Genomic DNA, 115,343 nt, shown 5'->3' with positions numbered 1-115,343 from the left:
CCCAGGTACAAGCCCCGCTTCATGTAAGGTTTGAAGTTGCGCGTCTTGTGCAGTTCGGTATGCAGCCAGGAGTTGCGGAATGCGGCGGGGTAGGCCGTCAGCGTATCGTGCTGACGGGCATCGACCAGTGCGCGGAATGCCGCCTCGGCGGCGAGCATGCCGGACTTGATCGCGGCATGGCTGCCCTTGATTCGGGCCGCATTGAGAAAGCCGGCGTTGTCCCCGATCAGTGCGCCACCCGGGAAGGCCAGTTGTGGCAGGCTCTGCAAGCCTCCCGCCGCGATCGCACGCGCACCATAGGCCAGACGTTTGCCGCCTTCGAGGTAGCGACGGACCTCGGGATGGGTCTTGTAGCGTTGCATCTCCTCGAAAGGGGATAGGTGGGGATTGCGATAGTTGAGTCCGACCACATGGCCCACTGCTACAAGCCGTTCCTCCAGGTGATAGACGAAACCACCACCATAGGTGGCCTTATCCATCGGCCAGCCGGTGCTGTGCACCACCAGGCCGGGCTGATGCTGGCTGGTGGGGACCTCCCACAGTTCCTTGATGCCGATACCGTAGGTCTGCGGGTCGATGCCTTCACGCAAGCGGTATCGTGCCTCCAGTTGCTTGCCCAGGTGACCTCGGCAACCTTCGGCAAACAGCGTGTAACGGGCGTGCAGCGCCATGCCAGGCTGATGATTGGGGCCTGGCATGCCATCGCGCATCAACCCCATGTCGCCGGTGGCGACGCCTTTCACTGCGCCTGACGGATCAAACAGTATTTCGGCGCCGGCAAAGCCGGGATACACCTCCACGCCCAGCGCTTCTGCCTGCTCGCCCAGCCACTTCACCACATGGCCAAGACGGACAATGTAGTTGCCCTCGTTCAGCAGGCAGTCCGGCAGAAGGCCGTTTGGAATCCGCCGCGCACCCGTCTCGCTCAGGAGCAGCACCCTGTCCTCGCTCACCTCGGTGATCAGCGGTGCGCCACGCGCTTTCCAGTCGGGAATCAGCTCGGTCAGTGCCCGCGGGTCCATCACTGCGCCGGACAAGGTATGCGCGCCGATCTCCGCCGCTTTCTCGATCAGGCACACGGAAAGGTCATGACCGTCGGCTGCGGCCAGTTGCTTGATTCTGATTGCGGCGGCCAGTCCGGCCGGGCCTCCGCCCACGATCAGCACGTCGAACTCCATCGACTCGCGTTCAAAACTCATACGGGAAATGTCCTGTGCTCAGGCGCGGTTGCGCCAGTCGGCGACGATGCCATGCTCCAGTGCGAAAGGCTGGGCCTGGATAGTGCGGCGCTGGAAAGCAGCCGCCTCGGGTGAGGTTGCGAGCCAGCAGAGGACTGCGGCCGGGACCTCGGGCGGCGCAACCCCGCCGCGCAGCGCGAGTACGCCCTGCTCGCCAATGGTGGCGCGTAGCGCTTCAGTCGAGACCACGCCCGGGTTGACGGTAAACGCGCAGATGCCCTGCTTGCCATGCTCGACGGCCAGCACGCCGGCAAGGCGGGATACTGCAGCCTTGCCGGCACCGTAGGCATAACCCCAGCCGCCTTGGCTCGCGGCTACAGGCGGGTCGCTTTCGCCCGCACCCGAACTGACATTGATGACCGTGCCGCCGCCTTGCGCCAGCATGGTCGGTAACAGCGCCTGGGTGAGCAGCACCGGTGCCATCACATAGCCTTGAAAGACGCGCTGCAGGGTATCTGGCTTCAGGTCCATGAAAGACAGGTTCAGGTCCTTGCCTTGATAGATCGCGTTGTTGACCAACACATCGATCCGGCCGTAGTGAGCCAGCACGGCCTCAGCGGCGCCGCGCACCGAGGATTCGTCCAGCAGATCCATGCGTACGGCCAGGGCTTGCCGGCCGAGTGCGCGTACCTGAGCCGCCGTTGCCGTGAGGCTACCGTTCAGCGGGCGGCCCTCCGCGTCCGTCAGCGCATGTGCATGCGCTTCGCCTTCCTCAAGCGTGCGGGCACTGATCGCGATGTCGAAGCCGGCGCGGGCGAAGGCCAGTGCGCTTGCTCGTCCGATACCCCGGCTCGCCCCCGTGATGAATGCCACCTTGCGCATCATCGATCTCCGCGCGTCAGAACCGGTCGGAACGCGTCATCGCGTCCATCCCGCCATCGACGAAGACGACGGTCCCATGAACGAAGCTGGCTTGCGCCGACTGCAGAAAGCAAGCCATGCCGGCGATCTCGGCAGGCGCGGCGTTGCGCCCCACGGGTGCGACAAAGTTGCGTACTGCCTCGCCATAGCGCGCATCGGCCAGAGACGCCTGCAGCAAGGGGGTATCGACCGCCCCAGGTGCGAGCACATTGATGCGGATGCCGCGTGGGCCCAGGACCACTGCCTGGCGGCGGGCAAACACGGTGACGGCATATTTCGAGCCAGCGTAAGCGGCCTGCGTGGCCCCCATCGCATCGGCCTGGCTACGCGCTCCGGCTTCGTCGTCGTTCAGCATGGCGGTCACCATCGGCAGCTTGTCCATGCCTGGATGCACCGACGCCACCGAGCCGATCAGCAATATGGCCGGGGCTGTGCCGCGCGCCAGTGCCGGGGTCAGCCCGTTGACCAGCTCGGTCATGCCAAAGTAGTTGACGCTGACGATCAGGCTGCTGGAGCTGGCGGTGGGGCCGAGTCCGGCACAGCACACCAATCCATCCAGTCGCCCTTCGCAGGCGCGCAGTGCGGCCTCCACCGCAGCCTGGCGACCGTCGGCGGTGGAGAGATCGGCGGTGATTTCGGCGTTCTGGCGATCGATGCCAATGACGCGATGGCCGGCCTGGACGAGCTGGTCGCGGATGGCGGCGCCAATGCCGGAGGCAGAACCGGTGACGACGGTGACGGTCATGTCGAACTCCCTTGAGGCCCGAAGCGGGCAAGTTTGCGATACCGCAGTATCCTCAAGCGCCGGCAAGGCAGGCATCGTCCGCGCGGACTAGCCTCGGTGACCTTATGCGCGCCGCGCCGTCGGTGGCCGGTGCGCTGGAGATGCAGCGCTCCGTCCGAAGAGCTTGCGCAGGCTGATTGCGGATCACCCGGACGGGGATCCGTGGGGCAGGCGGTCTTTCAGCTGCTCAGCGCAGCGACGCTGTTCAGCATGATCCGCACCAGTTCGGTCTGGCGGCGCACGCCTGTCTTGGAAAAGATCGAGCGCAGGTGCGCGCGTGCGGTATTGCGTCGGATATTGAGTGCCTCGGCAGCTTCCTCGAGCGACAGGCCATTGGCCAGCTCCATCGCCAGTGCGGTTTCTGCCGGGGTGAGGTTGAACAGCTGCTTTGCGGCCGCCATGCTGGCCAGCGATTTGCCGGCTGCGTCCCGGATATAGACTACGGCTGCAGGCTGGCCCTTGCCCTCCGCCCATTCCTGCGAAGGCACCGGCTCGACAACCACGCCCAGACTGACCTGGCCGGACGGGCGCGACACCGACATCGCCTGCGCGATCGTCGGCGGCGTACCAGCGTTGCGCACGAAGGCGTTGCGGATGAGTTGCTGCAATTCGCGGTTGTCGCTGGGGTAGGAGGCTTCGAGCCGGCCACCGACCAGCTTGAGCCCGTCATTGCTTGACAGCAACTCGCGTGCGATCAGGTTCTGTTCCAGCACCTTGCCACTTTCGTCGAGCACGACGGTACCGACCGAAAGCTTGCCGATTGCCTGCGAATAGAGCGCCCCCATCGACTCGCTGCGGTCCAGCAAATTGTGTACGTGCAGTGCACGACGAAGGTGCGGTAGCAGCATCTCGCAGCGCGCCCGGTCGACCGTGTCGAACTTTGACCCGGCTTCGCCCCGGGTGATGCGAAACCGCAACTTTCCGCCATCCGGAGTCGAGATGTCCGCACCCATCACATGAAATACGTCCTTGGGTGCGCACCAATGCAGGAAGTATGGCATCCGGCGCCATTCCGCCTCGGTCATCAGGTCTTCGACCGTGAATACCTTGTCCGTGGGCTGATTGACGAAAGGGGTGCTGTCGTGGCCATACGGGAGGTAGGTGACCCGGTCACCACCTTCCACGCCGACCGCGATCATCAGCCCCAGATTGCCTTCTTCCGGGCTGCGCAGGATCAGGGTGACGTAATTCGCCTGGAACAACGCGCGCAGCATCTCCAGCGCGTTCGGCCAGCCGCGACTCTCAAGCGAGGCGTCGTACAGTGCCGAGACGATGCGGTTGTATTCCGCGAGATCCAGTTCGATGTTGGCCAAAGCCCAATCCTCATTCAAGCCGCCGCAAGAGGCGGCACTCAGCCCTAAGCCAGTCCAGCAGTCAGCGCCGGCACTGCCTCGAACAGGTCTGCCACCAGACCGTAGTCCGCAATCTGGAAGATCGGAGCGTCCGGATCCTTGTTGATCGCAACGATCACCTTGGCATCCTTCATGCCCGCGAGATGCTGGATCGCTCCCGAGATGCCGACCGCGATATAGAGTCCCGGCGCAACGATCTTGCCGGTTTGCCCGACCTGATAATCATTGGGAACGAACCCCGCATCCACGGCAGCGCGCGAGGCGCCCAGCGCAGCACCCAGACGGTCGGCCAGGGGTTCGAGCAGGCGTTGGTAGTTCTCGCCGCTGCCCAGGCCACGACCGCCCGATACCACAATGGCTGCCGCACCCAGTTCAGGTCGCTCGGACTTGCTCAACTCACGCCCGGTGACACGTGACAGACCCAGATCCGGTCCCGAAGCGACGGGTTCGACCGGTGCGCTTCCCCCTGTTGCTGCCGGATCAAACGCAGTGGTGCGTACCGTCAATACATCCAGTGGCTGATCAGACTCTACTGCAACCAGGACGTTCCCGGCGTAAATCGGCCGCTGGTACCGGCCCGGCGCGTCGATGGCCACAACGTCGGAAATGGCGGCCACGTCGAGCAGGGCGGCCACGCGGGGGAGCAGATTTTTACCGAAACTACTGGCACCGGCAAGTATGGCCCGATAGCCGCCGCTACCGGCCATGCCCCGGATCAGCACAGCCAGGTTCTCCGCCAGCGCATCGGCGTAATGTGCGGCGTCGGCCTTCAGCACCCGGCGTGTGCCTGCCAGGCTTGCGGCCTGAGCGGCGGCCGCATCGCAACGGTGGCCAGCAACCAGGATGTCGACCTCGCCGCCGAAGCGGGTTGCTGCGGTAATGGCGTTCAGCGTTGCCGTTGCCAGCCGGGTGTTGTCATGTTCAGCAATGACCAGTGTCTTCATCGTTTGCCTCAAATTACCTTTGCTTCGTTACGCAGCTTGTTCACCAGCTCGGCCACATCGGCCACCTTGATGCCGCCTTTGCGCGCGGCGGGTTCGGCATGGCGGGTGTGACGCAGGCGTGGTGCGATATCGACCCCGAAACCGGCAGCCGGCATCACCTCCAGCGGCTTTTTCTTGGCCTTCATGATATTGGGCAGCGTGGCGTAGCGTGGCTCGTTCAGGCGCAGGTCGGCCGTCACCACGGCAGGCAGTTTCAATGCCAGCGTCTCAAGGCCGCCGTCGATCTCGCGGGTCACCGTGAGCGTTCCGTCGCCCGGCAGCACCTTGGAGGCAAAGGTCGCCTGTGGCCAGCCCAGCAGTGCTGCCAGCATCTGACCCGTCTGGTTGGCATCGTCATCGATCGCCTGTTTGCCGCAGATCACTAGTTGCGGCTGCTCCCGGAGGGCCACAGCCTGCAACAGCCGGGCCACTGCTAGTGGTTGCAGCTCGATGTCGCTTTCGACCAGGATGGCACGGTCAGCACCCATGGCAAGGGCACTGCGCAGCGTCTCCTGGCAGGCCGCGCCACCGCAGCTGACTGCAATCACCTCGCTGGCGGTACCGGCTTCACGCAGGCGGACTGCTTCCTCGACGGCGATCTCGTCGAAGGGGTTGATCGACATCTTCACGCCGGCCAGTTCGACCCCGCCCTGATCCGAGCGGACCCGGACCTTCACGTTGTAATCGACCACCCGCTTAACCGGGACAAGAATCTTCAAGGCATTCTCCATGCGGACAAGTTCGGGGTTCAGGCAGCAGCTTCGCGGCGCAGCATCACCACGTTGTTGTCGAAGCTCACCACCACTTCGCCCCGTTGATTGAAAAGTTCGAAACGCGATACCAGCACCCCGCGTTCGCGGCGGCTGGCGGGGCGACGGTCGATGTGGGTCACGCGCACCCGCAGCTCGTCGCCGACCACCCCGGGGCGATGAAAGCGCAGGTGTTCCCAGCCGCGTCCGGCAATGGACGCGGTGTCCTCATGGGCGATGCTGTGCGACAGCCGGATGGTGATCGACAGCAGATGGACGCCGGCCGCAAACAGTTCGCCAATCGGCGACCGCGCCGCGGCGGACTCGTCGACATGAGGTGGAAACGGATCCCATTCGGTGGCAAAGGCCTTGATGTTGTCGGCGGTCAGGCAGTAGCTTGCGGTCGACTCGCGCGGTGTGTGGAGAACCACATCTTCCCAATAGATCATGCGCTGACTCCTTCTGCTTCGGGATAATCGGTGTAGCCCGCGGCGCCTGGCGTATACAGTGTCCTGCGATCGAAGCGGGCCAGCGGCAGTCCGGCGCGCAGCCGGTGCACAAGGTCGGGGTTGCCGATGAAGTGACGAGCAAACGAGACGGCCACACCCTGTCCGTCTGCCAGCGCAGCCTCGGCCGTGCTGGCGTCGAAACCGTCATTCAGGATCAGACGCTCGCCAAAACTTGCGCGCGCCAGATCAAAGGCGTCAATCTCCGCGACCGGTGAACGCATCACATGTGCGTAAGCCAGGTCCAGCCCCGCAGCCTGTCGTGCCAGCTCGGCATGGGTCGCGGCGGAGTCTGCGTCGCGCGTATCGTTATAGGTGTTACCCGGATTGAAGCGTACGCCGACCCGGCCAGGGCCGATGGCATCGCTCATGGCCTGCAGGCATTCGACGGCGAAGCGTACGCGGTTGGCGACGCTGCCGCCGTAGCAGTCTGTGCGCAGATTGGTACCGGAGCACATAAACTGCATCGGCAGATAGCCACTGGTGCAATGCAGTTCGACGCCATCGAATCCGGCAGCCCTGGCATTGAGCGCGGCTTGTCTGTGTTCCTGTACAACCTGTCCGACTTCCTCCGTCGACAGTGCGCGCGGCGTGTCGAAGGACTGCATGCCATGATTGTCGGTAAATACTTCACCGCTGGCACGAAGCGCCGAAGCGGAGACGGTTTCCGCATCGTTACCCTTGATCAGGCGGCTGCCGATACGTCCCGCATGCATGATCTGCAGCACGATACGGCCCCCCCGTGCATGAACGGCCCCGGTCACCTGGCGCCAGCCGGCGATCTGCGCTTCGGTGGCGATGCCTGGCTGGCGGCAATAGGCCTGACCGTTACGGCTGGGCCATGCGCCTTCGGCGACGATCAGGCCGCAATCGGCCCGACGGGCGTAGTACTCCACCATCAAGGCGCCTGGCACGCCGTCCGCGTCAGCCCGGTTACGCGTCATCGGGGCCATGACAATGCGGTTGGAAAGCTCAAGCTCTCCGAGCTGCAGTGGGCTGAACAGGTGGGGCAGGGCGTTCATGACGCGACTCACAGCGCGGTGACCAGCACGGACGAACGGCCGCCGTCGACCGGCAGGCTTGCCCCGGTGATGTACGAGGCTTCGTCGCTGGCGAGAAACAGGATTGCGTTGGCAAGCTCCTCGGGTTGGCCGACACGGCCCATCGGGATCAGCTTCTCGGTGGTCCGCCGCGAGTTCTCGTCGGCCAGCATACCTGCGGTGGCCGGAGTCTCGACCACAGCTGGAATCACGACATTCACCCGTACGCCCTGGGCGGCGCCTTCGGCCGCGGCCGCACGCGAGAAGTTGTCGATCGCTGCCTTCGCCGCGGAGTAGCCGGCCATCCAGGGCGTGCCCAGCGAACCACAGATCGATGACACATTGACGATGGCTCCGCCCTTGCCCTTCATCAGCCGCATTGCGGTCCGCGTGCCCCAGAAGGTGCCATCGACCGAGGTGGCGAAGTTGGCATGCCAGTCGGTCGTACTCATGTCCTCAATGCTGCCCCAGGTGTAGGCCATCGCATTATTCACCAGCACGTCGAGACGGCCATGGCGCTGGGCTGCCGCTTCGAGCGCCGCAGTGAAACCGGCTTCATCGCTCACATCGGCAATCACCGCCTCGGCCTTGCCGCCGGTGGCGGCAATGTGGTCGACGACGGCATCGAGCGGGTCGCGACGGCGACCGCATACCACTACGGTCGCGCCTTCCTGCGCAAAGCGTCGTGCTGTTGCGGCCCCAATGCCGCTACCCCCGCCAGTGATGAATGCCACCTTGCCTTGCAAACGACCTGTCATCTTCTGTCTCCTCGTGGCGGGGCCCGCGTTGTGCCGGCATCCCGCGCTGATGCTGTGTTGGCTTAGGATGGTGCGGTTCCCGTCATGACTGCGGATACCGCCGGAATCTGTTCCAAGGGTAGGAAAGGCCGTGGGTGCCGCCATCGTCCAATGGGACTAGCGGCGCGCGGCAGCCAATCCGGCCTGGCGGCCGAAGAAGGTCGAGTCGCCCAGCGACATGCCCGAACTGTAGCCTTCGCCCCAGCGCGGAAGGCCACAGGCGCTGCGTCCGGCAGCGTAGAGGCCGGCAATGGGCTGGCCGTCGGCGTCCAGCACCTCGCCGCTGGGCAGGGTGTGCAGCCCGCCCATGGTGAAAGCGTGAGCCTTCAGGTCGCCAATGCAGTAACTGAGTGCGGCAAAGGGGGCTTCGGTCAGTGGGCGCAGCCAGTTTGTCGCCTTGTGAAACAAGGGGTCCCGGCCCTCGGTGGCGTGCCGGTTGAAGGTGGTGACGGTATGCACAAGGCTGTCGGCGGGCAGGCCGAGTTCGCGCTCGATTTCCGACCAGCTTTCGCCCACTGCGGCCACCTCGATGTCGGGCTGGATCACCGGGCGACCGAAAATCTCGTTATCGACCAGTAGCCAGGCCTTGCCTTCGGGCTGGCGCAGCACGTAGTGACCCACTCGGCCGTGATATGCGTCCTCGTTGATGAAGCGTTCGCCGCGTGCATTGACGAAGATGCCCTTCACCAGCGATTCAGGCGGAAAGAAGGGGATGGTGGCAAAGAACTGATCCATGTGGATCGTGGCGCCGCCCACGCTCATCCCCATGCGGATGCCGGAGCCGTCATCGTTGCCGCCGGACACGACCTCCGAGCAGGCGAGCGCCCCCGGGGCGAAGCGCGCTACCATGTCCCGGTTGACGATGAAGCCGCCAGCACACAGCAATACGCCCTTGCGGGCGCGTACGAATCGTTCGGCGCCGTCGATACGCACGATCACGCCGACCACGCGGTTCGTCTTGTCTACGATCAGGCTCAGCGCACGGGCGTTGCAATGTACGACTGCGCCCAGGGCTTCGGCACGCGCGCACAGTTTCTCCATCAGCACCTTGCCGCCGCCCCAGCCCTTGAACTGGGCGGTGTGACCGCGCGGCGCCGGCTTCGCTCTGGTGCTGAAGGGCCATGCTGCCTCGCTGCCCGACCACAGCAAGGTGTCGTCTGTGGTTGGTTCGATCCACTTTCCCGGCAGGTAGGTACCCTTGAACGGTACGCCCTGGGCCTCCAGCCAGTCGAAATGGGTTGCCGCATTTTCCGCGTAGACGCGCACGCGTTCCGCATCGGCGCCGGGGCCGCCAGCCATCATCAGATAGGTGTAGAGATCCTCGGTGCTGTCCTCGAAGCCGTGCTCGCGCTGTACCCGCGTGCCGCCACTGCCACCGACATACACCTCGCCGCCTGACCACGAGGCACTGCCGCCGGGCGCGGCCGCCACCTCAAACACATGGACATCGGCGCCAGCCGTACGTGCCTCGATTGCCGCGCAACTGCCGGCGGCGCCAAAGCCGATCACGGCGACATCTGTCTCGATATCCCACTGCGGTACGTCTTCGACCCGGCAGGGACGGGCAGGGCTGTGGCGTGGCGGGGTGTCGGTGGCGGGGGAGAGGGTCGTGCTCATCGGGGTTTCCTTATCGTGTGGGGCTGCATGGGTGTCTCCTCGCACGATGATCGGAGCCCGCGGCCCGCGCCGCATCCCTCGATTGGATGATGCCGCGCGCGCACCTCGCCACGACTTGCGTCTAGTCCGCATTGACGATGAAGCGCGCCGGGCGTGCCGCCACCATCGCTCACATTCCAACAAGATCAGGGGTGGAGCGTGAGCGTGCAAGATCAGTCACAGATGAGCTGGGACGTCATCGTTGTCGGCTCCGGTGCGGGCGCGATGACCTCGGCGGTGGTCGCCGCCGACCGCGGGCTGTCGGTATTGGTGATCGAGAAGAGCGACAAGTTCGGCGGCACCTCGGCGATCTCCGGTGGCGGTATCTGGATTCCAAACAACCACTACTTTGCGGCCAAGGGCGGCAAGGACAGCTACGAAAAGGCGTTGCAGTACATTCTGGCGGCGGGTGGTGGCAAGGCGGACGAGACCAAGGTGCGTGCCTACCTCGACCATGCGCCGAAGATGATCAAGTACCTCGAGGACGTGTCCCGGGTGCGCTACGCGGTGGCCGAGAAGTACCCCGATTACTACCAGCACCTGCCAGGTGCCCTGCCCGGCGGCCGCTCGCTCGATCCCGAACTGTTCGACACCAGCACGCTCGGAGATGAGCTTCAGAACCTGCGCCGGCCCTCGGCGTCGACGCTGCTGATGGGCCGCATTGCGTGGACCGCGCGCGACGCCCATGTCGCGATGGCCCGGGAGCGCGGCTGGCGCTTCAAGATCCTTGGCTTGATGCTGCGCTACAAGTTCGACCTCAAGTGGCGCAAGAAGAGCAAGTACGATCGCCGTGCCGGCCTCGGCAGTTCGCTGGTGTGCGCGCTGCGCGCCTCGCTGCTGGACCGCAAGGTACCGCTGTGGTTGAAGACGGACTTTCGCGACCTGGTGCTCGACGGCGACCGTGTGATCGGCGTCCGCGTGGAGCGCGAAGGCCGCGCGCTGACGCTGATGGCCCGCCGCGGCGTGATCCTGGGCGCTGGTGGCTTCGAGCAGAACCAGACCCTGCGCGAGAAATACCTGCCGCAGCCGACGAAGACCGCGTGGAGCGCCACCCCACCGGGCAACAACACCGGGGCCGCACTCGAGGCCGGCATGGCTGCCGGCGCCGCTACCGACCTGCTCGAATGGGCGTGGTGGGCGCCGACCATCGCCGTGGTGGGCGAGGACAAGCCGCGCGGCGTATTCGCCGAGCGCGCCTTTCCGGGCGCGATCGTGGTCAATGCGCTCGGCAAGCGTTTCTGCAACGAGGCTCAAGGCTATCTCGAGTTTGGCGACGCCATGTACAAGGACCGCGATGCTACCGGCGGCAGGAATGTGCCGGCGTGGTGCATCTTTGATGCCCACTTCCGCTTCAACTATGCGATGGGTCCGCTGATGCCGGCGCAGATCATGCCCGACAGCCGGCTGCGCAAGGAATGGCTCGGTAGCGTGTATTGGAAGGCTGACACGCTGGACGAGTTGGCGCGCCAGATTGGCGTCGATCCGGCCGGTCTGCAGGACACCGTGGCGAAGATGAACGACTACGCCCTGACCGGCAAGGATACCGATTTCGGCCGTGGCGACAACGTATTCGACCGCTACTACGGCGATGTCAATGTCAAGCCCAATCCCTGCCTCGCGCCGATCCGTAAGGGGCCGTTCTACGCCATGCGGATGGATGCGGGCGACATCGGCACCAAGGGCGGGTTGCTCACCGATGCCCATGCCCGCGTCGTGCGTGCCGACGGCTCGCCGATCGAAGGCCTTTACGCCATCGGCAACACTTCTGCCTCGGTGATGGGGACGGCCTATCCCGGCGCGGGTGCCACCATCGGCCCGGCGATGACCTTCGGCTACATCGCCGCCCACCACATTGCGGCTGCTGCATGACCGCGCAACAGGAGACTGGATCCATGGCAGGAAGAATCGAAGGCAAGGTCGCGCTGGTGACCGGTGGTGCAAGCGGTGTCGGGCGTGCGACGGTGGAGCTGTTTGTCGCAGAGGGCGCGCGGGTGGTGTTCACCGATCTCAACGTCGATGCGGGCGAGTCACTGGCAGCTGCGCTGGGGGCGCGGACCTGCTTCATTCGCCAGGACGCGGCCTCGGCCGCCGACTGGGATCGGGTGAGTTCAGCGGTACTGGAGCGCTTCGGCCGGCTGGATATCCTGGTCAACAATGCCGGCATCCTGCTCAAGGGGTCGATCGAGGAGGCCACGCTCGATGACTGGCAGCGGCTGATGCGGGTCAATGCCGACAGCGTGTTCCTGGGTTGCAAGGCAGGCGTGGCGCTGATGAAGGACCACGGTGGATCGATCATCAACATGTCGTCGATTGCCGGCATCGCCGCCAAGGAAGACTACGCGGCCTACGGCGCCTCCAAGGCAGCCATTGCCGGCCTGACCCGGGCGGTTGCCGCACAGTGCCGCAAGGGCAAGTACCGCATCCGCTGCAACTCGATCCACCCCGACGGCATCATGACGCCGATGACCGCGGCCTCCTACCCGAAGGGCATCGATCCGGCACGCTTCACCATCGATGCCGATCCGATGAACCGTGCCTGTCTGCCCGAGGACGTGGCGGCCGCCATCCTGTTCCTTGCGGAGGACGGCTCCAGAGCCGTCAATGGCATCGAACTGCGTGTCGACAGCGGCCAGTTCGTCATGAGCATCTGAACGCCCCCTGGGCCGGGCTGTGCCCAGCCCGCCCCCGAAGGGGCAAGGAAACCTGGGGCGGCCCGGCGTTGCCTCGGGAGCCGACGCAACATTTCTGGAATCACCATGACTGCACAATTTGTCCCACCCCTTGCCCGCACCTTACCGGCGCTCGTCATGGAGGCGGCGCAGCGCCACGGCAAGCGCATCTTCATCGAGGACGGCTCGACGCGTATCGACTATGCCGGCTTGCCGGCCCAGGTATTTGCCGTCAGCCGGGCCTTGATTGCCCACGGCATCCAGCCTGGTGACCGGGTCGCGATCTGGGCGCCCAACCGTGCCGAGTGGATCATCGCGGCGCTTGGCATCCACTGCGCCGGGGCTGCGATGGTGCCGATCAACACCCGGATGAAGGGCGCCGAGGCGGCCGACATCATCGAACGCAGCCGCAGCCGCATCCTCTTCGTGGTGGACCGCTTCCTCGATGTGGATTACCCCGCGATGCTCGCAGCCTGCCGTCCGGCAACGCTGGAGAAGGTGGTGGCAATCGGGCAGGCCGGTGCTCATGCCGACTGTGAATGGGCGGGCTTTCTGGAGAGCGGTCAGGCGGTCAGCGAGGCGCAGGCACGCATGCGTGCCGCGGCCGTTCGCCCTGATGACATGTCGGATCTGATGTTCACCTCTGGCACCACCGGCCGTCCCAAGGGGGTGGTCAGCGCTCACCGCCAGATCATCCAGGCCTTCATCGAGTATGTGAACATTGCGGGCATCCGGACCGGCGATCGCTATCTGATCGTCAATCCCTTCTTTCATACCTTCGGCTACAAGGCCGGCTGGGTCACCTGCCTGATTGCCGGGGCAACCGTGCTGCCACATCCGGTGTTCGACGCCGAGGCGGTGTTCCGTCGTATCGAAGCCGATCGCATCAGTGTATTGCCGGGACCGCCGACGCTGTATCTGTCGATGCTGGCCCACCCCAAGCTGGCGCAGACCGATCTGTCCAGCCTGCGGGTGGCCGTTACCGGCGCGTCCACCATTCCGCCGGTGCTGATCGAGCGTATGCGGCGCGAGCTGGGCTTCGAAGTCGTACTCACTGCCTACGGGCTGACCGAGTGCGGCGGCCTGGCCACCATCTGTGCGGCCGATGACGACGCCCAGACTGTGGCCTTGACCAGCGGCTATGCCATTCCCGGTACCGAGGTGCGCATTGTCGATGCCGGCAATCAACCGCTGGCAGCGGGCGAGGCGGGGGAAATCTGCCTGCGAGGCTTCCACGTCATGCAGGGATACTTCGAGGATCCCAAAGCCACCGCCGAAACCATCGATGCAGATGGCTGGCTGCATACCGGCGATGTCGGCACCCTGGATGCGCGTGGCTATCTGCGCATCACCGACCGGCTCAAGGACATGTTCATCGTCGGTGGCTTCAACTGCTACCCGGCGGAAATCGAGGCTGCGCTCACGGCTCATCCCGCGATCGCTCAGGTTGCCGTGATTGGCGTGCCTGACGAACGCATGGGTGAAGTGGGCTGCGCCTGCGTGGTGCTGCGTCCCGGGCAGGTGGTGGATGAAGCCGGCTTGATCGCCTGGTCGCGCGAGCGCATGGCCAACTACAAGGTGCCGCGCTTCGTGCGCTTCTTCGACGTGTTGCCGGTGAACGCATCGAACAAGATCGCCAAGAACGAGCTGCGGGCACAGCTGCGTGTTCCTGCGTGAACCTGCTGCACCTCCGCTGTGCTTGCATCGATTTCAAGAGGATTCCATGAACGACGACAACCGGCTGTTCGCCCCCTTCAGGCTGGGGCCGATCACCCTGCGTAACCGTTTCATCCGCGCGGGTGCCAACGAGGGGATGGTGATCCACGGGGCCCCCAGCAAGGCCTTGGTCAAGCACCACCGCGACCTCGCGGCAGGCGGGGTCGGCCTGACCACGGTGGCCTACGGCGCCGTTGCCAAAGTGGGGCGCACACTGCCCAACCAGGTGTGGATGCGGGCGGAGATCCTTCCGGACCTCAAGGCCCTTGCCGATGCGGTCCATGCCGAGGGCGGTGCGATCTCCTACCAGTTGACCCATGGTGGATCCTTCGTGACCTCGCTGAAGGTGGATGGGCCAACGATGAGCGCATCCGGCGGTTTCAACAAGGCCGGTTTCATGCGTGGCAACTTTCGCCAGCGCAGCATGCGCCGGGACGACATGGAGCAGGTCATCGAGCAGTTTGTCCAGGCCGCCGAACTGTGCCGACAGGCAGGGTTCGACGCGGTCGAGATCCATATGGGGCATGGCTACCTGCTCAATCAGTTCATCTCGCCGCTGTCGAACAAGCGCAAGGATGAATACGGTGGCAGTGCCGAGAATCGTGCCCGTTTTCCGGTGGAGGTGCTGCGACGGGTGAAGGACAAGGTGGGGCACCAGATGGCGGTGCTGGCCAAGATCAATGTTGCTGACGGTGTGCCCGGGGGCGCGACCGCAGACGATGCCATCGTTACCGCCCGGCTGTTGCGGGATGCCGGCGCTGATCTGCTGGTGCTATCTGGTGGGCGCAATATCGAGTCGGGCTGGTTCATGTTCGGCAGCAACTTCGACATGGCCGAGATGCAGAAGGTCCTCAAGGGCAGCTGGCTGACCGGCCTGATGATGAAGCTGTCCCAGCTTGGCACGCCTCGAGTGAACTTCCGCGAGATGTACTTTCTCGAGCATTCCCGCCGCATCCGTGCTGCCGTCGACATGCCTCTGGGCTATCTGGGCGGCGCGCGCTCGCTGGCCAATGCCGAAACCGCCCTTGCCGAAGGGTTCGACGCGGTGGTGATGGCGCGGCCCCTGATCCACGATCCGCAGCTGGTCAACAAGTTCCGGCGCGGGGAGGTGAAGGCATCCGGTTGCATCAACTGCAATCGCTGCGTGCCCTACATCTACCACCCCGGCGGCACCCTTTGCGTGCTCAACCTGCCCAACGACGCGGCGCTGAACCGCGTGCGCGCGGCGGACTGATTCACCCTGCCCGGCGCGGTGGTCCGTCGCCGGCACATCACCATCGGAGGGGCAAGCGTGCGCAAACTCACCATTGCACAGCGTCTGTGGATCTGGGCCGCCGTTGCCGGCGTGCTGTTCTTTGCTGCAGTCGGGTTCGGTTGGTACGGGCTTCATCAAGCCAAGGAAGCGCTGCGTGCGGTTCATGAGGTCAATCTTGCGGCGCTTGGGCGTCTCGAGGCGATCCAGTTGCGCCTGCTGTCCAACCGGCGGCTCGTGCCGCTTGCCTTCCAGCTCGATCCCGAGGGCGGCCTGGCGTCTGCTCATGAGCGTCCGTTGTCCCATTATCTGGAGCAGATCGACCGCAACACCGCTGAAATCGGTGCACTGTTGCAGGCGCAGCGCGAACAGTTGCGTGACGCACGTGAGATCGAGCTGTTCGAGACCTTCGAGGCAAATTACCACGCGTGGCTGACGCAAGTTGACGATGTACTCGCCTCGCTGCGGACCGGCAGCTTCCGGCTGACCTACATGAGTGCCTTTGTACAGGGGGGCGAGCCAGCGGGTGATCTGGCCGGTGAGGCGCTTGCGGCACTGCATGCCCATCAGAATGCGCTGACGGCCGAGCTCTACCAGCAGGCTCAGGTGCGCTATCAGGCAACGATCAGTGCGTACTTTGCGTTATCGGTGTTCGGCACCGTGTGTGGCGTGATGATTGCGCTGAGCACGCTGCGCCGTCTGCGTACGGCCTTCGATGATGCCTCGCGGGTGGCACGGGCGATTGCCGGTGGCGACCTGACCGTCGCCGTACCACGCTCAGGGGCAGACGAGTTTGGCGTGTTGCTGGGCGAGATCGGTCAGATGCGGGATAACCTGCACGGTTTGGTGGATGACCTGCGCCGTGAGGTCAAGCAGCTCGGTGTCGAGGCGCGGCAGATGTCGGGCATCGCCAGTACCGCATCAGATCATGCGCTGTCGCAAGAGGATGCACTGGCCCGAATGTCGGAGGCCGCCAGTGCATTGGTCCATTCGATCGATCAGGTCGAGGCTCACGCCAGTCTGTCGCTGAAGACCACTGAGCGCTCCTCTGCACGTGCCGAGGACAGCCGTCAGTTCATCCGCAGCATGGCAAGCGAGATGCACCGCGTCTCCGAAGTGGTCGACGCCACCGCGTCCCAGGTCGAGGAACTGGAGGTCCTGTCCCAGCAGATCAGCGGTGTGGTGCAGGTGATCCGGGAGGTGGCCGAGCAGACCAACCTGCTTGCGCTCAATGCCGCGATCGAGGCTGCGCGTGCAGGTGAGCAGGGCCGTGGCTTTGCGGTGGTGGCTGACGAAGTGCGCAAGCTCGCCGAGCGCACCGCCAGCTCGACGCAGGAGATCATCATGACCGTTGGCTTGATTCAGGACCGCACCCGCAATGTCGCATCCGGCATGAAGCAAGTGGTCGAGCGGGTGGCCAGTGGAGAGAGCCTGTCGCGCGAGGCGGAGGTGTCGGTCGAGAGCATCCGCGAAGGCACACATGCGGTGTTCGAGGCGGTGGGCAGCATTGGCGAGCTGATCAAGGCCCAGGCCGAATCCACCCGTGAGATCGTCCGCCGCATCGACACCGTATCCAGTGGAACCGGCGATCTGTCGGCAAGTGCCAGCCGCAGCGCGCAGTCGGCAGCCGGGCTGGACGCCCTGGCCCGCACGCTGGATGAGCTGTCGGGCCGCTTCCGCCTCGCTTGAGTGGGCGTCCGGGGTCGCCTGTCAGCCCTGCATGCCGGGCTGGCCGCCCCCCAGCGCCCGGTAAAGTTGCACCACCGACTGATGCAGGGCGCGGGTGGTTTGTGACAGCCCGATCTCGCTGTCGAACAGTTGGCGTTCGGCGTCGATCACCTCGAAGTAGCTCGATATGCCCGCAAGATAGCGGGCGTTGCTGACTCGCAGGCGCTCGCGGTTGGCATGGACCACCGCGCGGTTGGCATCGCGCTGACGGCTCAGGTGCTCGAACGCCGCCAGCGCGTCGCTGACCTCACGAAATGCCTGGCGGATCGTGGCCTTGTACTGCTCGACAAGGATGCGCTGTTGGGCTTGTGCAGCATCGACGCCGGCCTGCAGCCGACCACCATCGAACAGGGGCAATCCGATTGCGGGCTGCAGCGACCAGGCATGGCGGCCGCTGTCGAACAACTGGTTCAGGTCGGTGGTGGCAAAGCCGAGCAGCGAAGTCAGCGTGATCCGTGGCAGAAAGGCTTTGCGCGCCGCTTCCAGATTGGCACCCGCGGCAAGCAGCGACGCTTCGGCCGCGCGCAGGTCGGGGCGCCGCTGCAGCAGGTCTGCAGGCAGGCCTGCGGTCACCTGTGCCGGTGGTCCCAGGTCGTCCAGCCGGGTGTGGCGTTCTATGGTGCCCGGGTTGCGGCCGAGCAGCACGGCAAGCGCATTTTCGGCCTGTGCGATGCGGCGAGCCTGGTCGGCCAGCGCCTGCTCCGACCCGGCCAGCAGGGACTCTGCCTGGCGGACGTCCAGGATCGACGATACGCCTTCATCAAAGCGCGCACGGGTCAGGCGCAGCGCCTTTCGCCGGCCGTCCAGGGTGCGCAATGTGATGGCATGCTGGGTGTCGAGGTCGAGCAACTCCAGGTACAGTGATGAGACCTGGGCGATCAGGCTGGTGCGCACACCGTCGGCCAGCGCCGCGTTTGCCAGCACCTCGCGGCGTGCAGCTTCGGCGCGTGCAGCAAGCCGTCCCCACAAGTCGATTTCCCAGGCTGGCAGTGACAGACCCACCGACGCATTCTCGCTGATCCGGTTTTCATTGGGGTCAAAGCCGGGCATCTGCTCGCGGGTGGCAGCCGCGGTGGCGTTGATGCCGGGCAGGCGTGCTGCACGTTCCACGCCATACTGTGCGCGGGCAAGCTCGATGCGCTCGATTGCGATCCGTAAGTCGGCGTTGGCGACCAGTGCTTCCGTTATCAGGGCGTGAAGTTCAGGCACCGGCAACAGCGCATTCCAGGGCAAGTCCGCCAGACTGGCTGCCGACGCGCCCGCAGTGCGTGGCCAGGTTTCTGGCACTTCCGGTGCGGGAGGCGCATTGCTGGTGGATTGACAGCCGGCGAGCAGCGCGGCGGCCAGCAGGCTCAGTCCGAGGCGGGCGGCGTGGGGCACGGCGGGGCGCCTTGTGGGTGGGGTCATCGGGTCGTCTCCGGCGGGTTGAGCGGGAGCGTGCTCGCTTCATCGCTACGGATGCGGAAGAAGCCCGCATATAGCCACGGCACCACCACCAGCGTCAGGCCGGTGGCGAAGGTCAGGCCGAACATGATGGTCACCGCCATGCTGTGAAAGAAGGGGTCGACCAGTAGCGGTGCCACGCCCAGCACCGTGGTCGCCGCCCCCAGGAATACCGGTCGGGCCCGGCTGGCCGATGCGTCGAGCACTGCCTGCATGCGCGGCTTGCCTTCGCGTATCTCGACGTCGATCTGGTCAACCAGCACGATCGCGTTCTTGATCAGCATGCCGGTCAGGCTCAGGAAACCCAGGATGGCCATGAACTCGAACGGCGCCTGGAACAGCAGCAGGCCCGCGGCAACACCGACCACCGCCAGTGGCACGGTCAGCCAGATCACCGCGGTCTGACGCAGACCGTTGAACATGACGATCACCGCAACCACCATCGCAGCGAAGCCGAATGGTGCGGCCGCAGCCAGACCTGCGTTGGCTTCGGCCGATGCCTTGTGCTCGCCGTGCCATTCCAGGACATAACCCGGCGGCAGCGGAATGGCCTCGATCTGCGGACGCAGGCGTTCGAACAAGGGTGCAGACAGTTGCCCGGCAGGCGGATCGCACTGCGCCTTGATGGTCGGGAAGCGGTTTTCGCGCCGGATCAACGCATCCTCCCACACCGTGTCCACGCGCTCGACGAACTGGCTGACCGGCACATACTTGCCCGCCGTCGGGCTGAACACCTGCACATTGCCCAGCGCTTCTGCGCCGCTGCGTTCGTCTGCCGGTGCCCGCGCCAGAATCGGGATCAAACGTTCGTGCTCGCGATACACCCCGATCTGGCTGCCTACATAGTTGCGCTGCAGGGCCGCTGCAATGTCAGAAGGTAGCACCCCGGCACGTTGCGCTGCCTCAAGCGAGATGCGCGGGCGCACCACGGGCACGGCCTGGCGCCAGTCGTCCTGGATGGCCAGCGCCTCCGGGTCGGCTGCCATGAGGGTCTTGGCTTCATCGGCAAGACGGCGCAGCACGGCAGGATCGGGTCCGCGAAAGGCGGCCTCGATTTTCTTGCCGCCGCCGCGACCCAGCATGAACTTCCATACCTTTACGCTCGCATCGGGAAAGGCTGCTTCGAGCTCGGGCTGCAGACGATCGATCAGGCCTGCAATTGCGGCGAAGTCGTCAACATCCACCAGCAACTGGCCGTAGGCCGGGTTGGGGTCTTCCGGGCTGTAGGTCAGCATGAAGCGCAAGCCGCCCTGGCCGATGAAGCTGGTGACGTGACGGACGCCGGGCGCTGCCTGAACCTTTTCCTCTGCCTGGGCGATCATGGCCGCGGTGCTGTGGATGTCGGTGCCCTGCGGCAGTGACAGGTCGACGACGAACTGCGGTCGTGCCGAATCGGGCATGAAACCTGGTGGAACATGGCTGAAGGCGACAATGCCGGCCATCAGCAGCGCCACCAGCACAAGGCCGCTGAGGACGCGGCGTTCAAGTGTGGTTTGCAGCAGGCGGCGGTAGGCGCGCAGCATGTGGCCCTCCTGCGCGGCGTCGTTAACCCGGGCCTTCAGGAAGGCAGCGCACAGCAGTGGCGTCAGCGTGATCGCAAACAGCCACGACAGCAGCATCGAATACAGGATGACCCAGAACAGCGAGCCGGCGTACTCGCCCATGTCGGAAGGCGACAGACCGATCGCACTGAATGCCAGGATGCCGACGACCGTACCGCCAAGCAAAGGCCAGATTGTGGCGCGTACTACGGCACCGGCCGCGGTGGCAACCTGTTCCCCTTTCTGCAGCCGCACCAGGATGCCATCCGTGACGACGATTGCATTGTCCACCAGCATGCCCAGTGCAATGATCAGGGCACCCAGCGAGATACGCTGCATGGCGATCCCGTCCATCAGCATCGCAATCAGTGTGCCGGCGACGGTCAGCACCAGCACCGCGCCAATGATCAGCCCGCTGCGCAGGCCCATGAACAGCAACAGCACCACCACCACGATCGCCACTGCGGCCACCAGATTGTCGACGAAGCTGGCGACGGCCAACCGCACCGAGTCCGACTGGAAGGATACGACGTTGAGTTCCATGCCGACCGGACGCTGACCTTCGAGTTCGGCCAGCCGGCGTTTGACTGCATCGCCCATCTCCACGACGTTGCCACCCAGCACATTCGATACCCCCAGACCAATTGCCGGGCGCCCGTCGTAACGCATCAAGGCGCTTGGTGGGTCGATGTATCCGCGGTGGATGTCGGCCACGTCGCGCAGCCGCAGCAAGCCGCTTCTGGCGTCACCGGCCACCACCAGTTCGCCAAGGTCTTCCACCGACACGATCGAATCGGCAGCCTGTATCTGCAGGCGCAGCGAGCCGCTGTTGACCGCGCCGGCCGGGGTCACCACGTTCTGCGCCCGCAGCGAGGCGTAGATGCTGTCGAGCGGTACCCCAAGTTGGGCCGCTCGTGAATGCGAGATCTCGACGTAGATGGCCTCCTTGTGCTCGCCCAGCAGTGCAACCTTGGCCACGCCCGGCACCAGGACCAGCTCGCGGCGCAGAAAGTCGACATAGTCGTAGAGCTGGCGGGGGCTGTAGCCCTCACCGGTCACCGCGTAGAACAGCGCAAACACGTCGCCGAAATCGCCTTTGACCACGGGTTCGGCTGCCCCTGGAGGCAAGGCGCGCGCCGCTTCGGCAATCTTGCTTCGCAGCTTGTTCCAGACTTGATCCAGCTCCGCCTGGTTGCGCGAGAAGGCGAGCCGGGCCTTAACCTTGACCAGCGACTCACCCGCACGCGATACCGAGGTGACTTCTTCCACCTCCTGCATCTGCTGTACCGCACCTTCGATCAGATCGGTGATCTCTTCAGCCACCTGAGCAGGTGAGGCACCTGGGTAGCTGGTGACGACCACCGCCTGGCGGATGACGAACTCCGGGTCTTCGAAGCGGCCCAGGCGTTCGTAGGCCAGCCAGCCACCAGCCAGCACCAACACGGTGGCCAGCCAGGCGACGACGGATTTGCGGAGGGTGTATTCGGCAATATTCATCGGTGACCGCCCAGTCTCAGCGTGCTTCCAGCGGGCGTACCTGCATGCCTTCGCGCAGTGCAGCGACCCCTGCGGTCACGATGCGTTCTCCGTTTGTCAGTCCGGACTCCACAACGATGTCCGCACCCTGGACGGTGCCGGTGCGGATCGGTCGCCGCGCGACTTTGCCATCCTTGTCCACCACCCAGACGCCTGGATGACCCTGGGCATCGGCTGCAACGGCAGCAAGCGGAATCAGATGTACCGCGTCGGTCGGGGCCGGCGTGGCGGCGTTCGTGGTGGGCTTGACGGTCACCGCCATGCCGGGCAACAGGGTCAGACGCTTTGGCAGCGCGCTGATGCTGAGCACCACGGCATAGGTCTGGGTCAGCGGGTCTGCTTCGGCAGCGTAGGATTTCAGCACCAGCGGCAAGGCTTCGTCCGCCTCGCCCTCGAGGTAGGCAACGGCGTCCTGGTGGGTCTGCATGCGGCGCACCAGGCGCTCGGGCACGTTGACCACGACTTCGAGCGCACGCAAGTCCTGCAGTTCGGCAATTGCCTGCTTGGCCTGCACATTGGTGAAGGGTTCGATGCGGCGCCGGGTGATCACGCCAGCAAACGGCGCCTTGATCACGGTGTCGGCCAGACTTTGCTCTGCTGCGGCCAGGTTGGTACGTGCGGTTTCCAGCCGGGCACTTCGCTCGTCGACCTCGGAGCGTGCCACCGCCAGCTCGGTTTCCCACAGGCGCTGATAGCGCGCCAGATCGGTTCTGGCGCGTTCGAATTCGGCCCGTGCGGCGTCCAGCCTGGCCTTGTATACCCCGTCGTCAAGGCGGGCGACCACTTCACCGGCCTTCACCTGACGGCCTTCTTCCAGGCTGAATTGATCGACAAAGCCTGGCACATCGAAGGAGAGCTCCGCACGCCGTGCGGCGCGCACCCTTCCGGGCAGCCGGAGGGCGTCGGCGCTGGCCTGGGTGCCGATGGTGAGGATTGGTGCGGGGCGAACCGGGTCTGGTGCCGCGGCCGGTGGCGGTGAGTCACCGCAAGCGGCGAGCAGCAGACTCAACAGGGCGACAGCGGCGGCGCGGGAGGTGCGGGGCATGGTGTGCATCCATGGGGAGATCGGGGTCTGGCGGGTATCACGCATGGGGGAGGACGCGTGCGTGTACAAAGCGGCCATGAAAGTAGATGCCGTCTATCCTGCGGGCGACCTCATTGGCGGCGCCGGCCGACAGGTCAAGTTCGACGATGAACCAGGGTTGATCGGGGTTGCCTTCATGGATTGAGTCGATACTGATGACCGGCCCAAAGTGGCTCATGCGTTCACGCAGTTTATCGACATCGGTTTCCGGACTCAGGCCGGACAGCATGAGCTTCATGACGGGCGCCTCCGCAGCTGTTGAAACATTATCTTGGTCGTCTTGCAGGATAACGACAAGGGAATCATGATGGTGCGTGTTCGGCCCATTCCGGGCCATCTGCCTGCAAGGAGTCCGGCTGTGGATGATTTCGACCAGCGCTTCGACAAGGCCTTTGCCATGGTGGCCTTTGCAGCCAACCGGCATCTGGTCGACCACATGCGGCGGATGATCCAGGAGCTTGAACTCGACCTCGAGTCGGCCATGCTCTGGGGCATGCTCGCCCATCTGAATGTGGCGCATGCGATCAGACCTGGTGCGGCCCCGTCCGAATTGCTGTCGTCCGATGGTTTTCTGCTGGGGGAGCATCACCCGGTGCGGCTGACCGACCTGGTTCAGGTGTCGGGTCTGCCCAAGGAAACGGTACGACGCAAGCTGGACAAGCTGCGCCAGCTGGGCAAGGTCAGGCGCACCGATAACGGGCGCTGGGACGTGTTGCGCGATGGTGTCGACGATCAGGCCTACGCCTTTACCCGTGAGTCGGTCCGCCGTCTGCTGCAGACGGCGCGGGTCATCGAGGGCATCCTGCAGCACGCCCGCCCCGATCAAGCATGAACGGCGGGCGGCCGTTTCTGGCAGGGTCAGGCGGTGATGCCGCCGCCATTGAGCGGGACGATCTGCCCGGTCACCCATTCTGCCTCGCGCGAAGCCAGCCAGGCCACGCCGGCGCCGACATCGGCCGGCGAGCCGGCGCGGGGAATGATGCAGTTCTTGCGAGCGAGCTCTTCCGAGCCTTCCCAGTTGTTCATCGTACCCAGTGACAGCGCATTCACATTGACCCCTTTGCGCCCGACCTCGGCGGCCAGCTGGCGCACGAAGCCCACCACGCCAGCCTTGGAGGCCGCGTAGGCAGCAATGCCCATCGGCACTGCGGCGCGCCATGATTCGGAGGTGATCGCCACGATGCGGCCCCACTTGCGCTCGATCATGCCCGGCAGCACCGCATGGCAGCCATTCATCAGTCCATACATGTTGAGCTGCACGAAGCGCTCCCAGTCGTCCGGCCTGGAGTCCAGAAACTTGCCATAGCCCATCCCGCTGGTCGGTACGCCTGCGTTGGAAACATAGATGTCGACGATGCCCACCTGTTTGTGCACTGCGGCCACCATGTCCTGCACCGCATCGTAGTCGGTGACATCGGCCGGCGCAGCCAGTGCCTTCAGCCCGGCCGCGCGCAGTTCGGCAGCGGCGGCTTCGGCACGTTCGGGAAAGTAGTCGTTGATCGCCACAGTGGCACCTTGGCGGGCCAGGGTCTCGGCAACGCCACGGCCCATGCCGCGGCCGGCGCCAGTGACGATGGCAACACAACCGTCGAGCCGGAAGAGGGGCGGGAAGGCGGTAACCTGGGATGAATCGGACATCATGCGGTGTTCCTGTGCAAGAAAAATGGGGTGGCGTGAGGTGGCCGCGTCTGCTGCTCAGCGGCCTTCGAATTGCGGCGGACGCTTGTCGATGAAGGCCTGCATGCCTTCCTTCTGGTCGCGTGAGGCAAACAGCAGGGCGTTGGCACGACGCTCCATGGCCAGCGCGGACTCAAGGGGGGCATCCATGCCGAGCAGGATGCACTCCTTGATCTGCTCGGCCGCCAGGGGCGGCATGGCGGCAATGGTCCGGGCCAGTTCGATCGCAGTCGGAATCACCTGCTCGTCCGCCACCAGGTCGCTGACCAGACCGGCGGTCCAGGCCTCGTGTGCGGTAATCGGTTTGCCGGTCAGCGCCATGCGCATGGCCTTGGTCTTGCCCACTGCCCGTACCAGGCGTTGTGTGCCGCCAATGCCGGGCATGATGCCGATGCGGATTTCGGGCTGGCAGAAGCGTGCGCCTTCGCCCGCGACGATGATGTCCGCCAGCATTGCCAGCTCGCAGCCGCCACCGTAGGCATAGCCGCACACCGCGGCGATGACCGGCTTGGGGCAGTGCTGGATCGGGGCCCAGACCCGCTCGGTGTGGCGCTGGGTGATCTCGATCGGCCCGGCACCGGCCATGCTGGTGATGTCGCCACCTGCGGCGAACACTTTGTCACCGCCGGTCAGCACGATGCAGCGCACGGTGTCGTCTGACGCCAGTTCGGTGAAGCGTTGTGACAGCAGTGCCTGCAACTCCAGCGACAAGGCGTTGGTGGCATGTGGCCGGTTCAGGCGAAGCAAGGCAACACCTCCTTCCAGGTGTTCCAGCAGCAGGGGCGGTAGGGCAGTGTCGGTGCTCATCGGGGGCTCCAGGAATGCCGGTCGGGCGGGCACGTTGCGGCTTGTGGCGCCCGCGGCAGGGGATGCGATGATTATTCCGTCTGTCGGGCAAGTCCTTCATCGTCCGTTCAGACGACGATCGGGACGATGTGCGCGCCTAGACTCGACAGCAGGCAATCCTGATGGAGAATGGCATGAACAATCCGGCTTCCCCTGCCGCTGCGGCGCTCGACTACCAAGGCAAGGTCGTGCTGGTCACCGGCGGCACCAAGGGCATCGGCGCCGGTATCGCCCGCGGGTTTCTCGCGGCCGGAGCCAGCGTGGTCGTGTGCGGCCGCAATGCGCCCGACGCCCTGCCGGAGGTCGATGGCAAGCGGGCGGATTTCTGTGCCGCGGACGTGCGCGACATCGAATCGCTGCAGCGTCTGTTTGCCGACATCCGCACCCGTTTCGGCCGGCTGGATGTGCTGGTGAACAATGCTGGCGGTGCGCCCTTTGCGCTTGCCGACACAGCCTCACCCCGCTTTCATGAAGGCATCATCCGCCTCAACCTGATTGCGCCGCTCAATGTTGCCCAACAGGCCAACGCCCTGATGCAGCAACAGGCCGAGGGCGGTGTCATCCTGTTCATCGGCAGTGTCGCGGCCTCGCGCCCGTCACCGGGCACCGCGGCCTATGGCGCGGCCAAGGCTGGTGTGCTGTCGCTGGCCGCTTCGCTGGCCGTGGAGTGGGCCCCCAAGGTAAGGGTGCTGGCGATCAGTCCGGGGCTGGTGCAGACTGAGCAGGCCCACCTTCATTATGGCGACGATGCCGGCATCGCGGCCGTTGGCGCTACCATTCCGGCCGGGCGCATGGCCACCCCGCAGGACATTGCCGATGCCTGCCTGTATGCCGGCTCGCCGATGGCTGCCTATTTTGCCGGCACCAATCTGTTGTTGCATGGTGGGGGCGAGCGGCCGGCTTTTCTGGCTGCCGCCAACGCAGCCGCATCGTGAGCCGACGACGGTGCGGCGCCAGTCTCAGTGTGACGGTGTGGACGATGCCAGCTGTCCACGTTCCGCATACCGCCGCGCCATCACCGCACACACCATCAGCTGGATCTGGTGGAACACCATCAGTGGCAGGATGACCAGCCCCACGGCTCCGCCGCTGAAAATGATCTGCGCCATCGGAACCCCGGTGGCCATGCTCTTCTTCGAGCCGCAGAACACGATCGTGATCTCGTCCTCGACATTGAACCCCAGCACACGGGCAAGCCAGGTCGTGACGACCAGTATCAGCGCAAGCAACACGACACAGCACAGCACCAGTTGAGCCAGCGCCGAGGCGGGGACCGCCCGCCACAAGCCGTCGAGCACCGCCGCGCCGAAGGCGGTATAGACCACCAGCAGGATCGACCCCTGATCGACCAGGCGCAGCCCGCGCTGTCGCCGTGCCACCCAGTCGCCGATCCAGGGGCGCAGCGCATGCCCGGCAGCAAAAGGCAGCAACAACTGCACACCAATCTTCAGGATGGCTTCACCCAGTGGCACGCCGGTACTGGCCGTGCCCAGCACCGCGCCAGCCAGCAAGGGCGTCAGCACGATACCGACCAGGCTGGACGCCGAGGCCGCGCAGACCGCCGCCGGTATGTTGCCGCGCGCGATCGAGGTAAAGGCAATTGCCGACTGTACCGTCCCTGGCAGCAGGCACAGATACAGCATGCCCAGCCACAGTGCATCGCCCAGAAGAGGGCGCAGTATCGGGCCGAGTGCCAGCCCCAGTAGCGGGAACAGCGCGAAGGTGCACAGAAATACCAGCAGGTGCAGGCGCCAGTGCATTGCACCGTCGATGATCGCGCGGCGCGACAGCCGGGCTCCGTGCAAAAAGAACAGCAGGGCAATCCCTGCGTGGGTCAAGCCTTCAAAGAACACCGCAAAGGCGCCCTGTGCGGGTAACACGGTGGCCAACACCACCACCGAGGTCAGCGTGATGGTGAAACGATCGAAAAGCAGCTGTAGAAGATTCATGTCCATCCGTTGTCGTTCAGCGGGCCGGTGTGCCCTTGAACGGCATCCTATCGAAGGGCGATACTTCCAGCTAACGCCAACAGACTTGTCAATATCGCTGACCAGACATGATGTCCCGACCCCCTGAAGAGCTTGCCGGGCTTGCCGCGCTGCCCCGAGCGATTTTTGGTCATGCCGAGTCGGTCACCAACCGTGCGCTTGGCTATCGCCATTCCCATCCCTGGGTGCAGTTCGCCTATGCCGCAGCCGGGGTGCTCGACGTGCGTACCGACAACGCTCGCTTCATTGCCCCGCCACAACGTGCGGTGTGGATACCGGCCGGCGTTCCCCATCAGGTATGGTGCTCGGCCAATACCGAGATCCGCAGTCTGTATATCGAACCATCGGCCCTGCCCGAGGCACAGGGCGGCTGCCGCGTGCTCGCGGTCAGCCCCCTGCTGCGCGAGCTGATCCGCAGCTTTGGTACCCTGCCTGTCGAGTATGACGAGCTCGGGCCCGGCGGCCGTCTCGCGGCGGTACTGCTCGATCAGGTTGCCGCCGCGCCCACGCTGGGGCTGATGCTGCCCTTACCGCAAGACTCCCGCCTGCGTCAGGTGTGCGAGGCACTCGAGGCCGAACCCGACTCGCGCGCGGGTCTGGCGGACTGGGGCAAGCGCCTGGGCTGCTCGGAGCGTACGCTGGCGCGATTGTTCCGTACCCATACAGGCCTGAACTTCCGCCTGTGGCGGCAACGCCTGCGCCTGATCAGTGCCCTGCCCATGCTCGAAGCCGGTGAGCGCGTCACCGACGTTGCCATTGCCTGCGGCTACGACTCGGTATCCGCCTTCATCGCCAGCTTCCGCGAGCATTTTGGTACGACGCCCGGGGAGTTTGTGGGGGTGCGTGGAGAGGCGTGAACGATGTCTGGCATGTACTGCACGGCCTGAGTGATGTTCCCGTCTGGAACGCCACTCAGCCGGCAGGGGCCTGGGCCTCGCCCGAGACCGCCGCTACCCGGGTGCGCTTGAGCCGCAGGCTCAGCATCAGTGCCAGGGCGATCAGCCCCAGCAGCATGTAGCCCACGTTGTTCAGGGCGGCATTCAGTGCTTCGGTGTTTGCCTGCTGCATCACCGTTGCTGCCGAGAGCCCGGCTTCTCCGAGACGGCTTGCCAGTTCCGCGGGCACTTCGTGCACCCGGCTGCCGGCGCCGCGGGCGAGGACCTCCAGGCTGGCCGCATCCAGGTCAAGCGCTGTGGTCTGGCGGCTGATGGCGGCCTGGGTGGCGTAGGCCAGGCTGGCGCCGAACACGGCCAGCGACAGCGACGAGCCGGTTGGGCTGCCGAGGTCGCGGAACATGCTGAAGAGGCCGCTGCCGGCGCCCATGTCCTTGGCTGGCACCGCGCCCAGCGCCAGCTTCATGATCGCCGGCGTGTTGCAGCCGATCGAGAGCCCCATGATGCAGGCCACCACGATCACGATCCAAAGCGGCGTGGTGACGTCGATGTTGAGGAAGAGCAGGGTGCCACCCAGGCTGGCAAGCATGGCGACGATGACCAGCACGCGTGGCTCGATGCGGTCGACCAGCTTGCCGGCGATCGGTGAGCTGAGGAGCCCGCTGCCGTACAGGAACAGGGTCACGAAGCCGAACTGCGCCGCGGTGCCGCCCGGTCGGTTGTTGATGAAGAAGGCCAGCGAATAGACCACGCCGCTGGAGAAGATCATGTGCAGCCAGTAGATTGCCGAGGGCGTGGCGAAGGCGCCGCGCGCCAGGATGCCGAGGTCGATCACCGGGTTCGGTGTGCGCTTGCTGTGTCGCCACAGCAGCGCAAGGGCACTCGAGCCCACGAGGACGATCGCCCAGGTGATCGGCGATTCCTTGCCGAAGTTGGTCGCCCAGGTCGGCAATGAGAGCAAGGCGGCGATCACCGCGAACAACAGCATTGCGCCGGTGTAGTCGAAGGCGCTCTGCTGCTTGGCCGGGGCGATTTCGGGAACGAGCAGACGCACCGGCACCAGTCCGATCAGGGTCAGGGCGCCGCTGATCCAGTAGACGCTGGGCCAGCCCAGGCGGTCGATCAGCAGACCGCCGAGCAGACCGCCCGAGGCCGCGCCGAACGTCATCGTGAAGGCGAGGATGCCCAGCGCCATGCCGCGTTTGTTATCCGGGAACAAGTGTGCCGCATAGGCAAAGACACCGGGCAGGATGCATGCCGCACCCAGGCCTTGCACGAAGCGCGCACCAAGGAAGAAGGCGAAGTTGGGCGCCCAGGCGGCGGCGAACTCGGAGACCGCGAACACCACCATGCCGATGGTGATCACCCTCTTGCGCCCGTGCTGGTCTCCCAGCCGGCCCATGATGGGGGCGAACACCGTCAGCGCCAGCGAATACAGGATCAGCACCAACGCCGCCATGTTGACCGGGATGCCGAAGTGCCGCGTCACGCTCGGCAGTGCAGGGGCCTGGAAGGCGGCAGCCTCGATGGTGATGAAGGTGCCGAACAGCAGCGCGGCATACACCGCCCAGGCTGAGCGGGTGTCGGTACGTGAATCCATTTGCTGTCTCCGTATGCAGCGCATGCCGATGCACGCCGCCTTTTCGTGTCGGGCGGATGGTCGTGTCCGTGGAGGGGGGGGCGCATCGTCCGATGGGACTAAGAAGTGCCTGGAAATCCGTGCCGAATGTCGGGTTTCGCCCGGCTTGTCCATCGTCCGTTCAGACGAAGTGCCGCGGGCCGTCCTGCTCTTAGACTCGCTGCAAGCGCTGCGAAAGGCTGTGTGTCCTCAGGGACGACGGTTCCGTTCGCGGCACGGTCCAGCAGGCGCGGCGATATCGGCCTGGCGCCTCACACAATTGCAGGAGACGAACTTGGCTGAACAGGAATGGATGTCCGAAGTGCGTGCCAAGGTGGGTCGCGAGTACGGTCGCGTCTACGCCTGGGACGAGGTGAACGCGCCGATGATCCGGCAGTGGTGCGAGGTAATGGGCGTGGACAATCCGCTCTACCTGGATGCCGACCATGCTGCGACGACCGAGTTTGGCGGCATCGTGGCGCCGCCGGCCATGCTGCAGGCCTGGTGTCTGGAAGGCCTGCACATGAACAACTATGCGCCGGGCTCGACCGACGAGAACCCCTATGAGGTGCTGAAGACGCTCGAGGCGCACGGCTACCCCTCGGTGGTGGCGGTGAACTCGGATCTCAGCTTCGAGCGCTACGTGAAACTGGGCGAGAAGCTTTATTACACCACCCGCCTGGATGCAGTCGGCGAGGAGAAGACCACTGCGCTGGGTACCGGCTACTTCGTCACCTTGATCATGAGCTTCTTCTCACAGAAGCCCGAGGGCGACGAGAAGGTTGGCCAACTGCTGTTCCGCGTGTTCAAGTTCCGCCCTGCCAATGTACCCAAACCGGTGGAGAAGGGTGCGGCGCCCGCAGTGCCCAAGTTCAAGCGCCCCAAGCCCGGCATCAGTGATGACACCCGCTTCTTCTGGGAAGGCGTCGATGCTGGAAAGTTGCTGATCCAGCGCTGCACCTGCTGCGGCACGCTGCGCCATCCGCCCGCGCCGGTGTGCATCAAGTGCCATTCCTTCGACTGGGACACGGTCGAGGCTTCCGGCAAGGGGCAGCTTTACTCCTTTGTCGTCATGCACTACCCCGAGGTGCCGCCCTTCGAGCACCCCAATCCGATCGGCCTCATTGAACTGGATGAGGGGGTGCGGCTGATCGCCGGGCTGGTAGGCGTCAAACGTGGCGAGATCCGGATCGGCCAGCGTGTGCAGGTCGAGTTCCAGTCCTTTGACGACGGCGAACTGACTTTGCCGATGTTCCGCCCGGTTGCTGCCTGAGGAGACGTGAATGGATTTCCAACTGACTGACGATCAGCGCGCCATTGCCGACATGGCGGGCAGCCTGTTCGGGGACTTGTGTACCGACGACCGCCTGCGCGCCTTCGACACCGCGGACGAGCCTTTCATGGCCGACCTGTGGAAGCAATGCGTGGAAACCGGATTGCACGCGCTGGCGATTCCCGAGGAAGCGGGCGGCACCGGGCTCGGCATGACCGAGCTGATGCTGGTGCTCGAGGCACAGGGCCGGGGCCTCGGCCATGTGCCGCTGTGGCGGCATCAGCTCGCCGCCGCCACGCTGGCACGTTTCGGTGGCGAGTCCGGTGCCGGGATCGCCGCTGCCGCAGCCGAGAGCACGCTGATGATCACGCTGGCGCTCGATGCCGCCGCGACGGCACATGGCATCGCGCTGAAGGCTCGCCGTGACGGCGACGGCTGGGTGCTCGATGGCAAGGTTGCCGCCGTGGCGCTGGGAGCCCATGTATGCCGTGCCTTGCTGCTGGCTGATACCGGTGAAGGTGTCCGGCTGGTGTCGGTGGATCTGCGCACGTCGGGCATCGAGAAAGTGCCCGGCGTGTTCACCCACCGCGAGGCGGTGGCCGATCTGCGTTTCAGCGCCCATCGCCTGACCGCCGACGCCGTGCTGCCCGAGGCTGCGCTGCCATGGCTGGAGCAGCGTGCGATCGCCGCGATCGCCTCGCTACAGCTGGGCGTCAGTGCCGAGCAGGTGCGCCGCACGGTCGAGTACATCAATGACCGTCGCCAGTTTGATCGCGCCATCGCGACATTCCAGGCAGTGCAGATGAGCATGGCCGACGCCCATATCGCCATCGAGGCGCTGCGCTCCACCCTGTGGCAACTGGTGTATCGCCTGGATGCCGGATTGCCGTCGCCCTCCGAGGCGCTGGCGGTCAAGTATCTGTCGAGCGAATGCGGCCACCTCGTCGGCCACAAGGCGCAGCACGTGCATGGCGGCATCGGTGTCGATCTGACCTACCCGATCCACCGCTATCTGTACTGGAGCCGCGCGCTCGGCATCACGCTGGGCGGCAGCGCCGCCACGCTCGAACGACTCGGCGACTGGCTCGCCAACAACGACAAGCTGGGATGGAAATATGACCTCGAAGAACAGCAAGCGCTTTGATGATGTGCGCCCCGGCGAGGCGCTGCCGGAGCTCGCAATCCCGATCACGACGACGCTGATCGCCTCGGCGGCGATCGCCACCCGCGACTACTTCCCCGGCCATCACGACATGGAGGCGGCCCAGCAGCTGGGTTCGCCACATGTGTTCATGAACATCCTGACGACCAGCGGTCTCAGCCAGCGTTTCGTCGAGGGCTGGGCCGGACCGGCGGCACGCTTCAAGGACCTCAAGATCAAGCTGGGGGCACCCAACTACCCTGGTGACACCATGACCTTCAGCGGCGAGGTGGTGCGTACCGATGCGGCGAGCCGCGAGGTGGAAATCGCGCTCAAGGGCAAGAACTCGATGGGTAGCCACGTGACCGGTACGGCCACGCTGGTACTGCCCTGACATGCGGAGAACCGAACACATGACGGATATGTCCCTTTCCGGCCGCGCTGCCATCGTTGGCCTGGGTGCGACCGAATTCTCCAAGAACTCCGGCCGCACCGAGCTGCGTCTGGCGATGGAATCCACGCTGGCCGCGCTGGCCGATGCCGGCATCGATCCCTCCGAGGTCGAGGGCTTCTCGTCCTACACCATGGACAAGGTGCCCGACTACGAGATCGCGCGCCTGCTCGGCTGCAAGAACGTCAAGTTCTTCTCCCAGATCCCGCATGGCGGTGGCGCGGCCTGCGCACCGGTGGTGCATGCGGCGATGGCGGTGGCCACCGGGCTGGCCAAGGTGGTGGTGGTGTTCCGTGCGATGAACGAACGCTCGTGGTACCGTTTTGGCACCGGCACCTATGGTTTTGGGTCGACGCCGATCTTCGAGAATGTGAATTACGGCTGGTACATGCCTTATGGCTTCCACACCCCGGCCGCCTGGGTGGGCATGTTCGCCCAGCGTTACATGCACGAATACGGTGCCACCAGCGAGGACTTCGGCCGCGTGTCGGTCGCCGTCCGTGATTTCGCCGCCACCAACCCGGCCGCCTTCTTCTACGGCAAGCCGATCACCCTTGAGGAGCATCAGGCCTCCAAGTGGATCGCCGAGCCGCTGCGCCTCCTGGATTGCTGCCAGGAGTCCGACGGCGCGGTGGCGATGGTCATCACCTCGGTCGAGCGCGCCCGCGACCTCAAGCAGAAGCCGGTCATCATCAAGGCCGGCTCGCAGGGCATCACCGAAGGCCAGCAAAGCATGACCTCCTACTACCGCGATGACATCTCCGGCCTGCCGGAGATGGGCGTGGTGGCCAAGGAACTCTACGCCCAGTCCGGCCTCGGCCCCGAAGCCTTCCAGACCGCGGTGATCTACGACCACTTCACCCCCTTCGTGCTGCCGCAGCTGGAAGAATTCGGTTTCTGCAAGCGGGGCGAGGCCAGGGACTTCATCCGCGCCGGCGAACATGCCCGTGGCGGCAAGCTGCCGATCAACACCCATGGCGGCCAGCTGGGTGAAGCCTATATCCATGGCATGAATGGTGTGGCCGAGGCGGTGCGCCAGGTGCGTGGCACGGCAGCCAACCAGGTGGCCGATGTCGAGAACGTGCTGGTCACCGCCGGTACCGGCGTGCCCACCAGCGGCCTCATCCTCGGCGTCGCCTGAGCGAAGGAGAACGAACGATGTTCGTCGATCTGACCCCGGAACAACATGCGCTGCGCCTGAAGGTGCGCGACTATTTCCAGACCCTGATGACGCCGGAACTGCGCCGTGAGCTACGCGGCAAGGAAGGCGGCGATCTGTACCGCAACACCATCCGCAAGATGGGGGCGGACGGCTGGCTGGCGGTGGGCTGGCCCAAGGAGCACGGTGGCCAGGGCTATGCGGCCACCGAACAGCTGATCTTCTTCGAGGAGGCCAACATCGCCGGTGCGCCGCTGCCCTTCGTCACCATCAGCACGGTGGGCCCGGCGCTGATGGAGTCGGGCACCGAGCTGCAGAAGAAGACGTTTCTGCCCGGCATCGCCGCGGGCGAAATCATGTTCGCCATCGGCTATTCCGAGCCGGAAGCCGGCTCCGACCTCGCCACGCTCAAGACCAGTGCGCGGCTCGAAGGCGACCACTTCGTGGTCAACGGCAACAAGCTGTGGACCTCGGGCGCCGAGGCTGCCGACTACGTCTGGCTCGCCGCGCGCACCGACCCCAACCTGCCGCGCCATAAGGGCGTGTCCATCCTGATTCTGGATACCCGGGCCGAGGGTTTCTCGCACACCGTGATCCCCACTTGCAGCAACCCCACCGCGGCCACCTACTACGACAGCGTCAAGGTACCGAAGGAGATGCTGGTGGGCGAGCTGAACGGCGGTTGGAAGCTGATCACCGCCCAGCTCAACCACGAGCGTCTGGGCCTGGGCTCGTGGTCGGACAAGGTTGTCGCCCTGTTCCGCCGCGTGCTGTTGTGGGCCAAGGCCAAGGACGAGACCGGCCGGCGCGCGGTGGATCAGGCCTGGGTGCGCAGCCTGCTCGCCGAATGCTACGCAAGGGTCGAGGCGATGCGCTTGATCAACTTCCGCATCGCAGCCGATCTGGAGCGCGGGCAGATGGATGTGGCGCTGGCCTCCGCGACCAAGGTGTATGGTTCCGAATCGGCAATCGAAATCCTGCGCAAGCTGTCCGAGATCGTCGGCGCCAGTGGCCTGATGCGCGAAGGTTCGGCCGCAGCGGCACTGCTGGGCGAGCTGGAGTATGAGGTGCGTGCCTCGGTCACGCTGACCTTTGGCGGCGGCACCAACGAGATCCAGCGTGAGCTGGTGGCCCAGTTCGGTTTGGGCATGCCGCGCTCGCGTTGAGTCGCGCGCGGATAGGTATGGGAAACACGATATGAGCACACTCGAAGATTTTCGCCGTGAGACCCGGGCCTGGCTCGAGGCCAACTGCCCGCCCTCGATGCGCACTGCCATGCCCGATGGCGAGCTGGTGTGGGGCGGACGTACGGTCGAGTTCAAGCACGAGGATCAGCGCCTGTGGTTCGAGCGCATGCGCGACAAGGGCTGGTTCTGCCCTGACTGGCCTGCCGAGTATGGCGGAGGCGGGCTGACGCAGGAGCAGAACGCAGTGCTCGAAGCCGAGATGCGCCGCCTGCACTGTCGTCCGCCGCAGATCAATCTTGGCATCTGGATGCTGGGTCCGGTGGTGCTCGAGTTTGGCACCGAGGAGCAGAAGCGTGCGTTGCTGCCGCCGATGGCGCGGGGCGAAGTCCGCTGGTGTCAGGGTTTCTCCGAGCCCAATGCCGGCTCCGACCTCGCCAGCCTGAAGACCAGCGCGGTCGAGGCCGGAGATCACTTCGTGGTCAACGGCACCAAGATCTGGACTTCCTATGGCGACAAGTCGGACTGGATGTACATGCTGGTGCGAACCGATCCGGTTGCGCCCAAGCAGCAGGGCATCAGCCTGCTGGTCGTGGATATGAGCTCGCCCGGCATTCAGGCGCAACCGATCGACCTGATCAGTGGCAAGTCTTCCTTTTGCCAAGTGTTCTTCGACAACGTCCAGGTGCCCCGGCACCAGCTGATCGGTCCGCTCAATGGCGGGTGGACGCTGGCCAAGGCGCTGCTGCAGCACGAGCGTCGGGCGATGTCCAAGTTCGGCGAGTTTGCCTTGCCGACGCACTTCGACCTGCTGTCGATTGCCGGCAAGTACCTGCCTGCGCCGTCCGCCTCGTCACCGGCCGATATCGCGCTGCGGCAGCGCGTGTTTGCGATGGCAATGGACGAGATGGCCTACAGCCTGACGGCCCAGCGCATGGGGGAAGAGGCGCGTGCGCGCAGGAATGTGTCCGGCCTGATGTCGATCATGAAGCTGGTGCATTCCGAGCAGGAGAAGGACAAGTTCGAAGTGCTGGCCGACGTGCTTGGCCACCGCGCGCTGGGCTGGGAGGGCGAGGCCTTCGAGGCGCAGGAACTGGCGCTGACGAAGGCCTGGCTGGGCAGCTTCGCGCAGACCATCGCCGGTGGTTCGTCCGAGGTGCAGTTGAACGTGATCGCCAAACGGGTGCTGGTGCTGCCGGAAGGCGGCGCCAGCAAGCAGGGCAAGTAAGGAGCAGCGCGTCATGAGTCTGGTTTATTCCGAAGAGCAGCAACTGCTGGCCGACACAGCCGCCGAGTTCCTGATGGCGAAAAGCCCGGTCGCCGCCCAGCGCAAGCTGCGTGATGCGGGCGTAGCCGAGGGTTTTGACGCCGCGCTGTGGCGCGAGATGGTCGATATGGGCTGGAGCGCCATCCCCTTCCCCGAGGCGGTTGGCGGCCTGGCCTTTGGTTGCAAGGGACTGGGGGCGGTATTCGAACAGATTGGCCGCAACCTGTCGGCCTCGCCGCTGTTGTCGAGCGTCGTGCTCGGCGGTGGTGTGATCGAGCTGGCCGGTTCCGCGGCGCAGCAGGCCGAATGGATGGCGGCGCTGATTGCTGGTGAAAAGCGGATTGCGCTGGCGCTTGACGAGCAGCCGCGCCATGACCCCGCCGCCGTTGCCTTGACCGCGACGCGTGACGGAGAGGACTACGTGCTCAATGGCGCCAAGGCGTTCGTCGCCGACGGCATTGGGGCGGATGCCTTCGTCGTTGCCGCACGCACCGGCGGACTGGCGGGCGAGCGTGCAGGCATCAGCCTGTTCCTCGTGCCGGCCGGTGCGCCGGGCTTGCAGGTGTCAGCCATGAAGACCCTGGATGCGCGCAATCACGCCAATCTCGTGCTGCAGGACGTGCGCCTTGCTGCAGCGACGCTGCTGGGGGTCGAGGGTGAGGGATTCCAGGCACTCGACGCGGCCCTGGACCGGGGGCGCGTCTGTCTGGCTGCCGAACTGCTGGGCGCCACGCAAAGCCTGTTTGACGCGACAGTCGAGTACCTGAAGACGCGGGTGCAGTTTGATGTGCCGATTGGCAGCTTTCAGGCCTTGCAGCACCGTGCAGCATGGTGTTTTGCCCAGCTGCAGCTTGCACGCAGTACGGTGATGGCCGGGCTGGCTGCGCTGGACGATCCCGCGCTCGATGCTGCGGCCCGTGCACGCATGGCCAGCCTGGCAAAATGGAAGGCGGGCGAGGTTGCACATCGCATCAGTCGCGAGGCGGTACAGATGCATGGCGGCATGGGCGTCACTGACGAGCTGGACGTCGGCCTGTACCTGAAGCGTATCCGCGTTGCTCAGGCCAGCTTGGGCGATGGGGACTTCCATGTACAGCGTTTCGGCGAACTGAGCCCGCAGTAGGCGCATCCGTGCCGGACCGGTATAGGGCAGTGCATGCGCGGGCTGACTGAAGCGCCCACACTCGAATCGCTGCATGCGCAGTACGGTGCCGCCTACAAGTGGCTGGCGCTGGCTGTGGTTGCGTTGGCGACCATTGCCGCCGTGCTTGCCACCAGCAGCTTCAACGTTGCTGTGCCGGCACTCGGGCAGCATTTCGATCTGGGGCAGGATCGGGTGCAGTGGGCGGTCACCGGCTTTCTGGCCGCGCTCACGGTGGCCATGTTGCCGACGCCGTGGCTGCTTGACCGAGTCGGCTTTCGCCGCTTGTTCCTGGGGGCCAACCTGCTGCTCGCCCTGAGCAGCATTGCGGGTGCGCTGGCCGAAGGGTTTGGTTTTCTGGTCGCGATGCGTGTTGTGCAGGGTGTGGCCGCCGGCCTGCTGCAGCCCTTGCCGATGCTGCTGGTGATGCGCCTGTTTCCGGCCGGCAGTCAGGGCAGGGCACATGGCCTGCTGGGCTTTGGCATCGTGCTGGCCCCGGCCGTGGCCCCTTCCGTGGCCGGCGTGCTGCTCGATCATTTCGGCTGGCCGGCGATCTTCCTGATGAGCCTGCCATTCTGCGTACTGGCGGGTGGGCTTGGCCTGCGCCTGTTGCCCCGCGCTGCGTCAGCTGCACCCCATCCGTTCGACTGGCTGGGTGTCGGCCTGCTGTGCGCAGCCTCCTTGCTGGCAATCGATTTCATTGCCAGCCTCCGGCAGTACGGGCCAACCGGGGTCTGGACGTTGGCGGTGCTGGCCTTGAGCGTGCTGTGCGTCATCGGGTTTGTGCGTCATGCCGGGCGTGTCAGTCATCCCATTGTCGGGTTGGGCTTGTTCCGTGAGCGCTGCTTTACCATGGGCGCGGTGGTGGGCGTGAGTTATGGCTTTGGCCTGTACGCTTCCACCTACCTGATCCCGGTGTTCCTGCTCAATGCGCTTGGCTACGATGCGACCCTTGCCGGGCTCGCCCTGCTGCCTTCCGGCCTGCTGCTGGCACTTGCGATTCCCGCTGGCGGGCTGCTTGCCGATCGCTATGACCCGCGCTGGATCACGATGATCGGCCTGGCGCTGTTCGGTGTGTCGTTCGTGCCCTATGCACTGCGCGGCGGTGCCATCAGCTATGAGGAGGTCGTGGCCTACAGTCTGCTGGGGCGTCTTGGCCTTGGCCTGACCATTCCTGCGCTGACCGTCGCTTCGCTCAGTCGTGTGACAGCCTCGCACTATGGGCAGGCCGCAATGGTCAGCAACTACACCCGTCAGTTTGGTGGTGTGCTGGGGGTGGCCATTGTTGCGGTGTTCGTCGAGTGGCGCACCATGACGCATGGTGAGGCGGCAGATCTTGCACTCGCCTATGCGGAAGCTTTCATGCTGTTGGCGGGGTGCTTCGGCTTGGCGTTGGTCGCCGCCTGGCAGATGAAGGCGAGGGCCGGCAGCGACTGAACGCCATTGAACGGCTTGATGCGTGCGTGGCCGGTTTGCAGTCAACCGTCCCGGGTGCGGGGTGGCCAGACGCGCTCCGGCCAGATGGTGTCGGTTGTGCTGTGAATGAAGGCGCGTGCAGTAAGGGCATAGTCCCAGCGTTCGATCAGGCAGTGGCGGTGATCCTCATGCTCGCCCCAGCGCAGGATGTTAACCGAATTGGATGCGTTGGGGCGGGTGCGAGACGAGATGGCGGTGCCGGCCTGCAGCACCCATAGCGGGCGTGCCAGTCCGTGCACCTCCAGGGTGTAGGGCAGGTGGATGTGACCCCCCATGATCAGATCGGCGCCCGCTGCGGACCAGGCCTTGAGCGCCGCACGATGGCCGCGCAGCAGTGGGGTCCGCTTCACGGTCCTCGGAACGGCGATTGGCTGATGCACCACCACCACGCGCAGTTGCCCGGGGTGAGCCGTGGCCAGCAGGCCGCTGACGCGACCGATCTGCTTGCCGGAGAGCTCGCCGTTGCGGTGTCGCCAGCTGCGGGTGGTATTGACGCCGATCACAAGCAGGTCTGGCGAGGTGTGCACCGGCTCCAGGTCTGTGCCGAACACCCTGGCATAACGGGCATAGGGTCGGGTCATTCGCGTCCACAGGTTGAACAGGTCGATGTCATGGTTTCCCGGCACCGCCAGAACAGGTGCGCCCAGACGATCGACGAAGGCTTTGGCGGCACGGAACTGTGCGGACGTCGCGCGTTGGGTGATATCACCCGACAGCACCACCAGCGTGGGGCGCTGCTGCAGGGCCAGCGTCACCAGGGCCTCGACCACCGCGGCCCGTTCGGTGCCGAAATGGGTATCGGAGATCTGCAGTATCACGCTCATGTCATGGTCCGGGTGGGCGCGTGGCGCTTGTGCTTGCAGGTGCCTTGAGCAGGTACAAGGGTTGATCCAGCACACGGATGTCGATGGGGGTGCGCATGCGTGCAACCTCGCCATCAAAAGCGATCTTGACGGTCCTGTGACCGCGTGACAGCCGGGGTTTCACCACCATGCTCAGGAACTCGAAGCTCTCGATCCCGGCCGCTTCACCCAGCCGGCCCATGGCGCCGTGCAACATCAAGCGGATCATCGCCACCGTGCCGATGGGGCGTAGCACCAGTGCCGCCAGGCTGCCGTCGCCCGGCGTGCCGGCAAGGGTGTCAGCCGGTTCGGCGCCAAACTGCTGCAACTGCAGTGGATTGTTGCCGATGAACAGTGTCAGGGTCTGCAGATCACGGACGTCGATGCCGGTGTCGATGTGCAGGCGCAGCCGGCGTTGGGCGCGCAGCAGGGTGTTGCATGCGGCGATGAAGGCAACCCACCGGCTGCGTCCGAAGCGGGCCTTGAAGGCCTCGCGGTCTTGCAGCAGCTCAGGGTAGATGCCCAGGCTGGCATTGACGAGGAACACCCGGTCGTTGATGCCACCGACCTGCACCGGCTGTGGCCGGGCATCCAGCAACAGCCGGGCCGCTGCCAATGGTTCGGTGGGAATGCCGTGGGCCCGGGCGAAATAATTGAAGGTGCCATACGGAATGACTCCCATCGCACAGCCGGCCGCATGTGCCGCCTGGGCCACCGTGTTGAGGCTGCCGTCGCCGCCAACTGCAATCACCGCAGTATTGCGCTCCAGCGCCCGCACCGCTGCCGCGGTGGCTACCTGTGCCAGATTGCCTGGGTTGCAGCTCAGCAACTCGCCCTTGCGTCCGTGGCTGGCCAGGGCAGCCTGGATGACCGCGCGTTTGGCATCGAGGTCCAGGGCACCCGCCGAGGCGTTGATCACGAACAGCAAGGGCGATGCCGGGTCAATGGCGGGAGCCGGCGGGCAGCCGCGCCATGCGCCGTTCGCGCCATCCCGCTCGGTGGGTAAACAATCGGTCATGTCCTTATCGGTGGCCTCCGGGTGACAGCATCATCGAGCGTGTCTGCATGCTGCCATGGTTTGATGTGCCTGTCCTGTGGCACGATGCACCGGGCGAGCGGCCGGACGGGGAACCGGCAAGTGCTGATTCGCGTCTGACCATCCAAATGTGCCGGCAGCTCGATCAGCGCATGTCGGCTCCGGTCTGGTTGATTGGGGGAATCTGTAGCATCGTGACAGACAAGTTTCTTGCCTCGCAAAGCCGGTCCGCTTGTTCCAGGGAGCGACGGAGGGTGTTCGTGGAGCGCATCGCCGACGCCCAGCTTGCCGCGCTGGGAGGCTCGATGGCCGACACCGTCGGCCAGAGCCATCGGCAGCGGCTGGTATGGTTGAGCATGCTGGCGATGCCGCTGCTCTTTCCGGTGGCCTTGCCGGGCATGGCTTCCGCGGTGGGGGCGTTCTGCCTGTTCATCGCACTCGGGCTGTGTCTCGGTCAGCCAGTGCCGCTACCGCGCTGGCTGGCTCAGCGCGAGCTCAACGGCCGTGCCGTCACCGTGCTCAAGCGGGCGGTCGACCGGGTCGTCGGTGTAGTGGCGCGGCTGGGGCGGCCACGCATGCTCGCGCTCAGCAACAGACCCGCGCGGGTGGCAAATGGGGTGATGCTTTCGCTTGCCGGTTTGTCGATGATGGTGCCTGTGCCCATCATCAGCTTTGACAACGTGTTGCCGGCACTTGCCATCGTGCTGATCTCGTGGGGGCTGCGTCTTCGCGATGGCCTGATGCTGCTGACGGGCCATCTGGTCACGTTGGCCGCACTCGCTTCGGTCGCGCTGCTATGGTGGGGCGGCGCCCGGCTTGCAACCGAGATGATTTCGCGGGTCGCGCAGTTCTTGCCGTGGTGATTGATCTTTCGCGTCAAGGCAACGCTGGATGGTTTGCATCTGCGTGAACGGCGTCGGGCTTTTGCGGGGGAGGCCTGATCATCCAGCGACAGGAGCTCGGCCTGAGGAGCCGTTCAGCTTGCGCCGAATGAGTGGCGGCTTTACAGCGGGCAGCTGCCGCACGGCGTTCAGTGCGGGTCGAACGGCAGGAGGTCACTTGTTCATCGAACTGGCGGTATCGGCCAGAAGCGGCCCTTCGTCGATTGGACAGGCTATGCAGTTGAACGACCGCCTTACTCGGATACCTGCAACGATCTAGGCGCGTAACGCAGGCTTCGTAGTGGTGCGGCCCCAGTCCAGATCAGTATAGATTGGATGAAGACTTACCCATGCCCATCCGGATTAGGCTCAGCAGTTCTAGCCGGGTCATAGTTCTTGTGCCGTAACGTTCCTCAACGTAACCTGAACAGGTAGACTTGACCGAGAGCAGAAACCCTCGCGTTCAAAGCGGTATTCAACGCAGCCGCTGAACATAGCAGCGCTGTCGTGCTCTTAGGTAAGGCACCCCGATCAGTCTTAACCCGCTAAGGGAATAATTGCTTTGAGGCACATGAAATGCAGCGACTAAACGATCACGAACTGGTGAATCTCCTGGAGGACCTTGAGTCTGATCGTGCTGAGCGCAAGGAATCATTCAAGGGGGACGTCCCCAAAAAGGCGCGACAAGCAGTTTGTGCATTTGCCAACGATTTGCCCGGCCACAGTCGGCCAGGAGTCTTGTTCATTGGAGTCAAGGATAACGGGGAGCCGAGTGGCCTTGACGTGACGGATCAATTGCTGATGTCGCTCGCAGATATGAAGACTGACGGCAATATTCTTCCTTTGCCAGTACTTTCTGTGGAAAAGCGTGTGCTTAAAGGTGCCGAGGTCGCCGTTGTGACCGTCATGCCGTCCGATATGCCTCCCGTGAAGTACGATGGTCGAATCTGGATTCGCACGGGTCCTCGTCGAGCGTTAGCAAACGAGCAGGAGGAGCGGATCCTTAATGAAAGGCGTCGTTTCAAGAACCTGCCCTTCGATATTTACCCTGTGCCGACGGCAAAGCTTACCGATCTTTCGAAAAGTATCTTCGAGAACGAGTATTTGCCGCAAGCCTTTGCAGAAGACGTGCTTGAGGCCAATGGGCGCAGCTATGAAGAACGTCTAGCCTCATGTCGCATGATTGTCTCCCCGACGGAAACCACTCCGACCTTAATGGGATTGTTGGCAATCGGAAAGAGTCCTCAGGACTTCCTGCCTGGAGCATATGTTCAGTTTCTCAGAATTGATGGAGTCGAGCTTGCAGACCCCGTCATTGACGAAGAAGAAATCGGTGGCGGGATTGTAGAGATGCTTCGGCGCGCAGAGGAAAAGCTCAAGGCCCACAATCGGACCGCTGTCGACATAACTGCAGCAGCCACCCATCAAATTGACACGCCATACCCTCAGGCAGCGCTTCAGCAAATCCTATATAACGCGGTGCTCCATCGCGTTTACGAAGGGACTAACACGCCAATTCGGGTGTACTGGTTCAATGATCGGATCGAGATAAATAGTCCTGGCGGTCCTTACGGCAACGTTACCAGTGAGAACTTTGGCGCCCCAGGCATCACCGACTATCGGAACCCTAATATTGCGGATGTCTTGAAAACTTTTGGATTTATTCAGTCCTTTGGCCGAGGCATTGCCACGGCACGACGAGTGATGGAAGTAAATGGAAATCCACCCCCTGAATTCTTGACTAACCAGAGTGCAGTAGTCTGCCTGCTGAGAAGAAAATCGTGAACGCACCAGTATTAACTTTCTTTAACAACAAGGGAGGGGTAGGAAAGACCTCTCTCATATATCATCTAGCGTGGATGTTTGCGAGTCTTCGTAAGCGAGTGGTAATCGTGGACTTGGACCCGCAGGCAAACCTTACAGCCGCGTTTCTGGATGAAGATCGGATTGAACAGCTATGGACTGAGCGCCATCCGGGTTCAACGATTTACCAGTGCGTCAAGCCGCTAACAGGCGTAGGAGATATTGTCCCTCCGGTCTTGCAAAACATCGCTACGGATCTCTATCTGCTACCGGGTGACGTCGCGTTATCGAGCTTTGAGGATGCGCTCTCGGCGGAATGGCCAGCTAGCATGGGAGACAATAATTTATACCGCCCCATGCGGATCCTGACGTCTTTCTGGCAAGTCATGCAAATGGCGGTAGAAAAGGTTCAGGCTGACATAATTCTTGTCGATATTGGTCCTAATTTAGGCGCTATTAATCGTTCAGTACTGTTGGCAACCGATTATGTCGCCATCCCTCTCGGGGCCGACCTCTTTTCGCTGCAAGGCTTGAGCAACTTGGGACCAACGCTGAAAAGTTGGAAGAGTCTTTGGCAGAAGCGACTGGAAAACTGGCGCGACAGCACCGATAGGTCCATGTACCCCGACTTCCGGCTCCCTGTTGGTCGGATGATGCCCATAGGTTACTTGTGTCAACAGCATGGCGTTCGGCTTGACCGTCCGGTTAGGGCCTACGACAAGTGGGTGCAGAGGATTCCGGCAGTCTATCGAAGGGATATTCTGAATGAAGAGCCGGTGGAGAATATGAGGCAGGAGGACGATCCGTACTGCCTTGCAACTATCAAGCACTACCGTAGCCTGATACCCATGGCTCAGGAATATCGCAAACCCATTTTTAATCTCACCTCAGCGGACGGGGCCATTGGTAGTCACGCCAATGCAGTCTCGGATGCGAAAAGGGACTTCAAGAGCCTTGCAGCGAAGATCGCCGAAAAGACTGGCATGAAGCTATAACTTCCTTTTCGCCAAATGCGGCAGCTGTTCGCGCCAGGGCTGCAGTGGTCCATATACCTGACGTTACCGATCAGTTGTGATTGATCTCAATGGCCAAACTATTCAGATTTTGGCTAAGCGGGATGGCCGGTTAGAGAAGATGCCTGTCGGTGAACCAGGTCGGATACAAATGGCCGAATTGGGTCGGCTCCGGAAGTAGCCTGAAATGACAAGCGGTCACTCGACCAGAATTTCTGGGCTACGACCGCTGACCGTCTCATTGCAGTCGTTCCTGGTGCAAAACCCCAACTGCAGGTCAGGCCGACAACCCGCCACCCCCCCAGCATTCGTTAGCCCGCTGGGCCTATTGCAAGTCCGTCGTCGCTGCAGCCTTCAGAGGCGCGGTCCTGGCTTGATTGCGATCCGCAGATGCTGTCTGAGGTCGCCGGCGAAGTCGAGCTGGCGGTAGTCGCGCTCGACGAAACACCACTCGCCGTCGATACGAGCGAAGCGGTCGCGGTAGCGGCCGCTGGCGATGATCTGCAGCGGGAGGTCGTCGGTGGCCTGCATCACGGTGAAGCATGAACGGACCTGCGCGGTGCCGGCCGCCTCATTGATTTCGAGGATGGGGTTGGTGACGAGGTGGCGGGTGCGGGGGGTGCCGCAGGGGTGGATGACGAGGATCTTGCGCCACAGGGCGAGCAGGCCGTCGGCGTCGAGTGGGCCAGCGGCGCCGGTTTCGATGCGGGCGTGGCGGAAAAGGGCGGCAGCGTCCTCGAGGCGGCCTTCGTCGATGGCTTCCGCGTAGCGGTAGAGGAGGTTGCAGATTGCGGTGGCGGCGGTACTCATCGTGTGCTCCCGCGGGGGCGTCGCCCCTGTGTGGGGTGGGCGGAGATGAAAAAAGCCGGGCGGCGGCATGGGTGCCGCGCGCCCGGCCCGGGGACGATGGGAAGACTCAGGCCGACAGTCCGGCGAGCATGCCGGACTTGATGGCGCCCTCGATGTAGCCGATCTGCGCGCCGTCGCCGACCGCGCTGACCGGCACGCCGGCGGCTTCGAGCGCACGCGCCAGACTGTCGTCCGGGCGGGCACCGACGGCGAGTACGACCGAATCGGCCGCCAGGCTGTGTTGCTGTCCTTCGGCGTCGGTGTAGCGCACCGCCTTCTTGTCGATCGAGTCGACCTTCACCTTGGTGTGCAGCGCCACGCCGTGCTGGCGCAGGGTGTCCAGCACCCGCCAGCGGCGCACGATCGACAGCTCGCGGCCCAGGCTGGGGCCTTCTTCCAGCACCACGACCTCGCGGCCGCGGTCGACGAGGAACTCGGCCAGTTCGATGCCCACCAGGCCGCCGCCGATGATGGCGACCTTCTTGCCAAGTGGCATCCATACCCGTGACAGGTTCTGGATGGCGTCGGTGCTGTCGGTGACGCCGACCAGGCTGCCGGCCTTCATCAGCGTGCGCTGGGTGAAGGACAACTTGCGTTTGGCGATCTCGTCCGCGCGGTCATCGGTCATCAGCCGGCGCAACTCATCGCCCGACCACACATGGTCCATGTCGGCGCCGGGGATCGGTGGCGCATTGCGTTCGGCGCCGGTGGCGACGATGACTGCGGTGGCGCCAAGCTGGCGGACGAGGTCGGGGGTGGCGACGGTGTTGAGATGCACGTCGATGTCGAGTTTCTTCATCTGCGTGCTCAGGTAGTCGAGCAGGGCGCCGTTCTCGGCGTAGGCCAGTGCGGCGAAGAACAGCGTGCCGCCCAGCCGGCCGCTGCGCTCCACCAGGGTGACTTTGTGACCGCGCAGCGCGGCGGTGCGCGCGGCCTCCATGCCCGCCGGGCCGCCGCCGACGACGAGCACGTGGCCCGGTTTGACGGCTGGCACCAGGCGGATCTCGGCCTCATGGCCGGTCATCGGGTTGACCGCGCATTTGACGCGCTGGTTGACAAAGATCTGGCTGACGCAGGCGTAGCAGTAGATACAGGGCCGGATGTCCTCGGGGCGGTTCTCGATCAGCTTGTTGGGCAATTCGGGGTCGGCGAGCATCTTGCGCGCCATGGCGACGAAGTCGCACTGGCCTGCGGCGATGGCGTTGTCGGCGACCTCGGGCTCGAGGCGGCCGACGGCGATGACCGGAATCTTCACCGCCTCCTTGATCTCGGCTGCCCACAGCAGGAAACCTGCCTTCTGCTGCACCAGCGGCGCTTCGGTGAAGGCGACGCCGGTGCTGGTGTTGGCATAGGCCGAGACGCTGACGGCGTCGCAACCGGCGGCCTCGGCCATGCGCGCGAAGACCTTGGCCTCGTCCAGCGTGATGCCGCCCTCCATGCGCAGTTCGTAGGCGTCGAGACGCAGCCACACCGGGTAGTCGGCGCCGATGCGCTGGCGCACTGCGGCGATCACCTCGCGCAGGAAACGGCCGCGGTTCTCGATCGAACCACCGTATTCATCGTCGCGCTTGTTGAAGTAGCCCGACAGGAAGCCTGCGATGATGTAAGTGTGCGCGGCGTGGATCTCGACGCCGTCGAAGCCGGCGCGTTTGGCACGGTCGGCTGCGGCGGCGAACCACTCGATCATCTGCGCGATGTCGGCCTTGTCCATGACACGGATCTTGACGCCCGCCTTTTCGCGGCCCTTCGACGAACTGATGAAGGCGCCGAGTTCTTCCTGCGTCAGCGCGGCGAACATGTCGGTCTTCACTGCTGGGGGCATGGATGGCACCCACAGCTCGCGACCCTCGGCGAGGTCGCGCACCGCGGTCTTGCCGGCGTGCTGCAACTGCGCGGCGATCTTCGCGCCGTGCTTGTGCACGCGGTCGACGATGCCCTTGAGCCCGGGAATGAAGCTGTCGTCCGAGATGCCCACCTGGAAGGGCTCGGCGGTGCCGTGCGGATAGGCGATGGAGACCACGCCCATGGTCAGCAGGCCGGCGCCGCCTGCGGCGCGCGCCTCGTAATAGGCCTGGATGCGTTCACCGCAGGTGCCGTCGGCTTCGGCGAAGTTCGACCCCATCGGCGCCATCACGATGCGGTTGCGCACTTCCATCTTGCCGATGCGGCCGGGCTGCAGCAGGTTGTCGAAGGATCCCATGGTGTGGCTTACCCTTTGGTCAGAAAGTCGATGCAGCTGCGGTTGAAGAGGTCGCTGTGCTCCACCTGTACCCAATGGCCGCAGCGGTTGAGCAGGATCATGCGCGCGTTGGGGGCGTTCTCGATCACCTTCAGCGCGCCGGTGTGCGGGTTGAACTTGTCGTCGGTGCCCCAGAAGCCGAAGATCGGCGCCTTGATCTCGTGCAGGCGCGTGGTCATGTTCGGGACCATCATGGTCGAGAACAGGTTGGCCGGCTGCGAGGGGGCGATGGCCGCGCGTTCGTTGATGATGCTGTCGTCGAGCATCGAGGGATCGAATACCTGCAGACTCATGACGTGGCGCATCTCGAGCGGTCCCATCGGGCCCTTGGCGAAGGTCTCGACCATGCGCACGATGCCTTCCATCTTGAAGTAGGTCTCGCGTTCCTCGACGCCACCTGGCGCCATCAGGATCAGCCGCTCGGCCGTGTCCGGGTGGGCCAGCGCCTGGCCCAGGGCGATCGCGCCACCCAGCGAGTTGCCGAGCAGGGTACATTTCGCCACGCCGATCTTGCCCAGGAAAGCGTTCAGATTGGCGACGAAGAAGTCGAGGTTGTACTGCACGTCGGCGGGCTTGTCCGAGCGCCCGAAGCCGGGCAGGTCGAGCACGATGTTGCGAAAGCCCGCCGCGGCGAAGGCCGGGTAGTTGCCCTTGAAGTTGCTGTAACCGCTCGCGCCCGGCCCGCTGCCGTGAAGCCACACGACAACAGGTCCCTTGCCGACGTCGAGGTAATGCAGTCGAAGACCATTGTCCAGTTCGATGAAGCGGTCGAGGGGAATCGGCAGATCGGGTGAGTTCATCGGGTCATCTCCAGGGATAGGTTTCGAGTCGGTTGTTCAGGCGCTTGCGGCTGCGGCGGCAGGCGGCATCGCACTGGCGCGCAGCTTGCGGCGATAGCGTCCGACGGCCGCCAGCAGGCAGGCCGCGGACACCAGATACAGCAGCACCGAGGCCGCCAGTGCGTAGCGCAGGGCTTCCTGACCCAGCTCCGGGTTGAAGACGTCCGACAGCGTGCCGACGATGATCGGCCCCAAGCCGACGCCGAGAAGCGTCATCGACATCACGAAGATCGCCGTCGCCTGAGCCAGGCGGTTTGGCGGAAAAAGGTGGCTGATGGCGCCGAAGCAGGGGACTGACCACCAGATCGCGGTGAAGCTGAACGCCAGGTAGAACAGGAAGGCTTCGGGAACCGGCAGCGAGCCGATGTGGAAGGCGACGTCGGCCGGCCACAGATAGAAGGCAAGCCCGAGCGGGACGCTGACCACGCAGCCCACGACCGGAATCAGCAGTTGCCAGCCCGGATCGCGCGCGACCAGGCGGTCGGTGACGCTGCCACACACGAGTGTGCCGATGGTGGAACAGATGCCCCCGCCAAGTCCGACCAGCAGGCCGGCCTGCTGCACGGTCAGCCCGTGAGAGCGGATCAGGAAGCTCGGGTTCCAGGTGCCGATTGCATAGCCCATGACGGCGGCCAGCGTCCCGGCTGTGACGACGAGGACGAAGGCCGGTGTGGCGAGCATCTCGCGCAGCGTCGTCTGCCAGTCTTCCTTCGGTGCGCCGGCCGCGGGCTGGGGGCGCACAGGGACGGCCGGGCTTCGCACGGTGAGCCACAGCAGCATGCCGAGCAGCACCCCGGGCGCGCCGATGACGATGAAGGCGGTGCGCCAGCCGTACTCCTGCGCGATCCAGCCGCCCAGGCCCAGGCCGAGGACGGCACCCAGGCTTGGACCCATCAGGAAGACCGACAGCGCACGCGAGCGCTTCTCGGGCGGATAAAGGTCGGAGACCATCGCGACCGACGGTGCGGTGCCACCGGCCTCGCCCACCGCCACCCCGATGCGGAACAGCAGCAGCATGGCGAAGCTCGTCGCCACCCCGCACAACATGGTCATCGCGCTCCAGGCGATGCAGGCGAGCGCGATCACCGGCTTGCGGCCAATGCGGTCGGCGAGGCGGCCGAAGGGCAGGCCGAACAGCGTGTAGAAGATCGCGAACGCGACCCCGGACAGCAGGCCGATCTGGGTGTCGGAGATGCCGAACTCGAGCTTGATCGGCTCGATCAGGATCGATATCACCAGGCGATCGATGTAATTGAAGACGTAAATGATCGCCAGCATCGCGAGGGCATAGTGCGTATGCCAGGTAATGCGGTGCTGAGTGCCTTGGCTTGTGTTCACGACCTGTCTCCTTGGGTCTTATATACGCCGGTTCTACGGCTTTTGACGTCTCCGGGCATGTATCGTCCCGTGGCCTCCGATGCATGGCATCGTCCATTCAGACGAATGACCGGCCCGTACCGGCTCAGGGGCCTTCGCAGGTCTCCGGATTAGTCTCATTGGACGATGTCGGGCTGGCGACGCCGGAGAAAACTGTGCTCCATGACATCCCCTGTCGCCAAGCGGCGGCGCGGGCAGAACGCATGACAGGAGGCGAGCGATGAGTTTCGAAGGCAAGGTGGTGTTTGTGACGGGGGCCGCCCAGGGCATGGGGCGTGCGATGGTGAAGCATTTTGCCGGCTTGGGGGCGAGCGTAGCCGCGGCCGACATCAATGCCGATGCCGCCGCCGATGCGGTGCTGGAACTGGGGGTGCGTGGCATGGCACTGGCGTGCAATGTTGCTGACCCTGCATCGGTTACGGCCGCCTTTGCCGCAGTCGGCGAGCGCTTTGGCGGTGTCGATGTGGTGGTTAACAGTGCGGGTATCGGATCGGTGGATGCTTTTCTCGAGACGCCTGACGACAACTGGATGAGGGTCATTGGTGTCAATCTCACCGGCACCTTCCTGTGCTGTCGCGAGGGCGCGCGCCTGATGCAGAAACGCGGCATCAAGGGCGTGATCGTCAATGTGTCGAGTACCGCAGCGATGTCGGGTGAGGGGCCCAGCCACTATTGTGCTTCCAAGGCCGGCGTGATGGGGCTGACCCGCAGCATCGCTCGGGAACTGGCCGCCAGCGGCATCCGCGTCAACACGATTGTGCCCGGGCCGACCAACACGCCGATGATGGCGGGCATTCCGGACGAATGGATGCAGTCGATGATCAAGGCCATTCCGCTTGGGCGCATGTGCGAACCGGAGGAAATCGCCCGGGTCGCTGCCTTCCTTGCCAGCGATGACGCCAGCTTCATCACTGGACAGAACATCGCTGTCAACGGCGGCATGGCCTTCATCTGAGCGGTGCCGGCATGACGACCTCCGCACCGCAGGCCGACCTGCTTGCCCGCATCGACCGTCTTGAATCGACCGAGGCCATCCGCCAGTTGGTGGCGCGGTATGCGCTGTCGCTCGACATGCGCGACCTCGACGCCCATGTGAACCTTTTTGCGCCGGACATTCGCGTCGGCCGCGAAAAGGTGGGCCGCGCTCATCTCAAGGCCTGGGTCGACGACACCTTGCGCAATCAGTTCTCCGGCACTTCGCACCACCTGGGCCAGCACATCATCGAGTTCACCGACCCCGATCATGCCGTCGGCGTTGTGTACTCGAAGAACGAGCACGAGACCGGCCCGGAATGGGTCATCATGCAAATGTTGTATTGGGACGATTACGAGAGAATGGACGGGCAATGGTATTTCCGCCGCCGCCTGCCGTGCTACTGGTATGCGACCGACCTGAACAAGCCACCGATCGGAGATCGCAAGATGCGCTGGCCGGGGCGCGAACCCTACGAGGGGAGCTTCCACGACCTGTTCCCGTCCTGGCGTGCATTCTGGGCCGAACGTCCGGCCAAGGATCAGTTGCCCGAGGTCGCGGAGCCCGCCGTGCTGGACCGTTTCCTCGCCACGCTGCGCCGTGGTGCTCCCGATCCCCGCATCCGCGTGCGCTGACGCGCGCGGTCGATCTCCGAACAGCAACGCTCGAACACAACATGGAGAAGGGCGCATGTCCGATTCTGCCGTCGTTCTGAATCCGCCCGCGGCCCGCAGCAAGGTGGTTCCGCGCGAAGAAACCCAGGCCAGGCTCGACGCGCGTTCGCGCGCGGCCAATCTGATCAAGCCGGCCGACCGCCATACCTTGGCCGATCGCCTCGAGGAGCAGGCCGCACGATTTGGCGATCGCGACTTCCTGATCTACGGCGGGCGTCGCTTCAGCTACGCCGAGGTGGATGCGCGCGCCAACCAGGTTGCCCACGCCCTGCATGCGCGCGGCCTGCGCTGCGGCGATGTGTGTGCGCTGGCGATGGAGAACCGGCCCGAGTTCTTCTTCTACTGGTTTGGTCTCGCCAAGCTGGGCGTGGTGGTCGCGGTCATCAACACCCAGGTCAGTGGCCGTCCGCTCGCTCACGCGCTGGAGTCGACGCGGGCCCGTGCCGTCGTGCTCGGCGAGGAATGCCTCGAGAACTTCGCGCTCACCCCCGAGCGTCCGGCGCAGCCCCTTTACCTCGTTGCCGACGCCGAGAAGCCCGCCGCTGCCGAACATCGCGCGCTGGCGAGCGCCGATTTCACCGCCGAGGTCGAGGCCGCAGCGCGCAGTGCCTTCCCGCGCGACGGCCGTGCCGAGGTGCGTGCCGAGGAGCCGATGCTGCTGATCTTCACTTCGGGCACCACCGGTCTTCCCAAGGCGGCACGCTACAGCCATATGCGCTGGATGTCGTCGGGCGACGTCATGCATGTGACCCTCGAGGTGACGCCCGATGACGTCTTCTACTGCTGCCTGCCGCTGTACCACGGTGCGGCGGCGACTTCGGTGACGTCCACCGCGCTCAAGGCGGGCAGCAGCATCGTGGTGCGACGCAAGTTCAGCACGCGCGAGTTCTGGACCGACGTGCGTGCCAACGGTATCACCATCTTCCAGTACATTGGCGAGATCTGCCGCTACCTGCTCAACGCGCCTGCCCAGGCCAACGACCGCGACCACAGTCTGCGCGCAATGCTTGGCGCCGGACTCACCGCGGAGACCTGGGCGCGCTGGCTCGAGCGCTTTGGCCCGATCCAGATCTTCGAGGGCTGGGGTTCCACCGAGGCCAACACTGCGCTGATCAACGTCGACAACTATGTCGGGTCCTGTGGCCGCGTCCCGGACTGGAACAAGACCAACTTCCGCCTGGTGCGCTACGACGTCGAGACCGAGTCGCATCCGCGCGACGAGCAGGGGCGATACATCCTGTGCCAGCCAGGTGAGGTCGGTGAAGGCATCGCCTTCATCGTCAATCATCCTGAGGTCGGCGGCGGGCGCTTTGAGGGCTACACCTCGGAAGAGGCCACCGAGAAGAAGATCCTGCGTAACGTCTTCACCGAAGGCGATGCTTACTGGAGTTCGGGCGACCTGCTGCGCTACGACGATGACGGCTACTTCTATTTTGTCGACCGCATCGGCGACACCTTCCGCTGGAAGAGCGAGAACGTTTCCACCGCCGAAGTCGCCGACGCCCTGTCGGACTTCGTCGGGGTGGAGCTGATCAACATCTATGGGGTGAGGGTGCCGGGCCACGAAGGGCGGGCCGGCATGGCGGCTGTTGTGATGCAGCCTGGCCACGCCTTCGATCCGAAGGCGTTTTACGCGCTCACCGAGGCTCGCCTGCCGCGGTATGCGGCGCCTCAGTTCGTGCGCGTATCAAGCGCCGCCGACCTCACCTCCACCTTCAAGCTGCGCAAGGTCGACCTGCAGCGACAAGGCTACGACCCCCGTGCTTTCGATGATCCGTTGTACGTGCGCGACGAGGCGGGGGCCACTTATGTGCCGTACTCGGCAGAGGCGCTCAAGTGTGCGGGGCTGCCGCCCTTTGCGTGACGTGTCGCAGGCGATGATCGATCGGCGCTCTGTGGGGCGCCGATTTTTTTGGATTTAGTCCGTTTGGACGATGTTGCGTTTGCGCGTCTTCGTCAATCTCTACAACGTGCAGGAGGAGACTCTTGGGCGGCAGTCGCAGTGAAGCGGCGTCGTACCTCGTTCCTGCAGGCCGCGTGCAGCGCGTACGCGAAACTGTGGCGCACGGAGGAGAAGTACATGATTACAAAAGCCTTGTTGTTCGGGTGTGTGTTTGGATGCCTGGCAGCGCTTGCTGCAATGCTCGATCGTGGCCACACCGGGGTGCTGGATTCGCTGGTGCAGACTCCGGCCTGCAGCGCTGGCGAAGCGAGGTGTCCGGACGCGGGTTCCCCGGCAAACGTCTCGACCGAACGCTTTTTCGTCATGCTGGCAATGCACTGATTGATGTTCAGCGACCGCCTCGGCGCTTGGATCGAATGACATGGCCCTGCCTTCGGAGACCGAAGGCAGGGCCATGTTTCTTTGCTGCGCTCAATCCTTCGCCGGCAGGCGGCCGAAGGTGTGGGCCATGCGAATGATGTAGTGGCGGATCGCATCCGCGTCAGCCTCCTTCAGCGTATCAGCGAAGCCGGGCATGCCGCGTGCGGCCAGCAGGCCGTCGAGAAGCGGGCGGCGGAAGAGTGCGGCCTCGCTCAGGTAGGGGGATTGGCGCAGGTCGGGCATGCCGCCGCCGGCGACCGCCCCGGCTCCATGACACTGCATGCAGTAGCGCGCGTAACGGGCTGCGCCGTGCCCGATCTCGGGTTCCGTGGCGGTGTCGGCCGGCGGCGTCACACTCGGCCGATGTGTTGGCGCTGGCGTGGCGGCCTTGCCGTCCAGCTTCCAGACGAACAGGCCGCCGGGTACCGGGGCGCCGGTGCGCGGCAGCAGGGCGCTGGAGGTGATGTGCATCGAGCTGCCGAAGCCGGCCGCCGCAGCGATGTACTGTTCGCCGTCGAGCGTGTAGCTGATTGGGCCGCCAAGGATGTCAAGCCAGATGTCCGACTGCCACAGGCGGCGGCCGTCGCGGGCATCGAAGGCAACCAGTCCCTCGCCACCAACCCCCTGGAACACCAGGCCGCCGGCAGTTGCCAGCACGCCCCCATTCCACGAGCCGGAATGCGGGGTGCGCCAGGTGGCGGTGCGACGCACCGGATCCCAGGCCAGCAGGTGGCCGCGCATCGAGGCCCTGGCCTGCTCGAGCAGGGCGGGATCGGGCGGCATCGGTGGATTGAGCACGCCGGTGTTCCAGCGTTCGGGTTCGTGGCGGAACACCGGTTCCTTCATCATGAAGCCGGTGTTTTCCTGCGCCGGGATGTAGACCAGGCCAGTGTCCGGGCTCCAGGCCATCGGCTGCCAGTTGTGGCCACCCAGCTGCGAGGGTTGCACGAGGAAGGGCTGGTCCGTGGGGTAACGGGCGCCCTCGGTTTCCACCGGACGGCCGCTGCCGGGGTCGACGTGGCTGGCCCAGTTGACCGGCACGTATTTGTCCGCAGAGAGCAGTTCGCCGGTGGCGCGGTCGAGCACGTAGAAGAAGCCGTTCTTGGGCGCCTGCATCAACACTTTGCGCAGGCGGTTGCCAAGCTTCAGTTCTGCCAGGATCATGTGCTGGGTGGCGGTGTAGTCCCAGCTGTCACCGGGCGTGGTCTGGTAGTGCCAGACGTATTCGCCGGTTGCGCGGCGTACCGCAACAATCGACGACAGAAAGAGGTTGTCGCCGCCGCCAGGGCTACGGATATCGCGGTCGTGGGGTGAGCCGTTGCCAACGCCGAAGTAGAGCAGGTCGAGCTCGGGGTCCCAGGTCATCGAGTCCCAGACCGTGCCGCCACCACCGTAGCGCCACCATTCGCCGCGCCAGGTCGAGCGTGCGAGGTCCTTTAGCGGGCGGTCGGAGATGGTGCCATCGGGGCCGTCGGCTGGGTTGCCCGGCACGGTGTAAAAGCGCCAGCGCAGTTCGCCCGTCTGCGCGTCGTAGGCCGAGACGAAGCCGCGTACGCCGTATTCGGCACCGCCGTTGCCAATCACGACCAGGCCTTGAGCCACGCGGGGAGCCCCGGTGATGGTGTAGGGCGTGTCGAAGTCGAAGGTTCGCGTCGACCACAACAGGCGGCCGTTCCGCGCGTCCAGCGCCTGCAGGCGGCCGTCGATGGTGGCGACGAACACGCGCCCGTCCTCCACGGCCACGCCGCGATTGACCACGTCGCAGCACGCATGCATGCCCTTGCCGGCCGGCACCTGCGGATCGTGCTGCCACTTGAGTTGGCCATTGCGCGCGTCGAGCGCATACACCACGCCCCATGGGCCGCTGACATACAGCGTGTCAGCGACCATGATGGGCGTGGCCTCGACGCCGCGCGGGCGGTCGAAACGGAAATGCCAGGCCAGCCCCAGTCGCCCGACATTGTTCGAGTTGATCGCGGACAACCGGCTGAAGCGGGTCTCCGCGGTATCCAGCCCGTGCCGGGCCCACTCCCCGGCAGTGTCGAGCCGCGGAGTGGGCGGTAGGGCGGTTGCCCCAATGGCGGGGGGCTGTGCGGCAAGAACACTGCTGGAGGCCAGTACGGCGAGTAGTGGTTTGAGGGGGAATCGACGCATGCCGGGGCTCCTTCAGTGGTGCGGTGATCTGCGGGGTGGGGATGACTTGCGCATGATTGGGGTTGAGGGCGATGGCCGAATCGTCCATCCGGAGGGGTCCTCCGTTTTGCCTAGTCGATTTGAACGATTACGTCCCTGGGGCGGTGTGGCATCGTTACACCCAATACAAGGCCGGGCTGGGTCCGGATCAGCGAGGTAAGGGAGCATGGGTCTCAAAGGAAACGCAGCAATCGTCGGCGCCGCGCAGTACAGGCCGGAGAAGTACGCGACCGCGCCGCGGATGTTTCATCTCGAGCAGGTGGCTGACCTGGCCGGCCGCGCGCTGGCAGACGCTGGGTTGAAGGCCGCCGACATCGACGGCCTGGTCATCCATGGCCCGCAGTTTCACGAGGCGCAGGTTTTTGTGCCGGCGATGGCGGCTGAATACCTCGGTCTGTCACTCAACTTTGCCGAAGTCGTCGATCTGGGCGGGTGCTCGTCGGTGGCGGCGGTGTGGCGTGCGGCGATGGCAGTCGAGATGGGCCTGTGCCAGGCGGTGTTGTGTGTGATTCCTGCACGCATGGCGCCCTTTGGTCCCGATGAAGATCCGAGCTGGATGGCGCGGGCGATGCGCTTTGGCGGCCACAGTACTGCCTTCGGCGCGCCCGAGGCGGAGTTCGATCTGCCCTATGGTCACATGGGCCAGAATACCGGCTATGCAATGATTGCCCAGCGCTACGCGGCCAAGTACGGCTATGACCCGGTGGCGATGGCCAAGATCGCGGTCGACCAGCGCACCAACGCGCTCGCCAACCCGGACGCCAGCTTCTTCGGCAAACCGCTGTCCATCGAGGACGTGCTTGCCAGCAAGATGGTGGCCGAGCCGCTGCGCGTGCTCGAGATCGTGATGCCGGTGGCCGGCGGCGCGGCGGTGATCGTCGCCTCGAAGGAGGTGGCAGCGCGCGCAAGGAACCGTGGCGCCTGTATCACCGGCTTTGGCGAGCACCTGTATTTCAAGTCGCCGACCTACGCGAACGAGATGACGGATACCCCGATCGGCCCCGCGGCCGAGCGCGCCTTCGCAATGGCGGGTATCAAGCGCAGCGACATTCAGGCTGCACAGCTCTACGACTGCTACACCATCACGGTGCTGCTGACGCTGGAAGATGCCGGTTTTGCCCCCAAGGGCGAGGGTATGCGCTGGGTGCGCGAGCATGACCTGACCTACAAGGGCAACTTCCCGATGAACACCCACGGCGGGCAGTTGAGCTTCGGCCAGAGCGGCACCGCCGGCGGCATGTCGCAGGTCATCGAGGCCTTCCATCAGATTTCCGGCCGCGCTGGCGAGCGTCAACTCAAGCGCTGCGACACCGTGTTCGTTTCCGGCACCGGCGGCGTGATGAGCGAGCAGGGTGCACTGATTCTCCAGGGAGCATGACGAGCATGTCGACCAACAAACCGCTGCCGACACCGACCGAGATTTCGGCGCCGTATTGGAACGGCCTCAAGGCGGGCCGCCTCACGATTCCGCAATGCAAGTCCTGCGGCCACTGGGTTTTCTTTCCCCGCCGCCATTGCGACAAGTGCTGGTCACAGGACCTGGCGTGGAAGGAAGTCAAGGGTACGGGCACGCTCTACACCTACACGCTCACCCGCGTCCCGACGCTGCCCGACTTTGCCGACGAGATGCCGCAGAAGATGGCTGTGGTCGAACTCGATGAGGGCGTGCGCATCAACACCACCCTGATCGGCGTGGATGAATCCGAGATCAAGGTCGACATGCGGGTGAAGCCGGTGTTCGACACCGTGAGTGCCGACGGCACGACCCTGTTGCGCTTTACCGCAGCAGGCAAGGACATGGCCGAGCGCATCGACAGCACTCCTGCGGCATTGGCTGCGGCCGCTGAAGCGGCGGCGAGTGCGGCCGAGGTGGCCGACAGGCGCCAGGTACGCTTTGACGACGAGGCGGCGATGAAGTCGCTGGTGAGCGAGGCCTACTCGGCCTGGAGCAACCAGATCGTCGTCGATCAGGCGCTGATCGACGAATTCGCCAAGCTGTCGGGGGATGATTACTGGATCCACACCGATCCCGAGCGCGCACGCAAGCAAAGCCCATTCGGCGGCACCATTGCCCACGGTGCCCTGGTGCAGGTGCTGCAGTCGCGTCTGCGCATCCCGCTCGACTATGAGGTCGTCGGCTTCAACAACATGGTCAATTACGGCTCCGACCGCCTGCGTTTCCCGGCACCGGTGCCCGCGGGCTCGCGCATTCATGCGCGTACCCGCGTCAAGGCGGTGGAAAAGCTGCCCAAGGGCATGCAGCTGACGATGGAAATCGTGACCCATGTGGTCGGCAGCGAGCGGCCATCGGTCATCAACGACCTGGTGATCCTGTACATGTGATCGCCGGCACGCGACCCGTCGCGGGTCGCCTCAGTTTTCGTAGTGCGTAGTTGTTGTACATGCAAGTCATTGCATGGTTCTCCCTCCTCTCCTTGCAGGCCACCACCCGAAAGGGCCGGTGGCCATTTTTTTGTCCGTGCTGCTGCCCATCCTGCGTAGTCTCAACGGACGATGATGTGGTCGCCCGCTCTTCGCACAATGCTTCCATCGCAGGAAACCTTTTCAGGGAGCAAGCACGATGATCGACATTCGCGGTTTGGCCTACTTCGTTACCCAGATCGACGACATCGCCGAGTGGAAGCACTACGCCGAGGCGGTGCTTGGCATGATGACGGCGCCGGCCCCCGGTGGTGGTCTGTACATCAAGATGGACGAACGTCCCTTCCGCATCCTCGTGGTGCCGGGAAGCGAGCGCCGTTATTTCGCCTCTGGCTGGGAGTTGGCGAGTGAAGGGGCCTTCAAGGCTGCGCTGACCGAACTTGAGGCCAAGGGCGTGGGCTACGAGCTGGCCGATGCCGCGACCGTGATGCAGCGTGGCATGCAGGCCGTGGCGGTGGTGATGGACCCGTCGGGTAACCGTCACGAGCTTTGCTGGGGGCATCTGTCCGACTGTCAGCCCTTCGTGTCGCCGCAAGGGGTGCCGCGTTTCCTGACCGGTGAGATGGGCCTGGGACATACGGTGATGCCGGCGCCCAACTTCGATGCGACTGCTGCCTTCTTCCGCGATGTGCTGGGTTTTGGTTTGTCGGATATCTTCAATTTTCGCCCCGACCCGTCGGCGCCGCCGATCCGCATCCACTTCATGCATTGCAACAACGCGCGCCACCACAGTCTGGCGATTGCCGAGTATCCGGTGCCGAGCGGCTGCGTGCATGTGATGGTCGAGGTCGATTCGATGACCGAGGTTGGCCGTGCCCATGATCGTCGCATCGAACACAAGGTGCCGCTGTCGGCCACGCTGGGCCAGCATCTGAACGACCGGATGATCTCCTTCTACATGAAGACTCCTTCCGGTTTCGATCTCGAATATGGCTATGGCGGCCTGCAACTCGACTGGTCACGCCACAACGCCTTCGAATTTACCCGCGTCAGCATCTGGGGTCACGACTTCGGCGTGGGCCAGCAGGAACAGGCTGCGTGAGCGCAGCCAGCAACAGGAAAGCATCCATGAACAAACTGATGACGACCGCCGAGGTGGTTGCCCAATTGCGCGATGGCATGACCATCGGCTTCGGTGGCTGGGGGCCGCGGCGCAAGCCGATGGCAATCGTGCGCGAAATCCTGCGGTCGGACGTGAAGGACCTCACCGTGGTGTCCTATGGCGGCCCGGATGTGGGCATGCTGTGTGCCGCCGGCAAGGTGAAGAAGCTGATCTTCGGTTTCGCCACCCTCGATGCGATTCCGCTCGAACCCTGGTATCGCAAGGTGCGTGAAGCCGGCGCACTGGAGCTGATGGAGCTCGACGAGGGGATGTGGCAATGGGGCTTGCGTGCCGCCGGCATGCGCGTGCCTTTCCTGCCGACGCGCTGCGGTCTGGCGACCGATGTCACCAAGCTCAATCCCGAGCTGAAGACCATCCAGTCGCCCTATGCCGACGGCGAGGTGTTGCTGGCGATGCCGGCCCTGAAGCTCGACGTTGCGCTGGTGCATGTCAATGTCGCCGACTCACTCGGCAATACCCTGATCCAGGGTGGGGACCCGTATTTCGATCACTTGGTCGCGCGTGCGGCGGATGCCTGCTACGTGTCGGCCGAGCGCGTCGAGGAGCGCCTCGCGCTCACGCCCGACCAGGCCCGCTTCAACACCTTCGAGCGTTATCTGGTGAAGGGCGTGGTGCATGCGCCCTGCGGTGCTCACCCGACCACCTGCGCGCCCGAGTACGGCTGGGACATGGCCCACTTCAAGCGCTACGTCGCCAGCGCGGCGGAAGACGGTGGCTGGCAAGCCTACATGGACGAGTTCGTCACCCCGGGCGAGGCTGCCTACCAGGGCAAGAACGGCGGTATCGAACGCATGGGCACGCTGCCCCTGCCGGTGTTTTGAGGAGCGCGAGCGGCATGAGCAACAATACTGAATTCACCCTGGCCGAGCTGATGATCGTCGCGGCCTCGGAAGCCTGGCGCGGCGACGGCGAGGTACTGGCGTCCGGCATCGGCGTGATTCCACGCCTGGGTGCCAGTCTGGCCAAGCTGACCTATGCCCCCGAGCTGCTGATGACCGACAGCGAGTGCTTCCTCGTCGAGGAGCCGATTCCGCTCGGCCCGCGCGGCGACCATGTGCCGAAGTATTCCGGCTACATGTCTTTCGAGCGCGTGTTCGAGTGTGTGTGGGGCGGTCGCCGTCACGCCATGATCGGCCCGACCCAGATCGACCGCTTCGGTCAGACCAATCTGTCGGTGGTGGGCGATTACCGCAAGCCCAGGGCCGCCATCCTGGGGGTGCGCGGCTTGCCGGGCAACAGCATCAACCACATCAATTCCTTCTTTGTGCCCAACCACAGCAAGCGCGTGTTTGTTGAGGGCGAAGTGGACATGGTGTCGGGCGTCGGCTTCAACCCGGCGCGCTGGGAACCGGGCATGCGTCAGGATTTCATGAGCATCCGGCGCATCGTCACCGACCTGTGCGTGATGGATTTCGAAGGTCCGGATCACGCCATCCGGGTGCGTTCGCTGCACCCTGGGGTGAGTTTCGACGAAGTTCAGGACAAGACCGGGTTTCCGCTGCTGAAGGCAGCGGACATGGGAGAGACCCCGCACCCGACCGCCGCGCAACTCGACATCATCCGCCGTCTTGATCCGCACGATCTGCGTGGTGCTCAGGTCAAGGGCAACCCGCCGGGCATCCGGGTCCCGGTCTGATTCCGGCAAGGAACACGTACATGAACGCCCTCGACCAGAACTATGTCAGCCGTCCCGACAACGCGGTATATGAGACCGATGCGCCCGTAAAGTACGCCGTGGCCGATGGTATCGCCACGGTGACGATGAGCCGTACCGAGTTCAACAATGCACAGAACTCGCAGATGACCTATGCACTGGACGCCGCTTTCCGCCGTGCGGTGGACGACGATGCGGTCAAGGTCATCGTGCTGCGTGGCGATGGCAGGCACTTTTCCGCCGGGCATGACATCGGCACGCCAGGGCGTGACATCAACAAGCCTTTCGACCGGGTGCACCTGTGGTGGGATCACACCAACAAGCCTGGCGGTGAGTACTTGTACGCACGCGAGCAGGAGGTGTACCTGAACATGTGCCGCCGCTGGCGCGAACTGCCCAAACCGACGATCGCCATGGTGCAGGGGGCCTGTGTTGCGGGTGGCTTGATGCTGGCCTGGGTGTGTGACCTGATCGTTGCCAGCGACGACGCGTTCTTTCAGGATCCGGTGGTGCGCATGGGCATTCCTGGTGTGGAGTACTTTGCCCATCCGTACGAGCTGAATCCGCGCATTGCCAAGGAGTTCCTGATGACCGGCGACCGTATGGGCGCGGAGCGGGCCTACCAGATGGGCATGGTCAATCGGGTGGTGCCGCGCGACCGGCTCGAAGCCGAAACCTACGCGCTCGCCGCCCGGGTCGCGCAGCAGCCGCGCATGGGACTGGCGCTGACCAAGCAGGCGATCAACCATGTCGAGGACCTGCAGGGCAAGCGCACGGCGATGGATGCGGTGTTCGCCTGGCACCACTTCGCCCACACCCATAACGAGCTGTTGTCGGGTGACAAGCTGGGGGGGTATGACGCAAAAGCCATGGTCAGTGCCAACAAGGCCGCTGCCGGTGGGGGCCAGGCATGAGCGAGATCGCAGACCGCAGGGACTTCTCCGCGCTGTTGCGCACACCGTTGACCGAGCGGCTGGGCTGCCGCTACCCAATCATCCAGACGGCGATGGGCTGGGTGGCCGATGCGAATCTCGTGATTGCAACGACCAAGGCGGGAGGATTCGGCTTCCTGGCCGGCGCAACGATTGATGCCGACAAGCTTGAAGGCGAGATCCGGAAGGTGATTTCCGCCACCGGCGGCAGCAACTTTGGTCTCAACTTCCACATGTTCCAGGAAAACGCCGCACAGTGTGTCGACCTGGCCATTCAGTACAAGCTGCGAGCCGTGAGCTACGGCCGGGGGCCGGACAAGAAAACCATCGCCCGCTTCAAGGACGCTGGCGTGCTGTGCATCCCGACGGTGGGTGCGCTCAAGCACGCGGTGAAGGCGGTTGAGCTGGGTGCCGACATGATCACCATCCAGGGTGGTGAGGGCGGTGGCCATACCGGCGGCGTGCCGACCACCATCTTGCTGCCGCAGGTGCTGGCGGCGGTGAAGGTGCCGGTGATCGCGGCGGGGGGCTACTCCACCGGACGTGGCCTGGCGGCCGCCCTGGCTGCCGGTGCGGCGGGCATTGCGATGGGAACGCGCTTCCTGATGACGACCGATTCGCCCACGCCGGCAAGCACGCTGGCGCACTACGTCAAGGTCGATGATCCGCAGAAGGTGCGGGTCACGCTGGCGGTCGACGGCATGCGCCACCGCATGATCGAGAACCCCTTCATCAACCGGCTCGAGTCCGCCAGTCCGATGGGGCGGCTGATCATTGCGCTGAGGAGCGCGTGGCAGTGGAAACAGCAGACCGGCATGAGCCTTGGCCACATGTTGAGCGTATTCCGCCAGGCCTTGAAGGAAGACCCGGGGGCGGTGTCGCAGACGGTGATGTCGGCCAACCAGCCGGTGTTGCTGCAACGCTCGATGGTGGAGGGGCGGCCGGACGAGGGCATCCTGCCCAGTGGTCAGGTGGCAGCGGCGATTGGCGCCCTCGAGAGTTGCGAGGACGTGATCCATGGCATCGCAGCTGAAGCCGAGGACTGCCTCGCGGCGCTGTATGCCCGCCTGGGTGTGGCAGCACCGGATGCCTGCAAGGACATCCAGGCCGTGGCCTGAGCGCACGGTCAGATACCAGAACGAACAGACCAAACCCCAAGGGAGCCCGATAACGTGAGCCAGGCATTTCATACCAGCATCGAAGGCGGTATCGCCGAGGTCGTCATCAACAAGCCGCCAGTCAATGCGCTCGACAGCAGCGAATGGTTCGCGCTGGCCAGTCGCATCGACGCGCTTGGGCGCGACCCCGAGGTCCGGGTGATCGTGATCCGGGCCGAGGGGCGCGGCTTCTGCGCCGGGGTCGACATCAAGGAGCTGGACGCGCATCCGGATCGCATCGTTGCGGTCAATGCCGGCAACTATGCCACCTTCAAGGCGGTGCATCGCAACCCGGTACCGGTCATTGTCGCGGTGCACGGTTTCGTCCTCGGTGGTGGCATCGGCATCACCGGCGCGGCCGATATCGTGGTGGCCGCGGACTGTGCCACCTTTGCGCTGCCCGAGGTGGATCGCGGCGCCATGGGCGGCGGCGCCCACCTGCAGCGCCTGTTTCCGGTGCAGAAGGTGCGCTATCTGTTCTTTACAGGAGAAAAGATCGGCGCCCGCGAGGCCGAACGCTACGGCTTCATCGAGCGCATCGTGCCCAAGGCGGAATTGCGCGAGGCCGCTCTCGATATTGCCCGCAGGATTGCGGCCAAGAGCCCGGCAATGATCCGCATTGCCAAGGAGGCGCTGAACGGCATCGAGGACGGCAATCTGGAAGACAAGTACCGCTGGGAGCAGGGCTTCACGCTGCAGGCCTACACCAGCCCGGACTCGGCAGAAACCCGTCGCGCCTTTGTCGAGAAACGCGAAGCCACGTTCTGAGGACATCATGGATCTCGCCTATACCCCACGACAGAAAGCCTTTCGCGCCGAAGTGCGCGCCTGGCTCACAGCCAACCTGCCAGCGGAGCCCCTGGCCAGCTACGACACCCGTGAGGGGTTCGAGCAGCACCGCGAATGGGAGCGCAAACTGTTTGACGCGCGCCTGTCGATGGTGATCTGGCCCGAAGCACTGGGCGGTCGCGGTTGCGACCTGATCGAATGGTTGATCTTCGAAGAGGAGTACTACGGTGCGGGCGCGCCGATGCGCGTCAATCAGAACGGGCAGTTGTTGCTTGGCCCCACGCTGATCGAGTTCGGCTCCGAGTCGCAGAAAGCCCGTTTCCTGCCGCGCATGGCATCCAGCGAGGACATGTGGGCACAGGGCTGGTCGGAGCCGAACGCCGGTTCCGACATGGCCGCGATCACCAGCAAGGCCATTCTGTCGGCGGATGGCAGCCACTACGTCGTCAACGGCCAGAAGACCTGGTCCACCCGTGCCATCTTTGCCGACTGGCTGTTCGGGCTGTTCCGCAGCGATCCGGCTTCGAGCCGTCACCACGGCTTGTCTTACCTGGCGGTGCCGCTGGACGCACCGGGCGTGACCATCCGCCCGATCCAGGCGCTCAACGGCAAGCAGGCTTTTGCCGAGGTGTTCTTTGACGATGTCAAGGTTCCGGTAGACAACCGCATTGGTGACGAAGGTCAGGGCTGGCATGTGGCGATGGCTACCGCCGGCTTCGAGCGCGGTCTGCTGCTGCGCTCGCCGGCCCGTTTCCAATATACCGCACGGCGCCTGGTCGAGCTCTACAAGTCTCACCGCGATGTCGCAGACCGTGACCCCGGGATCCGTGACGCGGTGCTGGAGGCCTGGACCGGTGCCGAAGCCTATGCGCTGTCGGCGTATCACACCGTCGGCCGCCTGGCCAAAGGTGCCCGCATCGGCGCCGAGGCCAGTACCAACAAGATCTACTGGTCCGAACTCGATCTGAAGATGCACGAAACCGCCATGCGCATCCTCGGTCCCTTGGGCGAACTGACCGGCGATGCGCCGGCGGCTGTCGAGGCGGCGCGCTGGCTGGACGGCTTCCTGTTTGCACAGGCAGGGCCGATCTATGCCGGCACCAATGAGATCCAGCGCAACATCATTGCCGAGCGCATGCTCGGCCTGCCGAAATAAGGAGGGGGCGGCCATGGATTTTACCTTTACCGATGACCAGCTCACCTTCCGCGAGGCGGTGAGCCGCTTCCTGATGACCGAGGCGGCACCCGAGCGCCTGCGCGAGATCTGGGAGACCGATACCGGGCGCTCGCCTGAACTGCGCAAGAACATTGCCGAACAGGGCCTGACTGCCCTGTCGGTGCCGGAGGACTGTGGTGGTCTGGGGATGGACGATGTCGCCTGGGCGCTGATGACGCAGGAGCTGGGTTACTACGCCATCCCGGACTCGCTTGCCGATGCCGCCTACGTTGCCGCCGGCCTTATCGCCGCGCTGCCGGCCGGCACAGCGTCGCGCGAAGACTGGCTCGGTCGCATTGCCGACGGCAGCATCCGCATTGCGGTCGGGCATCCGGTCAACCCGCTTGTGGCCGATGCCAACCCGGCCAACCTGCTGCTGCTCGCCCATGGCGATGAAGTGCACGCGGTACCGCGTGAGCAGGTCGAGGTTGAGTCCAATGCCAGCATCGACCTGTCGCGCCGTCTGGCCAGGGTGCGGTGGGCGCCGGCGGCGTCCACGCTGATCGCCGAAGGTGAAGCCGGCCGTGCACTTTGGGCGCAGACCCTCAACCGCGGTGCCTTGTCGACTGCCGGCCAGTTGCTTGGCCTGGCGCAGCGGATGCTCGATCTGTCGGTCGATTACGTGGCCCAGCGCAAACAGTTTGGCAAGCCGATCGGCAGCTTCCAGGCAGTCAAGCATCACCTGGCCGATGTGGCTACAAAGGTCGAGTTTGCCAAGCCGGTGCTGTACCGCGCCGCCTACGCGCTCGCCCATGGCGAGGCGGGTGCCGACGCCCGGGTGTCACACGCCAAGCTGATCTGCGGGGACGCTGCGTGGCAGGCCGCGCGTCACGGCATTCAGGTACATGGCGCCATGGGTTACACCTGGGAAGTCGATCTGCAGATGTTCATGAAGCGTGCGTGGGCGCTGGATGCTGCCTGGGGTGATCGCGGCTTCCACAAGGCCCGCGTTGCCGACGCGATCCTGGCCGACGGTGCCGCCCTCGGCCCCGGCCACACTTTCGAGGAATGAACATGGCTGAAGCCTATATTGTCGATGCCCTGCGCAGCCCCACCGGCAAGCGCAAGGGCGGTCTGTCCCATGTGCACGCCATCGACCTCGGCGCGCATGTGCTGAAGGCGCTGGTCGAGCGCAACGCCATTCCTGCTGACGAATATGATGATGTGATTTTTGGCTGTGTCGACACCATCGGCTCGCAGGCCGGCGACATCGCCCGTACGGCCTGGCTGGCTGCCGGTCTGCCGCTCAATGTGCCCGGCACCACGGTGGACCGCCAGTGCGGATCCTCGCAGCAGGCGGTGCACTTTGCCGCTCAGGCAGTGATGAGCGGCACGCAGGATGTGGTCGCCGTGGGCGGGGTGCAGACCATGACCCAGATCCCGATCTCGTCCGCCATGCTCGCGGGTCAGCCGCTCGGCTTTCCCGACCCGTTCTCCGGCAGCAAGGGCTGGAAGGCGCGCTTCGGCGACCAGCCGGTCAATCAGTTCTACTCTGCCCAGCGTATTGCCGACCACTGGCAGTGCAGCCGCCATGACATGGAGGTCTATGCGCTCGAGAGCCACCGCCGTGCGCTGGCCGCCATCGCCGAAGGCCGCTTCGAGCGCGAGATCGTCGGTCTGGAGGGCGTGACGAAGGACGAGACGCCGCGTGTGTCCACGCTCGAGAAGATGGCAGAGCTGGAGCCGGTCGGCCCCGAGTACCCGTCGATCACCGCAGCGGTGTCGAGCCAGACATGCGATGCTTCGGCAGCGCTGCTGGTGGTGTCCGAGGCTGCACTCAAGCGCTACAACCTGACTCCACGCGCGCGCATCCACCACCTGTCGGTGATGGGCGACGACCCCATCTGGCACCTGACTGCGCCGATCCCCGCGACCCGCGCCGCACTCAGGAAAGCCGGCATGCGCATGAGCGACATCGATGTGGTCGAGATCAACGAGGCCTTCGCCTCGGTGGTCATGGCGTGGCAGAAGGAGCTGAACTTCGACCCTGCGTGCATGAATCCCAATGGTGGCGCCATCGCGCTCGGCCATCCGCTCGGCGCCACCGGCGCCCGCCTGATGACCACGCTGCTGCACGAGCTGGAGCGCAGCGGCGGCCGTTATGGCCTGCAGACCATGTGCGAAGGCGGCGGCCAGGCCAACGTCACCATCATTGAACGCCTGTGAGGCGGCGCATTCGGCGACTGCGCAATCCGATCCCGCGACTGTGATGCTCGCCGTACTTCAGTACGGCTGCACCTCTCGTCACGACCTCGTGCTGCTCGCAACGCCGTCTGCACCCCCTCAGGCCACACTATTTCTGGAGAAGGTTCATGGGTATTTGTGAAGGACGCACCGTCATCATCACCGGCGCCGGCGGCGGCCTGGGTCGCGCCTATGCGCTGGCTTTCGCAGCCGAGGGTGCGAACGTGGTGGTCAACGACATCCGCAAGGAAGCGGCTGATGCCGTCGTGGCCGAGATCGTCGCCACAGGTGGTCAGGCCATTGCCAACGCCGATGACATCACCCGCACCGAAACGGCTCAGCAGATTGTTGACACTGCGTTGGCGGCTTTCGGCGAAGTGCATGTGCTGGTGAATAACGCCGGCATCCTGCGTGACCGCATGTTCATCAGCTTGTCCGAGGAGGATTGGGACCAGGTCATGCGGGTGCATCTGAAAGGCCATTTCTGTCTGGCCAGTATCCTTGGCAAGCGTTGGCGTGACCAGGCCAAGGCCGGCAACAAGATCGCCGCGCGTATCATCAATACCAGCTCCGGTGCCGGCCTGCAGGGCTCGGTCGGACAGTCGAACTATTCGGCGGCCAAGGGCGGCATCGCCGCGCTGACCCTGGTGCAGGCGGCGGAACTGGCGCGCTACGGCGTCACCGCCAACGCGCTGGCGCCAGCCGCACGTACCTCGATGACCGAGAGTGCAATGCCCGACGTGGTCAAGGCGCCGGAAACCGGTTTCGACGCCTGGGCTGCGGAGAACGTTGCACCTTTGGTGGTATGGCTGGGCAGCGAGGCGTCCTCGCATGTCACCGGTCAGGTGTTCGAGAGCCAGGGCGGACGCATCTCGGTATGCGACGGTTGGCGCACGGGTCCGCAGAAGGACAAGGGCGCGCGCCTGACACCGCTGGAGGCCGGCGCCACCGTCGATGAACTGATGCAACAGGCCGTGCCTGCGCAAAAGGTATGGGGGACTTGAAATGAACGAACAGGCGGTGGGGCAGGAACGTCGTGACTTTCTGAAGACGGGTGCCGTGCTCGGCGGTGTGGCCTCCATGGGCCTGGTTGGCGCGCTACCGGCGGCGGCCAGGCCTGCTGCCTTGCCGCTGCCCGATTACGAGCACTGGGATGCGACCGAGATCGCGTTGCGCATCCGTCGTGGCGACGTCAGACCGGGCGAGGTACTCGAGGCGGCGATTGCCCGCGCCGAGGCCTATGGTGCGATCAACGCGGTCACTGTGCCGCACTTCGACCTGGCACGTGAGGCTGCGCGTGCGCTCGACGGAGCGGGTTCGGCAGCGCGCGAGGCGCGCCCGGCCTTGTCCGGCGTGCCGTTCGCATTGAAGGATCTTGGCATCGCACTCAAGGGTACGGTCACCACCAACGGCTGTGCTTTCTTCAAGGACGCCGTCGCCGACCACGACTCCACGCTGGTGCAGCGCTACCAGGCGGCAGGCCTCAACATCTTCGCCAAGCTTGCTTCGCCGGAATTCGGCCAGACTGGCACGACCGAATCGCGTCTGTTCGGTGCCACCCGTAACCCCTGGGACTTGGCGCGCAGCTCGGGCGGCTCCTCGGGGGGCGCCTCGGCGGCGGTGGCTGCGGGCGTGCTGCCGGTGGCCCATGCCAGCGACGGCGGCGGCTCGATCCGCATCCCGGCGTCGCACTGCGGTCTGTTCGGCCTCAAGCCCAGCCGTGGCCTGATCCCGATGGGGCCGAAATCGCTCGAAGGCTGGCTTGGACTGTCAGTCCACAACGTGATCAGCCGCAGCGTGCGTGACACGGCCTTGCTGATGCAGCTCAGCCAGGGTGCGGAGGCGGGCGCGCGCACGCTGCCGCCTACCGCCGACCTGCTCGCGGCGCTACAGCGGGCGCCGCGCGGGCTGAAGATCGGCCTGTTCCAGACCAATCTGTTCGGTGCGGGAGTGCATCCGGCCTGCCTGGACGCGTCCAACAAGGCCGCCACCTTGTGCGTCGGGCTGGGCCACCACGTCGAGCCGATCGACCTGTCGGCACTGCCCTTTCTGGAGATGGCGGGCAGCATGGGCGTTGTCACCGCCAGCGGCATGCTCCACTCCGTGCGCGAGCGTGAAAAGGCGACCGGCCGTGAAGCGCGCGAGGACGAATTCGAGCCGATCGACTGGCAAAGCCTGCAGAAGGCCAAGTCCTACACCGCTGAGCAGATTCTCAAGGCTCGCAACGTGTTCGACCACGGCGGCCGTGTACTGGACGAGTTGTTCACGCGCTACGACCTGATCCTGTCGCCCACTACCGCCGCGCTGCCGCCCAAGCTGGGCGAACTCTCGCTCGACCAGCCCTTCGAGGACTTCGCCCGCAGGGCGGTGCTGGCCTCGGCCTTCACCTCGATGTTCAACATGACCGGCCTGCCGGCCATGTCGGTGCCGCTGCACTGGAGCGCCGAAGGGCTGCCGATCGGCGTGCAGTTCGCCGCGCCTTACGGTGGCGAGGCGCGCTTGATCGCGCTGGCCGCGCAGCTCGAGCAGGCCGCACCGTGGGCCAACCGCCGGCCGCCAGCGCTGGCGTGAGCTTGATCGTCGCGCATGCGCCGTCGTGGCACGTCCGAGTCCGGTGTTCCATGAGGGCGTCCCGATGAGCACATCTGCATCGACCGGCATTGCAGTTGTTACTGGCGCCAGCCGCGGCGTGGGCCGGGGCGTGGCCGAAGCCCTCGGCGCGGCCGGCATGACGGTTTACGTGACTGGGCGCAGCACCACTGATGGTGCATCGTGTATCGGCGACACGCCACTGCACGGCACCATTCACGATGCTGCTGCCGCGGTCACCGCCGCAGGTGGGCAAGGTATTGCGGTGCAGTGTGACCATGCCGACGACGCGCAGGTCAAGGCGCTGTTCGCGCGTATCGCGAACGAACACGGCCGGCTCGACATCCTTGTCAACAACGCGCTTTGGCGCGACCCGGAGCTGGCCGCGCGCTCCGGACGCACGCAGATCGTTGCCGAACTTGCGCAGCACTACGGCGTGCGCGACGAGGACGGCCGTGAACCACCGACCTGGCGCGACATCCTGGGTGCGCCCTGCGCTTTCCATCCCGCGCGTGTCAGCTGAGTGAACGTCATATGGAGCTGTGCGGCGCGGATCGGCTGGGTTTGTGCTGCGTGTGACTGCTCGCGACGAATCAGATCCCAAGTGGCGGACTCGACATGAGAAAGCCGCAGCAGGATGGGGGATTTCCCGATCGGGAATGTGGCGCGCATTTGCGGCCCCGTCCGTTTTGACGATGCTGCCCGCTCGCAACCCTCCTATAAATGACGGCATCTCCACCCTTCGAGGTTCATGCCGTGAAAGAAGCCCCCGCCTACGTCCCTGGTCACCAGTTGCTGGCTGGCAAGTCCGTCCTGATCACCGCCGCTGCGGGCGCCGGCATCGGTTTTGCCGCTGCGCGCAAGTGCGCTGAAGAAGGTTGCCGCGCCTTGATGATCTCCGACATCCATCCGCGCCGGCTGGAAGAGGCGGTCGCCAGGCTCAAGGCCGACACCGGACTGCAGAACGTCTGGGGCCAACTGTGCAACGTCACCCATGAAGAGGAAGTGCAGGCCCTGGTCGCCGCGGCCGAGGACAAGCTCGGCGGCGTCGACGTGCTGATCAACAACGCCGGCCTGGGCGGCGAGAAGCGTGTCACCGAGATGACCGACGACGAGTGGAGCCGGGTGCTCGACATCACGCTCACCGGCACTTTCCGTATGACGCGCGCGATGCTGCCGCACATGGAAAAGCGTGGTCGCGGCGCCATCGTCAACAACGCCTCGGTGCTCGGCTGGCGCGCGCAGAAGGGTCAGGCCCACTACGCCGCAGCCAAGGCCGGGGTGATGGCGCTGACGCGCTGCTCGGCGGTCGAGGCGGCCGAGCACGGCGTACGCATCAACGCAGTTTCACCGTCGATCGCGCTGCACGAATTCCTGAAGAAGGCGTCCAGCGAGGAACTGCTCGCCCAGCTTGCCAGCCGCGAGGCCTTCGGTCGCGCCGCCGAAGTGTGGGAAGTGGCCAACGTGATGGTCTTCCTCGCCAGCGACTACGCGTCGTACATGACGGGTGAAGTGCTGTCGGTCAGTTCGCAGCACGCCTGAGGGGGCCACGATGACCATGGTTTTTTCCCGCGCGGATGAGCTGATGGCGGCCGAAGGGCAGGATCTGGGCACGACCGACTGGGTCGAGATCCGCCAGGACCGCATCGACCGGTTCGCCGACGCCACTGACGACCACCAGTGGATCCACGTCGATCCCGGGCGCGCCAAGGACGGCCCCTTCGGCGCCTGCATCGCGCACGGCTACCTGACGCTGGCACTTGCCAACCTGTTCCTGCCGCAGTTGATCCGCGCCGACAACCTGAAGATGGGCGTCAACGTCGGCTGCGACCGCGTGCGCTTTCCGGCGCCGGTCAAGGTCGGCTCGCGCATCCGCGGTCGCGGCGAAATCCTCAAGGTCGAACGCATCAAGGACGCGGTGCAATCCACCGTGCGCGTGACCATCGAGATCGAGGGCAGCGAGCGCCCCGGCTGCGTGGTCGACACCATCAGCCGCTATACCTTCAACGATTGAATTCCCGAGAGAGCACATCGCCATGACCGAAGCCGTCATCGTTTCCACCGCGCGCACCGCGCTGACCAAGTCCTTCCGCGGGTCCTTCAACGACACTGAGGCGCCGGTACTGGGCGGCCATGTGGTGCGCGCCGTCGTCGAGCGTGCCGGCATCGAGCCCGGCGCGGTCGAAGACGTGATCATGGGCGCTGCCGTGCAGCAGGGCACCCAGGCCTACAACATCGGCCGCCTGTGCGCCTACACCGGCGGCTTGCCGGACACCGTGCCGGGCATGGCGCTTGACCGCATGTGCGCCTCGGGTCTGATGACGATTGGCGTAGCCGCCAAGAACATCCTCGCTGGCGAGATGAAGATTGCGGTGGCGGGCGGCGTCGAGTCGCTGTCGCTGACCCAGACCAAGCACAAGAACACCTACCGCGCGCAGTCCGAGGCGGTGAAGGCGATCGTGCCCGCGGCCTATATCCCGATGCTGGAAACGGCCGAGATCGTGTCGGCGCGCTACGGCATCTCGCGTGCCGCGCAGGACGAGTTCTCGCTGCAAAGCCAGCAGCGCACCGCCGCCGCGCAGGCCACCGGCCTGTTCGACGCCGAGATCGTGCCGCTGGCGGCGCGCAAACTGGTGTTCGACAAGGAAGGCAAGCCGGTGGGGCACGAGGATGTCGTCGCCACCCGCGACGAGTGCAACCGCGCCTCGACCATGCTCGAGGACCTCGCCAAGCTGAATCCGGTGGTCAAGGATGGCCAGTGGGTGAAGCAGGGTGAATTCGTCACCGCCGGCAATGCCTCGCAGCTGTCGGACGGCGCCTCGGCCGCACTGGTGATGAGCCGGGACGAGGCCGAACGTCGCGGCATCGCGCCGCTGGGCGCCTACCGCGGCATCGCCGTGGCCGGCTGTGCGCCGGACGAGATGGGTATCGGCCCGGTGTTCGCCATCCCCAAACTGCTCGAGCGCTTCAATCTCAAGGTGAGCGACATCGGCCTGTGGGAGATCAACGAAGCCTTCGCCTGCCAGGTGCTGTACAGCCGCGACACGCTCGGCATTCCCAACGACCGTCTGAACGTCAATGGCGGTGCGATTGCCATCGGTCACCCCTTCGGCATGTCGGGTGCGCGCATGGTCGGCCACGCGCTGCTCGAAGGCCGTCGCCGTGGGGTGCGCTACGTCGTGGTGTCGATGTGCATCGGCGGCGGCATGGGCGCAGCGGGCCTGTTCGAGGTGCTGTGATGAGCCTGACGCTGTCCGACGAGCAACGTGCGCTGCAGGAGACGGCGGCCGACTTCCTCGCCGCCCATACCAACGCACGCAAGGAGGCCGACGCCGATGCCGAACTGTGGTCGCGGATCGTTGAGCTGGGCTGGGCCGCGGTGCAGGTGCCGGAAGATTTCGACGGCCTCGGCCTGGGGGCGGTCGAGCTGGCGCTGCTGATGGAGGAAATGGGGCGGCGCCTGGCGCGCACACCCTTCCTGGCCAACGTGGTGCTGGCACAGACCGCGCTGTTGCAGGTTGGAACTGCCGAGGCGCAGCAGGGCGCGCTTGCGGCGCTCGCCTACGGTGAGCGCACTGCCACGCTGATCCTCGGTCCTGGCCTGGATGCCGAACCGGCCTCGTTGAGCGTGAAAGCGCGCCGCGACGGTGAGGGCTGGGTGCTGGCCGGTGAGGCGGCTCAGGTGCTCGATGATGGCCTGCTCACCCACGCCTATGTGGCGGCACGTATCGAGGAGGCGCCGGGCGTGGCGCTGTTCGAGCTTGCTGCGGATGCGGCCGGCCTCACCCGCACGCCGCTCGACGTCTTCGACCTCACCCGGCCGCAGGCACGCTGGACCTTCGCCGACGTCCGCGTGGGCGCTGAGGCCCGCGTCGACGATCCGGCACGAGTGCTGGCCGGCCTTGCACGCACGCGCGTGCTGGCGGCCCTGCAGCTTGCGGCCGAGCAGGTCGGCGGTGCGGCGCAGTGCCTGCAGCTGGCCGTCGATTACACCAAGGAGCGGGTGCAGTTCGGCAAGCCGGTGGCCAGCTTCCAGGCGGTCAAGCACCGCGTCGCCGAGATGATGGTGTGCATGGAAACCGCGCGTTCCACCGTACGTGGCGTGGCGGCCCGGGTGGCGCAGGGCGTGCAGGGGAACGGACTCGACGAGGCTGCGCTGGCAGCCGAGGTTGCCGCAGCGAGGGTGCAGGCCACGGAGGCTTACCGCTACTGCGCGCAGGAAGCCATACAACTCCATGGTGGCGTGGGCTTCACCTGGGAGTATGACCCTCAGCTGCACTTCAAGCGGGCACATTGGGCCAGCCAATGGTTCGGCCCCACCCGCGACTGGCGCGAGGCGCTCGCCGCCCATCTGCTCGACGCCGCCTGAATGCAAGGACAAGGACCGATGAGCATGAACGAACAGGAATTTCGCCAGGAAGTCGCCGGCTGGATGGCGACCCACCTGACCGGCCGCTTCGCCTGCCTGAAACACCGCGGCGGCCCCGGTGACGAGGAAGCCTATCCGGCGCTGCGCAAGGAATGGGAGCAGGAGCTTGCCGCCGGTGGCTGGGTCGGCCTGGGCTGGCCCAAGGCGCACGGCGGGCGCGACCTGCCGCTGGCGCTGCAGCTCGCCTTCCATGAGGAATACGTGCGCGCCGGCGGGCCGGGCCGCATCGGTCACATCGGCGAGACGCTGATGGCGCCGACGCTGATTGCGCTCGGCACGCCTGCACAGCAGGCCCGCTTCCTGCCCGGTATCCGCGAAGGGCACGAGTATTGGGCGCAGGGCTACTCCGAGCCGGGCGCCGGCTCAGACCTCGCCGCCATCACCACGCGCTGCTGGCAGGACGAGGACGGCCGCTGGCGGCTGCAGGGGCAGAAGGTGTGGACCTCGCTCGCACACGAGTCGGACTGGGTGTTCGTCATCGCCCGCAGCACACCGGGTTCGGTGGGGCGCGAAGGGCTGTCCTTCCTGCTTGTGCCGCTCGACCAGCCGGGTGTCGACATTCATCCGATCCGCCAGATGACCGGTGAGGCCGAGTTCAACTCGGTGTTCTTCGACGGTGCGGTGACCGAGGCCGACTGCATCATCGGCAAGCCGGGCGAGGGCTGGAAGGTGGCGATGGCATTGCTCGGCTTCGAGCGCGGTGTATCCACGCTCGGCCAGCAGATGCACTTCATCCATGAACTGAAGCTGGTGGTCGACGTCGCGCGCGGCAATGGCGCTGCGCGCGACCCGGCCATCCGCCAGCGCATCGCCGACGCCTGGGTGGGCCTGCAGGGCCTGCGCTACAACGGCCTGCGCATGCTGGAAGAAGACACCGGCTCGACCACGGTGAGGCCCGAGGCGCTGATCTACAAGTACGCCTGGTCGAACTGGCACCGCGAGCTCGGCCAGTTGGCGATGGATGTGATCGGTGTGGCGGGTGACGTGCGCTCGCACGACGACGCGGTACGCCGTCTGCAGCAGGTGTTCTTCTTCTCGCGTGCCGACACCATCTATGCCGGCACCAACGAGATCCAGCTGAACATCATCGCCGAGCGTGGGTTGGGCATGCCGCGCGCTTGAGCGCCTGCGCGCAAGCATGACCGCCTGCAAGACGACATTTTCCCGGAGAAGATGGGATGCCCATTCCCGACCTGTTTCGTGGGCGGCTCGCGCTGCCGCTGATCGGCTCGCCGATGTTTCTTGCCAGTGGCCAGGAACTGGTACTGGCGCAGTGCAAGGCTGGCGTTGCCGGCAGCTTCCCAACGCTGAACGCGCGCACGCCCGAACTGCTCGACCAGTGGCTGACGCACATCACGGCGGATCTGGCAGCCTGGGATCGCGCGCATCCTGAGCGCCCGGCTGCGCCCTATGGGGCCAACCTGATCCTGCACAAATCCAATCCGCGGCGTGACCCCGATCTCGAGTGCGTGGTCAGGCACCGCGTGCCTTTCGTGATCACCTCGGTAGGCCGTCCGGATGCGGTGGTCGAGCGTGTGCACGATTACGGCGGGCTGGTGTTCCACGATGTCATCAATGTCGAGCATGCGCGCAAGGCCGCTGTCAGTGGCGTCGATGGCCTGATCCTCGTATGTGCGGGCGCTGGAGGTCACGGCGGCACCTTGTCGCCCTTTGCGCTGGTGGCCGAAGTACGTGCGTTCTGGGACGGTCCCCTGCTGCTGGCGGGTGCCTTGTCGAGCGGGCGGGCGTTGCGTGCCGCCGAGGTCATGGGTGCCGACCTGGGCTACATGGGGACGCGCTTCATCGCCACCCGTGAGGCCGCGGCCGATGCCGGCCACAAGGACATGATCGTACGCGACGGCGCGGCCGACATCGTCTATACCCCGGTGTTCAGCGGCATCTGGGCCAACTATCTGAAGAACAGCGTGCGCGCGGCGGGGATCGACCCGGATGCACTCGTGGGCAGCCAGGACGGCGGCAAGGACGACCTCTTCGCCGGGCTGGATGCCAAGCCCAAGGCATGGAAGGAGGTGTGGTCGGCGGGTCAGGGTATCGGCAGCATCCACGACGTGCCCACGGTGGCCGAACTGGTAGCGCGCATGCGTCAGGAATACGCCGAAGCGGCTGTGCTGGCCGCGTCGTTCGCTGCGCCGGCGGCGCCGGACGGACTGCGTTCATGACGCAATGGAAGATGATCTACCTCGCCAAGCGCAATGCGGCGCTGGCGCCCGAGGACTTTCCGCAGGCCTGGCGTGAGCATTCCGCGCTTGGTCGCCAGTGTCGCAACGTCCAGGACAAGGTCAGGACCGTGCGTCAGTGTTCGCGCGTGCTCGATCGGCCCGGTATGCCCAACGGTGCCAGCATCGACTACGACGGCGTCAATCTGCTGTCGCTGCGCGACCGCCAGGCCGCCGACGACATCTGGAACGACGAAGAGACCTTACGCATCATGCGGCCCGACGAGCCGAGAGTGTTCTCGACCTACGTGCGCGATTTCACCCTGGTTGCAGAAGAGAGGGTGCTGGTGGACGGTGAGGAAACCGGCGTGTGCGTCGTCCTGTTCCTGCGTGCGCGTGCAGCGCAGGGATTGCAGGCGGGCGACCTGATCGGCGTAGCCGGCTCGCCGTGGGCTGCAGTGACGCGCCTGGTATGGAACGTGGTGGCTGGGGAGCAGCCCCCCGGTTACGAGTACGACGCGATCGTTGAGGCCTGGTTTGCCTCGGTCGAAGCCGTTGCCGACGCGTTCGGCAGGGAGTCCGTGTGGGCGCACCTGCCGGGTGGGCTGGCGGACCAGATCGACGCCACGCGTTCGGTGTGCCTGCTGACCCATGTGACCCACCGCCGCCCCTGAGGGACGGCAGTGGTGCGAATCCCGCTACTGGGCGCGAACGCCCAGCGTGCCGCCCTTCTGGCGTGGCGGGCATTCCTGCAGGGAACGCATGTGACTGCCGATCAGGTCGTAGACCTGGCCGCCCCAGGCTACGCCCATGCGCATCGACAGTTCGTTGGCCTTGTGGCCGTCATGGCGCTCGAACGGGTCCATGCGCAGGTTGAAGGTCAGCGTGCTCGGCTTCTGATGGTCGAAGAAACCCTCTCGTGTCTTCAGGTGTGATTTCCACGGTCCGATGCGCACGGCAGTGAGTTCGCTCTCGTTGTAATAGATCACAGCGTTGCGCTCGGAGGGGCCCTTGCCCTGCCAGTGGGCCAGGTTATCCACGCCGTCGATGCAGACCTGATGGCTCTTGCGCAGGCGTTCCGCCACACCTGTCACCCCGGCGGCGGCGGCCAGCGTGGTGAACAGGTCCTCGTGCGTCTGGATGCCGTTGGATACCGAGCCGGCAGGGATCGCCGCCGGCCAGCGCACCAGCATCGGCACCCGCACGCCGCCCTCCCAGGTGGTGGCCTTCTCGCCGCGGAAGGGGGTGGTGCCGCCATCGGGCCACCAGGCCGACATGGCGCCGTTGTCCGTGGTGTAGATGACGATGGTGTCGCGCGCGATGCCCAGCTTGTCGAGGTGGGCGAGCAACTGGCCGACGTGGCCGTCGTGCTCCATCATGCCGCTGCCGAATACGTCGAACTCGGACGAGATGTCATTGGCCAGGCCGCGGGACTCTTCCTTCAGGTGGGTGTAGATGTGCATGCGCGTCGGGTTGAACCAGGCGAAGAAGGGCTCACCGGCCTGGGCCGCGCGCTCCATGAAGTCCTGCGTGCGGGCGAGGAATTCCTCGTCCGCGGTTTCCATGCGTTTCGAGGTCAGCGCGCCGGTGTCCTTGCAGCGCTGCTTGCCCCAGGCGCCGAAGCGGGGGTCGGGGGCACTGTCGTCGGTGGCGCTGGCGACGCAGTCGAGCACGCCGCGCGGGAGGTAGCGGCTGTTGAAGCCGGGGTCCTGTTTCCACATCGCCAGCTCGGGCTCTTCCTCGGTGTTGAGGTGGTAGAGATTGCCGAAGAACTCGTCGAAGCCGTGCACCGTAGGCAGATGCTCATTGCGGTCGCCAAGGTGGTTCTTGCCGAACTGGCCGGTACGATAGCCGGCGCTCTTGAGTACTTTGGCAAGGGTTGGATCGCGTGCGTCCAGCCCGACCGGCGAGCCGGGCAGGCCCACGGTGGTGAGGCCGGTGCGGATCGGCAACTGGCCGGTGATGAAGGCACCGCGCCCCGGGGTGGAGCTGGGGTGGGCGTAATGGTCGGTAAACAGCAGGCCTTCGCGGGCAATGCGGTCGATATTGGGTGTGGGTACCATCATGCCGTGGCTGTAGGCGCCGACGTTTGTGTGGCCGACGTCGTCGCTCATGATCACCAGGATGTTGGGCGGTTTGGCCTGCGCCTTGGCAGGCGCCGTGCCGGCGAGGGCCGCGGCGAGCATGGCGCCGGCGAGGGCCCGTCGTGGGTTGGAGCCGGATCGTTGCATCGGTCGGTTCTTGTTCATGGTTGTCTCCTCAGTTCTGGATGATTGGACCCGGCGTGCGAACGCCGAGCCGGTGCCGGATCTCCGGCATGTCCCGCGTGACGCGGGCGTAGAAGGTGGCGAGACCCTCGCACAGGTAGTTGAGCCCGGGCTCGCCGTCCGGCGTACGCAGCAACCGGTTCTTGGGGCACTCGCCCCAGCACAGGGGCAGCGATGGGCAACGCCGGCAGTGGCCGGGCAGGCTGTCGTGCTTGGCGAGTCCGAACCGGACCTGCTTGTCGGCGAAGGCGAGGTCGCCCTGATGGATCTCGCGGATGTTGCCAAGGCGGTACGCTGGATAGACAAAGTGGTCGCAGGCATAGAGTTCGCCGTCGTGCTCCAGCGCCATCGCCTTGCCGCACACCGGCGCACTGGTGCACATCTGCGCCGGCAGGCCGAGCGATTGCGCCACCGCAGTCTCGAACACATTGATGTGCAGGCGGCCGAAGTCGTGCACCAGCCATTCCTGCCAGATGGCACAAAGGAAATCGCCATAGTCGCGGGCATCGACCGACCAGTCGGTGACGATGGACAGCGGGTGGTCGGGCCGTGTGCGTGGCGTGCCGAGCAGCGGCATGTCGGCCGGTCGGGCGAGACCGGGTGCGCGCAGCCTGAAGTCGCGGGTCTCGACGCAGGGTGTGAACTGGATGCGAAAGCTGCCTGGAATCGCGCGCAGGCTGCGATAGACCTCGCGCGGCGCCCGCGCGACGTCGAGATTGACCACGCACAGCAGGGAGAAGGGGACCTCGGCCACCGCAAGCCGGTTGGCCGCGGCGATGACGCGGTCGTAGGTCGGCTCGCCGCCCTTCGTCGGGCGGTAGCGGTCGTGCAGTTCGCGGGTGCCGTCCACGCTGAGGCCGACGACGAAGCGGTGCGCCTTCAGGAAGGCGACCCATGCGTCGTCGAGCAGCAGGCCGTTGGTCTGCAGATCGTTCTCGATGCGCTGGCCGGGCTTGCGATGGCGCGCCTGAAGCTCGACCACGCGGCGGAAGAAGCCCAGCCCCATTACCGTGGGTTCGCCGCCTTGCCAGGAGAACACCACCTCGTCGCCGGTCTGGGCCTCGATGTACTGGCGGATGTGGGTCTCCAGCAGGCTGTCGTCCATGCGCGCGTTGCGGCCGTGCTGAAGCAGATCGGTCTTGTGCAGGTAGAAGCAGTAGGGGCAATCGAGGTTGCACAGCGCACCGGCCGGCTTGACCATGACGTGATAGCGGTAATGCCGGCCAGGGGGCAGGGCAGGCAAGGTGCATTCAGGTGTCTTCGGGACAGTCGCACAGAGGCTCACATCTGCTCCATCTTTGTTAGAGTGCCCATACCCGCAACGCCGCGGGCCACTGCTGGCGAGCAGGGGATGAAGCCAGTATAGGGAGCGGCCACAGACGCTGGAATTCGCATTGCGCGAGGTCTGTCAGAGATTCCAGGTGGTTGAATTTAAATGGATATAAGTGGAGATTTCGGGCGCATGCCGTGTGCGCCTCGCATTCGAGATGTCTCAGTCAAAGTCCCCTTTAGGTGGTGCTGGCAGCAAACGGCGCATGCCAGCCCCCCGCAAGTTGCCCGCCCAGTCGCGCTCACGTTCGCTGGTAGCGGCATTGATCGAGGCCTGCATCAAGCTGCTGGAACAGGAGGGGGCTGATGCGTTGACGGTTCATCGCCTGTCCGAGGTTTCCGGCGTCGCGGTGGGCTCGATCTACCAGTACTTTCCGAATGTCGAGGCGGTCCTTGGTGAGGCGTTCGAACACATCCTGCGTGAAGAGGCTGCAGTCGCAGTACCGGCCCTGCGCGAGCGGGTAGCCGGTCTGCCACTTGCTGGTGCGGTGCGCGAGATCCTCCGCGGCATGGTGGGTACCGAGTTGCGGCTGTACCGCCTGCATCGGGATTTTCACCTCAAGTACCACCCTGAACTGCAGATGGGCATGCGGATAGGACCCTATGCCAGCTCGCGGGAGTTCGTCGACGACGCCTGGCGACCTTTCGTCGCCCTGTATGCGCCGAAACTGGACGAGGCGGACGCCGAGATGTCGGCCTACATGTTGTGCATGGCGATGCGCGCCATCATCCGCAGCACGCTCGAGGATGCACCAGAGCGGGTGGAGCAGGACGCCTTCCTTCGCAGCCTGGTTGCCATGGCGTTGGGCATGCTCGATCCGGAACGCATCGACGCGGCGGGCTGAAACAACACGGGAAAATGCGACCGTGGCCGGCGCGATTTGGCCTGTCCAGCATTTTTCCCAGAATATTCATGGTTTTGTATTCAGTGTTCGGGTGGGTCGGATGCGAATCACTGTGACTGCTCATGCTCCCTATACTTGATTGCTTCCGGTAGCAGATGCTGTCCGGAGTCGCATAGGAGCGTGATGTCGTGAGCAAGGTGCTGACCCGAACCGATGGTCATGTGTTGACCATCACCATCAACCGTCCCGAGGCGATGAACGCGCTCGATCCGGAAACCCAGGCGCTGATGTCGGACGCCTTTGATGACTTTGCGGCCGATGATGCGTTATGGGTCGCGGTTGTCCGGGGCGCGGGTGGGCGTGCATTTTCTGCAGGTGGGGACATCCGCGCGATGCGCACCGCGCTCGAAGGCGGCGCGCCCTACACGATTCCGGCCACCGGCTACGGTGGTCTCACCAGCCGCTTCGATCTCGACAAGCCGGTGATCGCCGCGGTCGAGGGTATCGCCATGGGCGGTGGCTTCGAGGTGGCGATGGCCTGCGACCTGGTGCTTGCCACCCGCAGCGCCAGCTTCGCCCTGCCCGAGCCGCGTATCGGCGCAGTTGCCTACGCCGGGGGTATGCACCGCCTGCCGCGTCAGATCGGCATGAAGCGGGCGATGGAGTTGTTGCTCACGGCGCGTAGCATCGACGCCGCGCAGGCAGCGCAATGGGGACTGGTGAACGAGGTGGTGGACGACGGCGCCCTGGACGCCGCCATCGCGCGCTGGTGCGAGCTGCTGTGTGCCAACGCGCCCCTGGCGCTGCGTGCGACCAAGGCCGCGGTGCGTGACGGCCTGGCGCTGCCGGTCGACGAGGCGATCCGCCGCCAGGATGCGGGCGGCTACCCGGCCATTGAGGCGATGCGCGGCAGCCGTGACGTGGTCGAGGGCATCATGGCCTTCAACCAGAAGCGTGCACCAGTGTGGGAAGGGCGTTGAGGCGAAGGACCGCCTTGTGCATCCCCTGCGGTAGCCACTCAGGCCGATCCTTCGGCATCAACCAGGATGAACCTCTCCATGCAAAAGACTGATACCGATCTCGCGGCGGCCTTCGCCGATATCGTCGCGTGTCGTGCGTCGACGCGTGCCTTTCTCGCCGAGCCGCTACCACGCGCCGACATCGAGCGCGCTCTCGCGCTCGCCTGTCGGGCACCTTCGAACTGCAACACGCAGCCTTGGACCGTCGTCGTGGCGTCCGGCGCGACCCGTGACCGTCTCGCGGCAGCCATCTCCGCGGATATGATGCGCGGCCACATGGCGCCGGACCTGCCCTACGACGGCCGCTATGCCGGCGTCTACCGCGAGCGCCAGGTTGCTGCTGCCGAGGCCCTCTATGGCGCGGCCGGCATCGCGCGCGACGACAAGGCCGGGCGTCAGGCGCAGTTCATGCGCAACTATGTCTTCTTCGGTGCGCCGCATGTGGCTTTCTTCTTCCTGCCCCCAGGTTTCGGCATCCGTGAAGCCGCCGACCTGGGCATGTGTGCGCAGACCTTCATGCTGGCGCTCACGAGCATGGGGTACGCGAGCTGCCCGCAGACCGCACTCAGTTTTCATCCCGATCGGGTGCGAGCGGAGTTCGATATCGAGCCCGGTGCCCAGCTCCTGTTTGGCGTGTCCTTTGGCCACGCGGACCCGGCGGCGGCGGTCAATGCCGCCCGCGTCGGGCGCGATGTGGCTGCCTGCATCCGCATCCGGGAGGACTGACATGGAAGAAGGCTTCGACTACATCGTGGTGGGGGCGGGCAGTTCAGGCTGCGCGGTCGCTGCCCGCCTGTCGGAAGACCCCGCCTGCAGCGTGCTGCTGCTCGAGGCCGGTGGGCGCGACGACAACCTGATGATCGACATGCCCGCTGGCTGGGGCAAGACGCAGGATCCGTCCAGCTCTTTCAACTGGGCGTTCAACACCGAGGCGGAGCCCGGCCTCGGCGGTCGCAGCGTGCCCTTGCCGCGCGGAAAGGTGTTGGGTGGCAGCTCTGCCATCAATGGTCTGCTTTATGTCCGAGGCCAGCATGAGGACTACGACGACTGGGTTGCCGCCGGGGCGCCGGGTTGGAGCTGGATCGAGATTGCGCCGTACTTTCACCGAATGGAACGCAACCTGGGCATTACCGATGAGCACCATGGCCAGGACGGTCCGATTGCGGTGTCCGATCTGGTTGACCCGACGCCGCTGGCAGAGTTGACGATCCGTGCCGCCGAGCAGGCGGGCGTTCCCCGCACCCGCGACTTCAACGGCACGCGCCAGGAAGGCGTCGGCCCTTACCAGGCGACGATCGCCCAAGCACGCCGGTGCTCGGCGGCGCATGGCTATCTGCGCCCGGCACGCGCGCGGCAGAACCTTGCGGTGCGCACGGGAGCGATGGTTGCCGGCGTGGTGATCGAGGGCGGACGGGCGACCGGAGTGCGCTACCGTCTCGGCGGGCAGGAGCGGTTCGCTGCAGCGCGTGCCGAGGTGATCCTGTGTGCTGGCGCCATCGGCTCGCCGCAGATCCTGATGCTGTCTGGCATTGGGCCGGGTGCGGAGCTGGCGCGCCATGGCATCCCGGTGCGTGTCGATGCGCCTGGGGTTGGGGCGAATTTGCAGGACCATCTGGTGGTGCCGCTGATGTGGCGGCTGCGCGACGGCCAGCCGTCGATGAACCCGCGCCTGGGCGGGGCGCGCGTACTGCTCGAAGTACTGAACTACCTCGTTCGCAAACGCGGTGCGATGACCATGCCGGCGGCCGAGGTCGGCATCTTCCTGCGCAGTCGGGAGGATGTGGCGCGCCCGGATCTGCAGTTCCACGTGCTGCCGCTCTCGGGCGACCTCGACGGTGAGCAGAAGAAGCTGCATGCGTTTCCTGGCTACACGCTGGCACCCAACGTCTGCCGGCCGACTTCGCGCGGCGTTCTCAGCCTCGCCTCGGCTGATCCTGCCGCGCCGCCGCGCCTGCGCATGAACTACCTGAGCACCGACCACGACGTCGAGGTCACGCTGGCCGGCATGGAATGGGCACGGCGTATCGCCGCTGCTCCGGCGCTGGCGGCGATCACCGTGGGCGAGGTGTATCCCGGGACGGCTACGACCACGCGCGCGCAGTTGCTGGACTATGCCCGCCGTGCCGGTACCACCGGACATCACCCGGTGGGCACCTGCCGCATGGGCGCTGATGCTTCCGCTGTGGTCGATACCACGCTGGCGGTGCGCGGCGTGGCGGGTCTGCGTGTGGCCGACGCCTCGGTGATGCCACTGCTGATCTCGGGCAACACCAATGCTACGTCGATCGTGATTGGAGAGCGCGCGGCAGAGTTCGTCCGCGCTACGCGATGCTGATGCCGGATACCACCTGAAGCGAGGATTGAGATGAGGATGAACACTGAGGAGACCGCGCGCCTGAAGACGGCAGACGGAGACGCACTGCGCGCCTGTCTCGATGCGATGAAGGCCGCGCAAACGCGTGACGGCCTGCCGGATGCGGCGCTACGCATCGATCGGCTGACACGGTTGATGGTCCTGCTGCGTGATCGGGCGGACGATTTCTGCGCCGCCCTCGACGCCGACTTCGACGGGCGCGCGCGCGAGACTTCGCTGATGAGTGATGTGATGGCGACCTTCAACACGGTCAAGTATGCGCGCGGGCGGGTGAAAAGCTGGATGAAGCCTGATCCGCGTGACGGTGTTGTTCCGTTCAACCTGTTCGGGGCCCGGGTTGAGGTGCAACGCATGCCCAAGGGGGTGGTGGGCATCCTGGGGCCGTGGAACGTCCCGCTATTCACCACCCTGGCGCCACTGGCGTTCGCGCTCGCTGCGGGCAATCGTGCGATGCTGAAGCCGTCTGAGCTCGTGCCGCGTACCTCGCTCCTGCTGCAGTCGGCCGTCCAGGATCTGTTCGCGGTAGACGAGGTCGTCGTATTTACCGGCGATGCAGCGCTTGCAGGTGCGTTCAGCGCCTTGCCCTTCGATCACCTGGTGTTTACCGGCAGCACGACGACCGGCGTTCGGGTGATGCGGGCGGCGGCCGAGAACCTGGTGCCCGTCACGCTCGAACTGGGCGGCAAGTCTCCGGTGATCGTCGGTCGCAGCGCAGATGTCGGCCTCGCCGCGGAGCGCATCGTGACCGCGAAGGTGATGAACGGCGGGCAGGTCTGCGTCAGCCCGGATACGGTCCATGTTGCGGACGAACTTGTCGAGCCCTTCATCGCGGCGTGCGAGGCGGCCCACCGCCGCCTGTTTCCACCGTCGGCAGGGGATGCTGCGCTGACGTCGCTCATCGACGCACGCCACTTCGCGCGCATCCGCGGCTACCTTGATGAGATTCGCTTGGCAGGCGGGCGGGTCGTCGACTGTGGTGGGGGTCTGGCCACAAGCGGTCGCAAGCTGACGCTGCATCTGGTCGTCGATCCGCCTTCCGGTAGCCGGGTTGCACAGGAGGAAATATTTGGACCTTTGCTGCAGGTGGTGCGCTACGCGGACATCACCGCGGTCATCGACCGCATCAACGCTGCGCCACGTCCGCTTGCCCTGTATTATTTTGGTACCGACCGTGAGGAGGAGCGTCAGGTGCTCGAGCGTACCCTGTCCGGTGGTGTGGCGATCAATGATGTGATGCTGCAGGTTGCCGCGCACGACGCGCCCTTCGGTGGTGTCGGTGCATCCGGTATGGGGGTATATCACGGGCGCGAGGGGTTCAACGAATTCTGTCATCCTCGCACCGTGTATCGAAGCGGCTGGTGGGATCCGCGCAAGGCTTTGGGGTTGGTACCGCCGTATTCGAAGCAGCTTTACGGACGTTTGTCGAAAGTACTCAGGGTGTAGCGCATCGCGGACCCGTCGAGACGGGGCCGCGTGGTTTCAGACCAGTGCGCCGACTGCGAACGGTAGTCCGACCAGTCCGGCCCAGCCCAGTCGTCCCCAGGTGGCGAGTGCGGCTGACTGGTGATTCCATAACCCGAGTGCGCCGAAAGCGCCCATCGCTCCGGCACCGTCGATCCAGAATCCAGCCAGTCCCCCCAGACCGAGCAGGCCGAGGGCGCGTATGCCCCCGCCGGCGCGTTCGTGTGCGACCGGGTTGCGCAGGCCTGCCAGTCCGGCCAGGCCGACGAGGCCAATCAGTCCCAATAGCGGTACTACTTGCATCATGTTGAGGGTTCTCCTGGGCGGCAGAAAAAAGGCCTGCTTTCGAGGGCAGGCCATCAAGGCGGCAATGGATGAGGGCGGTGGGTCAGGTGACCGCTTCAGCTTCGGTATAGGGTGCGATGCCCTTGGGTACGTAGTAGCCCTCGCACTGCTCGAGGTATTCCTGTTTCTTTGCGCGCGGGTTGTAGAACTGCTTGTACCAGATGCGTGCTTTCATGAAGGGGCCGTCGCTGGGAATGAACAGGCCGTTCAGGCACGGCGCCTTGTTGGTCCAGACTTCGAAGTCCTGGGCAAAGGCGAGCCGGCTGGCCTCCTGGAACTGGCGCGCGGCGATCATGTCCGGATGGGTCGCGACCGGGCTGTTGCTTGGCGACTTGACCAGCAGGGCGTGCCACACCTTGAGCGAGCCGTCGTCCACCGGCGTGTGGGTGATCATCAACACTGCGTCGTAAAGGCCGGTAAGGTGCGAGATCAGCACGCCCGGACCATGGTAGATGGTGATGGTGTGCAGGATGGGGCTGACGCCGTTCTCGCCCACCAGCGTGCGGTGAGGGCCGCACTGGCGCTGGATGGCGTGATGACCCTTGAATTCGTTTTCGTATTTCTGCACGGTTGAGCCATGGATCGGGCTCAGGTGACCGTAGTCGCAGATGTTGTCGATCACTTCCTGCGGATGCTGGTTCAGCATGCCCAGGTGGTCGAACTTCCAGTGTACCCAGGCGGGGTCGTCCCATTCCTTCAACGTGGGGTGGTCCCATTCGGGCGCGCCGCCTTCCGGGTCGTACCAGACCCAGATTGCACCCAGGTGCTCCACCACCGGCCAGGACTTCACGCTGGCGGCTGCGGGAATCGGGCCTTCGTGATAAGGAATGTGGTTGCACTTGCCGTCAGCACCAAAACGCCAGCCATGATAGGGGCAGCGGATGCCGTCACCGTCAACGTTTGAGCCACCACCGTCGATGACCACGTAAGAGGTGTTGTTTGGTGCGGCAAGGTGCGTCTTCATGTGCGGGCAGTAGGCGTCGAGCAGCACGACCTTGCCCGTTTCGCGGCCGCGGTAGAGCGCGAAGTCCTGCCCGAAGAAGCGCACCGACAGGGGCTTGTGGGTGTCCAGTTCGGATGCTTCCGCGATCATGAACCAGCCGCGCGGGAAGGTGAATTCACCAAGGCGATACTCTTTCGTTGTGGCCATGCGGGCCTCCTCCTGATTGTTGATCTGCGTCGTGTTCCTGTCTGCATGCCATCGGGCCGCCATCTCGCTGCGGCGTCAGCTCCCGGACCTTGCCGATTCTGTTCACCACGGCGGGGCTGTGCATCCTCTGTTTGGACGATGGTGGCGTGTTCTGACCAGAGCGCATCCAGCCGGCATCGTCCTTTTGGACGTGTCCGGTACGCATCACCCCGCCTAAGGTGAGCATCGGATAAGACTGATAACACCGACATCGGAGACGAAATGGCCCCCTCCCGCGAATCTGTCGACCGCAGTCCCTCGCCCGGACATGCGGGCCCGATCGAGTTTCCACACGTCCCGCCGCTGCCGGACGCTTCCGTCGTCACACTTGCCCCCGGGGTGTTGTGGGCACGCATGCCGATGCCGATGCAACTCGATCACATCAACGTCTACCTGCTGCGGGATGGTGATGGGTGGTTCATTGTCGACACGGGGCTGAATCTGCCCGCGTCGCGGGTGCTGTGGGAGACGATCGTGGATCGTCATTTCGAAGGTCTGCCGCTCAAGGGGCTGATCTGCACCCACTTCCACTATGACCATGCGGGTTTGTCGGCGTGGGTGACCGAACACTTCGATGTGCCGCTTTACATGACGCATGGCGAGTACTTCACCATGCGCACTCTGGCGGGGCCACCGCCGGAGCCGCTGCCCGAGTCGTTATTGACGTTCTACCTGCGCGCGGGCATGCCGCGCGAACGGGTGGAGGAGATGTTTGCCAAGCTTCGACGTGATCCCTTCATGCCGCCGCACCCGGCAGCTTTCAACCGCCTCCGCGAAGGGCAGGTCTTGTCGATTGGTGGTCGCGAGTGGCGGGTGGTGATCGGTGAGGGGCATTCGCCCGAGCACGCCTGCCTGTACTGCGAGGCAGACCGTCTGCTCATCGCTGGCGATCAGTTGTTGCCGCGCATCACATCGAATGTACTGGTGTCCGACATCGAGCCCGAGGCGAACCCCTTGAGCTTGTGGCTTGATTCGCTGGATCGTCTGGCCCAGCTCGCACCCGACACGCTGGTACTGCCCTCACACGAGCGTGTGTTCCGTGGGCTCCATCTGCGGGTGGCCGAGTTGCATGCCCATCACGAGCTGCAGTTCGATATCGTCCGTACCCATCTACGTGAAGCCGGACAGACCACCGCATTCGAGACCAAGGCAAAATTGTTTCCGCGCGTGCTCAGCGCAGTGGAAGACATGATGGCGCTGGGTGAGACCATTGCCCATCTGTCCTGCTTGCGCTACGCCGGTCAGGTCCGGCGGGTGCTGGACGACGACGGTCTTTATCGGTTCAGCCTCGCAAATTGATTTTCAGGAGAAGTCGATGTCTCAGCTATCAGAACTGGCCAGCACGGTACGTGCGCAGCTAACCGCACCTGGCGCCCCTTTCGAGGTGATCGAGCAGCCGGTCAACGGCCAGCTCATGCGCATGTATCGTAATGCCTTTCCCAATCTGCCTGCGCTGCTTGCCAGTGCGCGCAGCCATGCCGGCAAGCCTTTCATCCGCTATCAGGGCGAGGTGTGGACCTTTGATCGCCTGTTCGCCGAGGCCGATGCGTTGGCGGCTTGCCTGCAGGCATGGGGTGTGCAGCCGGGTGACCGGGTTGCGATCGCGATGCGCAATCGTCCGGAATGGGCAGTGGTGTTCGTCGCTGCGGCCCTGATCGGTGCAGTACCGGCGCCGCTCAACAGTTTTGGACTGGGTGAGGAGCTGCATGCAGCGCTGGCTGATGTCGAACCTTGTGTGCTGGCTTGTGACAGTGACCGTCTGGCACGCATCGGCGGTGACGCCCAGGTGCCGGGTTGCCGCATCCTGTGTGTGGATGGGGCAGCACCGACAAGCGGCGTCGAGGACTACCGGGTCGTGGTGGCGCAGGCGGTGCCTCCAGCGGCCTTGCCTGCACTGGGCCCGGACGACCCAGCACTGATCTTGTTCACTTCGGGTGCCACCAGCCGTGCCAAGGGGGTGTTGTCCACCCAGCGCGCTGTCTGTCAGGCTCTGTTCAACATCGACTACATTGGTGCCCTGTCGGGGATGACATCGCCGGAAGCGGTCGCCGCATTGATGGCGAAGGGTTTGGCACCGACCACGCTGACCGCGGTGCCCCTGTTTCACGTCAGTGGTCTGCATGCACAATTGCTCAGCTCACTGCGCAATGGCCGGCAACTGGTGTTTGTCAGTCGCTGGGACCCCGCTCAGGCGATCGAGCTGATCCGTGACGAGCGCATCACCCAGTTCAACGGCGCACCATCGATGGTGATGCAACTGCTGGCACAGCCCGGTTTCGACGATGCCGCGCTGACCGGTACGCTGGGAGGCCTGGGGTTTGGCGGTGCAGGTTTGCCGCAACGCCTGATCGACGAGGTGCTGCGCCGACGCCCCAATTCCCTGTCCGGCATTGGCTTCGGCCTGACGGAAACCAATGGTGTCGGCGCTGCCGTGTCGGGGGCGCTGTTCGCCTACAAGCCACGCGCGTCGGGGATGCTTTCGCCGATTGTCGAGCTGAGGGTGGTGGACGCCTCCGGTGCGCCCCTGCCGGCCGGGGAGCCGGGCGAGATCTGCCTGCGTGGAGTCACCGTGATGCAGGGGTACTGGCGCAATCCGGAAGCCACCGTGGGGGCGATGCGGGATGGGTGGTTCCATACCGGCGATGTCGGGTATCTGGATGATGAGGGCTTCCTGTTCGTCGTGGACCGGATCAAGGATGTGATCAACCGTTGTGGCGAGAAGATCGCAGCGGCGGAGGTCGAGTCCTGCCTGCTGCAGTTGCCCGACGTGCTCGAGGCAGCGGTCTTCGCGGTGCCTGACGACGAGACGGGCGAAGCGGCCGCAGCGGTCGTTTCCGTCCGCGAGGGGGCGATGCTTGACGCCGCTGCCGTCCGTGCCCACGTTGGCACGCATCTGGCAGCCTACAAGGTGCCGGCGATCGTTCAGGTGGTGAAGGATGCGCTGCCCCGCAATCCGGCGGGCAAACTGCTAAAGGGACCGTTGCGCAGTAGCTTGCTTGCTGCAGCGCGGGATTGAAATATCCCGGTGCCGATGCCGATTTAGTCTCATCGGACGATGTGAGGGGTGACCCGGAAGCAAAACAATGCAAACAGATGCAAGAGGCGACGAGATTCGAGAGAGGCGTCCTTGCATCGGTTTCGCTGGATCAATCGGGACTCACAACACTCCCACCAGGAAGGAGACTTAGATGAACAAAACCCGCGTCTGGATACCGGTCATGACGACAATTGCCATGTCGATCGCGGCCGGCAACGCGATCGCGAAGGTCAGCGAGGCGGAGGCCGCCAAACTGGGCAAGGAGCTGACCTGTGTCGGCGCCGAAGCCGCCGGCAACGCCGATGGCAGCATCCCCGCCTTCTCCGGCAAGTGGCTGGGCAAGCCTCCGCATGTCGAATACACCCTGCACGCCGGGCAGCATCCGGTCGATGTCTATCCGGAGGACAAGCCGCTGTTCGAAATCACCGCGGCCAACATGGACAAGTACGCGGACAAGCTGAGCGAGGGCCAGAAGGCCATGTTCAAGCGCTTCCCGGATACTTTCCGCATGCCGGTCTACCAGGGGCGCCGCGATTTCCGCTATCCGGATGTGATCTGCGAGGTGGCGAAGAAGAATGCGCTTGAGGCCGAGCTGATCGACGGCGGGCTGGGTTACACCGGCTACAAGGGGCCGGTTGGCTTCCCGATCCCGAAGGCCCCGCTGGAAGTCCTGGCCAACATGAACTTCCCGTACCGCGCCTTCACTGAGCACGTGGTCCGCGATACCGCCGATGTCTCGTCGAATGGCAGTATCACTTGGGGCCGCCAGGTGAACAAGAACCTCAACGTGGTGACCTCGCCGGGCGAAGTTGGCAAACCGATGGAAGGGCTGATGGCCTACTCGATCTCGGGCACCCTGTTGCCGGAGCGTGATCGTGGCAGCTTCACAGCGTCGCAGGAGCCGGTCAACTTTGCCAAGGCCAAGCGTCTGGCCTGGCAGTACGACCCGGGCACCCGTCGTGTGCGTCAGTTGCCGACCTACGGTTTCGACTCCCCAATGGGGGGGACGGGCGGCAAGATGACCATTGACCAAGACCGCCTGATGAACGGTGATCCCAGTCGTTACGAATGGAAGCTTCATGGCAAGAAGGAGATGTACATCCCTGCTAATGCCTACCGAATCCATTCGAAGAGCGTGAAATATGCCGATCTGCTCACCAAAGGCCATGCAAAGCCCGATTTCATGCGCTATGAGCTGCGCCGAGTATGGGTGCTCGAGGGCAACCTCAAGGAAGGCTATCGTCACGCTTTCGGAAAACGTGTGCTTTTCATCGATGAAGATACTTGGCAAGCCTCTGTAGGCGACTACTACGACCAACGAGGCCAGTTGTGGCAGCACGCCTTCATCAACCACTTTTACGCTTTTGATCTGAATGCTTGGCAGGCCGGCACCGCCTTTTACCACGACCTCAATGCTGGGGCCTACGTCGGATTCAACCTGATCCAGGAGCGTGACAAGGCGTGGGTTCTCAACGCCGGTGACCTGACTCCCGACATGTACACTCCCGCCGCGCTGCGTGCGATGGGCCAGTGAGCGAGCCGAGCAAACGATAGGGAGTACGCAGCATGAAACTGCACAAGAAGATGAAGCCGATCGCGCTGGCAGTGATCGGTATGGGTTCGGTCGGCTCGGTAATGGCCTTCGATACGATCGAGTTTGACAATGGCATGGTGTTCGAGTCGCGGCTGACCACCACCTATACGCTATCCACCCGTCTGGAAGATCAGGATTCGCTGCTCGCGGCGAACGCGGCGGGTAACGACGGCAACAACAATTTCGACAAGGGCGCACTGACTTCGAACCGTCTGAGCCTGCTGCTCGATACCCATCTCAAGAAAGGCAGCTCCGGCTTCATCCTGTCGGCCAGTAGCTTCTATGACGATGTGTATCACCAGGGCAATGACAACAGCGCGGCCACCTATCCGAACAAGACCGGGGCGGCGGACCGCTTCTCGAGCAAGACCCGACACTATCATGGCGGTTACAGCCGCATCCTGGATGCTTACGGCTACACCTCGTTCGACATCGGCGAGCAAGGCCGTGCCACGGTACGTCTGGGCAAGCACGTCGTGTCCTGGGGCGAAACCCTTTTCATCCCCGGTATTTCGGGTGCGCAGGGGCCTGCGGACGGCACCAAGGCCGGCATCCCCGGAACCGAGGTCAAGGACCAGTTGCTGCCGGAAGACCAGGTCTCGATGCTGTATGAGGTCAATGACAAGCTGTCACTGATGGCCCATGTCCAGTACAACTGGCACAAGACGCTGGTCAATGCACCGGGTTCGTTCATGAGTACGTCCGATATCGTCGGTCCGGGTGCGAGCTGCCTGGGTTACATGACGATTGGTGGACAGCGGGTATGTACCACGCCCCGCGCCAAGGACGATACGCCGGGCAAGACCGGGCAGTGGGGGGTGGGGGCCAAGTATCGCGTCACCGACGAAACCGAGATCGGCCTGATCTACCTGAACTACCACGACCGTGCGCCGATGGTGGATATCAACTACTTCGATCCGGCCGGGCCCAACTTCCGTCACCGCTACTTCGACAACATCAAGATGCTGGGGGCGACTTTCAGCACCACCTTCGGCATCGCGACCCTGGGTGGGGAGATCTCCTACCGCAAGGATGCCCCCGCGCTGGTAAACACCCAGGCCAACCTCGGCGGCCAGTTCCGTACCCTGCCGACCGCGACCAAGGCCGATGTGTTGCAGATGAACGTCAATACCTTCATCAACCTGGGTCGAACCTTCCTTGCACCGCAGGCCAATTTCCTGGCGGAACTGGCCTATACCGATGTCCGTGGCGCCGAGGCTCGTCGGGTGCCGGGGGCAACGGCGATCACCAACCAGTTCGGAATCACCCCGCTGTCGGACGATCTGAACTTTGGCAGCCACGGTCTGGCATTTGCCTCCACCCTGGCGTTGACCTACCCGGGCATCATCGAAAACTGGGAACTTGGGGTGCCGATCAGCTACTCGCGCCAGCTCAAGGGGCGCACCCTGCAAGGCAACCTCGGCATGGGTGAGGGTGACCATCGCATGAGCATCGGCGCGACGATGACCTATCGCCGCAACCTGCAGATCGGCCTGACCTATCTGGGCTATTTTGGCGAGGCGGATCTGGACCCGGTCAAGAACCGTCAGCTGACCGATCGTGACCAACTGTCTCTGGTGGTGAAGTACACCTTCTGATCAGCGACTGTCGTCCTCAATGCCCGCCGGTGCATCATGCCCGGCGGGCATTTTTGTTGACCTGAAGCGGTTGTTGACGATGTCGAGAGGATGCCGCTGGCTACCAACCGTCGATCGTCGTCTCATTCGGATAGCGGTCATCCAGGGCGAAGCGGTATGCTCTACGGCTACGTGTATGCATGGGAGTGGGTGAGATCTTGAAGAAGCTAATAATTTACGCGCTGATCGCGTTTGTGGGCTGGAATTACTACCAGAAGAACAGTGCGACGACGCTGGTTGAACTTGAGATGGAGCCCCAAGCCGTTCAGATACCCAATACTGCCGTCGCGCAGCCAGTAGAAAGGTTCTCATGTGATGGCCGGCAGCATTGCAGCCAAATGCGCTCAAGAGCAGAGGCGGAGTATTTCGTAAGGAACTGTCCAAACACCAAAATGGATGGCGACAACGACGGAATACCTTGTGAGAACGACTCCCGATTTTGAAGTGTGGCTGCGTTCATGCTTATAAGCCACTTGTCCGGCGGGCGGATGTGGCACCCGCCGGGGAGGAAGGCTTCAGGTCGTGGCAGGGGAGCCGACGGTGCGCTGAGCGATCTCCTTGGCCCAGACGTAGTTTGCCTTGCCCGCAGCCGAGCGCAGCACTTCGGCCACCGTCACGATCTCTTTGGGTACCTTGTAACCGGCAAGGTGGGTGTGGCACAGCGCCTTGAGTGCTTCGACGTCGAGCGCCAATCCTGGGCGCACTGACACCACCGCCGTGACCCTCTGGCCCCAGCGTGGATCGGGCAGCCCGACAACGACGGCATCCAGGATTTGCGGGCTCATGCGCAATACCTCTTCGACTTCCTCGGGAAAGACTTTCTCTCCACCGGTGTTGATGCAGTTGTTGCCGCGTCCGAAGACGATGATCGAGCCGTCTTCCGCTACTTTGGCGGCATCCCCGGTGATCGCGTAACGGGTGCCGTCAATGGTGACGAAGGTCTCGGCGGTCTTCACCGGGTCGCGGTAATAGCCCAGGGGCAGGTAGCCGCTGCGGGCGAGGATGCCGGACTCGCCGGTAGCGGCGATGCGCTTGCCGTCGACAACGACCTTGAGGTCGGGGCGGGCGGCGATCTTGATCATGCCGCCCTCGATCGGCTTGGCGCCCATGCCGAGCTGGCCGCCCTCGGACGAGCCGATGCCGTCACTGAAGTATACGTTGGCGGGCAGGAAGGGCTTGAGAGCCTCCTTGATGTGGGCCGACATCACGGCCCCGCCATTGCCGAACAGGAACAGGGTGGACAGGTCCCAGCGCCCGGGGTGGGCCTTGAGGGCGTCGAGGATGGGCAGCGCCATGGCGTCGCCGACGAGGGTGATGCCGTTGAGCTTCTGTGTCGCGGCGATGTCGAGCACGTGCTCTGCATTGAAGTGGTGCTGGTCGTTGAGCACCACGGTGTGGCCGGCGAACAGTGACACCATGGTTGCCCAGTGCGCAGCGCCGTGCATCAGCGGGGCGACCGGCATGAAGCGCATCGGATGCGCCTTGCGGATGCGGTCGGCGAGCTCTTCGGGGGTCTTGACCGGGCCGTCGGCGGGGGCGTAGAAGCCGCCGCCACCCAGGCTGCCGAAGAAGAGATCCTTGTGCGGCCACATCACGCCCTTGGGCTTGCCGGTGGTGCCGCCGGTGTAGAGCAGCGAGAGGTCGTCGTCGCTGCAGCGGATGCCCTGCAAGGCGCGGGTGTCATCGAGCAGCGCGTTCTCGTAGGCGACGGCGCCGGCGAGCGCCGGCGTGCCGCCGCCGGTGCGCACCTTCACGGTCAGGCCCGGTGCGGCGTCGAGCACCTCGGTCACGGCGGGTTCGAGTTCGGCGCTGTAGAACAAGGCCTTGATGCCGGCGTTGTCGTAGATGTAGCGCAATTCGTCGGCGACGTAGCGGTAGTTGATGTTGGCCGGTACTGCGCGCACACGGCAGGCGGCGAGGAAGGCCTCGAGGTACTCCGGCGAGTTGTACATCTGCAGGCCGACGACGTCGCCCTGGCCGATGCCCTGGGCGTGCAGCCAGGCGGCGAGCTGGTCAACGCGTTCGGCCATCTCGCGGTAGCTGCGGCGGTTGTCGCCGATGATGAGCGCGTCGCGCTCGGGTACGGTCTCGGCGGTGATCGCGAACAGGTCCGCGAGGCTGAAGCTGCGTGGATTCATGATGTCTCCGTCGTGTGGTTGTCGTGTGATCGTCCCGACTGGCATGACCATGCGCGGGACGGCGGCGGGTTCAGATCGCGCCGGCGGCCCTGAGCGCCGCGATGGCGTCCTCGCCGTGACCGAGTTCGCGCAGCACCGTCTCGCTGTGTTCGCCGACCGCGGGCGGCGGGCGGTCGAGCGAGAAGGCGTAGTCGCTCATCTTCACCGGGAAGGCGAAGTAGGGTGCGCTGCCGCCGTCGGGCAGCGGCGTGTCCACCGTCATGGCGCGCGCGGCGGTGAGGGGGTGGGCGAGCACCTCGTCGATGCGCAGCACCGGGCTCACGCAGGCGTCCACGCCGGCCAGCGCTGCGGTCCATTCCGCCAGGGTGCGCGCCTTGATGATCTGTGCGACCTGGGTTTTCACCGCTGCGCCGGATTTGCCTGCCGCCCAGCCGCTCTTGCTCAGCTCCGGGCAACCGGCAGCGGCGCAGAAGGCCTGCCAGAATTTCGGTTCGAGCGCGCCGACCGCCAGATGGCGGCCATCGGCGGTTTCGTAGGTGCCGTAGCAGGGCAGGCCGCCGGACAAGGTGTCGTGGCCGGCGGGAACCGGCTGCTTCCAGGTGTGCAGGCTGGCCAGCGGCTGGACGTTGAGCGCCATCGCGCAGTCGGTCATCGACACGTCGATGAAGCGGCCCTGGCCGCTGCGCTGGGCGTCGAAGAGGGCGGCGAGGACTGCCATCGCCGCCGACAGCGCGCCGCCGGCAAGGTCGGCGATCGGGAAGTTGCCCGGATGCGGCTTGCCGCCCGGTGCGGCGCTCTGTTCCAGGATGCCGGCGTAGCTCTGGTAGTTGATGTCGTGGCCGCCGAGCTCGGCGAGCGGGCCGTCCTGGCCGTAGCCGCTGATCGCGCAGTACACCAGCTTCGGGTTGATCGCCTTGAGATCGTCATAGCCGATGCCGAGCCGGCTCATCACGCCGGGGCGGAAGCCCTCCACCACGACGTCGGCGTCCTTGGCCAACGAATGGATGATCTCGCGCGCGCCGTCGGCGCGCAGGTTGATCGCCAGCGAGCGCTTGTTGCGGTTCACCGCCAGGAAGAAGTGCGAGATCGGCGTGCCGGCCGGGCCACGCCCGGCTTCGCCGCCGGGCGGCTCGATCTTGATCACGTCGGCGCCCATGTCGGCCAGGTGCAGGGTGCACATCGGCCCGGGCAGGAGCTGGGTGAAGTCGAGCACCTTCACGCCGCTGAGGGGTTTGCTTGCCATCGTACTGTCTCCTCCGTGCGGCGCTTCAGGCGCTTTCCAGGTCGCGGAACGGGACCTTGCGGTCGCTGCGGATCTCGCCGGGCAGGCCGAGCACGCGTTCCGCGATCACGTTCTTCAGGATCTCGTCGGTGCCGCCGGCGATGCGCGCACCGGGCGCCCCCAGCCACAGGCGCTGCATGTAGCGCCAATCCCCGCCGAGGGCCTCGAAGCCGAGCAGGCCCTCGGGGCCGGCGAGCTCGATCGCGAAGGCGGCGATGTCCTGCATCGCCTTGGCGGCGATCAGCTTGGTGATGGCCATTTCAGGGCCGGGCGCCTTGCCCTTCGAGATCGCGGTGAGGCCGCGGGCGATGACCAGCTCCACGCCTTTCTGCTGCAGGTAGGCGTCGGCAATGCGGGCGCGCACGCGGTCGTCCTCGATCGCCGGGCGCTCGTCCCATGCGCACTGCTGTGCCAGCGCGACGAGGTGGGCGTGGAGGTCGGTAGGCAGGTTGCCACCGACCGACAGGCGCTCCTGCATCAGCGTGCTCAGCATCACCTTCCAGCCGCCGCATTCGGGGCCGAGGCGGTAGCTGTCGGGGATGCGTACGTCGGTGAAGAAGACCTCGTTGAACTCCGCGTCGCCCGACATCTGGTGGATGGGGCGCACTTCGACGCCGGGGGCCTTCATGTCGACGATGAACATGGTCAGGCCCTCCTGCTTGGGCTTGTCCCAGTCGCTGCGGGTGAGCAGGATGCCGTAGTCGCAGAAGTGCGCGCCCGAGGTCCACACCTTCTGGCCGTTGATGATCCAGTCGTCACCGTCGCGCACTGCGCGCGTGCGCACGCCGCCGGTGTCGGAGCCGGCGCCGGGCTCGGAGAAGAGCTGGCACCAGATCTCCTCGCCGGCGAGGCCGGGGCGCAGGAAGCGGGCCTTGAGCTCGGGCGCGGCCCAGGTCATCACCGTGGGCAGGCCCATGCCGATGCTGACCTCGAAGATCATGCCCGGCACCAGGTAGGCCGCTTCTTCCTGCTGGTAGATCACCTGCTGCATGGCCGTGCCGCCGCGGCCGCCGGCCGCCTTCGGCCAGGTGATCGCGGCATAGCCGGCGGCGGCCTTCTTCGCCTGCCAGGCCTTGGCGGCGGCGAGCTTGGCCGCATCGTCCAGGCCTTCGCCGAAGACCTCGTCGGGGCGGGTTCGCTTCTGGCCGTTGGCTTCCAGCCAGGCGCGCACTTCGGCGCGGAAGGCGGCTTCTTCGGGGGTGTCTCTGAAGTCCATGTGGGCGTGTTCCGCTTACGCGGCCTCCTTGATGAGTTCGTCGGCCAGGCGTGCGCGCCAGGCGTGTTCGCTGCCGATGATCTGACCGAGATGACGGGCGCGGCGATAGTGGAGGTGGCAGTCCATCTCCCAGGTGAAGCCGATGCCGCCGTGCAGCTCGATGCCTTCCTCGGCGGCGACGGTGTAGGCGCGGGTGGCGGCCACGCGCGCGGCGGCGGCCGCCCTGGGCAGTTCGGGGGCGTCCGATGACAGCGCCCAGGCGCCGTAGTAGGCGTGCACCCGGGCCAGCTCGATGGCAGTGTAGATCTCGGCCATCTTGTGCTTCATGGCCTGGAAGCTGCCGATCTGGCGGCCGAAGGCCTTGCGCTCGAGCGAGTAGTCGCGTGTCGCCTCGAGGATGCAGGTGGCGCCGCCGACCTGCTCGAAGGCGAGCAGCACCGCAGCGCCGTCGAGCACGCGGCTGGCGACGGCTGCGCCATTGGCGCCCGCCAGGCGCTCGGCCGGGGTGCGATCGAAACGGAGCTCGGCGAGCGGGCGGGTGGGGTCGAGCGAGGGAAGCGGGTTGCGGCTGACGCCGGTTCCCGAGAGCTCGACCAGCACCAGGTCATCGCCGATGCGCAGCACCGCCAGCCCGGCGATACCGCCGTCGACCAGCGCCGGGCTGGTGCCAGTGAGCGTTTGTCCGTCGAAGGCGAGCGGGGCGGCGGGGCGGTAGCGTTCGCGGCTGCCCAGTGCGGCGGTGGCGACCACTTCGCCGCTGGCAATCTTTGGCAGCCAGTGCTGCTTTTGCGCCTCGCTGCCGGCGCGCTGGATCGCTTCGGCGGCGAGGTAGAAGCTCGAAGCCAGGGGGACGGCGGCGAGGTGGCGGCCGGCTTCCTCGGCGACCAGGCACAGCGCCAGGTAGCCGAGCCCGGCGCCGCCGTATTGCTCGGGGATTGCGGTGGCGGCCGCGCCCATCTCGATCAGGTTATGCCATACCGCTTCGGCATGGCTGGCCCGGCCCTCCAGCACCTCGCGTACCGCTTGCGAGGTGCTGGTCTCGGCCAGCATGGTGCGCACTGCGTCCTGCAGCAGGCGCTGGTCATCGGAAAAATCGAAATTCACGCAGAGACTCCTTGGGACTGCGCCGCCAGCTCCGGAGGAGGTGGCGGCGGGGTTCGTGGCGGTGAGGCGGGCGGGTCAGCGCACGGCTGCGGGCGGTGTGATGCGCCGGGCGCCGTAGAAGGTCCTGCCCTCGGCCGCCATGTCGCGCAGCAGCTGCGGTGCCGCGTACTGCGCGCCGTAGTGTGCGGCGAGGCGGTCGCATTCGGCGACGACCTTGTCGATGCCGATCGTGTCCATCATCGAGAACGGGCCGCCGAGGTAGGCGGGGAAGCCGACGCCGAGGATGGAGCCGACGTCGCCGTCGGCCGGGTCGATCAGCACGCCCTCGGCCATCGCCTTGGCGGCGTCGACAAGCTGTGCATACAGCATGCGGGCTTTGACCTCGTCCACGGTGGGCTGCTCGGCGAGCGGCGGGAACAGTTCGGCGAGACCGGGCCACAGCTTCTTGCTGCCGTCCGCGGCGTATTCGAAGAAGCCCTTGCCGTTCTTGCGCCCGTGGCGGCCGAGTTCTCCGACCAGTTTCTCGACCAGGCGGAAGGTGGGCGTCGGCTTGAAGGCGTCGCCCTCGTCCTTCTTGCGCTGCTGGCTGGCGTGCCAGGCGGTGTCCAGGCCGATTTCGTCGGAGACGGTGAGCGGGCCGACCGGGATGCCGGCCATCTTCGCTGCGTTCTCTATCAGCGCCGGATTCACGCCTTCGGTGACCATCGCCAGGCTCTCGTTGATGTAGGCGCCGATGAAGCGGCTGGTGAAGAAGCCCGGGCCGTCGTTGACCACGATCGGCGTCTTCTTCATCGCCTGCACGAGGTCGAGCGCGCGCGCCAGGGTCTCGGGGGAGGTCTTGCGGCCGCGGATGATCTCGACCAGCGGCATGCGCTCGACCGGCGAGAAGAAGTGCATGCCGATGAAGTTCTCCGGGTGGGCGCCGGCCTCGGCCAGCTCGCTGATAGGCAGCGCCGAGGTGTTGGAGGAGATCACCGCATGTGCCGGCAGCACGGCGTCGAGCTTGCGCGTGATCTCGGCCTTGATGCCGCGGTCCTCGAACACCGCCTCCACCACGAGCTCGACGTCGGCCAGGCCGGCGTAGTCGGTGGTGGGGTGAATGCGGGCGAGGATGGCGTCGGCCTTGTCCTGCGTCATGCGGCCCTTGGCGATGTCCTTCTCCAGGCGCTTGGCGGAGTAGGCCTTGCCCTTGTCGGCAGCGGCCTGGTCGCGGTCGATCAGCACCGTCTCGATGCCGAGCTTGGCGCAGTGGTAGGCGATGCCCGCGCCCATCAGGCCGGCGCCGACCACGCCGATCTTGCGGAAGGTCGTCTTCGGCACGCCTTCGGGGCGGTGCATCAGCTTGTCCGCCTTGCCCTTGTTGATGAAGAGCGTGCGGATCATGTTGCGTGACACCGGGTCGAGCTGGAGCAGGGTGAAGTACTTGGCCTCGACGTCCAGCGCCTTGTCCATCGGCAGTTGCGGGCCTTCGTACAGGCAGGACAGGATGGCCTTGGGGGCGGGCAGGTTGTGGAAGGTCCTGGCCTGCAGCATGGCGTTGCTCACCACCAGCATCTGCGCCACGGCGGGTGAGGACGGGCCGGCGCCACCAGGGATCCTGAAGCCCTTCTTGTCCCAGGGCTGCACCGGGTCGCCTTCCTCGACGAGCCAGCGCTTCGCCTCGGCGAGCAGCTGGTCGGCGGGTACGACCTTGTGCACCAGCCCCATCTTCAGCGCCTTTTCGGCCGACAGCGCCTGGCCTTCCATCACCACCGGCATCGCCGCCTGGATGCCGACCAGGCGCGAAACGCGCTGGGTGCCGCCGCCTCCGGGCAGCAGGCCGACCTGCACTTCGGGCAGGCCGAGCTGGATACCCCTGGCGTCCGACACCACGCGGTAGTGGCAGGCGAGCGCGATTTCGGTGCCGCCGCCCAGCGCCGTGCCGTTGATGGCGCAGGCCACCGGCTTGCCGCAGGTTTCCATGCGGCGCAGCAGCTTCGACAGCGAGGCGTTCATCCTCAGGCGCTCGGCCACTGGGGTGTCGTCCACCTTGTCCAGGCTGGCTTCCATTTCCTTGAGGTCGGCACCGGCGGCGAACACGGGTTTGCCCGAGGTGAAGATGGCGCCCTTGATGCTGTCGTCGGTGGCGAGGCGCTCGATCGCGGCGGCGATCTCGTCCATGAACTTCATGTCCATGGTGTTCATGTTGCTGTCGGTACGGTCGAAGAGCAGGGTGGCGATGCCGTCGGCGTCCACCGAGATGTGGATGACTTCAGTCATGACTGTCGATTCCTTGATGTGGTCCGGTGGCGCTCAGACGAGCTCGATGATGGTGGCGGTGCCCATGCCGGCGGCTTCGCACAGCGTGACCAGGCCGGTGCCGACCTGGCGGCGCTCCATCTCGTCGAGCAGGGTGCCGAGGATCATGGCGCCGGTGGCGCCCAGCGGATGGCCCATGGCAATGGCGCCGCCATTGACGTTGATGCGGTCGTGCGGCACGTTGAGCCGCTCCATCAGGCACAGCACGACCGAGGAGAAGGCTTCGTTGAGCTCCCACAGGCCGATGTCGGCGGCGGTCATGCCTGCCTTCTTCAGTGCCTTCTGCGCGGCGTAGCTCGGGGCGTCGAGCATCAGCGTGGGCTCCGAGCCGACGGTGGCGACCGAGCGGATGCGCGCGCGTGGCTTGAGGCCGGCGCGCTTGCCTGCGTCGGCATTGCCCACAAGCACGGCGGCGGCGCCATCGACGATGCCCGAGCTGTTGCCGGCGTGGTGCATGTGATTGATGGCTTCGAGCTGCGGATACTTGAGCAGCGCGACACCATCAAAACCGTACTGGGTGCCCATCTCCTGGAAGGCCGGCTTCAGCGCTGCGAGCGATTCCATTGTGGTGTCCGGGCGGATCGCTTCGTCGCGTGTCAGGACGGTCAGGCCGAGCACATCCCTGACCGGTACCACCGAGCGGTCGAACCAGCCGTTTGTCCATGCCCGTATGGCGCGGTGCTGGCTTTCAACGGCATAGGCGTCACACTGGTCGCGTGAGAATCCGTGCAGGCTGGCAAGCAGGTCGGCGCTGACGCCCTGCATGGTGAAATGCATCGCGAAGGCGACCTGCGGATCGAGCGCCATCGCGCCGCCATCACTGCCCATCGGCACACGCGACATGCTCTCCACGCCGCCGCCGATCGCCATATCCACCTGACCGGAGCCCACCTTGGCAGCGGCAAAGTTGACGGCCTCCAGGCCAGAGCCGCAATAGCGATTGACCTGCATGCCCGGAACCACATGGTCAAACCCGGCGACCAGCGCAGCGACCCGGGCGATGTTGCCACCTTGTTCGCCAACCGGCACCACGCAGCCGAGCAATACGTCCTCGATCAATGCGCTGTCCAGCGTGTTGCGGTCGCGTATGGCTTGCAGCATCTGCGCGGCCAGTTGCACCGGAGTGATCTCGGCGAGTGCGCCATCGGCCTTGCCTTTGCCGCGCGGTGTGCGCACATGGTCGTAAATGAAGACGTCGGTCATGACTATCCCTTTGGCTGAATGCATGGATCGGGAATCGTGTCCGGCGGTCGTGTGGCTCCGGTTGGCGTCGCTGAGGCCAATGTGGCGACAGTGCGCCGGACGAGATTTCAGGCCTCATGCTAGGGCAGCTGCCGGTCGCAACCGTAAATCTGAGCAATAACTCGAACAGCGGGGTTTTGTGTCGCATAATGTACTGATTGAAAAGCTATTTTGTGCGATGCAAAAAACCGAACAAAAGAAGGTCGAGCGGCGGCTCAGCGGGTTGCGCAATGTGCCGGTACAGGCGCGGGCCAGTTTCACGATCGATGCGATCATTGACGCGGCCACCGAGATTCTGAAGACACAGGGCGTGGATGCGGTCACGACGCGACGGATCGCGGCGCGAGCGGGGGTATCGGTCGGGGCGCTGTATCAGTACTTTCCGAACAAGGAAGCGATCCTGATGCAGATCAGCAACAGAATCATGGACCAGGAGTCAATCGAGGCCTCCCCCGAGTTGTTCCGGCTCAACCGTCAATCGCTGGACGAGTTGCTGCAGGCATTGTTCCAGCGCACGGTGCGAACCGAGATGCACCTGTTGGGCTTGGGCAAGGATTTTTACCGGCGCTACGCCCGGCATATGCAGTTCGGGCGTGCTCAGGGGCTCGGGCGAGGGCCGGTGAGCTCGGATCAGCTGGTGGCGAACATGGCGCAGCTGCTTCGATCGCATGCCGAGGAGGTCGGAGAGGCCGACACCGAGCTGGCGTCCTTCTTGCTGGTACGTGGCATGCGCATGATGCTTGCGACTTTGGTCGAGGAACGTCCGGAGCTGCTCGATTCTCCGGCACTGGTGCCGATGCTGGTGCGCATCTCGCGGGCAATGACCGACTTCAGGCCGCGCAGCGAGGACTGACGCGCAACAAAAAGGGCGCCGCTCGGTGCGGCGCCCCGTGAGTCATGCCGGTTCCGGTCAGGCGGGCTGTGCCTGCTGGCCGACCGTTGCCGGACGGGTGTCGCCCCGGCCGATCCCCAGCCAGCAGGCCAGTGCCGGCAGCAGGAACATGGCGCCGAGCGCATTCACCAGGAACATGAAGGCCAGCAGCACCCCCATGTCGGCCTGGAACTTCAGCGCCGAGAACATCCAGGTGCCGACGCCCACCGACATTGTCAGGGCCACGAAAATGGCTGCGGTGCCGCGCTGACGCATGGCTTCGTAGAAGGCGTCACGCAGGGTCGGGGCGCCGTGGTCGAGTTCATACTTCAGACGTTCGTAGATATAGATGCCGTAGTCGACCCCGGCGCCCACCCCCAGCGTGATCACCGGCAAGGTGGCAACCTTGAGCCCGATGTCGATGGTCGCCATCAGGGCGTTGCACAGGATGCTGACCAGCAGCAGCGGAACGATGATGCAGATCACCGCGCGCACCGAACGGAAGGTGAGCAGGCAGATCAGGATGATTGCGCCGTAGATCGACACTAGCATCTGGACCTGCGCACGATCCACTGCCTCATTGGTGGCCACGGCGACGCCGGCGTTGCCACCGGCAAGCCTGAAACTGACATTGGGGGTACTGTCCTGGGCGATGAAGCGGCGGACCTCGTCGGTGACGGTGCGCAGTGTGCTTGCTTCGTGGTCGGTCAGGTAGACGATCAGATGGATGGTCTGGCAGCCGGCGTTGTTGAGCCCCAGTTCGGGATTGGCGGCGCGGGCGCCGGTTCGGAGCGCGGCTTCCGAGCGTTGCAATGCGGCCCATCGTGGATTGGCCTCGTTGTTGCCTGCCGCGTACAGCTTGGCACGCCGGGCGATGGTTTCGACCGATTGCACGCCTTCGACGCCGCGCATGCGCAGGTCGAAGCGCTCGACGGCATTCATCACCTCCCAGTTCAGGCAGGCCTCTTCGAACCCGGTGGTTTCGACGAACACCGACAGCACATCCATCCCGATCGAGTAGCTTTCAAGGATGCGTGCATTGTCGAGGTTGTAGCGCGAATCGTCGTGCAGCTCCGGTACACCTGCGCCGATGTCACCGGTCTGGACCTGACGCGCCAGATGGGTGCCACCAACCAGCAACGCCAGCATCACGGCAAAGCTGACAAGTGCCGGACCTGGTTTGGCCAGTGCCGACAGCGTCCACCAGAAGCGGTGGTGCGTGTGTCCCCGATGGATGTCGTCGATGGGATGGGCCAGGGCGAAGCGCTCGAGCTTCAGGTGAGACAGCACGATGGGCAGGAACACCAGGTTGGTCAGCAGCATCAGTACCACACCCAGGCAGGCGGTGACGCCGAGCTCGTGAAGGATGGGGATGTCGATGAGCATCATCACCATGAAGCCGAGTGCGGTCGTGACCAGTGCCATCGAACCCGGGATCACCAGATTGCGGAAGGACTGCTCGGCCGCTTCGGTAGCGCTGCGGCCCTTGAGCAACTCCTGTTCCCAGCCGTTGGTCATCTGGATCGCGTGTGATACCGCGATCGAGAAGATCAGGAAGGGGACCAGCACCGACATCGGATCGATGCCGTAGCCCAGTGGCGGTAGCAGGCCGAGGAGCCACACCACGGGCATCAGCGCGATCACCAGCACGGTGACGACGAGCTTGAGCGAACGCGAGTAGGCGCCCAGCAGGGCGGCGGTGATCAGGAAGGCGATGGCAAAGAACACCAGCACGGTGAACAGCCCATCCATGACATCACCAATGACCTTGGCAAAGCCGACGATGTTGAGTTCGATGTCCGGGTTCTGTCCTTCGAACCGCGCGCGGATGGCTTCGAGCTTGTTCGCGACGTCGGCGTAGTCGAGGCGCTCACCGGTTTCCGGGTTGAACTCCAGCAGATCGGCGCGAACCAGGGCCGCTTTCAGGTCATTGGCGACCAGACGGCCGATTTCACCGGACTTGGACACGTTGTTGCGCACCTGCTCCAGACTGGCGGCATCGGCTTCGAAGCGTGCAGGAATGACCACGTCACCGTTGAAGCCCTCCTCGGTCACCTCGATATAGCGTACGTTCGGGGTGAACAACGAACGTACGCTTGCACGATTGACCCCGGGGGTGAAGAAGACTTCGTCGGTGATCTCGCGCAAGGTCTTCATGAACTGCGCGTTGTAGATGTCCCCCTCGCCCTTCCAGCGCACGCTGACCATGATGCGGTTGGCGCCGGAGAAGGTTCCTGAATACTCCATGAATGCAGACATGTACTCATGCTTGTGCGGGATCAGCTTGTTGAAGCCGGGATCCAGACGCAGATTCATGGCCGAGTAGGCCAGCAGCATGGTGAGGGCGATGAACAGCAGGCCGAGCGCCTTGCGCCAGCGGATGATCATCAGGGCGGTGGTGTCGATCAGTCCGTCAAGACGGCCGCGCTGAGGGGTATCGCTCATCAGGACTCTCCTGAGGTGTTCTTGCTGAGGTTGAGGTGGGAGCCTGGTGCGGGCCGGGTGGCAGGCAGCATACGGATGTCCAGACCACCATCGCTGGTGAGTACCGCACGGCCGTCGGTCAGCAGGGTGATGCCGGTCAGTGCGCCTTCGGGCGAGCGGTCGATCACCTTGAAGTTCTGTCCCTGGTCCGTGCTCGCAAGTACGAGACCGCCCTGTCCGACCAGTAGCAGGGTGCCGTCGCGGGTCTGCGCGTGCCCATAGATTGACACCGGTACGGGGATGCTCGCTTCCTGCCACGTGGCGCCATCATCTTCGCTGTGAAACACATGGCCGCGCATGCCGTAGCTGATCCAGGTGCTGCCGCCGACATGGAGTGCACCGTAGAGCGAGCCGTTGTAGAAAGGCACGATCACCTCCCAGCTTGAGCCGCCATCGAGCGAACGCAGCAGCGTGCCGGCCTCGCCGGCGATCAGCCACTTGTTGCCGTCCGCCGAGGAGACAATGGTGTTGAGGTGCCAGTCGATCAGCCCGGGAATGCCATCCTCGACCCAGGAGGTGCCATTGTCGGCGGAGCGCAGGACTCGACCGAATGCGCCTACGGCCAGCCAGTCGCCCGAGGGCAGCTTTGCGGCGTCCATCAGCGGTTCGCCGTTGCTCGCGTCGAAGTGTGCTTCGGCCCACGATTTGCCACCGTCCGTGGAGCGCAGGATCCAGCCCTCATGACCCAATGCAAGGCCCTCGTCCGGTCCGGAGAAGGCGAGTCGGGTGAGCAGGGCCTGACGATTGCCCGGAATGTTTGCGGGCGTCCAGCTGCTGCCCTGGTCGGCAGAAGTGAGGATGTGGCCCAGCTCCCCGGCGATGACCAGTCCGGCAGAGGTCTGATGAACGCTAGTCAGCTGCATGTGTTCGACTGGGATGCGCACCTCCGGCAGTGTGACTGCACTGCGCGGTGAGAAGGCGTGCACGCCGGCGGCCGCGACGATCAATGCCATGGCCCAGCCCACGGATGCTCGCATGAATGTCTCCTGTTTGTTGTTCGAGTGTTCGTCACGCGAAGTGGCGAATTATGGCCAATATTCGGGGTGCTGTCGGAACGCGGCATCGTCCAAAAGGGTTACGGTTTCTTCGAGCGGACCTGCCTTGCTGGTTTGCCGCCGGATGGTGCGTCGCATCAATCCGGAGTGTGTGTCTTTGCTGGAAAAGAGCCCTTTGCATTCAGCCATTTACCTTAGTCCGTTCAGACGATGATGGCCCTTGTTGCGTGTGGGAGATTTCGTCCGGCAGATGAGGTGGCGCAGGCCACTTTCCATGTGGGCGATTCCGGAGGACACGAAGATGGGTGCAGTTGGAAAGGATCAGGTGCTCGGCATTCTTGCCGAGGATTACATGACGCCAGAGGCGGTCGAGCTGGTGGAGCGGGCGAGGGCAATGGCGCCACGTCTGGCCGAGCGCGCCCGTGCAGCCGAGGCCGCGGGCAAGGTGCCGGACGAGACGGTGCGCGAGATGAGCGAGGCGGGTCTGTTTCGCGTGTTGCAGCCGCGTCGTTTTGGCGGTTACGAACTGGACCCGAGGGTGTTCTACCGGGTGCAGATGGCGCTTGCCGAAGGGTGCATGTCCACTGCCTGGATCTACGGTGTGATCGGTGTGCATAACTGGCAGCTTCCGCTGTTTCCCGAGCAGGCGCAGCAGGATGTGTGGTCGGGCGGCACCTCGGTACTGATCGCGTCCACCTACATGCCAACCGGGAAGGCCAAGGCCGTGGATGGCGGCTACCGCTTTTCGGGGCGTTGGGGATTTTCGAGCGGTGTCGAACACTGCGACTGGATCTTCCTGGGCGGCTTGTTGCCGAAGAAGGACGGCTCCGGTGCGCTGGAGCACGCGACTTTCCTGCTGCCGAAGTCCGATTTTCGGGTCGAGCATAACTGGGATGTATTGGGTCTGAGGGCCACCGGCAGCCACGACATCGTCGTAGATGGTTGCTTTGTGCCGGCACATCGTACCCATCGCACCAATGATCACAGCGATGCGGGTTGTCCGGGACGGGAGACCAATCCGGGCTGGATCTACAAGATTCCATTTACCCAGGTCTTTCAGCGCGCCGTGTCGTCGGCCTGCATCGGCGCGCTGGACGGCGCGATCGCGCATTTTCGTGAGCGTGCGGCTGCGCATGTCGGCAAGCACGGCGCGAAGACGGCGGAGGACGTCAACGCCCAGCAGGCGGTATCCGAGGCGATGATGACCTCCGATCAACTCAAGCTGGTGCTGTTCCGCAACTACGCCCGCATTGTCGAGTGTGCCCGTACTGGCACGCAGATGCCGGTGGAGGAGCGTCTGATGCAGCGTGCCCAGGCGTCTCAGGTGCCCAAGCAATGTGCTGCTGCGGTCAGCGAGTTGATGCGCGCCTGCGCTGCCTCCGGGACATACAAGAGCAATCCGATCGAACGCGTGTTCCGTGACATTCACCAGGCCCGGGGGCATATCGCCAACAACACCGATACCTATGCGCGTGCGCATGGCGCGGTGATGCTGGGGCTGCCGAACGCAGACCCCTACATCTGACCGGCAACTCGCCAAGGGAGAACGAAGCGAGATGACCGCCCAGCGCTATCACGCCCTCAAGGTGAGGGCCGTCACCGAGGAAACGCACGATGCCAGATCGGTCGCGTTCGAGGTGCCGCCTGATCTGGCCGACACCTTCCGGTATCGGCCCGGTCAGTTCCTGACCCTGCGTCTGCCGGTGCTGGGCCGGCATCTGCCACGCTGCTACTCGATGTCGAGCGCACCGACGCTCGACGCAACCCTGCGGGTCACGGTCAAGCGGGTTCCGGGCGGACGCGGTTCGAACTGGGTCTGCGACCATGTCCGCCCGGGCGACATGGTCGAGGTGATGGCGCCGGCCGGGGTGTTTACGCCGGCCTCGCTGCAGGGGGACTTCCTGCTTTGCGCAGGGGGAAGCGGCATCACACCGGTATTTTCCATCCTGCGCTCGGTGCTCGCACATGGGCAAGGGCGCATCCGCCTGTTGTATGCCAATCGCGATGAGCGTTCGGTGATCTTCCGCGACGAATTGAACGCATTGGCTTCGGCGCACCCTGCCCGTCTGCAGGTCATCCACTGGCTCGATTCGGTCCAGGGTGTGCCGTCGGTCGCCCAGCTGGCCGAACTGGCAAGGTCATGGACATGCGCGCAGGCCTTCATCTGTGGGCCGGGCCCGTTCATGGAGGCCATGGTTGCGGCGCTTGCCCAGGTCGACATGGATAGCGAGCGGGTGCACGTCGAGCGTTTTGTCTCCTTGCCGGACGAGGAAGACGTCGACGCGATCAAGGCTGCTGCGACCCCCCCCGAGCGTGGGGTCGAGCGAGCCTCGGTCGAACTCGAACTGGACGGTCAGACCCACATGCTGGATGTAGCCGGCGGCGAAACCCTGCTGGATGCGGCGCTCAGGTCTGGTATCGCGGCGCCGTATTCCTGCCAGGCCGGCATGTGTGCATCCTGCATGTGTCAGGTGGTTGAAGGTGAAGTGCATCTTCGCCACAACGAAGTTCTCGACGCCAAGGATCTGGCCAAGCGCTGGACCCTGAGCTGCCAGGCTCTGCCGCTGACCGACCGGGTGAAGGTGCGCTTTCCCGGCTGAGCTGGCTGATAGATGTTGAAACGCAAATGCCGCAGCACCCTAGGGTGACTGCGGCATTTTTTCCATTGTTCACATTTGAAAGGCCGCAGGTCCGAGCCTGCGGCGGCGCGCTCAGGGTGTGACCTGCGCTTCCATCATTGCAAGGAACTGATCGGAGTAGGGTGGCAGCAGGCCCCATTCGCGGCGCGGGTCGTAGGCCGGCGCCTTGAACACGGTCCGTACATGGCTGAATTCGATGAAGCCCTCGCGGCCATGGTAGTGGCCCATGCCGGAGGCGCCGACGCCACCGAAAGGCGCGTCTTCCATTGCTGCGTGGAACATTGCCTCGTTGATTGTCACGCCGCCCGACAGGGTGCGTTCCAGGACATGGCTTTGCTCTGCCTCGTCTTCGCCGAAGTAGTACAGCGCAAGCGGGCGCGGGCGGGCGTTGATGTCGGCGATGACCTCGTCGATCGAGTCGTAGCTGCGTATCACGACTGCGGGCCCGAAGATCTCTTCCTGCATGATCCGCGATGTGGCAGGCGGATTGATGACGATGCCCAATGGGCGGCGGCGGTCGGTTGAATCTGGTGCCGACGGGGCATATTCGACCCGTGCGCCGGCTGCGACCGCTTCTCTGATGCAGGTCTCCACCCGTTCAAGATGGCGGGCATTGACCACGGCCACCATGTCGGCGCTCGGCGCTCCGCCTGGGAACAGTTCACCGGTCGTGCGCTTGAGTGCGGCAACGAAGTCTTCCAGCTGTGGGCGAGCAACATAGACGACGTCTGGATTCACGCACAATTGTCCGGCATTGGCCGCCTTCGCCACGCCGATGCGATAGGCTGCGGTGGCGAGATCCGCGGTGCGGGAGACAATGGCCGGCGATTTGCCGCCCAACTCCAGGGTGACGGGTACCAGGTTTTGCGCGGCATTGCGCATCACCGTCTTGCCAACCTGGGTACTGCCGGTGAATACGATGTGGTCGAAGGCCTGGGCGGTAAAGGCTTCTCCCATGTCCGGGCCGCCAGTCACCACGCCGACATCCAGCGGATCGAACATCTCGGCGATGGCTTCGGCGACCACCCGGGCTGTTTCCGGCACCACTTCAGATGGCTTGAGGATGGCCCGGTTACCGGCTGCCAGCGCGCTGGCAAGTGGGCTGAACAGGGTGAATAGGGGGGCGTTCCAGGTACCGATGATGCCGATGCTGCCCTTGGGCTGGTACATCACCCAGGCTTGGGCGCCGAACTGATCGTAGGGTGGGAAAGGGGTGCGTGGCTCGCTGGCCATCCAGGGTTCGAAGTGATCGCGGGCATATTTGAGCGATGTCAGCGAGCCAAGGACGTCGTTCATCAGCGAGTAGCCCTGAGGGCGGCCGCCAAAATCGGCATCCATCGCCTGGACCAGGGGCTTGTGATACTTCACCAGCAGGTCGATGGCGGTCTGCAGGCGACGACGACGGTCCGCAGCGCTGACCGCGCCCGCTGTGTCAAAAGCCTGCCGCTGTTGTCTGAGCAGGTCTGACAGGCCTGCCACGGTGGTGGTGATCTCTTGAGTCACGGGAATTTGCTCCGGTTTGAGAGTTCGGTGTGCGGCACGATGTGCCATGGTGCGAACTTAACCTGCAAACCTGCAAGCTGCGTAGTCCGATCGGACGAGCCGGTAGCAGGCGGGCGCTAGTCCGTTGGGACGATGTTCGGGAAAGTGCCGGATTTCATACTTGGCGTCATCCGTTTTCCTGCCCCACGAGACCAGACATGACGACGCACAAGGGGTTCGATCCCCAGGCATTTCGTGCCGCACTCGGTACCTTCACCACTGGCGTCACCATCATCACCACCCGGGCCCAGGATGGTGAGGCGGTGGGGATCACCGCCAACAGTTTCAACTCGGTTTCGCTCGATCCGCCGCTCGTGCTCTGGAGTCTGGCCAAGAACGCCCGCAGCTTGTCGGTGTTTTCCGGCGCCCGCCACTGGAATGTACACGTGTTGTCGGCTGGCCAGGAGGCTCTGTCGGGCCGCTTTGCGCGTCAGGGCGAGGACAAGTTTGCGGGTCTGGAGCTGGATGACGGCATCAGCAAGGCGCCGCTGTTGCAAGGATGCACTGCACGCTTCCAGTGCCGCACGGCGTTCAGCTACGACGGTGGCGACCACATCATCTTTGTCGGGGAAGTGCTGGCCTACGATCGCAGCGAGTTGCCACCTCTGGTATTTCAGAGCGGTCAGTACGCGATTGCAGCGCGCAAGCCGAGGGAAGAGCTACGTCTGGGGGCCACGCCGCCCCCCGAGTGCAGTTACACCGAGGACTTGCTCGGCTACCTGCTGGGCCGGGCGCACTATCAGATGCTGCATGCCTTGCGGCAACTGCTCAGCACCCAGGCACTGGACGAGCGCTCGTTCTTCATCCTGTCGGTGCTGTCGATCCGTGACCGGCTGACGCTGGACGAGCTCAATGCCTTCATCGCCTACACCGGCATGCTTGCCAGCCCTGAATCGATGGACGTGCTCGAGGCGCAGCGGCTGGTGGCGCTCGAAACCGATGATGGCGAAGCACGTTACGTGATGACAGCGGATGGCCGCGAAGCCTCGCTGCGTCAGATTGCGCTTGCCAAGGCGGTCGAAGAAGACGTTTCGGCCAAGCTCGGGGCGGGTGACGCGATGGCGCTCAAGCTGCTGCTCAAGCGCCTGATTGCCAGCAGCGATCCCGGTATGCCCGATCTGTGGTCGCCGCGCTGAGGCGGCGCGGTATGTCGAACATTCATCCATAGAGGATAACTGATGCCCATCATTGAACGTTTTCGTCTGGATCAGCAGGTCGCCATCGTGACCGGAGGGGGTCGTGGCATCGGTCGTGCGATTGCGCTGGCCTATGCAGAAGCGGGTGCCGACGTGGTCTGTGCCGCGCGCACTCTGGCCGATGTCGAAGCAGTGGCGGAGGAGGTGCGTGCCCTCGGACGTCAAGCGCTGGCAGTGCAGTGCGACGTGACCGACTTTGCGCAACTGGCCGGTCTGGTCGAAGCGGCGATCGGCCGCTTCGGTCGCATCACCCATCTGGTGAACAACGCTGGAGGTTCGGGGCCCAACGATCCGCTGAAGATGTCGACGGAGAGGTTTGAAGGGGTGTTCCGCTTCAATGTGAGCTCCGCCTATGAGCTGACCCGTTTGTGCGTGCCACATATGCGGGCTGCTGGTGGCGGCAATGTGGTGAACATCACGTCCGGTGCTGCCCGCTATGCGCAACCGCACTTCAGCGCTTACGGCACCGCCAAGGCTGCGCTGAGTCAGCTGACCCGGTTGCTGGCACAGGATTTTGCACCCGCCATCCGCGTCAATGCGATTGCACCGGGGCCGATCCTGACCGCGGCGCTCGATCGCGCGCTACCCGCCGACATGCGCGAAGGCATGGTGCGCAACACGCCACTCAAGCGCCTGGGTGAGGTCGAGGACATTGCGGCCGCCGCACTCTATCTCGCCACGCCGGCTTCTGGCTGGGTCACCGGCAAGATCATCGAAGTCGATGGCGGCGCCGAGTCCAGCGTCTGGCCGGGCTGAACCGCAGGATCGATGCCTGCTTACCGACACGGACCCGACCATGGATGAAACCCTGATCCGTCGCCTGGGCGACGAACTTTACGAAGCGTTGCGCCAGCGCCGCACCCTGCAACCCTTGACCGAGCGCCACCCCGAGATCGCGGTCGACGATGCCTACCACATCTCCCTGCACATGCTGTCCCGACGCGAGCGCGATGGAGAGCGGGTCATCGGCAAGAAGATCGGTGTGACCAGCAAACCGGTTCAGGACATGCTGAATGTCCACCAGCCCGACTTCGGCTTTCTCACCGACGCGATGCAGTACCCGGATGGGGCCACCATCCCGATCGCCGGGGCAGGGCTGATCCAACCACGCGCCGAAGGCGAGATCGCCTTCATGCTGAAGTCGGACCTGCAGGGGCCGGGTGTCACCCGGGATGACGTGCTGGCGGCAACCGCCTGGGTCGCACCCTGCTTCGAGATCGTCGACTCGCGCATCCATGACTGGAAGATCCGCATACAGGATACCGTGGCCGATAACGCCTCGTGTGGCGTTTTCGTGATCGGCACGCAGCACATCGATCCCGTCGCGCTCGACCTTGCTGCGGTGCGCATGCGCATGACACGCAATGGCGAGCCGGCGGGGGAGGGACTGGGGGCGGCAGTTCAAGGTCATCCGGCGGAGGCTGTCGCCTGGCTGGCCAATACGCTGGGCCGCTTTGGCATTCCGTTTCGGGCTGGTGAGCTGATCCTGTCCGGATCGCTCGCGCCACTGGTGCCCGCCCGACCGGGTGATCGTTTCGACTTGGAGATCGAGGGGCTTGGCCGCTGTGCGGTCGCATTCTCTTGATTCCGCCCGTTTGAAGGTGTGCGGTGGCGCAGTCCTCCCTCGTTCCCGCGCTGCCGCGCATCCTGCACCCGAATCTACGCGTGTACTGACCGTCCCGCTCCGGGACGGATCCGGCGCGCATGTCTCCGGAGAGCTGAGCTCATGAACAAGATCAAATGCGCCCTGATCGGACCGGGCAACATCGGTACCGACCTGCTGTACAAACTGCGCCGCTCGCCGGTGCTCGAACCGGTGTGGATGGTGGGCATCGACGCCAGCTCCGAAGGCCTGGCGCGTGCGCGCGAACTGGGCCTCAAGACCACTGCCGAGGGCGTCGACGGCCTGCTGCCGCATGTGCTGGCCGACGGCGTGCAGATTGCCTTCGATGCCACCAGCGCCTATGTGCATGCGGAGAACAGCCGCAAGCTCAACGAACTCGGGGTGCTGATGATCGACCTCACCCCGGCTGCGATCGGCCCGTTCTGCGTGCCGCCGGTCAACCTCAAGGAACACGTCGGCCGTGGCGAGATGAACGTCAACATGGTCACCTGCGGCGGCCAGGCCACGATTCCGATGGTGGCCGCGGTGTCGCGGGTGCAGCCGGTGACCTACGGCGAGATTGTCGCCACCGTGTCCTCGAAATCGGCCGGCCCGGGTACGCGCAAGAACATCGACGAATTCACCCGCACTACCGCCGGTGCGGTCGAGCAGGTCGGCGGCGCGAAACAGGGCAAGGCCATCATCATCCTCAACCCGGCCGAGCCACCGCTGATCATGCGCGACACGGTGCACTGCCTGACCGAGACCGAACCGGACCAGCAGAAGATCACCGAATCGATCCACGCCATGATTCACGAGGTGCAGAAATACGTGCCCGGCTACCGCCTGGTCA

99 protein-coding genes (1 of these 99 running past the window's edge) are annotated in these 115,343 nt (G+C 64.9%); 61 read left to right on the top strand and 38 right to left on the bottom strand.

What is annotated here, in order from left to right; genetic code table 11:
- The 10 genes from DNK49_RS00490 to DNK49_RS00445 form a co-directional block, all read right to left on the bottom strand.
- On the bottom strand, positions 1–1,199 hold the 5' portion of the coding sequence (locus DNK49_RS00490; protein ID WP_243632191.1) for an electron transfer flavoprotein-ubiquinone oxidoreductase. The gene continues 445 nt to the left of window position 1, outside the view; only the first 1,199 of its 1,644 coding nucleotides appear in the window; it begins with the start codon at positions 1,197–1,199; its stop codon lies beyond the left edge, outside the window.
- Between the two features lie 18 nt (positions 1,200–1,217).
- Positions 1,218–2,063, bottom strand: coding sequence for an SDR family NAD(P)-dependent oxidoreductase (locus DNK49_RS00485; protein ID WP_243632190.1), 846 nt, complete (start codon positions 2,061–2,063; stop codon positions 1,218–1,220).
- Positions 2,064–2,076: 13 nt separating this feature from the next.
- On the bottom strand, positions 2,077–2,844 hold the full coding sequence (locus DNK49_RS00480; protein WP_110522360.1) for an SDR family oxidoreductase: 768 nt from the start codon (positions 2,842–2,844) through the stop codon (positions 2,077–2,079).
- Positions 2,845–3,062: 218 nt separating this feature from the next.
- Positions 3,063–4,196, bottom strand: coding sequence for a helix-turn-helix transcriptional regulator (locus DNK49_RS00475; protein WP_110522359.1), 1,134 nt, complete (start codon positions 4,194–4,196; stop codon positions 3,063–3,065).
- A 44-nt stretch (positions 4,197–4,240) separates the two neighbouring features.
- The gene (locus DNK49_RS00470; protein WP_110522358.1) at positions 4,241–5,179 is read right to left on the bottom strand and encodes an electron transfer flavoprotein subunit alpha/FixB family protein; all 939 of its coding nucleotides are present in this window, start codon (positions 5,177–5,179) and stop codon (positions 4,241–4,243) included.
- Between the two features lie 8 nt (positions 5,180–5,187).
- On the bottom strand, positions 5,188–5,937 hold the full coding sequence (locus DNK49_RS00465) for an electron transfer flavoprotein subunit beta/FixA family protein (RefSeq protein WP_110522936.1): 750 nt from the start codon (positions 5,935–5,937) through the stop codon (positions 5,188–5,190).
- Between the two features lie 29 nt (positions 5,938–5,966).
- Complete coding sequence (locus tag DNK49_RS00460; RefSeq protein ID WP_110522357.1) at positions 5,967–6,416, bottom strand: MaoC/PaaZ C-terminal domain-containing protein; 450 nt, start codon at positions 6,414–6,416, stop codon at positions 5,967–5,969.
- Positions 6,413–7,495 carry an alkene reductase gene (locus DNK49_RS00455; protein ID WP_110522356.1) on the bottom strand — a complete coding sequence of 361 codons (1,083 nt, stop codon included), beginning with the start codon at positions 7,493–7,495 and terminating at the stop codon, positions 6,413–6,415. Before DNK49_RS00455 ends, DNK49_RS00460 begins: the two co-directional genes overlap by 4 nt.
- 8 nt (positions 7,496–7,503) lie before the next feature.
- Positions 7,504–8,271, bottom strand: a complete 768-nt coding sequence (locus DNK49_RS00450) for an SDR family NAD(P)-dependent oxidoreductase (protein WP_110522355.1) — start codon at positions 8,269–8,271, stop codon at positions 7,504–7,506.
- Between the two features lie 156 nt (positions 8,272–8,427).
- Entirely contained in the window at positions 8,428–9,927 is a 1,500-nt protein-coding gene (locus tag DNK49_RS00445) for an FAD-dependent oxidoreductase (protein ID WP_110522354.1), read from the bottom strand.
- Between the two features lie 204 nt (positions 9,928–10,131).
- Between DNK49_RS00445 and DNK49_RS00440 the strand changes: the two genes are divergently transcribed.
- From DNK49_RS00440 to DNK49_RS00420, 5 genes are all read left to right on the top strand, one after another.
- The gene (locus DNK49_RS00440; protein ID WP_243632189.1) at positions 10,132–11,835 is read left to right on the top strand and encodes an FAD-binding protein; all 1,704 of its coding nucleotides are present in this window, start codon (positions 10,132–10,134) and stop codon (positions 11,833–11,835) included.
- Between the two features lie 23 nt (positions 11,836–11,858).
- Positions 11,859–12,617, top strand: a complete 759-nt coding sequence (locus DNK49_RS00435; protein ID WP_110522352.1) for an SDR family oxidoreductase — start codon at positions 11,859–11,861, stop codon at positions 12,615–12,617.
- 105 nt (positions 12,618–12,722) lie between these two features.
- Complete coding sequence (locus tag DNK49_RS00430) at positions 12,723–14,312, top strand: FadD3 family acyl-CoA ligase (protein WP_110522351.1); 1,590 nt, start codon at positions 12,723–12,725, stop codon at positions 14,310–14,312.
- Positions 14,313–14,358: 46 nt separating this feature from the next.
- The gene (locus tag DNK49_RS00425) at positions 14,359–15,585 is read left to right on the top strand and encodes an NADH:flavin oxidoreductase (RefSeq protein ID WP_110522350.1); all 1,227 of its coding nucleotides are present in this window, start codon (positions 14,359–14,361) and stop codon (positions 15,583–15,585) included.
- A gap of 57 nt (positions 15,586–15,642) precedes the next feature.
- Entirely contained in the window at positions 15,643–17,292 is a 1,650-nt protein-coding gene (locus tag DNK49_RS00420; protein WP_110522349.1) for a methyl-accepting chemotaxis protein, read from the top strand.
- 21 nt (positions 17,293–17,313) lie between these two features.
- On the opposite strand, the gene DNK49_RS00415 is transcribed toward DNK49_RS00420, so the two are convergent.
- The 4 genes from DNK49_RS00415 to DNK49_RS00400 are packed head-to-tail and all read right to left on the bottom strand — an operon-like array spanning position 17,314 to position 23,173.
- Complete coding sequence (locus tag DNK49_RS00415) at positions 17,314–18,738, bottom strand: efflux transporter outer membrane subunit (RefSeq protein WP_110522348.1); 1,425 nt, start codon at positions 18,736–18,738, stop codon at positions 17,314–17,316.
- Entirely contained in the window at positions 18,735–21,812 is a 3,078-nt protein-coding gene (locus tag DNK49_RS00410; RefSeq protein WP_110522347.1) for an efflux RND transporter permease subunit, read from the bottom strand. The genes DNK49_RS00415 and DNK49_RS00410 overlap by 4 nt, the downstream gene beginning before the upstream one ends.
- A gap of 16 nt (positions 21,813–21,828) precedes the next feature.
- On the bottom strand, positions 21,829–22,896 hold the full coding sequence (locus DNK49_RS00405) for an efflux RND transporter periplasmic adaptor subunit (protein ID WP_243632187.1): 1,068 nt from the start codon (positions 22,894–22,896) through the stop codon (positions 21,829–21,831).
- Between the two features lie 37 nt (positions 22,897–22,933).
- Positions 22,934–23,173: an RNA recognition motif domain-containing protein gene (locus DNK49_RS00400; protein WP_110522345.1), complete on the bottom strand. Its 240-nt coding sequence runs from the start codon at positions 23,171–23,173 to the stop codon at positions 22,934–22,936.
- Positions 23,174–23,293: 120 nt separating this feature from the next.
- On the opposite strand from DNK49_RS00400, the gene DNK49_RS00395 reads away from it, so the two are divergent.
- Positions 23,294–23,767, top strand: coding sequence for a DeoR family transcriptional regulator (locus DNK49_RS00395; RefSeq protein WP_110522344.1), 474 nt, complete (start codon positions 23,294–23,296; stop codon positions 23,765–23,767).
- Positions 23,768–23,793: 26 nt separating this feature from the next.
- On the opposite strand, the gene DNK49_RS00390 is transcribed toward DNK49_RS00395, so the two are convergent.
- Together DNK49_RS00390 and DNK49_RS00385 are read right to left on the bottom strand one after the other, a co-directional pair.
- Entirely contained in the window at positions 23,794–24,576 is a 783-nt protein-coding gene (locus DNK49_RS00390; RefSeq protein WP_243632185.1) for an SDR family NAD(P)-dependent oxidoreductase, read from the bottom strand.
- Between the two features lie 54 nt (positions 24,577–24,630).
- Positions 24,631–25,419, bottom strand: a complete 789-nt coding sequence (locus DNK49_RS00385; protein WP_110522343.1) for an enoyl-CoA hydratase — start codon at positions 25,417–25,419, stop codon at positions 24,631–24,633.
- A gap of 173 nt (positions 25,420–25,592) precedes the next feature.
- Here DNK49_RS00385 and DNK49_RS00380 point away from each other — a divergent pair, with 173 nt between their 5' ends.
- The gene (locus tag DNK49_RS00380) at positions 25,593–26,393 is read left to right on the top strand and encodes an SDR family oxidoreductase (protein WP_110522342.1); all 801 of its coding nucleotides are present in this window, start codon (positions 25,593–25,595) and stop codon (positions 26,391–26,393) included.
- A gap of 24 nt (positions 26,394–26,417) precedes the next feature.
- Here DNK49_RS00380 and DNK49_RS00375 read toward each other — a convergent pair whose 3' ends face one another.
- A complete protein-coding gene (locus tag DNK49_RS00375; protein WP_110522934.1) occupies positions 26,418–27,407 on the bottom strand; it encodes a bile acid:sodium symporter family protein in 990 nt (329 codons plus the stop codon).
- Positions 27,408–27,514: 107 nt separating this feature from the next.
- Between DNK49_RS00375 and DNK49_RS00370 the strand changes: the two genes are divergently transcribed.
- Positions 27,515–28,303: an AraC family transcriptional regulator gene (locus tag DNK49_RS00370; protein ID WP_110522341.1), complete on the top strand. Its 789-nt coding sequence runs from the start codon at positions 27,515–27,517 to the stop codon at positions 28,301–28,303.
- Between the two features lie 55 nt (positions 28,304–28,358).
- Here DNK49_RS00370 and DNK49_RS00365 read toward each other — a convergent pair whose 3' ends face one another.
- On the bottom strand, positions 28,359–29,939 hold the full coding sequence (locus DNK49_RS00365) for an MFS transporter (RefSeq protein ID WP_110522340.1): 1,581 nt from the start codon (positions 29,937–29,939) through the stop codon (positions 28,359–28,361).
- A gap of 313 nt (positions 29,940–30,252) precedes the next feature.
- Between DNK49_RS00365 and DNK49_RS00360 the strand changes: the two genes are divergently transcribed.
- Genes DNK49_RS00360 through DNK49_RS00325 form a run of 8 tightly spaced genes read left to right on the top strand, consistent with a single transcriptional unit; the run spans position 30,253 to position 39,010 of the window.
- A complete protein-coding gene (locus tag DNK49_RS00360) occupies positions 30,253–31,230 on the top strand; it encodes an OB-fold domain-containing protein (protein ID WP_243632184.1) in 978 nt (325 codons plus the stop codon).
- Between the two features lie 10 nt (positions 31,231–31,240).
- The gene (locus DNK49_RS00355) at positions 31,241–32,374 is read left to right on the top strand and encodes an acyl-CoA dehydrogenase family protein (protein ID WP_110522339.1); all 1,134 of its coding nucleotides are present in this window, start codon (positions 31,241–31,243) and stop codon (positions 32,372–32,374) included.
- Positions 32,346–32,765 carry a MaoC family dehydratase gene (locus DNK49_RS00350; RefSeq protein WP_110522338.1) on the top strand — a complete coding sequence of 140 codons (420 nt, stop codon included), beginning with the start codon at positions 32,346–32,348 and terminating at the stop codon, positions 32,763–32,765. The genes DNK49_RS00355 and DNK49_RS00350 overlap by 29 nt, the downstream gene beginning before the upstream one ends.
- A gap of 19 nt (positions 32,766–32,784) precedes the next feature.
- A complete protein-coding gene (locus tag DNK49_RS00345) occupies positions 32,785–33,963 on the top strand; it encodes a lipid-transfer protein (RefSeq protein WP_110522337.1) in 1,179 nt (392 codons plus the stop codon).
- A gap of 17 nt (positions 33,964–33,980) precedes the next feature.
- The gene (locus tag DNK49_RS00340; RefSeq protein ID WP_110522336.1) at positions 33,981–35,147 is read left to right on the top strand and encodes an acyl-CoA dehydrogenase family protein; all 1,167 of its coding nucleotides are present in this window, start codon (positions 33,981–33,983) and stop codon (positions 35,145–35,147) included.
- A gap of 31 nt (positions 35,148–35,178) precedes the next feature.
- Positions 35,179–36,393, top strand: a complete 1,215-nt coding sequence (locus tag DNK49_RS00335) for an acyl-CoA dehydrogenase family protein (RefSeq protein WP_110522335.1) — start codon at positions 35,179–35,181, stop codon at positions 36,391–36,393.
- Between the two features lie 13 nt (positions 36,394–36,406).
- Positions 36,407–37,555: an acyl-CoA dehydrogenase family protein gene (locus DNK49_RS00330; protein ID WP_110522334.1), complete on the top strand. Its 1,149-nt coding sequence runs from the start codon at positions 36,407–36,409 to the stop codon at positions 37,553–37,555.
- A gap of 33 nt (positions 37,556–37,588) precedes the next feature.
- Entirely contained in the window at positions 37,589–39,010 is a 1,422-nt protein-coding gene (locus tag DNK49_RS00325) for an MFS transporter (protein WP_110522333.1), read from the top strand.
- 41 nt (positions 39,011–39,051) lie between these two features.
- On the opposite strand, the gene DNK49_RS00320 is transcribed toward DNK49_RS00325, so the two are convergent.
- Entirely contained in the window at positions 39,052–39,873 is an 822-nt protein-coding gene (locus tag DNK49_RS00320; RefSeq protein WP_110522332.1) for a metallophosphoesterase family protein, read from the bottom strand.
- 1 nt (position 39,874) lies between these two features.
- Positions 39,875–40,909 carry a diacylglycerol/lipid kinase family protein gene (locus DNK49_RS00315; protein ID WP_110522331.1) on the bottom strand — a complete coding sequence of 345 codons (1,035 nt, stop codon included), beginning with the start codon at positions 40,907–40,909 and terminating at the stop codon, positions 39,875–39,877.
- Between the two features lie 278 nt (positions 40,910–41,187).
- On the opposite strand from DNK49_RS00315, the gene DNK49_RS00310 reads away from it, so the two are divergent.
- From DNK49_RS00310 to DNK49_RS00300, 3 genes are all read left to right on the top strand, one after another.
- Entirely contained in the window at positions 41,188–41,790 is a 603-nt protein-coding gene (locus DNK49_RS00310; protein WP_243632183.1) for an exopolysaccharide biosynthesis protein, read from the top strand.
- A gap of 594 nt (positions 41,791–42,384) precedes the next feature.
- Complete coding sequence (locus DNK49_RS00305) at positions 42,385–43,593, top strand: ATP-binding protein (RefSeq protein ID WP_110522330.1); 1,209 nt, start codon at positions 42,385–42,387, stop codon at positions 43,591–43,593.
- Entirely contained in the window at positions 43,590–44,606 is a 1,017-nt protein-coding gene (locus DNK49_RS00300; protein WP_110522329.1) for a ParA family protein, read from the top strand. Before DNK49_RS00305 ends, DNK49_RS00300 begins: the two co-directional genes overlap by 4 nt.
- A 372-nt stretch (positions 44,607–44,978) precedes the next feature.
- Here the strand turns inward: DNK49_RS00300 and DNK49_RS00295 are convergent, their stop codons facing one another.
- From DNK49_RS00295 to DNK49_RS00280, 4 genes are all read right to left on the bottom strand, one after another.
- Entirely contained in the window at positions 44,979–45,434 is a 456-nt protein-coding gene (locus tag DNK49_RS00295; RefSeq protein ID WP_110522328.1) for a nuclear transport factor 2 family protein, read from the bottom strand.
- Between the two features lie 106 nt (positions 45,435–45,540).
- Positions 45,541–47,673 (bottom strand): oxidoreductase, encoded by a 2,133-nt coding sequence (locus tag DNK49_RS00290; protein WP_110522327.1) that lies wholly within the window; start codon positions 47,671–47,673, stop codon positions 45,541–45,543.
- An 8-nt stretch (positions 47,674–47,681) separates the two neighbouring features.
- Positions 47,682–48,512, bottom strand: coding sequence for an alpha/beta fold hydrolase (locus DNK49_RS00285; protein WP_110522326.1), 831 nt, complete (start codon positions 48,510–48,512; stop codon positions 47,682–47,684).
- Positions 48,513–48,548: 36 nt separating this feature from the next.
- Positions 48,549–49,889: a spinster family MFS transporter gene (locus DNK49_RS00280; RefSeq protein WP_243632182.1), complete on the bottom strand. Its 1,341-nt coding sequence runs from the start codon at positions 49,887–49,889 to the stop codon at positions 48,549–48,551.
- 259 nt (positions 49,890–50,148) lie between these two features.
- On the opposite strand from DNK49_RS00280, the gene DNK49_RS00275 reads away from it, so the two are divergent.
- From DNK49_RS00275 to DNK49_RS00260, 4 genes are all read left to right on the top strand, one after another.
- The gene (locus tag DNK49_RS00275) at positions 50,149–50,883 is read left to right on the top strand and encodes an SDR family NAD(P)-dependent oxidoreductase (protein WP_110522325.1); all 735 of its coding nucleotides are present in this window, start codon (positions 50,149–50,151) and stop codon (positions 50,881–50,883) included.
- Between the two features lie 11 nt (positions 50,884–50,894).
- Positions 50,895–51,536, top strand: a complete 642-nt coding sequence (locus tag DNK49_RS00270) for a nuclear transport factor 2 family protein (RefSeq protein ID WP_110522324.1) — start codon at positions 50,895–50,897, stop codon at positions 51,534–51,536.
- 55 nt (positions 51,537–51,591) lie between these two features.
- Complete coding sequence (locus tag DNK49_RS00265) at positions 51,592–53,439, top strand: long-chain-acyl-CoA synthetase (RefSeq protein ID WP_110522323.1); 1,848 nt, start codon at positions 51,592–51,594, stop codon at positions 53,437–53,439.
- Between the two features lie 216 nt (positions 53,440–53,655).
- Positions 53,656–53,859: a hypothetical protein gene (locus DNK49_RS00260; RefSeq protein ID WP_207806849.1), complete on the top strand. Its 204-nt coding sequence runs from the start codon at positions 53,656–53,658 to the stop codon at positions 53,857–53,859.
- 90 nt (positions 53,860–53,949) lie between these two features.
- On the opposite strand, the gene DNK49_RS00255 is transcribed toward DNK49_RS00260, so the two are convergent.
- On the bottom strand, positions 53,950–56,052 hold the full coding sequence (locus DNK49_RS00255; protein WP_110522322.1) for a PQQ-dependent dehydrogenase, methanol/ethanol family: 2,103 nt from the start codon (positions 56,050–56,052) through the stop codon (positions 53,950–53,952).
- 205 nt (positions 56,053–56,257) lie between these two features.
- On the opposite strand from DNK49_RS00255, the gene DNK49_RS00250 reads away from it, so the two are divergent.
- The 21 genes from DNK49_RS00250 (at position 56,258) to DNK49_RS00155 (ending at position 77,457) form a co-directional block, all read left to right on the top strand.
- Positions 56,258–57,469: a thiolase family protein gene (locus DNK49_RS00250; RefSeq protein WP_110522321.1), complete on the top strand. Its 1,212-nt coding sequence runs from the start codon at positions 56,258–56,260 to the stop codon at positions 57,467–57,469.
- Between the two features lie 5 nt (positions 57,470–57,474).
- Positions 57,475–58,434, top strand: a complete 960-nt coding sequence (locus DNK49_RS00245; protein ID WP_110522929.1) for a bifunctional OB-fold nucleic acid binding domain-containing protein/MaoC family dehydratase — start codon at positions 57,475–57,477, stop codon at positions 58,432–58,434.
- Between the two features lie 238 nt (positions 58,435–58,672).
- Positions 58,673–59,575, top strand: coding sequence for a VOC family protein (locus tag DNK49_RS00240; RefSeq protein WP_110522320.1), 903 nt, complete (start codon positions 58,673–58,675; stop codon positions 59,573–59,575).
- A gap of 26 nt (positions 59,576–59,601) precedes the next feature.
- Positions 59,602–60,477, top strand: coding sequence for a CoA transferase subunit A (locus DNK49_RS00235; RefSeq protein ID WP_110522319.1), 876 nt, complete (start codon positions 59,602–59,604; stop codon positions 60,475–60,477).
- A gap of 14 nt (positions 60,478–60,491) precedes the next feature.
- Positions 60,492–61,292 carry a CoA-transferase subunit beta gene (locus DNK49_RS00230; protein ID WP_110522318.1) on the top strand — a complete coding sequence of 267 codons (801 nt, stop codon included), beginning with the start codon at positions 60,492–60,494 and terminating at the stop codon, positions 61,290–61,292.
- Between the two features lie 20 nt (positions 61,293–61,312).
- Positions 61,313–62,224 (top strand): enoyl-CoA hydratase, encoded by a 912-nt coding sequence (locus DNK49_RS00225; protein WP_110522317.1) that lies wholly within the window; start codon positions 61,313–61,315, stop codon positions 62,222–62,224.
- Positions 62,221–63,360 carry an NAD(P)H-dependent flavin oxidoreductase gene (locus tag DNK49_RS00220; RefSeq protein WP_110522316.1) on the top strand — a complete coding sequence of 380 codons (1,140 nt, stop codon included), beginning with the start codon at positions 62,221–62,223 and terminating at the stop codon, positions 63,358–63,360. The genes DNK49_RS00225 and DNK49_RS00220 overlap by 4 nt, the downstream gene beginning before the upstream one ends.
- A gap of 54 nt (positions 63,361–63,414) precedes the next feature.
- Complete coding sequence (locus DNK49_RS00215; protein ID WP_110522315.1) at positions 63,415–64,167, top strand: enoyl-CoA hydratase family protein; 753 nt, start codon at positions 63,415–63,417, stop codon at positions 64,165–64,167.
- A 7-nt stretch (positions 64,168–64,174) separates the two neighbouring features.
- Entirely contained in the window at positions 64,175–65,344 is a 1,170-nt protein-coding gene (locus DNK49_RS00210) for an acyl-CoA dehydrogenase family protein (RefSeq protein ID WP_110522314.1), read from the top strand.
- A 13-nt stretch (positions 65,345–65,357) separates the two neighbouring features.
- A complete protein-coding gene (locus tag DNK49_RS00205) occupies positions 65,358–66,416 on the top strand; it encodes an acyl-CoA dehydrogenase family protein (RefSeq protein WP_110522313.1) in 1,059 nt (352 codons plus the stop codon).
- 2 nt (positions 66,417–66,418) lie between these two features.
- Positions 66,419–67,570 (top strand): acetyl-CoA C-acetyltransferase, encoded by a 1,152-nt coding sequence (locus DNK49_RS00200; RefSeq protein ID WP_110522312.1) that lies wholly within the window; start codon positions 66,419–66,421, stop codon positions 67,568–67,570.
- A gap of 146 nt (positions 67,571–67,716) precedes the next feature.
- Positions 67,717–68,592: an SDR family oxidoreductase gene (locus DNK49_RS00195; protein ID WP_110522311.1), complete on the top strand. Its 876-nt coding sequence runs from the start codon at positions 67,717–67,719 to the stop codon at positions 68,590–68,592.
- Position 68,593: 1 nt separating this feature from the next.
- Positions 68,594–70,159, top strand: a complete 1,566-nt coding sequence (locus DNK49_RS00190) for an amidase (RefSeq protein ID WP_110522310.1) — start codon at positions 68,594–68,596, stop codon at positions 70,157–70,159.
- A gap of 64 nt (positions 70,160–70,223) precedes the next feature.
- Positions 70,224–70,700 (top strand): SDR family NAD(P)-dependent oxidoreductase, encoded by a 477-nt coding sequence (locus tag DNK49_RS00185; RefSeq protein ID WP_110522309.1) that lies wholly within the window; start codon positions 70,224–70,226, stop codon positions 70,698–70,700.
- A gap of 233 nt (positions 70,701–70,933) precedes the next feature.
- Positions 70,934–71,719: an SDR family oxidoreductase gene (locus DNK49_RS00180; protein ID WP_243632181.1), complete on the top strand. Its 786-nt coding sequence runs from the start codon at positions 70,934–70,936 to the stop codon at positions 71,717–71,719.
- 10 nt (positions 71,720–71,729) lie between these two features.
- Entirely contained in the window at positions 71,730–72,191 is a 462-nt protein-coding gene (locus DNK49_RS00175) for a MaoC family dehydratase (RefSeq protein ID WP_110522307.1), read from the top strand.
- Between the two features lie 22 nt (positions 72,192–72,213).
- Complete coding sequence (locus DNK49_RS00170; protein WP_110522306.1) at positions 72,214–73,416, top strand: acetyl-CoA C-acyltransferase; 1,203 nt, start codon at positions 72,214–72,216, stop codon at positions 73,414–73,416.
- Positions 73,416–74,546, top strand: a complete 1,131-nt coding sequence (locus DNK49_RS24365) for an acyl-CoA dehydrogenase family protein (RefSeq protein WP_207806848.1) — start codon at positions 73,416–73,418, stop codon at positions 74,544–74,546. Before DNK49_RS00170 ends, DNK49_RS24365 begins: the two co-directional genes overlap by 1 nt.
- Positions 74,547–74,570: 24 nt before the next feature.
- Positions 74,571–75,728 carry an acyl-CoA dehydrogenase family protein gene (locus tag DNK49_RS24360; protein WP_207806847.1) on the top strand — a complete coding sequence of 386 codons (1,158 nt, stop codon included), beginning with the start codon at positions 74,571–74,573 and terminating at the stop codon, positions 75,726–75,728.
- A gap of 56 nt (positions 75,729–75,784) precedes the next feature.
- The gene (locus DNK49_RS00160) at positions 75,785–76,786 is read left to right on the top strand and encodes an NAD(P)H-dependent flavin oxidoreductase (RefSeq protein ID WP_110522305.1); all 1,002 of its coding nucleotides are present in this window, start codon (positions 75,785–75,787) and stop codon (positions 76,784–76,786) included.
- Complete coding sequence (locus DNK49_RS00155) at positions 76,783–77,457, top strand: EthD domain-containing protein (RefSeq protein ID WP_110522304.1); 675 nt, start codon at positions 76,783–76,785, stop codon at positions 77,455–77,457. Before DNK49_RS00160 ends, DNK49_RS00155 begins: the two co-directional genes overlap by 4 nt.
- Positions 77,458–77,481: 24 nt before the next feature.
- On the opposite strand, the gene DNK49_RS00150 is transcribed toward DNK49_RS00155, so the two are convergent.
- Positions 77,482–79,032, bottom strand: coding sequence for an arylsulfatase (locus DNK49_RS00150; protein ID WP_110522303.1), 1,551 nt, complete (start codon positions 79,030–79,032; stop codon positions 77,482–77,484).
- Positions 79,033–79,042: 10 nt separating this feature from the next.
- Positions 79,043–80,293, bottom strand: a complete 1,251-nt coding sequence (locus DNK49_RS00145; RefSeq protein ID WP_211170828.1) for an anaerobic sulfatase maturase — start codon at positions 80,291–80,293, stop codon at positions 79,043–79,045.
- A 292-nt stretch (positions 80,294–80,585) separates the two neighbouring features.
- On the opposite strand from DNK49_RS00145, the gene DNK49_RS00140 reads away from it, so the two are divergent.
- The 5 genes from DNK49_RS00140 (at position 80,586) to DNK49_RS00120 (ending at position 86,060) form a co-directional block, all read left to right on the top strand.
- Positions 80,586–81,224, top strand: coding sequence for a TetR family transcriptional regulator (locus DNK49_RS00140; RefSeq protein WP_243632179.1), 639 nt, complete (start codon positions 80,586–80,588; stop codon positions 81,222–81,224).
- Positions 81,225–81,412: 188 nt separating this feature from the next.
- Positions 81,413–82,204 (top strand): enoyl-CoA hydratase-related protein, encoded by a 792-nt coding sequence (locus tag DNK49_RS00135; RefSeq protein ID WP_110522301.1) that lies wholly within the window; start codon positions 81,413–81,415, stop codon positions 82,202–82,204.
- Positions 82,205–82,282: 78 nt separating this feature from the next.
- Positions 82,283–82,969 carry a nitroreductase gene (locus DNK49_RS00130; RefSeq protein WP_110522300.1) on the top strand — a complete coding sequence of 229 codons (687 nt, stop codon included), beginning with the start codon at positions 82,283–82,285 and terminating at the stop codon, positions 82,967–82,969.
- 1 nt (position 82,970) lies between these two features.
- A complete protein-coding gene (locus DNK49_RS00125) occupies positions 82,971–84,578 on the top strand; it encodes a GMC family oxidoreductase (RefSeq protein WP_110522299.1) in 1,608 nt (535 codons plus the stop codon).
- A gap of 36 nt (positions 84,579–84,614) precedes the next feature.
- Entirely contained in the window at positions 84,615–86,060 is a 1,446-nt protein-coding gene (locus tag DNK49_RS00120; protein ID WP_243632177.1) for an aldehyde dehydrogenase family protein, read from the top strand.
- Between the two features lie 36 nt (positions 86,061–86,096).
- Here DNK49_RS00120 and DNK49_RS00115 read toward each other — a convergent pair whose 3' ends face one another.
- Together DNK49_RS00115 and DNK49_RS00110 are read right to left on the bottom strand one after the other, a co-directional pair.
- On the bottom strand, positions 86,097–86,384 hold the full coding sequence (locus tag DNK49_RS00115) for a hypothetical protein (protein ID WP_110522297.1): 288 nt from the start codon (positions 86,382–86,384) through the stop codon (positions 86,097–86,099).
- Between the two features lie 82 nt (positions 86,385–86,466).
- A complete protein-coding gene (locus DNK49_RS00110) occupies positions 86,467–87,573 on the bottom strand; it encodes an aromatic ring-hydroxylating dioxygenase subunit alpha (protein ID WP_110522927.1) in 1,107 nt (368 codons plus the stop codon).
- A 261-nt stretch (positions 87,574–87,834) separates the two neighbouring features.
- On the opposite strand from DNK49_RS00110, the gene DNK49_RS00105 reads away from it, so the two are divergent.
- The 5 genes from DNK49_RS00105 to DNK49_RS25095 all read left to right on the top strand — a co-directional run bounded on the left by DNK49_RS00105 (position 87,835) and on the right by DNK49_RS25095 (position 94,323).
- Positions 87,835–88,911, top strand: coding sequence for an MBL fold metallo-hydrolase (locus DNK49_RS00105; RefSeq protein ID WP_110522296.1), 1,077 nt, complete (start codon positions 87,835–87,837; stop codon positions 88,909–88,911).
- Positions 88,912–88,927: 16 nt separating this feature from the next.
- A complete protein-coding gene (locus tag DNK49_RS00100) occupies positions 88,928–90,628 on the top strand; it encodes a class I adenylate-forming enzyme family protein (protein WP_110522295.1) in 1,701 nt (566 codons plus the stop codon).
- A 172-nt stretch (positions 90,629–90,800) separates the two neighbouring features.
- Entirely contained in the window at positions 90,801–92,183 is a 1,383-nt protein-coding gene (locus DNK49_RS00095; RefSeq protein WP_110522294.1) for a DUF1329 domain-containing protein, read from the top strand.
- 32 nt (positions 92,184–92,215) lie between these two features.
- On the top strand, positions 92,216–93,841 hold the full coding sequence (locus tag DNK49_RS00090) for a DUF1302 domain-containing protein (RefSeq protein ID WP_110522293.1): 1,626 nt from the start codon (positions 92,216–92,218) through the stop codon (positions 93,839–93,841).
- Between the two features lie 179 nt (positions 93,842–94,020).
- Positions 94,021–94,323, top strand: a complete 303-nt coding sequence (locus DNK49_RS25095; RefSeq protein WP_110522292.1) for an excalibur calcium-binding domain-containing protein — start codon at positions 94,021–94,023, stop codon at positions 94,321–94,323.
- Positions 94,324–94,395: 72 nt separating this feature from the next.
- Here DNK49_RS25095 and DNK49_RS00080 read toward each other — a convergent pair whose 3' ends face one another.
- From DNK49_RS00080 to DNK49_RS00055, 6 genes are all read right to left on the bottom strand, one after another.
- Positions 94,396–96,018: an AMP-binding protein gene (locus DNK49_RS00080; protein ID WP_110522291.1), complete on the bottom strand. Its 1,623-nt coding sequence runs from the start codon at positions 96,016–96,018 to the stop codon at positions 94,396–94,398.
- Between the two features lie 70 nt (positions 96,019–96,088).
- Entirely contained in the window at positions 96,089–97,261 is a 1,173-nt protein-coding gene (locus DNK49_RS00075; protein WP_110522290.1) for a CaiB/BaiF CoA transferase family protein, read from the bottom strand.
- Positions 97,262–97,286: 25 nt separating this feature from the next.
- Complete coding sequence (locus DNK49_RS00070; RefSeq protein WP_110522289.1) at positions 97,287–98,516, bottom strand: acyl-CoA dehydrogenase family protein; 1,230 nt, start codon at positions 98,514–98,516, stop codon at positions 97,287–97,289.
- 15 nt (positions 98,517–98,531) lie between these two features.
- Positions 98,532–99,620, bottom strand: a complete 1,089-nt coding sequence (locus DNK49_RS00065; protein WP_110522288.1) for an acyl-CoA dehydrogenase family protein — start codon at positions 99,618–99,620, stop codon at positions 98,532–98,534.
- A 75-nt stretch (positions 99,621–99,695) separates the two neighbouring features.
- Entirely contained in the window at positions 99,696–101,879 is a 2,184-nt protein-coding gene (locus DNK49_RS00060; protein ID WP_110522287.1) for a 3-hydroxyacyl-CoA dehydrogenase NAD-binding domain-containing protein, read from the bottom strand.
- Between the two features lie 33 nt (positions 101,880–101,912).
- Positions 101,913–103,121 (bottom strand): acetyl-CoA C-acetyltransferase, encoded by a 1,209-nt coding sequence (locus DNK49_RS00055; RefSeq protein WP_110522286.1) that lies wholly within the window; start codon positions 103,119–103,121, stop codon positions 101,913–101,915.
- Between the two features lie 217 nt (positions 103,122–103,338).
- Here DNK49_RS00055 and DNK49_RS00050 point away from each other — a divergent pair, with 217 nt between their 5' ends.
- Positions 103,339–104,013, top strand: a complete 675-nt coding sequence (locus tag DNK49_RS00050) for a TetR/AcrR family transcriptional regulator (RefSeq protein ID WP_110522285.1) — start codon at positions 103,339–103,341, stop codon at positions 104,011–104,013.
- Between the two features lie 57 nt (positions 104,014–104,070).
- Here DNK49_RS00050 and DNK49_RS00045 read toward each other — a convergent pair whose 3' ends face one another.
- Both DNK49_RS00045 and DNK49_RS00040 read right to left on the bottom strand, forming a co-directional pair.
- The gene (locus DNK49_RS00045; protein WP_110522284.1) at positions 104,071–106,476 is read right to left on the bottom strand and encodes an efflux RND transporter permease subunit; all 2,406 of its coding nucleotides are present in this window, start codon (positions 106,474–106,476) and stop codon (positions 104,071–104,073) included.
- Positions 106,476–107,492, bottom strand: coding sequence for a WD40/YVTN/BNR-like repeat-containing protein (locus DNK49_RS00040; RefSeq protein WP_110522283.1), 1,017 nt, complete (start codon positions 107,490–107,492; stop codon positions 106,476–106,478). The genes DNK49_RS00045 and DNK49_RS00040 overlap by 1 nt, the downstream gene beginning before the upstream one ends.
- Positions 107,493–107,811: 319 nt before the next feature.
- Here DNK49_RS00040 and DNK49_RS00035 point away from each other — a divergent pair, with 319 nt between their 5' ends.
- Together DNK49_RS00035 and DNK49_RS00030 are read left to right on the top strand one after the other, a co-directional pair.
- Positions 107,812–109,035 carry an acyl-CoA dehydrogenase family protein gene (locus DNK49_RS00035; protein WP_110522926.1) on the top strand — a complete coding sequence of 408 codons (1,224 nt, stop codon included), beginning with the start codon at positions 107,812–107,814 and terminating at the stop codon, positions 109,033–109,035.
- Between the two features lie 31 nt (positions 109,036–109,066).
- Entirely contained in the window at positions 109,067–110,110 is a 1,044-nt protein-coding gene (locus tag DNK49_RS00030) for a ferredoxin--NADP reductase (protein ID WP_110522282.1), read from the top strand.
- A 111-nt stretch (positions 110,111–110,221) separates the two neighbouring features.
- Here DNK49_RS00030 and DNK49_RS00025 read toward each other — a convergent pair whose 3' ends face one another.
- Entirely contained in the window at positions 110,222–111,652 is a 1,431-nt protein-coding gene (locus DNK49_RS00025; RefSeq protein ID WP_243632176.1) for a coniferyl aldehyde dehydrogenase, read from the bottom strand.
- 197 nt (positions 111,653–111,849) lie between these two features.
- Here DNK49_RS00025 and DNK49_RS00020 point away from each other — a divergent pair, with 197 nt between their 5' ends.
- From DNK49_RS00020 to DNK49_RS00005, 4 genes are all read left to right on the top strand, one after another.
- On the top strand, positions 111,850–112,827 hold the full coding sequence (locus DNK49_RS00020) for a flavin reductase family protein (protein WP_110522280.1): 978 nt from the start codon (positions 111,850–111,852) through the stop codon (positions 112,825–112,827).
- A 42-nt stretch (positions 112,828–112,869) separates the two neighbouring features.
- Positions 112,870–113,643, top strand: a complete 774-nt coding sequence (locus tag DNK49_RS00015; protein ID WP_110522279.1) for a glucose 1-dehydrogenase — start codon at positions 112,870–112,872, stop codon at positions 113,641–113,643.
- 40 nt (positions 113,644–113,683) lie between these two features.
- Entirely contained in the window at positions 113,684–114,472 is a 789-nt protein-coding gene (locus DNK49_RS00010; RefSeq protein ID WP_110522278.1) for a fumarylacetoacetate hydrolase family protein, read from the top strand.
- Between the two features lie 141 nt (positions 114,473–114,613).
- Positions 114,614–115,343, top strand: a 730-nt coding sequence (locus tag DNK49_RS00005) for an acetaldehyde dehydrogenase (acetylating) (RefSeq protein ID WP_110522277.1), incomplete at its 3' end; no start/stop codon positions are given.

The organism is Parazoarcus communis SWub3 = DSM 12120, from assembly GCF_003226565.1.
GTDB lineage: Bacteria > Pseudomonadota > Gammaproteobacteria > Burkholderiales > Rhodocyclaceae > Parazoarcus > Parazoarcus communis.
Note: the sequence above shows the minus strand (reverse complement) of the source record. Positions and strands in the feature narration are given on the sequence as shown.

Bases quoted from the DNA above. Each gene is read 5' to 3' on its own strand.
- DNK49_RS00365 (WP_110522340.1), bottom strand. From the start codon at position 29,939: ATGGATTCACGTACCGACACCCGCTCAGCCTGGGCGGTGTATGCCGCG.
- DNK49_RS00075 (WP_110522290.1), bottom strand. From the start codon at position 97,261: ATGGCAAGCAAACCCCTCAGCGGCGTGAAGGTGCTCGACTTCACCCAG.
- DNK49_RS00210 (WP_110522314.1), top strand. From the start codon at position 64,175: ATGGATCTCGCCTATACCCCACGACAGAAAGCCTTTCGCGCCGAAGTG.
- DNK49_RS00260 (WP_207806849.1), top strand. From the start codon at position 53,656: ATGATTACAAAAGCCTTGTTGTTCGGGTGTGTGTTTGGATGCCTGGCA.
- DNK49_RS00230 (WP_110522318.1), top strand. From the start codon at position 60,492: ATGAGCAACAATACTGAATTCACCCTGGCCGAGCTGATGATCGTCGCG.
- DNK49_RS00425 (WP_110522350.1), top strand. From the start codon at position 14,359: ATGAACGACGACAACCGGCTGTTCGCCCCCTTCAGGCTGGGGCCGATC.
- DNK49_RS00045 (WP_110522284.1), bottom strand. From the start codon at position 106,476: ATGAGCGATACCCCTCAGCGCGGCCGTCTTGACGGACTGATCGACACC.
- DNK49_RS00095 (WP_110522294.1), top strand. From the start codon at position 90,801: ATGAACAAAACCCGCGTCTGGATACCGGTCATGACGACAATTGCCATG.
- DNK49_RS00285 (WP_110522326.1), bottom strand. From the start codon at position 48,512: ATGAACTCACCCGATCTGCCGATTCCCCTCGACCGCTTCATCGAACTG.
- DNK49_RS00305 (WP_110522330.1), top strand. From the start codon at position 42,385: ATGCAGCGACTAAACGATCACGAACTGGTGAATCTCCTGGAGGACCTT.
- DNK49_RS00455 (WP_110522356.1), bottom strand. From the start codon at position 7,495: ATGAACGCCCTGCCCCACCTGTTCAGCCCACTGCAGCTCGGAGAGCTT.
- DNK49_RS00115 (WP_110522297.1), bottom strand. From the start codon at position 86,384: ATGATGCAAGTAGTACCGCTATTGGGACTGATTGGCCTCGTCGGCCTG.
- DNK49_RS00470 (WP_110522358.1), bottom strand. From the start codon at position 5,179: ATGAAGACACTGGTCATTGCTGAACATGACAACACCCGGCTGGCAACG.
- DNK49_RS00375 (WP_110522934.1), bottom strand. From the start codon at position 27,407: ATGAATCTTCTACAGCTGCTTTTCGATCGTTTCACCATCACGCTGACC.
- DNK49_RS00370 (WP_110522341.1), top strand. From the start codon at position 27,515: ATGATGTCCCGACCCCCTGAAGAGCTTGCCGGGCTTGCCGCGCTGCCC.
- DNK49_RS00390 (WP_243632185.1), bottom strand. From the start codon at position 24,576: ATGATGTCCGATTCATCCCAGGTTACCGCCTTCCCGCCCCTCTTCCGG.
- DNK49_RS00130 (WP_110522300.1), top strand. From the start codon at position 82,283: ATGCAAAAGACTGATACCGATCTCGCGGCGGCCTTCGCCGATATCGTC.
- DNK49_RS00040 (WP_110522283.1), bottom strand. From the start codon at position 107,492: ATGCGAGCATCCGTGGGCTGGGCCATGGCATTGATCGTCGCGGCCGCC.
- DNK49_RS00235 (WP_110522319.1), top strand. From the start codon at position 59,602: ATGAACAAACTGATGACGACCGCCGAGGTGGTTGCCCAATTGCGCGAT.
- DNK49_RS00320 (WP_110522332.1), bottom strand. From the start codon at position 39,873: ATGAGCGTGATACTGCAGATCTCCGATACCCATTTCGGCACCGAACGG.
- DNK49_RS00100 (WP_110522295.1), top strand. From the start codon at position 88,928: ATGTCTCAGCTATCAGAACTGGCCAGCACGGTACGTGCGCAGCTAACC.
- DNK49_RS00105 (WP_110522296.1), top strand. From the start codon at position 87,835: ATGGCCCCCTCCCGCGAATCTGTCGACCGCAGTCCCTCGCCCGGACAT.
- DNK49_RS00325 (WP_110522333.1), top strand. From the start codon at position 37,589: ATGCGCGGGCTGACTGAAGCGCCCACACTCGAATCGCTGCATGCGCAG.
- DNK49_RS00245 (WP_110522929.1), top strand. From the start codon at position 57,475: ATGTCGACCAACAAACCGCTGCCGACACCGACCGAGATTTCGGCGCCG.
- DNK49_RS24360 (WP_207806847.1), top strand. From the start codon at position 74,571: ATGAACGAACAGGAATTTCGCCAGGAAGTCGCCGGCTGGATGGCGACC.
- DNK49_RS00020 (WP_110522280.1), top strand. From the start codon at position 111,850: ATGACGACGCACAAGGGGTTCGATCCCCAGGCATTTCGTGCCGCACTC.
- DNK49_RS00355 (WP_110522339.1), top strand. From the start codon at position 31,241: ATGGATTTCCAACTGACTGACGATCAGCGCGCCATTGCCGACATGGCG.
- DNK49_RS00295 (WP_110522328.1), bottom strand. From the start codon at position 45,434: ATGAGTACCGCCGCCACCGCAATCTGCAACCTCCTCTACCGCTACGCG.
- DNK49_RS00240 (WP_110522320.1), top strand. From the start codon at position 58,673: ATGATCGACATTCGCGGTTTGGCCTACTTCGTTACCCAGATCGACGAC.
- DNK49_RS00060 (WP_110522287.1), bottom strand. From the start codon at position 101,879: ATGACTGAAGTCATCCACATCTCGGTGGACGCCGACGGCATCGCCACC.
- DNK49_RS00450 (WP_110522355.1), bottom strand. From the start codon at position 8,271: ATGACAGGTCGTTTGCAAGGCAAGGTGGCATTCATCACTGGCGGGGGT.
- DNK49_RS00255 (WP_110522322.1), bottom strand. From the start codon at position 56,052: ATGCGTCGATTCCCCCTCAAACCACTACTCGCCGTACTGGCCTCCAGC.
- DNK49_RS00415 (WP_110522348.1), bottom strand. From the start codon at position 18,738: ATGACCCCACCCACAAGGCGCCCCGCCGTGCCCCACGCCGCCCGCCTC.
- DNK49_RS00055 (WP_110522286.1), bottom strand. From the start codon at position 103,121: ATGACCGACGTCTTCATTTACGACCATGTGCGCACACCGCGCGGCAAA.
- DNK49_RS00315 (WP_110522331.1), bottom strand. From the start codon at position 40,909: ATGACCGATTGTTTACCCACCGAGCGGGATGGCGCGAACGGCGCATGG.
- DNK49_RS00090 (WP_110522293.1), top strand. From the start codon at position 92,216: ATGAAACTGCACAAGAAGATGAAGCCGATCGCGCTGGCAGTGATCGGT.
- DNK49_RS25095 (WP_110522292.1), top strand. From the start codon at position 94,021: ATGGGAGTGGGTGAGATCTTGAAGAAGCTAATAATTTACGCGCTGATC.
- DNK49_RS00125 (WP_110522299.1), top strand. From the start codon at position 82,971: ATGGAAGAAGGCTTCGACTACATCGTGGTGGGGGCGGGCAGTTCAGGC.
- DNK49_RS00035 (WP_110522926.1), top strand. From the start codon at position 107,812: ATGGGTGCAGTTGGAAAGGATCAGGTGCTCGGCATTCTTGCCGAGGAT.
- DNK49_RS00400 (WP_110522345.1), bottom strand. From the start codon at position 23,173: ATGAAGCTCATGCTGTCCGGCCTGAGTCCGGAAACCGATGTCGATAAA.
- DNK49_RS00350 (WP_110522338.1), top strand. From the start codon at position 32,346: ATGACCTCGAAGAACAGCAAGCGCTTTGATGATGTGCGCCCCGGCGAG.
- DNK49_RS00335 (WP_110522335.1), top strand. From the start codon at position 35,179: ATGAGCACACTCGAAGATTTTCGCCGTGAGACCCGGGCCTGGCTCGAG.
- DNK49_RS00050 (WP_110522285.1), top strand. From the start codon at position 103,339: ATGCAAAAAACCGAACAAAAGAAGGTCGAGCGGCGGCTCAGCGGGTTG.
- DNK49_RS00250 (WP_110522321.1), top strand. From the start codon at position 56,258: ATGGGTCTCAAAGGAAACGCAGCAATCGTCGGCGCCGCGCAGTACAGG.
- DNK49_RS00290 (WP_110522327.1), bottom strand. From the start codon at position 47,673: ATGGGATCCTTCGACAACCTGCTGCAGCCCGGCCGCATCGGCAAGATG.
- DNK49_RS00080 (WP_110522291.1), bottom strand. From the start codon at position 96,018: ATGAATCCACGCAGCTTCAGCCTCGCGGACCTGTTCGCGATCACCGCC.
- DNK49_RS00200 (WP_110522312.1), top strand. From the start codon at position 66,419: ATGGCTGAAGCCTATATTGTCGATGCCCTGCGCAGCCCCACCGGCAAG.
- DNK49_RS00170 (WP_110522306.1), top strand. From the start codon at position 72,214: ATGACCGAAGCCGTCATCGTTTCCACCGCGCGCACCGCGCTGACCAAG.
- DNK49_RS00175 (WP_110522307.1), top strand. From the start codon at position 71,730: ATGACCATGGTTTTTTCCCGCGCGGATGAGCTGATGGCGGCCGAAGGG.
- DNK49_RS00155 (WP_110522304.1), top strand. From the start codon at position 76,783: ATGACGCAATGGAAGATGATCTACCTCGCCAAGCGCAATGCGGCGCTG.
- DNK49_RS00010 (WP_110522278.1), top strand. From the start codon at position 113,684: ATGGATGAAACCCTGATCCGTCGCCTGGGCGACGAACTTTACGAAGCG.
- DNK49_RS00340 (WP_110522336.1), top strand. From the start codon at position 33,981: ATGTTCGTCGATCTGACCCCGGAACAACATGCGCTGCGCCTGAAGGTG.
- DNK49_RS00345 (WP_110522337.1), top strand. From the start codon at position 32,785: ATGACGGATATGTCCCTTTCCGGCCGCGCTGCCATCGTTGGCCTGGGT.
- DNK49_RS00460 (WP_110522357.1), bottom strand. From the start codon at position 6,416: ATGATCTATTGGGAAGATGTGGTTCTCCACACACCGCGCGAGTCGACC.
- DNK49_RS00225 (WP_110522317.1), top strand. From the start codon at position 61,313: ATGAACGCCCTCGACCAGAACTATGTCAGCCGTCCCGACAACGCGGTA.
- DNK49_RS00445 (WP_110522354.1), bottom strand. From the start codon at position 9,927: ATGAGCACGACCCTCTCCCCCGCCACCGACACCCCGCCACGCCACAGC.
- DNK49_RS00120 (WP_243632177.1), top strand. From the start codon at position 84,615: ATGAACACTGAGGAGACCGCGCGCCTGAAGACGGCAGACGGAGACGCA.
- DNK49_RS00275 (WP_110522325.1), top strand. From the start codon at position 50,149: ATGAGTTTCGAAGGCAAGGTGGTGTTTGTGACGGGGGCCGCCCAGGGC.
- DNK49_RS00385 (WP_110522343.1), bottom strand. From the start codon at position 25,419: ATGAGCACCGACACTGCCCTACCGCCCCTGCTGCTGGAACACCTGGAA.
- DNK49_RS00430 (WP_110522351.1), top strand. From the start codon at position 12,723: ATGACTGCACAATTTGTCCCACCCCTTGCCCGCACCTTACCGGCGCTC.
- DNK49_RS00030 (WP_110522282.1), top strand. From the start codon at position 109,067: ATGACCGCCCAGCGCTATCACGCCCTCAAGGTGAGGGCCGTCACCGAG.
- DNK49_RS00140 (WP_243632179.1), top strand. From the start codon at position 80,586: ATGCCAGCCCCCCGCAAGTTGCCCGCCCAGTCGCGCTCACGTTCGCTG.
- DNK49_RS00265 (WP_110522323.1), top strand. From the start codon at position 51,592: ATGTCCGATTCTGCCGTCGTTCTGAATCCGCCCGCGGCCCGCAGCAAG.
- DNK49_RS00330 (WP_110522334.1), top strand. From the start codon at position 36,407: ATGAGTCTGGTTTATTCCGAAGAGCAGCAACTGCTGGCCGACACAGCC.
- DNK49_RS00160 (WP_110522305.1), top strand. From the start codon at position 75,785: ATGCCCATTCCCGACCTGTTTCGTGGGCGGCTCGCGCTGCCGCTGATC.
- DNK49_RS00185 (WP_110522309.1), top strand. From the start codon at position 70,224: ATGAGCACATCTGCATCGACCGGCATTGCAGTTGTTACTGGCGCCAGC.
- DNK49_RS00150 (WP_110522303.1), bottom strand. From the start codon at position 79,032: ATGAACAAGAACCGACCGATGCAACGATCCGGCTCCAACCCACGACGG.
- DNK49_RS00190 (WP_110522310.1), top strand. From the start codon at position 68,594: ATGAACGAACAGGCGGTGGGGCAGGAACGTCGTGACTTTCTGAAGACG.
- DNK49_RS00205 (WP_110522313.1), top strand. From the start codon at position 65,358: ATGGATTTTACCTTTACCGATGACCAGCTCACCTTCCGCGAGGCGGTG.
- DNK49_RS00270 (WP_110522324.1), top strand. From the start codon at position 50,895: ATGACGACCTCCGCACCGCAGGCCGACCTGCTTGCCCGCATCGACCGT.
- DNK49_RS00070 (WP_110522289.1), bottom strand. From the start codon at position 98,516: ATGGACTTCAGAGACACCCCCGAAGAAGCCGCCTTCCGCGCCGAAGTG.
- DNK49_RS00195 (WP_110522311.1), top strand. From the start codon at position 67,717: ATGGGTATTTGTGAAGGACGCACCGTCATCATCACCGGCGCCGGCGGC.
- DNK49_RS00405 (WP_243632187.1), bottom strand. From the start codon at position 22,896: ATGCCCCGCACCTCCCGCGCCGCCGCTGTCGCCCTGTTGAGTCTGCTG.
- DNK49_RS00435 (WP_110522352.1), top strand. From the start codon at position 11,859: ATGGCAGGAAGAATCGAAGGCAAGGTCGCGCTGGTGACCGGTGGTGCA.
- DNK49_RS00480 (WP_110522360.1), bottom strand. From the start codon at position 2,844: ATGACCGTCACCGTCGTCACCGGTTCTGCCTCCGGCATTGGCGCCGCC.
- DNK49_RS00410 (WP_110522347.1), bottom strand. From the start codon at position 21,812: ATGAATATTGCCGAATACACCCTCCGCAAATCCGTCGTCGCCTGGCTG.
- DNK49_RS00015 (WP_110522279.1), top strand. From the start codon at position 112,870: ATGCCCATCATTGAACGTTTTCGTCTGGATCAGCAGGTCGCCATCGTG.
- DNK49_RS00380 (WP_110522342.1), top strand. From the start codon at position 25,593: ATGAACAATCCGGCTTCCCCTGCCGCTGCGGCGCTCGACTACCAAGGC.
- DNK49_RS24365 (WP_207806848.1), top strand. From the start codon at position 73,416: ATGAGCCTGACGCTGTCCGACGAGCAACGTGCGCTGCAGGAGACGGCG.
- DNK49_RS00220 (WP_110522316.1), top strand. From the start codon at position 62,221: ATGAGCGAGATCGCAGACCGCAGGGACTTCTCCGCGCTGTTGCGCACA.
- DNK49_RS00485 (WP_243632190.1), bottom strand. From the start codon at position 2,063: ATGATGCGCAAGGTGGCATTCATCACGGGGGCGAGCCGGGGTATCGGA.
- DNK49_RS00110 (WP_110522927.1), bottom strand. From the start codon at position 87,573: ATGGCCACAACGAAAGAGTATCGCCTTGGTGAATTCACCTTCCCGCGC.